This window comes from Serratia entomophila, assembly GCF_021462285.1.
GTDB classification, from domain to species: domain Bacteria; phylum Pseudomonadota; class Gammaproteobacteria; order Enterobacterales; family Enterobacteriaceae; genus Serratia; species Serratia entomophila.
The window spans coordinates 115,344-229,264 of the sequence record NZ_CP082787.1; the positions used below are offsets into that span (position 1 = coordinate 115,344).

The 113,921-nt window shown below is 60.4% G+C and carries 104 protein-coding genes (2 of these 104 cut by a window edge); 66 read left to right on the forward strand and 38 right to left on the reverse strand.

Annotation, left to right across the window (positions count from 1 at the left end):
• Positions 1 to 9: the 3' end of a myo-inosose-2 dehydratase gene (gene iolE / locus KHA73_RS00470; RefSeq protein ID WP_234587383.1), read on the forward strand. The gene continues 888 nt to the left of window position 1, outside the view; 9 of the gene's 897 nt are visible here — the last part of the coding sequence; its start codon lies off the left edge, out of view; it ends in the stop codon at positions 7 to 9.
• Between the two features lie 54 nt (positions 10 to 63).
• Here iolE and KHA73_RS00475 read toward each other — a convergent pair whose 3' ends face one another.
• Together KHA73_RS00475 and KHA73_RS00480 are read right to left on the reverse strand one after the other, a co-directional pair.
• Positions 64 to 2,028, reverse strand: coding sequence for an acyltransferase family protein (locus KHA73_RS00475; RefSeq protein WP_234587385.1), 1,965 nt, complete (start codon positions 2,026 to 2,028; stop codon positions 64 to 66).
• Positions 2,029 to 2,138: 110 nt separating this feature from the next.
• Positions 2,139 to 2,639, reverse strand: a complete 501-nt coding sequence (locus tag KHA73_RS00480; RefSeq protein ID WP_234587387.1) for a GNAT family N-acetyltransferase — start codon at positions 2,637 to 2,639, stop codon at positions 2,139 to 2,141.
• A gap of 383 nt (positions 2,640 to 3,022) precedes the next feature.
• Between KHA73_RS00480 and KHA73_RS00485 the strand changes: the two genes are divergently transcribed.
• The 4 genes from KHA73_RS00485 to gntK all read left to right on the forward strand — a co-directional run bounded on the left by KHA73_RS00485 (position 3,023) and on the right by gntK (position 7,175).
• Entirely contained in the window at positions 3,023 to 3,718 is a 696-nt protein-coding gene (locus KHA73_RS00485; RefSeq protein ID WP_234587388.1) for a pirin family protein, read from the forward strand.
• Positions 3,719 to 3,848: 130 nt separating this feature from the next.
• A complete protein-coding gene (gntR, locus tag KHA73_RS00490; protein WP_234587390.1) occupies positions 3,849 to 4,844 on the forward strand; it encodes a gluconate operon transcriptional repressor GntR in 996 nt (331 codons plus the stop codon).
• Positions 4,845 to 5,186: 342 nt separating this feature from the next.
• Complete coding sequence (gntT, locus tag KHA73_RS00495) at positions 5,187 to 6,503, forward strand: gluconate transporter (RefSeq protein WP_234587391.1); 1,317 nt, start codon at positions 5,187 to 5,189, stop codon at positions 6,501 to 6,503.
• A gap of 144 nt (positions 6,504 to 6,647) precedes the next feature.
• Positions 6,648 to 7,175 carry a gluconokinase gene (gene gntK / locus KHA73_RS00500; protein WP_234587393.1) on the forward strand — a complete coding sequence of 176 codons (528 nt, stop codon included), beginning with the start codon at positions 6,648 to 6,650 and terminating at the stop codon, positions 7,173 to 7,175.
• A 32-nt stretch (positions 7,176 to 7,207) separates the two neighbouring features.
• Here the strand turns inward: gntK and KHA73_RS00505 are convergent, their stop codons facing one another.
• Complete coding sequence (locus KHA73_RS00505; protein WP_234587395.1) at positions 7,208 to 7,801, reverse strand: YhgN family NAAT transporter; 594 nt, start codon at positions 7,799 to 7,801, stop codon at positions 7,208 to 7,210.
• Between the two features lie 188 nt (positions 7,802 to 7,989).
• Between KHA73_RS00505 and asd the strand changes: the two genes are divergently transcribed.
• From asd to glgP, 8 genes are all read left to right on the forward strand, one after another.
• The gene (gene asd / locus KHA73_RS00510) at positions 7,990 to 9,093 is read left to right on the forward strand and encodes an aspartate-semialdehyde dehydrogenase (RefSeq protein ID WP_234587396.1); all 1,104 of its coding nucleotides are present in this window, start codon (positions 7,990 to 7,992) and stop codon (positions 9,091 to 9,093) included.
• A gap of 188 nt (positions 9,094 to 9,281) precedes the next feature.
• The gene (locus KHA73_RS00515; protein ID WP_234587398.1) at positions 9,282 to 10,112 is read left to right on the forward strand and encodes an RNase A-like domain-containing protein; all 831 of its coding nucleotides are present in this window, start codon (positions 9,282 to 9,284) and stop codon (positions 10,110 to 10,112) included.
• An 8-nt stretch (positions 10,113 to 10,120) separates the two neighbouring features.
• Positions 10,121 to 10,414, forward strand: a complete 294-nt coding sequence (locus KHA73_RS00520) for a contact-dependent growth inhibition system immunity protein (RefSeq protein WP_234587400.1) — start codon at positions 10,121 to 10,123, stop codon at positions 10,412 to 10,414.
• A 474-nt stretch (positions 10,415 to 10,888) separates the two neighbouring features.
• Complete coding sequence (gene glgB, locus KHA73_RS00525) at positions 10,889 to 13,075, forward strand: 1,4-alpha-glucan branching enzyme (RefSeq protein WP_234587402.1); 2,187 nt, start codon at positions 10,889 to 10,891, stop codon at positions 13,073 to 13,075.
• Positions 13,072 to 15,054, forward strand: a complete 1,983-nt coding sequence (glgX, locus tag KHA73_RS00530; protein ID WP_234587404.1) for a glycogen debranching protein GlgX — start codon at positions 13,072 to 13,074, stop codon at positions 15,052 to 15,054. Before glgB ends, glgX begins: the two co-directional genes overlap by 4 nt.
• Positions 15,055 to 15,069: 15 nt before the next feature.
• Positions 15,070 to 16,347 (forward strand): glucose-1-phosphate adenylyltransferase, encoded by a 1,278-nt coding sequence (gene glgC / locus KHA73_RS00535; protein WP_234587406.1) that lies wholly within the window; start codon positions 15,070 to 15,072, stop codon positions 16,345 to 16,347.
• Positions 16,348 to 16,472: 125 nt separating this feature from the next.
• On the forward strand, positions 16,473 to 17,906 hold the full coding sequence (gene glgA, locus KHA73_RS00540) for a glycogen synthase GlgA (RefSeq protein WP_234587408.1): 1,434 nt from the start codon (positions 16,473 to 16,475) through the stop codon (positions 17,904 to 17,906).
• Positions 17,907 to 17,930: 24 nt separating this feature from the next.
• Positions 17,931 to 20,378 carry a glycogen phosphorylase gene (gene glgP / locus KHA73_RS00545; RefSeq protein ID WP_234587410.1) on the forward strand — a complete coding sequence of 816 codons (2,448 nt, stop codon included), beginning with the start codon at positions 17,931 to 17,933 and terminating at the stop codon, positions 20,376 to 20,378.
• 41 nt (positions 20,379 to 20,419) lie between these two features.
• Here glgP and glpD read toward each other — a convergent pair whose 3' ends face one another.
• The 5 genes from glpD to malT all read right to left on the reverse strand — a co-directional run bounded on the left by glpD (position 20,420) and on the right by malT (position 27,128).
• Positions 20,420 to 21,928, reverse strand: a complete 1,509-nt coding sequence (glpD, locus tag KHA73_RS00550) for a glycerol-3-phosphate dehydrogenase (protein WP_234587412.1) — start codon at positions 21,926 to 21,928, stop codon at positions 20,420 to 20,422.
• A gap of 258 nt (positions 21,929 to 22,186) precedes the next feature.
• Positions 22,187 to 22,945, reverse strand: coding sequence for a DeoR/GlpR family transcriptional regulator (locus KHA73_RS00555; RefSeq protein ID WP_004930797.1), 759 nt, complete (start codon positions 22,943 to 22,945; stop codon positions 22,187 to 22,189).
• A 53-nt stretch (positions 22,946 to 22,998) separates the two neighbouring features.
• Positions 22,999 to 23,835 carry a rhomboid family intramembrane serine protease GlpG gene (glpG, locus tag KHA73_RS00560; RefSeq protein WP_234587414.1) on the reverse strand — a complete coding sequence of 279 codons (837 nt, stop codon included), beginning with the start codon at positions 23,833 to 23,835 and terminating at the stop codon, positions 22,999 to 23,001.
• Between the two features lie 168 nt (positions 23,836 to 24,003).
• Positions 24,004 to 24,330, reverse strand: coding sequence for a thiosulfate sulfurtransferase GlpE (gene glpE, locus KHA73_RS00565; RefSeq protein ID WP_234587415.1), 327 nt, complete (start codon positions 24,328 to 24,330; stop codon positions 24,004 to 24,006).
• Positions 24,331 to 24,413: 83 nt separating this feature from the next.
• Positions 24,414 to 27,128, reverse strand: a complete 2,715-nt coding sequence (gene malT, locus KHA73_RS00570) for an HTH-type transcriptional regulator MalT (RefSeq protein ID WP_234587416.1) — start codon at positions 27,126 to 27,128, stop codon at positions 24,414 to 24,416.
• A 506-nt stretch (positions 27,129 to 27,634) separates the two neighbouring features.
• Between malT and malP the strand changes: the two genes are divergently transcribed.
• Both malP and malQ read left to right on the forward strand, forming a co-directional pair.
• A complete protein-coding gene (malP, locus tag KHA73_RS00575; RefSeq protein WP_234587418.1) occupies positions 27,635 to 30,040 on the forward strand; it encodes a maltodextrin phosphorylase in 2,406 nt (801 codons plus the stop codon).
• A gap of 9 nt (positions 30,041 to 30,049) precedes the next feature.
• Entirely contained in the window at positions 30,050 to 32,140 is a 2,091-nt protein-coding gene (malQ, locus tag KHA73_RS00580) for a 4-alpha-glucanotransferase (protein WP_234587420.1), read from the forward strand.
• A gap of 117 nt (positions 32,141 to 32,257) precedes the next feature.
• Here the strand turns inward: malQ and nfuA are convergent, their stop codons facing one another.
• Complete coding sequence (gene nfuA / locus KHA73_RS00585; RefSeq protein WP_061798998.1) at positions 32,258 to 32,833, reverse strand: Fe-S biogenesis protein NfuA; 576 nt, start codon at positions 32,831 to 32,833, stop codon at positions 32,258 to 32,260.
• Between the two features lie 58 nt (positions 32,834 to 32,891).
• Positions 32,892 to 33,575, reverse strand: coding sequence for a DNA utilization protein GntX (gene gntX, locus KHA73_RS00590; protein ID WP_234587422.1), 684 nt, complete (start codon positions 33,573 to 33,575; stop codon positions 32,892 to 32,894).
• Between the two features lie 40 nt (positions 33,576 to 33,615).
• Here gntX and bioH point away from each other — a divergent pair, with 40 nt between their 5' ends.
• Together bioH and KHA73_RS00600 are read left to right on the forward strand one after the other, a co-directional pair.
• The gene (gene bioH, locus KHA73_RS00595) at positions 33,616 to 34,410 is read left to right on the forward strand and encodes a pimeloyl-ACP methyl ester esterase BioH (protein WP_234587423.1); all 795 of its coding nucleotides are present in this window, start codon (positions 33,616 to 33,618) and stop codon (positions 34,408 to 34,410) included.
• Between the two features lie 244 nt (positions 34,411 to 34,654).
• Complete coding sequence (locus KHA73_RS00600; protein ID WP_234587424.1) at positions 34,655 to 34,939, forward strand: YdgH/BhsA/McbA-like domain containing protein; 285 nt, start codon at positions 34,655 to 34,657, stop codon at positions 34,937 to 34,939.
• A gap of 20 nt (positions 34,940 to 34,959) precedes the next feature.
• On the opposite strand, the gene KHA73_RS00605 is transcribed toward KHA73_RS00600, so the two are convergent.
• The 5 genes from KHA73_RS00605 to greB all read right to left on the reverse strand — a co-directional run bounded on the left by KHA73_RS00605 (position 34,960) and on the right by greB (position 41,364).
• On the reverse strand, positions 34,960 to 35,217 hold the full coding sequence (locus tag KHA73_RS00605; RefSeq protein WP_234587426.1) for a FeoC-like transcriptional regulator: 258 nt from the start codon (positions 35,215 to 35,217) through the stop codon (positions 34,960 to 34,962).
• Complete coding sequence (gene feoB, locus KHA73_RS00610) at positions 35,217 to 37,532, reverse strand: Fe(2+) transporter permease subunit FeoB (protein WP_234587428.1); 2,316 nt, start codon at positions 37,530 to 37,532, stop codon at positions 35,217 to 35,219. The genes KHA73_RS00605 and feoB overlap by 1 nt, the downstream gene beginning before the upstream one ends.
• Positions 37,533 to 37,593: 61 nt before the next feature.
• Positions 37,594 to 37,818: a ferrous iron transporter A gene (feoA, locus tag KHA73_RS00615; RefSeq protein ID WP_234587429.1), complete on the reverse strand. Its 225-nt coding sequence runs from the start codon at positions 37,816 to 37,818 to the stop codon at positions 37,594 to 37,596.
• A 584-nt stretch (positions 37,819 to 38,402) separates the two neighbouring features.
• Positions 38,403 to 40,733 (reverse strand): Tex family protein, encoded by a 2,331-nt coding sequence (locus tag KHA73_RS00620; protein ID WP_234587431.1) that lies wholly within the window; start codon positions 40,731 to 40,733, stop codon positions 38,403 to 38,405.
• A gap of 157 nt (positions 40,734 to 40,890) precedes the next feature.
• Positions 40,891 to 41,364: a transcription elongation factor GreB gene (gene greB, locus KHA73_RS00625; RefSeq protein ID WP_234587432.1), complete on the reverse strand. Its 474-nt coding sequence runs from the start codon at positions 41,362 to 41,364 to the stop codon at positions 40,891 to 40,893.
• A 275-nt stretch (positions 41,365 to 41,639) separates the two neighbouring features.
• Between greB and cbpA the strand changes: the two genes are divergently transcribed.
• From cbpA to envZ, 4 genes are all read left to right on the forward strand, one after another.
• Entirely contained in the window at positions 41,640 to 42,599 is a 960-nt protein-coding gene (gene cbpA / locus KHA73_RS00630; RefSeq protein WP_234587434.1) for a curved DNA-binding protein, read from the forward strand.
• A gap of 2 nt (positions 42,600 to 42,601) precedes the next feature.
• Positions 42,602 to 42,916, forward strand: coding sequence for a chaperone modulator CbpM (locus KHA73_RS00635; protein WP_234587436.1), 315 nt, complete (start codon positions 42,602 to 42,604; stop codon positions 42,914 to 42,916).
• Positions 42,917 to 43,224: 308 nt separating this feature from the next.
• Positions 43,225 to 43,944, forward strand: coding sequence for an osmolarity response regulator transcription factor OmpR (gene ompR / locus KHA73_RS00640; RefSeq protein WP_004709363.1), 720 nt, complete (start codon positions 43,225 to 43,227; stop codon positions 43,942 to 43,944).
• Complete coding sequence (gene envZ / locus KHA73_RS00645; RefSeq protein WP_234587438.1) at positions 43,941 to 45,311, forward strand: two-component system sensor histidine kinase EnvZ; 1,371 nt, start codon at positions 43,941 to 43,943, stop codon at positions 45,309 to 45,311. The genes ompR and envZ overlap by 4 nt, the downstream gene beginning before the upstream one ends.
• Positions 45,312 to 45,344: 33 nt before the next feature.
• On the opposite strand, the gene KHA73_RS00650 is transcribed toward envZ, so the two are convergent.
• From KHA73_RS00650 to KHA73_RS00680, 7 genes are all read right to left on the reverse strand, one after another.
• Complete coding sequence (locus KHA73_RS00650) at positions 45,345 to 45,824, reverse strand: type II toxin-antitoxin system VapC family toxin (protein ID WP_234587439.1); 480 nt, start codon at positions 45,822 to 45,824, stop codon at positions 45,345 to 45,347.
• Complete coding sequence (locus KHA73_RS00655) at positions 45,821 to 46,084, reverse strand: FitA-like ribbon-helix-helix domain-containing protein (RefSeq protein WP_234587441.1); 264 nt, start codon at positions 46,082 to 46,084, stop codon at positions 45,821 to 45,823. Before KHA73_RS00655 ends, KHA73_RS00650 begins: the two co-directional genes overlap by 4 nt.
• Positions 46,085 to 46,209: 125 nt before the next feature.
• Entirely contained in the window at positions 46,210 to 47,829 is a 1,620-nt protein-coding gene (gene pckA, locus KHA73_RS00660) for a phosphoenolpyruvate carboxykinase (ATP) (RefSeq protein ID WP_234587443.1), read from the reverse strand.
• A gap of 196 nt (positions 47,830 to 48,025) precedes the next feature.
• Positions 48,026 to 48,892, reverse strand: a complete 867-nt coding sequence (gene hslO, locus KHA73_RS00665) for an Hsp33 family molecular chaperone HslO (protein WP_234587445.1) — start codon at positions 48,890 to 48,892, stop codon at positions 48,026 to 48,028.
• Positions 48,893 to 48,917: 25 nt separating this feature from the next.
• Positions 48,918 to 49,325, reverse strand: coding sequence for a ribosome-associated heat shock protein Hsp15 (hslR, locus tag KHA73_RS00670; RefSeq protein WP_234587446.1), 408 nt, complete (start codon positions 49,323 to 49,325; stop codon positions 48,918 to 48,920).
• Positions 49,322 to 50,002 carry a GMP/IMP nucleotidase gene (gene yrfG / locus KHA73_RS00675; protein ID WP_234587448.1) on the reverse strand — a complete coding sequence of 227 codons (681 nt, stop codon included), beginning with the start codon at positions 50,000 to 50,002 and terminating at the stop codon, positions 49,322 to 49,324. The genes hslR and yrfG overlap by 4 nt, the downstream gene beginning before the upstream one ends.
• Positions 50,003 to 50,098: 96 nt before the next feature.
• Positions 50,099 to 52,213, reverse strand: coding sequence for an intracellular growth attenuator family protein (locus KHA73_RS00680; RefSeq protein ID WP_234587450.1), 2,115 nt, complete (start codon positions 52,211 to 52,213; stop codon positions 50,099 to 50,101).
• A gap of 444 nt (positions 52,214 to 52,657) precedes the next feature.
• On the opposite strand from KHA73_RS00680, the gene nudE reads away from it, so the two are divergent.
• Entirely contained in the window at positions 52,658 to 53,212 is a 555-nt protein-coding gene (gene nudE / locus KHA73_RS00685) for an ADP compounds hydrolase NudE (protein ID WP_234587452.1), read from the forward strand.
• A 47-nt stretch (positions 53,213 to 53,259) separates the two neighbouring features.
• Here the strand turns inward: nudE and mrcA are convergent, their stop codons facing one another.
• Positions 53,260 to 55,818: a peptidoglycan glycosyltransferase/peptidoglycan DD-transpeptidase MrcA gene (gene mrcA, locus KHA73_RS00690; RefSeq protein ID WP_234587454.1), complete on the reverse strand. Its 2,559-nt coding sequence runs from the start codon at positions 55,816 to 55,818 to the stop codon at positions 53,260 to 53,262.
• 122 nt (positions 55,819 to 55,940) lie between these two features.
• Between mrcA and pilM the strand changes: the two genes are divergently transcribed.
• From pilM to trpS, 12 genes are all read left to right on the forward strand, one after another.
• The gene (gene pilM / locus KHA73_RS00695) at positions 55,941 to 56,771 is read left to right on the forward strand and encodes a type IV pilus biogenesis protein PilM (RefSeq protein ID WP_234587455.1); all 831 of its coding nucleotides are present in this window, start codon (positions 55,941 to 55,943) and stop codon (positions 56,769 to 56,771) included.
• Positions 56,771 to 57,307: a PilN domain-containing protein gene (locus KHA73_RS00700; protein WP_234587457.1), complete on the forward strand. Its 537-nt coding sequence runs from the start codon at positions 56,771 to 56,773 to the stop codon at positions 57,305 to 57,307. Before pilM ends, KHA73_RS00700 begins: the two co-directional genes overlap by 1 nt.
• A complete protein-coding gene (locus KHA73_RS00705) occupies positions 57,300 to 57,809 on the forward strand; it encodes a hypothetical protein (protein WP_234587459.1) in 510 nt (169 codons plus the stop codon). The genes KHA73_RS00700 and KHA73_RS00705 overlap by 8 nt, the downstream gene beginning before the upstream one ends.
• Positions 57,802 to 58,155 carry a DUF2531 family protein gene (locus KHA73_RS00710; RefSeq protein WP_234587460.1) on the forward strand — a complete coding sequence of 118 codons (354 nt, stop codon included), beginning with the start codon at positions 57,802 to 57,804 and terminating at the stop codon, positions 58,153 to 58,155. Before KHA73_RS00705 ends, KHA73_RS00710 begins: the two co-directional genes overlap by 8 nt.
• Entirely contained in the window at positions 58,155 to 59,384 is a 1,230-nt protein-coding gene (gene hofQ, locus KHA73_RS00715; protein WP_234587462.1) for a DNA uptake porin HofQ, read from the forward strand. The genes KHA73_RS00710 and hofQ overlap by 1 nt, the downstream gene beginning before the upstream one ends.
• 350 nt (positions 59,385 to 59,734) lie before the next feature.
• On the forward strand, positions 59,735 to 60,256 hold the full coding sequence (aroK, locus tag KHA73_RS00720) for a shikimate kinase AroK (RefSeq protein WP_234587464.1): 522 nt from the start codon (positions 59,735 to 59,737) through the stop codon (positions 60,254 to 60,256).
• Between the two features lie 96 nt (positions 60,257 to 60,352).
• Positions 60,353 to 61,450: a 3-dehydroquinate synthase gene (aroB, locus tag KHA73_RS00725; protein ID WP_234587466.1), complete on the forward strand. Its 1,098-nt coding sequence runs from the start codon at positions 60,353 to 60,355 to the stop codon at positions 61,448 to 61,450.
• Between the two features lie 159 nt (positions 61,451 to 61,609).
• Complete coding sequence (locus KHA73_RS00730; protein ID WP_234587468.1) at positions 61,610 to 62,635, forward strand: SPOR domain-containing protein; 1,026 nt, start codon at positions 61,610 to 61,612, stop codon at positions 62,633 to 62,635.
• Between the two features lie 84 nt (positions 62,636 to 62,719).
• Positions 62,720 to 63,532 (forward strand): adenine-specific DNA-methyltransferase, encoded by an 813-nt coding sequence (gene dam, locus KHA73_RS00735; protein WP_234587469.1) that lies wholly within the window; start codon positions 62,720 to 62,722, stop codon positions 63,530 to 63,532.
• A gap of 53 nt (positions 63,533 to 63,585) precedes the next feature.
• Complete coding sequence (gene rpe / locus KHA73_RS00740; protein ID WP_234587471.1) at positions 63,586 to 64,263, forward strand: ribulose-phosphate 3-epimerase; 678 nt, start codon at positions 63,586 to 63,588, stop codon at positions 64,261 to 64,263.
• Complete coding sequence (locus KHA73_RS00745; RefSeq protein WP_234587472.1) at positions 64,256 to 64,954, forward strand: phosphoglycolate phosphatase; 699 nt, start codon at positions 64,256 to 64,258, stop codon at positions 64,952 to 64,954. Before rpe ends, KHA73_RS00745 begins: the two co-directional genes overlap by 8 nt.
• Positions 64,955 to 64,956: 2 nt before the next feature.
• The gene (gene trpS, locus KHA73_RS00750; protein ID WP_234587474.1) at positions 64,957 to 65,961 is read left to right on the forward strand and encodes a tryptophan--tRNA ligase; all 1,005 of its coding nucleotides are present in this window, start codon (positions 64,957 to 64,959) and stop codon (positions 65,959 to 65,961) included.
• Between the two features lie 52 nt (positions 65,962 to 66,013).
• Here the strand turns inward: trpS and cysG are convergent, their stop codons facing one another.
• Genes cysG through nirB form a run of 3 tightly spaced genes read right to left on the reverse strand, consistent with a single transcriptional unit; the run spans position 66,014 to position 70,315 of the window.
• Positions 66,014 to 67,417, reverse strand: a complete 1,404-nt coding sequence (cysG, locus tag KHA73_RS00755) for a siroheme synthase CysG (RefSeq protein WP_234587475.1) — start codon at positions 67,415 to 67,417, stop codon at positions 66,014 to 66,016.
• A 25-nt stretch (positions 67,418 to 67,442) separates the two neighbouring features.
• Entirely contained in the window at positions 67,443 to 67,769 is a 327-nt protein-coding gene (gene nirD / locus KHA73_RS00760; RefSeq protein ID WP_234587477.1) for a nitrite reductase small subunit NirD, read from the reverse strand.
• Entirely contained in the window at positions 67,766 to 70,315 is a 2,550-nt protein-coding gene (gene nirB / locus KHA73_RS00765; RefSeq protein ID WP_234587479.1) for a nitrite reductase large subunit NirB, read from the reverse strand. The genes nirD and nirB overlap by 4 nt, the downstream gene beginning before the upstream one ends.
• A 302-nt stretch (positions 70,316 to 70,617) precedes the next feature.
• On the opposite strand from nirB, the gene KHA73_RS00770 reads away from it, so the two are divergent.
• On the forward strand, positions 70,618 to 71,886 hold the full coding sequence (locus KHA73_RS00770; protein ID WP_380739897.1) for a cytosine deaminase: 1,269 nt from the start codon (positions 70,618 to 70,620) through the stop codon (positions 71,884 to 71,886).
• A gap of 59 nt (positions 71,887 to 71,945) precedes the next feature.
• On the opposite strand, the gene tsgA is transcribed toward KHA73_RS00770, so the two are convergent.
• The 4 genes from tsgA to KHA73_RS00790 all read right to left on the reverse strand — a co-directional run bounded on the left by tsgA (position 71,946) and on the right by KHA73_RS00790 (position 76,026).
• Positions 71,946 to 73,130, reverse strand: coding sequence for an MFS transporter TsgA (tsgA, locus tag KHA73_RS00775; protein ID WP_234587483.1), 1,185 nt, complete (start codon positions 73,128 to 73,130; stop codon positions 71,946 to 71,948).
• 191 nt (positions 73,131 to 73,321) lie between these two features.
• Positions 73,322 to 74,302 carry a LacI family DNA-binding transcriptional regulator gene (locus KHA73_RS00780; RefSeq protein WP_234591159.1) on the reverse strand — a complete coding sequence of 327 codons (981 nt, stop codon included), beginning with the start codon at positions 74,300 to 74,302 and terminating at the stop codon, positions 73,322 to 73,324.
• Positions 74,303 to 74,383: 81 nt separating this feature from the next.
• Entirely contained in the window at positions 74,384 to 75,691 is a 1,308-nt protein-coding gene (locus tag KHA73_RS00785; RefSeq protein WP_234587485.1) for a 6-phospho-beta-glucosidase, read from the reverse strand.
• Positions 75,688 to 76,026: a PTS lactose/cellobiose transporter subunit IIA gene (locus KHA73_RS00790; RefSeq protein WP_234591161.1), complete on the reverse strand. Its 339-nt coding sequence runs from the start codon at positions 76,024 to 76,026 to the stop codon at positions 75,688 to 75,690. The genes KHA73_RS00785 and KHA73_RS00790 overlap by 4 nt, the downstream gene beginning before the upstream one ends.
• A 354-nt stretch (positions 76,027 to 76,380) precedes the next feature.
• Between KHA73_RS00790 and ppiA the strand changes: the two genes are divergently transcribed.
• From ppiA to argD, 6 genes are all read left to right on the forward strand, one after another.
• Complete coding sequence (gene ppiA, locus KHA73_RS00795; protein WP_234587487.1) at positions 76,381 to 76,950, forward strand: peptidylprolyl isomerase A; 570 nt, start codon at positions 76,381 to 76,383, stop codon at positions 76,948 to 76,950.
• 147 nt (positions 76,951 to 77,097) lie between these two features.
• Positions 77,098 to 78,783: a sensor histidine kinase gene (locus KHA73_RS00800; protein WP_234587488.1), complete on the forward strand. Its 1,686-nt coding sequence runs from the start codon at positions 77,098 to 77,100 to the stop codon at positions 78,781 to 78,783.
• The gene (gene btsR, locus KHA73_RS00805; protein WP_234587490.1) at positions 78,783 to 79,508 is read left to right on the forward strand and encodes a two-component system response regulator BtsR; all 726 of its coding nucleotides are present in this window, start codon (positions 78,783 to 78,785) and stop codon (positions 79,506 to 79,508) included. Before KHA73_RS00800 ends, btsR begins: the two co-directional genes overlap by 1 nt.
• Before the next feature lie 151 nt (positions 79,509 to 79,659).
• A complete protein-coding gene (locus KHA73_RS00810; RefSeq protein WP_234587491.1) occupies positions 79,660 to 81,186 on the forward strand; it encodes a helicase HerA-like domain-containing protein in 1,527 nt (508 codons plus the stop codon).
• 72 nt (positions 81,187 to 81,258) lie between these two features.
• Entirely contained in the window at positions 81,259 to 81,834 is a 576-nt protein-coding gene (locus KHA73_RS00815) for an aminodeoxychorismate synthase component II (RefSeq protein WP_234587492.1), read from the forward strand.
• A gap of 131 nt (positions 81,835 to 81,965) precedes the next feature.
• Positions 81,966 to 83,183 carry a bifunctional acetylornithine/succinyldiaminopimelate transaminase gene (gene argD, locus KHA73_RS00820; protein ID WP_234587493.1) on the forward strand — a complete coding sequence of 406 codons (1,218 nt, stop codon included), beginning with the start codon at positions 81,966 to 81,968 and terminating at the stop codon, positions 83,181 to 83,183.
• Between the two features lie 30 nt (positions 83,184 to 83,213).
• Here argD and KHA73_RS00825 read toward each other — a convergent pair whose 3' ends face one another.
• On the reverse strand, positions 83,214 to 85,289 hold the full coding sequence (locus KHA73_RS00825; protein ID WP_234587495.1) for a YccS/YhfK family putative transporter: 2,076 nt from the start codon (positions 85,287 to 85,289) through the stop codon (positions 83,214 to 83,216).
• 51 nt (positions 85,290 to 85,340) lie between these two features.
• Positions 85,341 to 85,973, reverse strand: coding sequence for a cAMP-activated global transcriptional regulator CRP (crp, locus tag KHA73_RS00830; RefSeq protein ID WP_005969523.1), 633 nt, complete (start codon positions 85,971 to 85,973; stop codon positions 85,341 to 85,343).
• 380 nt (positions 85,974 to 86,353) lie between these two features.
• Here crp and KHA73_RS00835 point away from each other — a divergent pair, with 380 nt between their 5' ends.
• Entirely contained in the window at positions 86,354 to 86,761 is a 408-nt protein-coding gene (locus KHA73_RS00835; RefSeq protein WP_234587496.1) for an OsmC family protein, read from the forward strand.
• A gap of 43 nt (positions 86,762 to 86,804) precedes the next feature.
• Here the strand turns inward: KHA73_RS00835 and KHA73_RS00840 are convergent, their stop codons facing one another.
• From KHA73_RS00840 to KHA73_RS00850, 3 genes are all read right to left on the reverse strand, one after another.
• A complete protein-coding gene (locus KHA73_RS00840; RefSeq protein WP_234587498.1) occupies positions 86,805 to 87,674 on the reverse strand; it encodes a phosphoribulokinase in 870 nt (289 codons plus the stop codon).
• A gap of 276 nt (positions 87,675 to 87,950) precedes the next feature.
• Positions 87,951 to 88,184 carry a YheU family protein gene (locus KHA73_RS00845; protein ID WP_234587500.1) on the reverse strand — a complete coding sequence of 78 codons (234 nt, stop codon included), beginning with the start codon at positions 88,182 to 88,184 and terminating at the stop codon, positions 87,951 to 87,953.
• Positions 88,181 to 89,161 carry a hydrolase gene (locus KHA73_RS00850; RefSeq protein ID WP_234587502.1) on the reverse strand — a complete coding sequence of 327 codons (981 nt, stop codon included), beginning with the start codon at positions 89,159 to 89,161 and terminating at the stop codon, positions 88,181 to 88,183. Before KHA73_RS00850 ends, KHA73_RS00845 begins: the two co-directional genes overlap by 4 nt.
• A gap of 119 nt (positions 89,162 to 89,280) precedes the next feature.
• On the opposite strand from KHA73_RS00850, the gene KHA73_RS00855 reads away from it, so the two are divergent.
• Both KHA73_RS00855 and KHA73_RS00860 read left to right on the forward strand, forming a co-directional pair.
• A complete protein-coding gene (locus KHA73_RS00855; RefSeq protein WP_234587503.1) occupies positions 89,281 to 89,883 on the forward strand; it encodes a LysE family translocator in 603 nt (200 codons plus the stop codon).
• Between the two features lie 9 nt (positions 89,884 to 89,892).
• The gene (locus KHA73_RS00860) at positions 89,893 to 90,675 is read left to right on the forward strand and encodes a PhzF family phenazine biosynthesis protein (protein ID WP_234587504.1); all 783 of its coding nucleotides are present in this window, start codon (positions 89,893 to 89,895) and stop codon (positions 90,673 to 90,675) included.
• On the opposite strand, the gene KHA73_RS00865 is transcribed toward KHA73_RS00860, so the two are convergent.
• Entirely contained in the window at positions 90,676 to 91,656 is a 981-nt protein-coding gene (locus KHA73_RS00865; protein WP_234587505.1) for a LacI family DNA-binding transcriptional regulator, read from the reverse strand.
• Between the two features lie 242 nt (positions 91,657 to 91,898).
• On the opposite strand from KHA73_RS00865, the gene KHA73_RS00870 reads away from it, so the two are divergent.
• From KHA73_RS00870 to tauD, 9 genes are all read left to right on the forward strand, one after another.
• Positions 91,899 to 92,810, forward strand: a complete 912-nt coding sequence (locus KHA73_RS00870) for a GNAT family N-acetyltransferase (protein ID WP_234587507.1) — start codon at positions 91,899 to 91,901, stop codon at positions 92,808 to 92,810.
• A 31-nt stretch (positions 92,811 to 92,841) separates the two neighbouring features.
• Positions 92,842 to 94,101, forward strand: coding sequence for an MFS transporter (locus tag KHA73_RS00875; protein WP_234587508.1), 1,260 nt, complete (start codon positions 92,842 to 92,844; stop codon positions 94,099 to 94,101).
• A complete protein-coding gene (locus KHA73_RS00880) occupies positions 94,094 to 95,167 on the forward strand; it encodes a Gfo/Idh/MocA family protein (protein WP_234587509.1) in 1,074 nt (357 codons plus the stop codon). The genes KHA73_RS00875 and KHA73_RS00880 overlap by 8 nt, the downstream gene beginning before the upstream one ends.
• A gap of 4 nt (positions 95,168 to 95,171) precedes the next feature.
• The gene (locus KHA73_RS00885) at positions 95,172 to 96,236 is read left to right on the forward strand and encodes a sugar phosphate isomerase/epimerase family protein (RefSeq protein WP_234587511.1); all 1,065 of its coding nucleotides are present in this window, start codon (positions 95,172 to 95,174) and stop codon (positions 96,234 to 96,236) included.
• Positions 96,233 to 97,369, forward strand: coding sequence for a Gfo/Idh/MocA family protein (locus tag KHA73_RS00890; RefSeq protein WP_234587513.1), 1,137 nt, complete (start codon positions 96,233 to 96,235; stop codon positions 97,367 to 97,369). Before KHA73_RS00885 ends, KHA73_RS00890 begins: the two co-directional genes overlap by 4 nt.
• A 93-nt stretch (positions 97,370 to 97,462) precedes the next feature.
• On the forward strand, positions 97,463 to 98,458 hold the full coding sequence (gene tauA / locus KHA73_RS00895; protein WP_234587515.1) for a taurine ABC transporter substrate-binding protein: 996 nt from the start codon (positions 97,463 to 97,465) through the stop codon (positions 98,456 to 98,458).
• A gap of 9 nt (positions 98,459 to 98,467) precedes the next feature.
• Positions 98,468 to 99,235, forward strand: coding sequence for a taurine ABC transporter ATP-binding subunit (gene tauB / locus KHA73_RS00900; RefSeq protein ID WP_234587516.1), 768 nt, complete (start codon positions 98,468 to 98,470; stop codon positions 99,233 to 99,235).
• Complete coding sequence (gene tauC / locus KHA73_RS00905) at positions 99,232 to 100,068, forward strand: taurine ABC transporter permease TauC (protein ID WP_234587518.1); 837 nt, start codon at positions 99,232 to 99,234, stop codon at positions 100,066 to 100,068. Before tauB ends, tauC begins: the two co-directional genes overlap by 4 nt.
• Positions 100,065 to 100,913 (forward strand): taurine dioxygenase, encoded by an 849-nt coding sequence (tauD, locus tag KHA73_RS00910; protein WP_234587520.1) that lies wholly within the window; start codon positions 100,065 to 100,067, stop codon positions 100,911 to 100,913. The genes tauC and tauD overlap by 4 nt, the downstream gene beginning before the upstream one ends.
• A gap of 3 nt (positions 100,914 to 100,916) precedes the next feature.
• Here the strand turns inward: tauD and KHA73_RS00915 are convergent, their stop codons facing one another.
• Positions 100,917 to 102,830, reverse strand: a complete 1,914-nt coding sequence (locus KHA73_RS00915) for an ABC transporter ATP-binding protein (RefSeq protein ID WP_234587522.1) — start codon at positions 102,828 to 102,830, stop codon at positions 100,917 to 100,919.
• A gap of 132 nt (positions 102,831 to 102,962) precedes the next feature.
• Here KHA73_RS00915 and kefG point away from each other — a divergent pair, with 132 nt between their 5' ends.
• The 4 genes from kefG (at position 102,963) to slyD (ending at position 106,260) form a co-directional block, all read left to right on the forward strand.
• A complete protein-coding gene (kefG, locus tag KHA73_RS00920) occupies positions 102,963 to 103,508 on the forward strand; it encodes a glutathione-regulated potassium-efflux system ancillary protein KefG (protein ID WP_234587524.1) in 546 nt (181 codons plus the stop codon).
• 2 nt (positions 103,509 to 103,510) lie between these two features.
• The gene (gene kefB / locus KHA73_RS00925) at positions 103,511 to 105,319 is read left to right on the forward strand and encodes a glutathione-regulated potassium-efflux system protein KefB (RefSeq protein ID WP_234587525.1); all 1,809 of its coding nucleotides are present in this window, start codon (positions 103,511 to 103,513) and stop codon (positions 105,317 to 105,319) included.
• Positions 105,320 to 105,333: 14 nt separating this feature from the next.
• A complete protein-coding gene (locus KHA73_RS00930) occupies positions 105,334 to 105,537 on the forward strand; it encodes a YheV family putative zinc ribbon protein (RefSeq protein WP_234587527.1) in 204 nt (67 codons plus the stop codon).
• Between the two features lie 126 nt (positions 105,538 to 105,663).
• On the forward strand, positions 105,664 to 106,260 hold the full coding sequence (gene slyD, locus KHA73_RS00935) for a peptidylprolyl isomerase (RefSeq protein ID WP_234587529.1): 597 nt from the start codon (positions 105,664 to 105,666) through the stop codon (positions 106,258 to 106,260).
• 57 nt (positions 106,261 to 106,317) lie between these two features.
• Here slyD and KHA73_RS00940 read toward each other — a convergent pair whose 3' ends face one another.
• On the reverse strand, positions 106,318 to 106,545 hold the full coding sequence (locus tag KHA73_RS00940; RefSeq protein WP_234587530.1) for a SlyX family protein: 228 nt from the start codon (positions 106,543 to 106,545) through the stop codon (positions 106,318 to 106,320).
• A 354-nt stretch (positions 106,546 to 106,899) separates the two neighbouring features.
• Between KHA73_RS00940 and fkpA the strand changes: the two genes are divergently transcribed.
• The 9 genes from fkpA to tuf form a co-directional block, all read left to right on the forward strand.
• A complete protein-coding gene (gene fkpA / locus KHA73_RS00945; protein ID WP_234587532.1) occupies positions 106,900 to 107,739 on the forward strand; it encodes an FKBP-type peptidyl-prolyl cis-trans isomerase in 840 nt (279 codons plus the stop codon).
• 375 nt (positions 107,740 to 108,114) lie between these two features.
• Positions 108,115 to 108,837 carry a helix-turn-helix transcriptional regulator gene (locus KHA73_RS00950; RefSeq protein WP_234587533.1) on the forward strand — a complete coding sequence of 241 codons (723 nt, stop codon included), beginning with the start codon at positions 108,115 to 108,117 and terminating at the stop codon, positions 108,835 to 108,837.
• Positions 108,837 to 109,226 (forward strand): sulfurtransferase complex subunit TusD, encoded by a 390-nt coding sequence (tusD, locus tag KHA73_RS00955; RefSeq protein ID WP_234587535.1) that lies wholly within the window; start codon positions 108,837 to 108,839, stop codon positions 109,224 to 109,226. Before KHA73_RS00950 ends, tusD begins: the two co-directional genes overlap by 1 nt.
• Positions 109,227 to 109,234: 8 nt before the next feature.
• A complete protein-coding gene (tusC, locus tag KHA73_RS00960; protein ID WP_234587537.1) occupies positions 109,235 to 109,594 on the forward strand; it encodes a sulfurtransferase complex subunit TusC in 360 nt (119 codons plus the stop codon).
• A 9-nt stretch (positions 109,595 to 109,603) separates the two neighbouring features.
• Positions 109,604 to 109,891: a sulfurtransferase complex subunit TusB gene (gene tusB / locus KHA73_RS00965; protein WP_234587539.1), complete on the forward strand. Its 288-nt coding sequence runs from the start codon at positions 109,604 to 109,606 to the stop codon at positions 109,889 to 109,891.
• A 143-nt stretch (positions 109,892 to 110,034) separates the two neighbouring features.
• Entirely contained in the window at positions 110,035 to 110,409 is a 375-nt protein-coding gene (rpsL, locus tag KHA73_RS00970; protein WP_004930426.1) for a 30S ribosomal protein S12, read from the forward strand.
• 96 nt (positions 110,410 to 110,505) lie between these two features.
• A complete protein-coding gene (gene rpsG / locus KHA73_RS00975; protein ID WP_061798857.1) occupies positions 110,506 to 110,976 on the forward strand; it encodes a 30S ribosomal protein S7 in 471 nt (156 codons plus the stop codon).
• Between the two features lie 93 nt (positions 110,977 to 111,069).
• Positions 111,070 to 113,184 carry an elongation factor G gene (gene fusA / locus KHA73_RS00980; protein WP_234587541.1) on the forward strand — a complete coding sequence of 705 codons (2,115 nt, stop codon included), beginning with the start codon at positions 111,070 to 111,072 and terminating at the stop codon, positions 113,182 to 113,184.
• Between the two features lie 70 nt (positions 113,185 to 113,254).
• Positions 113,255 to 113,921 carry the 5' portion of an elongation factor Tu gene (gene tuf / locus KHA73_RS00985; protein WP_234587542.1) on the forward strand. 518 nt of this gene lie beyond the right edge of the window, so 667 of the gene's 1,185 nt are visible here — the first part of the coding sequence; it begins with the start codon at positions 113,255 to 113,257; its stop codon lies off the right edge, out of view.

Here is a 113,921-nt window from a genome sequence, read left to right on the forward strand (position 1 = left end):
GGTATTTGATCCCGCTGAGGGAGGCGCCACCAGAACTGCGGTGGCGCATTTCTTGGATAATTCCTAATTGCTCCCCTCGCGAAAGAGCAGGCGCGGCGGCGATGAGTGCGCGGGCTCCAGCAGGCCAAGCCTGGCCACGATTGCATTCGAGAACAGCCTGGCGCCGTTTCTGGTGAAGTGGGCCTCATCGCTATAGGTGATGTTGTTTTGATTATCCAGGAGCGCGCAGTATTTGCCCTCCGGGCAGACCACGTCCAACGGTTGGAAAAACGCGATGCCGCCGGGCAGCACCGACGAGATGGCATTATTGATCCTTGCCGTGTCCTGGCTGATATATTGAGCTGCGAAGGCATTGGCGTTGGTTAGCGAACGGTTTTTATTGAGAATAAACATACCGTTTGCTTTCAGGCTTTTCTTGCCCACCACGATAATTTTCGCCGTGGTTTCATTTGATTCGATCTCGTTTATTGTTTGAACGATATATTTGGCGCTGTAAGGCTTCCAGTTCATGGCGAGCAGGATAAAGTCGGCGCTCTGCATTTCCCGCCGGTTTACCTCGTTAAATAGGTTGGCGAATTTCCGTTCGCAGAACTGCCTTAATCCACTGGAGGATGCCGAATTCAGGTTGGTCGATTCAAGGTAGCTTTTTCTCTCTTGCCGGCGAACGTAAGGCGCTCCGCACCTGACGTCGGTTTGGATCGACAAGATGTCGAACCTGTCCCGGTCTTGCGATTCCATGATGGCGTTGATTAAGTCTGCCGCCTGCGAATCGCCTATAACCACCAGCCTGATCTTCCCGGATTGGGTTATATCGTGTTTCTTGAAGGCATTGCTGTTAACCCAAACATAGCTGTCTTCGGCCTGCTTGTTAAAGGCGTAATTCGTTTTTTGCAACTCCGCCGGCAGCCGCCAGATCCAGCCGTTAGCGGCGGCGGTGACGGATAACGCGGCGGTTATTGCCAGGGCGGAACAGTATCCGGCGATAAGCCTGTTTTTATTTTCGTTTTTCCAGGCGCCGCGATATTTCTGCTCGACATAGCGGTACATCAGCAAGGCGAGGAAGTAACTGATGGGCAGAGATAGCAAACCGCCGGTGAGGGTTTTATCCCCCAGCAGATAGGTCACCATAACGATGGTCGGCCAATGGACGAGATACAGCGAGTAGCTTATTTCACCGATATGGATGAGCGGCCTGAGCTGGAGCCGGCGCGCAACGGCGGCCTCTTTGCCAAAAACCAGCATCAGCCCGGCGCACAGGGTGGGGATCAGCGCATAATATCCCGGAAAGGGGATCCTATCATCCAGAGTGGCGGTAAATGCGACGATGCCGGCCAGGCTGAGGCTGTAAATCGCGTTGCTTGCCGCCCGGTTATTTGCAATGCGCGAAAAGTTAATCACATAAAACATACCGCCGATGGCCAGTTCCCACAGGCGGAACGGCGTCAGCAAATAAGCGGCGGCGCCGTTCCTGTTCAAGGCGTAAATGGAAGAAAAAAACAGCGTGAGGGTAAATAGGGCAATCGTCAGCCTGGCGGGGATGTTTTTCCGCATGGTGACCAACAGAATAATTGGCCAAAGCAGGTAAAACTGGCTTTCTATCGATAACGACCAGGTATGCAGCAGCGGCTTGGTAATTGGCGCCGCGTCGAAATAGCCGCCAATCGCGTAAAAATAAAGGTTGGAGATAAACAACAGGGACGAGATAGACGCTTTGGCGTTATTTGCGAACTCCAGCGGCTGGAAAATAAAACAGGCGGCGATAAAGGTGAGAATTACCGTCGCGATCAGCGCAGGGAGCAGTCGAAACGCTCTTTTCAGCAGAAAATTGGCGAAGTTCGCCCGCCCTTGCTCAATATCCCGAATCAATATCCCGCTGATGAGATAGCCGCTGATAACGAAGAAGACATCAACACCGATAAATCCGGCGTTGAATCCGGGGATGCCAAAATGAAAGCCTAAAACCGAGATGACAGCCACGGCCCTGAGCACCGTTATGTCATCTCTCATTTTAGCGAGCGGTAATGTCATCGTGGCTCCAGAGTTCCCTGCGTGGTGTGAAGCGAGCGGCCTGAAAAGATAGCATTATCGCCGCATGGCTCACTATAAGCACACTCTCAAAACTCGCTCGCTGTCGCCGGTTAAAGCGCGCCGCGAAAGCGCGCCATGTGGTAGGCGTCGACCAGCACCCCATCGCGCATGGCGTAGCGGCGGCTGGTGCCTTCTATCTCGAAGCCGAACTTGCGGTAAAGCGCAATCGCCGGCTGGTTATCGGTAAATACCGTCAGCTCGATGCGTTCTATCGCCGCCCAGTTGTCGCAGATGTCGATCATCGCCTTCATCAGGCTGCTGCCGACCCCTTTGCCCTGGCTGCGCGAGTCGACGCCGATGCCGAAGGTGGCGACGTGGCGGCGGCGCACGCGCTGGTTCAGTTCTACGGTCAACTGACCGACCAGTTGCCCATCCAGGCAGGCCACCAGGTTGTGCATGCCGGGTTTGAGATCGGCGATGCGCTGCTGCCACAATTCTTTTGACGGTAGCGGGAGCTGCAGCGTGTCACGATAAACTGCCGGCTGAGAGTAGAGCTGGTGCAAAGCCTGCGCATCGGTTGTTTCCACGTGACGAACCACTATTTCGCTCATGTCGCTGCTCCTGTCGCTTACCGGTTGAATAACCACTGAATTTATCCGTTTACCGCATCGAGTCAATATTATTCCGCGTTGGTCAAAAAAACGCTTTACAGACGCGAATGATAATGATTATTATTGCGATCCGTTCCGGAGAGAGCATCATCTTGATACCCTCACTGCGAAGGCACGACATTGCTCACATTGCTTCCAGTATTACTTAGCCAGCTCGGGTGCTGGCTTTTTTTTGCCTGTTTTCCGCCGCTTCCACGCTCACCAAATCCGCTGCCGATGCTGCCTTCAGTTCATCTAATTTTTTGAACAGAGGCATGAGTTTTTTACGCTTTCTTATTCTGCTGCCAGGACTAGACTGTAGAAAACATTGAGGAGAGTTGAATATGATTTACGTACGCAAAGCAGAAGATCGCGGTCATGCCAATCATGGTTGGCTGGACAGCTGGCACACCTTCTCATTCGCCAACTACTATGATCCGAACTTTATGGGGTTCTCGGCGCTGCGGGTGATTAACGAAGACGTGATCGACGCAGGGCAGGGGTTTGGCACCCACCCGCATAAAGACATGGAAATCCTGACCTATGTGCTGAGCGGCACGGTGGAGCATCAGGACAGCATGGGCAACAAAGAGCAGATCCACGCCGGTGAGTTCCAGATCATGAGCGCCGGTACCGGGGTACGCCACTCCGAGTACAACGGCAACCAGGATCGTCCGCTGCACCTGTATCAAATCTGGATCATCCCGGATCAGACCGATCTGGAGCCACGTTACGAACAGCGCATGTTCGACGCGCCGCAGGGCCGCCAGCTGGTGCTGTCGCCGGATGCGCGCGACGGTTCGTTGAAGGTGTTCCAGGATATGACGCTGTCGCGCTGGGCGCTGAACCAGGGTGAGCAGGCGGAATGTCCGGTTGAGGCCGGCCGTCGCATCTGGATCCAGGTGGTGCGCGGCAAGGTGACCGTCAACGGCCAGAGCGCCGGCACCAGCGACGCCTTCGCCGTATGGGATGAAGCAGCGCTGTCGATTCAGGCCGAAGAAGAGAGCGAAATCTTGCTGTTCGATCTGCCGCCGGTGTAATTAAGCGGTAAATATCAAGGGCTCACGTCGTGAGCCCTGTTTGCGTTTTTTCCGCTGCAAGCAGCAATATCGGCCCGCCGTTTTTTTTGCTAAAATGACCGCCCATTTACGGTTAGCCAGTTCATTGATAATGAAGAAAAAACGGCCGGTACTCCAGGATGTTGCAGACAAGGTAGGCGTTACCAAGATGACGGTGAGCCGTTATTTGCGTAATCCCGATCAGGTTTCTGCCGCCTTGCAGCAAAAAATTGCCGTCGCGCTGGATGAGCTGGGCTACATCCCCAACCGTGCGCCGGACATTCTTTCCAACGCCACCAGCCGGGCGATTGGCGTGCTGCTGCCGTCGCTGACCAACCAGGTGTTCGCCGAGGTGCTGCGCGGCATTGAAAGCGTCACCGATGCGCACAATTACCAGACCATGCTGGCGCACTACGGCTATTTGCCGGAGCGCGAAGAAGAGCGCCTGACCTCGCTGCTGTCTTACAATATCGACGGCCTGATCCTGTCCGAACGCCACCATACGCCGCGCACCCTGAAGATGATCGAAGTGGCGGGCATCCCGGTGGTGGAGCTGATGGACTGCGTATCGCCATGCATCGATCTGGCGGTGGGTTTCAACAACTTCGAGGCGGCGCGCCAGATGACTCAGCAGATCATCGCGCACGGCCACCGCCACGTGGTGTATTTCGGCGCCCGCCAGGATGAGCGTACCCTCATCAAGCAGCAGGGCTATGAACAGGCGATGCGCGAATCCGGCCTGGAGCCGCACAGCATCATGACCGCGCGCTCCTCATCCTACTCTGCCGGCGGCGAGCTCCTGCGCCTGGCGCAGCGCGATTATCCGCAGATCGACAGTATCTTCTGCACTAACGATGACCTGGCGATCGGCGCGGCCTTCGAGTGCCAACGGCAGGGGCTGTCGATCCCGCACGATATGGCGATTGCCGGCTTCCACGGCCACGACATCGGCCAGGTGATGGTGCCCAAGCTGGCCAGCGTGCTGACGCCGCGTGAGCGCATGGGCCAGATCGGCGCCGAACGTTTGCTGGCCCGGCTGCGCGGCGAAACCCCGGGCCCGCGCATGGTGGACGTCGGCTTCACCGTGATCCCCGGCGGCAGCATCTGACCGTTTTTAACCGGTTGTTTTTGCAATTTTTATTTTGAATTCGCGCCTTTCGGCGCGTTTCGCATTCCACCTGCGCGCTTGCCGCTCGTTGCCCACATAAGTTTGATCTCTATCCCAGAACGCGAATTTTAACCCTTTACCCGGTTCCGGTGGTCATTCTGTTACCGGTATCATGATACCGGTAACAACGAGCATGCGGATATCTTGCTGCAAGATAGAACCTTTGGCTCAACACACCTACAGCTCGCCTTATCACACCGGGGAAGAGCCTAAAAATACAACAACCGCACGCTTTACGGCCTATTGTAAAGAGAGTCTGCGATAAAAGGTTGGAGAAAAATTATGCCATTAGTGATTGTTGCAGGCGGCGTAGCGCTGCTGTTGCTGCTGATGATCCGCTTCAAGCTGAACGGCTTTATCTCGCTGGTGCTGGTCGCGTTGGCGGTCGGCATCGCGCAGGGGATGCCGGTCGATAAAGTGATCGGCTCCATCAAGGCCGGCGTCGGCGGCACGCTGGGCAGCCTGGCGCTGATCATGGGCTTTGGCGCCATGCTCGGCAAGCTGCTGGCGGACTGTGGCGGCGCCCAGCGCATCGCCACGACGCTCATCGACAAGTTCGGCCAAAAATACATTCAATGGGCGGTGGTGCTGACCGGTTTCACCGTCGGCTTCGCGCTGTTCTACGAGGTCGGGTTCGTGTTGCTGCTGCCGCTGGTGTTCAGCATTGCCGCTTCTGCACGCGTGCCGCTGCTGTATGTCGGCGTGCCGATGGCGGCTGCGCTGTCGGTCACCCACGGTTTCCTGCCGCCGCACCCGGGCCCAACGGCGATCGCCACCATCTTCCATGCCGATATGGGGAAAACCCTGCTGTACGGCACCCTGTTGGCTATCCCTACGGTGATCCTGGCCGGCCCGGTCTATGCCCGCTTCCTGAAAGGCATCGACAAGCCGGTGCCGGAAGGCCTGTATAACCCAAAAATCTTCACCGAAGCGGAAATGCCAAGCTTTGGCATCAGCGTCGCGACCTCTCTGGTGCCGGTGATCCTGATGGCGCTGCGCGCGGTAGCCGAAATGGTGCTGCCGAAGGGCCACAGCCTGCTGCGCTTCGCCGAGTTCTTCGGCGATCCGGTGATGGCGACGCTGATTGCGGTACTGATCGCTATCTTCACCTTCGGTCTGAACCGCGGGCGCAGCATGGATGAAGTGATGGGCACCATCACCGACTCGATTAAAATCATCGCCATGATGCTGTTGATCATCGGCGGCGGCGGCGCGTTCAAACAGGTGCTGGTCGACAGCGGCGTAGAAAAATACATCGCCGGCCTGATGGAAGGCAGCAACGTTTCGCCGATCCTGATGGCCTGGTCAATCGCCGCCGCGCTGCGTCTGGCGCTGGGTTCCGCCACCGTGGCGGCAATCACCGCCGGCGGCATCGTGGCCCCCCTGATCGCCACCACCGGCGTCAGCCCCGAGCTGATGGTGATTGCGGTCGGTTCCGGCAGCGTGATTTTCTCGCACGTTAACGATCCGGGCTTCTGGCTGTTCAAGGAGTACTTCAACCTGAGCATCATGGAAACCATCAAATCCTGGTCGGTGCTGGAAACCATCATCTCGGTGTGCGGCCTGGTGGGCTGCCTGCTGTTGGCGACGGTCGTATAATCGTTATTCTGTCCGGCGCCCGCGAGGCGCCGGCGTTCGTTACGGCAATTTTTGAGTATTTCCATCAGTTGGGGCGCATTTGATGACGCCGGCCGGGCAATTCGCCGCCAGAGCGCGCATTAGACTCCATAAGGGCATGACATTATGAGTAATCCGCAGAATCACGTATTTATTTTGATGGGGGTTTCAGGCAGCGGCAAATCCGCCGTGGCCAGCGCCGTCGCCCATGAGCTCAATGCCGCCATGCTGGACGGTGACTACCTGCACCCGCGGGCCAACATCAACAAAATGGCCGCCGGACATGCGCTGGACGACAACGACCGCGCACCCTGGCTGGCGGCGCTGAACGACGCCATCTTCGCCATGCAGCGCACCAACGGGGTTTCGCTGCTGGTGTGTTCTGCGCTGAAAAAGAGCTACCGCGATCGCCTGCGCGAGGGCAACAGCAACCTGCATTTCATCTACCTGAAAGGGGATAAGGCGGTGATTGAAGATCGCCTGAAGCAGCGCAAGGGCCACTTCTTCAAGCCGCAGATGCTGGTTTCCCAATTCGCCACCCTGGAAGAGCCGGGCGAGCAGGAGGCGGATGTGCAGGCTATCGACATCAATCAGCCGCTGGACGGCGTGGTTGCCGACACCGTCGCCTATATTCAGCGCGTTGCGGCCCGTTAATCACGGGCCATCTGCCGGCGCCGTTCAGGCGCCTACAGCTTCATGTAAGCCCGCACGCCGTCCAGGAACATCTGGGTCGACAGCATCACCAGAATCAACCCCATCAACCTTTCCAGCGCGCTGACGCCCTTGCTGCCCAGCAGGCGCAGGAACAGGTTCGACATCAGCAGGATAGCCGCGGAAATTCCCCAGGCAATCAGCAGCGCCACCACCAGATGAGACAGCTGGTTCGGGTACTGGTGCGACAGCAGCATCAACGCCGCCAAAATCGAAGGCCCGGCCACCAGCGGGATCGCCAGCGGCACCAGGAACGGCTCTTCGCCGGCGGAAAGGCCCGAGCTGTTGCCCTCCTGCGAAGGGAAAATCATCTTGATGGCGATCAGGAACAGGATGATGCCGCCGGAGATGGAGACGGTCTCGGTGCGCAGGTTGAGGAACGCCAGGATTTTCTCGCCGGCAAACAGGAAGATCAGCATCAGCAGCAGGGCGATCAGCAGCTCGCGGATCAGCACCACCCGGCGGCGGCGCGGCTCCAGATGTTTGAGCACCGACATGAAAATCGGCAAATTGCCCAGCGGATCCATGATTAAAAACAGCAACACCGTGGCTGAAATCATCTCTGTCATTGTGACCTCGGAATGTGGAAAACGCGCCGGCCTCTCCGGCCGCGTCCTTGCCTATAAGAAGGATTGCTGAGAAATGCCCAGCCATCGAATAAATTCACTTTGCGCCCGCGCCGACATTTTGTAAGGTGAAGACATATTGCACACAACTTACCCCCTAATAGCCCTTTCCAAGGCAGGACACAGTAAATATGAAAAACGTTGGTTTCATCGGTTGGCGCGGAATGGTCGGCTCGGTTCTCATGCAACGCATGACGGAAGAGCGCGATTTTGATGCCATTCGCCCGGTCTTTTTCTCCACTTCGCAGCACGGTTCCGCCGCGCCGGCCTTCGGCGGCCAGCAGGGCCTGCTGCAGGATGCCTATGACGTTGACGCGCTGAGCGCGCTCGACATCATTATTACCTGCCAGGGTGGGGATTATACCAACGAAGTCTATCCTAAGCTGCGCGAAAGCGGCTGGCAGGGCTACTGGATCGACGCCGCGTCTTCGCTGCGCATGCAGGATGACGCGATCATTATTCTGGATCCGGTCAACCGCGCGGTGATTCAGCAAGGGCTGGATAACGGCATCAAGACCTTCGTCGGCGGCAACTGCACCGTCAGCCTGATGCTGATGTCGCTCGGCGGCCTGTTCGCCAACGATCTGGTGGAGTGGGCGTCGGTCGCCACTTACCAGGCGGCTTCCGGCGGCGGCGCGCGCCACATGCGCGAACTGCTGACCCAAATGGGCATGCTGCACGCCGACGTGGCGAAAGAGCTGCAGGACCCGGCTTCGGCCATCCTGGAGATCGAACGCAAGGTGACCGCAGCCACCCGCAGCGGCAAATTGCCGACCGATAACTTCGGCGTGCCGCTGGCCGGCAGCCTGATCCCCTGGATCGACAAACAGCTCGACAACGGCCAGAGCCGCGAAGAGTGGAAAGGCCAGGCGGAAACCAACAAAATCCTCAACACCTCCGGCGTGATCCCTGTCGACGGCCTGTGCGTGCGCGTCGGCGCGCTGCGCTGCCACAGCCAGGCGTTCACCCTGAAGCTGAAAAAAGACGTTCCATTGCCGGAAATCGAGCAGATGCTGGCGACGCATAACGACTGGGTGCGGGTGATCCCGAACGACCGCGAGCTGACCATGCGCGAGCTGACGCCGGCGGCGGTGACAGGTACGCTGAACACCCCGGTCGGGCGTCTGCGCAAGCTGAATATGGGGCCGGAATACCTGTCCGCGTTTACCGTCGGCGACCAGCTGCTGTGGGGCGCGGCCGAGCCGCTGCGTCGCATGCTGCGCATCCTGCTGTAGAAGATCAAACGCCGCTTTATGGCGTCGTATTCTGAAGCCCGCTTTATTGCGGGCTTTTCTGTATGTACTGGGCATGCTCGACAATTGGATATCCTGATGATTCCGGATTCGGTGCCGACGGTGCTTACGATTTAACCGATGCCATGGTATTAATGAATTTCATTGCAACATAGTGCGGGTACAGGGATATGGCCTCAAGCGAAGGATTGCGGATAGCGCTTTCACCAGTGCAGTTGGCTGCCGTAATGTCGGACAGCACAGTGACAGAAGGCGAAACGTGGAGTAACCGGCTTATGGGCGGTCTTGGCGTGGCGGGAGGGGTTGTCGAGCTCATTGGCGCCGGTGTCATGTGTTATGCCCCTGACCCAACACTTTTAACCAAGGTTGGATGCGTGGTTGTCGGCACCCACAGCATGGACAGTATCAAAGCCGCATCAAACCAGATCGTCACAGGGCAACCGACAACGACTGATACATACAAGTCGGCGGTTTCGCTAGCGCAGACGTTAGGGGCCGATGAAAATACCGCTTACAACGTGGGCCTGGCCGTGGATATTGCGGTTCCTTTGGTTTTTGCGACCGCGTTAGGGGCCGTGCGCGCTGCTTCTGTTCGCGTTGGGCAGATAAGATTACTCGAGCACGAGTCTATTGCCGGCGTGAAAGGCGGCGGGCATACCATAGCTAAGCATGTTGCTAAAAGCCCGGAGGAGTTATTGGGGCGTCTGGCAAAAAGCCCAGGCTTGCAAACAGCATCGACGTTTACCGATTTACGCACTGCCGAACAGGTAATCAGTCGAGTTTTGAAATTCAATAATGCGCTGATAAAGCGATGGGCGCAGCAGTCGGCATCGGCCAACGTGCTTGAACTCACATATCAGGCGGGTAAAGCGATCGGCTTTGGCTACAGGCAAGGAAGTGCCATTAAGTTAACTTCCAACAGCGTGCGCGTCGTCTTACTCAAAAAGGTGTACAACGGTAAGCCATATTACATTTTGACTGCTTACCCCATTATCAGATAAGGGATTGTATGGTGGCTCCAGTACCTAACCTCGGCACTCTTGTTCGCGTTTTTTTTGGGCAGGATTACGATTTATTTGGCGAGTCCGTAGAGGAAATTCTTGAATCCTACCGGGATACAGAAAACGCTGAGACAGTGCAAAAAACAGTAGATGAAGCCACAATGTTGCTAACGCTATACCCGGAGCAGCAGCGACTTGAAGCTGTCTTTGCCGAACTGGTTGAAGGGGAGTTTGCTCCTGCGCCATGGGGACACACAGTGCAATCCTTTCTTGAAAAAGTGATTTCGACTTTGAGAGCTTGAGTTTTTACTGATTTTTATCCTGCTGTAAACCTGAACTTCCCGGGGGCTGGCGTCTTTCAGCCCTCTAAAGCCCTATTTTTCGCTCTTTTACCCGCCCCGCCGGGAGATGGACAGTGCCGCTGCATGCAGGGCTTGGCCTACCGGTAACCCGCACTTCCCCACGTTGGCAGCAGCGCACAGGCGCTGTCAGGCTGGCAGTTTTCTTAATGAACAATTTTCCTTGGCAATGTAGCGCTGCTTTTAACAGACATTGGCTATGCTTAAAACATCGGCGGGTAAATTTTCGCCAGCGCTGAGAGACCCCTAAAAATAAGCATAAAGAGCGAAATTCAGGTCGTGACGCCAGAGATTGGTCAATAACCGACCGCTATCACGCTTTAGACACCGAATGAATTGCATGATAACCAAAACGGCCACGGATCAATCAAACGGCCGATTCTTATAGATCATGCTGTTAATCTAAGGAAGAAGACTATGCCTGTACTTCCCGATCGTGACGTGATTGATCAGCTTATCTCCGGCCATTACGCCGACCCCTTCGCGCTGCTGGGCATGCACGCGGCCGACAACGGCCTGCAGGTGCGCGCGCTGCTGCCGGACGCCACCGAGGTGTGGCTGGTGGAACAGCAGACCGGCCGCCGGCTGGTGCAGCTGAACTGCGATGACCCGCGGGGCTTCTTCAGCGCCACCGTGCCGCGCCGTAAAACCCCTTTCCGTTACCAGCTGCAGGTCAGCTGGCGCGATCACCAGCAAATCGTCGACGATCCCTACCGGTTTGGCCCCTTATTGCAGGATATCGACAGCTGGCTGCTGGCGGAGGGCACCCATTTGCGCCCTTACGAGCGGCTGGGCGCCCATCTGGCGACGCTGGACGGCGTCGACGGCGTCAGCTTTGCGGTCTGGGCGCCCAACGCCCAGCGCGTGTCGGTGGTGGGGGAGTTCAACTTTTGGGACGGCCGCCGCCATCCGATGCGTCGCCGCCGCGAAAACGGCATCTGGGAGCTGTTTCTGCCCGGCGTGCAGGCGGGCCAGCTGTATAAATATGAAATCATCGACTGCTACGGCAACACCCAGCTGAAGGCCGATCCTTACGCCTTTGAGGCGCAGATGCGCCCGGATACCGCCTCGCTGGTGGCGCCGTTGCCGGAGGTGGTCGCGCAGACGGATGCACGCCGCCGCGCCAACGATTTTGATCGGCCAATCTCCATCTACGAGGTGCATCTGGGCTCGTGGCGCCGCCATACCGACGACAACTTCTGGCTCAGCTACGGCGAGCTGGCGGCGCAGCTGATAGGCTACGTCAAGGACATGGGCTTTACCCATATCGAGCTGCTGCCGATCAACGAACATCCGTTCGACGGCAGCTGGGGCTATCAGCCGTTGGGGCTGTATGCGCCGACCCGGCGTTTCGGCACCCCGGCCGACTTCAAAGCTTTCGTGGCGGCGGCGCACCAGGCGGGCATCAACGTGATCCTCGACTGGGTGCCGGGGCACTTCCCCAGCGACGCCTACGGGCTGGCGAATTTCGACGGCACCGCGCTGTACGAATACGCCGATCCGCGCGAAGGTTTCCATCAGGACTGGAACACCCTGATCTACAACTATGGCCGCCATGAGGTGCGCAACTACCTGGCGGGCAACGCGCTGTATTGGCTGGAGCGCTTTGGCATCGATGCGCTGCGCGTCGATGCGGTGGCCTCGATGATCTACCGCGACTACAGCCGCGCCGACGGCGAATGGGTGCCGAATTACTACGGCGGCAACGAAAATCTGGAGGCCATCGCCTTCCTGCGCTACACCAATCAGACCCTCGGCAAAGAGCGGCCCGGCGCGGTGACGCTGGCGGAAGAGTCCACCGATTATCCCGGCGTCACCTTGCCGCCGGAGGCCAACGGCCTGGGGTTCCACTACAAATGGAATCTGGGTTGGATGCACGACACGCTCAACTACATGAAGTGCGATCCGGTGCACCGCAAGTATCACCATAACCAGATGACCTTCGGCATGCTGTACGCCTACACCGAGAACTTTGTGCTGCCGATCTCGCATGACGAAGTGGTGCACGGCAAGAAGTCGATTCTCGACCGCATGCCCGGCGACGCCTGGCAGAAATTCGCCAACCTGCGCGCCTACTACGGCTTTATGTGGGCGCATCCCGGCAAGAAGCTGCTGTTTATGGGCTGCGAGTTCGCCCAGGGGCGCGAGTGGAACTTCGATACCAGCCTCGACTGGCACCTGCTGGAAGGGCTGGACAACTGGCATAACGGCGTGCAAAGGCTGGTGCGCGATCTGAACCGCTGCTACCAGCAGCAGGCGCCGCTGTATGAGCGGGATTACCGCCCCGACGGCTTCGAATGGCTGGTGGTCGACGATCACGACAACTCGGTGTTCGCCTTCGCCCGCTACGACTCGCAGGGCAATGAGCTGATCGCCGTCAGCAACTTTACGCCGGTGCCGCGCCATCATTATCGCATCGGCATCTCCCGTTCCGGCGCCTATCGGGAGATCCTCAACACCGATTCGCACCACTACCACGGCAGCAACGCCGGCAACCAGGGGAGGGTCGAGGCCGAGCACGTCGGCAGCCACGGCCGCGAATACTCCATCAGCGTGACGGTGCCGCCGCTGGCGACTGTCTATCTGCTGCGGGAGGCGCCATGACGGAGCTGACGCCCGGCCTCGCCGCGCCGCTTGGGGCGCATTACGACGGTAACGGCATCAACTTTACCCTGTACTCCGCGCGCGCCGAGCGGGTGGAGCTGTGCCTGTTCGACGAGCAACAGCGCGAGCGGCGCCTGCCGCTGCCGGCGCGCAGCGGCGATATCTGGCACGGCTATCTGCCGGGCGGCAAGCCGGAGCAGCGTTACGGCTACCGGGTATACGGCCCGTTCGATCCGGCGCAGGGGCTGTACTTCAATCCCAACAAGCTGCTGTTGGATCCCGCCGCGCGCGCGGTCGAAGGGCCGGTAGCCGATCACCTGCATCTGCACGGCGGTTACGACTGGCAGGAAGCGCAGGACAGCGCGGAGCTGATGCCGAAGTGCGTGGTCGTCGACGAGCGCTATGACTGGCAGGATGATCGCCCGCCGGCTATTCCCTGGGGCAACACGGTGATTTATGAGGCGCACGTGCGCGGCCTGACGCTGTTGCATCCGGAGATCCCGCAGGCGCTGCGCGGCAGCTTCGCCGCCCTCGGCCACCCGGTGATGATCGCCTATTTCCAACGGCTCGGCATTACCGCGCTGGAGCTGCTGCCGGTGCAGCAACACACCTCCGAACCGCGCCTGCAGCGCCTGGGGCTGATCAACTACTGGGGCTATAACGTGCTGGCGCCCTATGCGCCGGATAACCGCTACGCCAGCCTGCGCACCGACAGCACGCCGCTGCGCGAATTCCGCGACGCGGTCAAGGCGCTGCATCGGGCCGGGATTGAGGTGATCCTCGACGTGGTGTTCAACCACAGCGCCGAGCTGGACCGGGACGGGCCGACGTTGTCTTTGCGCGGCATCGACAACCCGGGCTATTACTGGCTGACGCCCGACGGAGACTACGTCAACGACACCGGCTGCGGCAACACGCTGCGGCTGGATACGCCGCAGGGCGTGGCCTGGGTGATGGATTGCCTGCGCTTTTGGGTGGGCGAGTGCCACGTCGACGGCTTCCGCTTCGATTTGGGCAGCGTGCTCGGCCGCACGCCGGCGTTCGATCGCGATGCGCCGCTGTTCCAGGCGCTGCTGGCGGACGACCTGCTGTCGCGCTGCAAGCTGATCGCCGAGCCCTGGGACATCGGCCCCGGCGGCTATCAGGTGGGGGCGTTTCCCGGGCGCTTTGCCGAATGGAATGACCACTATCGGGACGATATGCGGCGCTTCTGGCTGCTGGGTGAGGCCTCGCTCGGCCAGTTCGCCCAGCGCTTCGCCGCCTCCAGCGACCTGTTCAAGGCGCGCGGGCGCGCGCCTTACGCCACCATCAACATGCTGACCGCGCATGACGGTTTTACCCTGCAGGATCTGGTCAGCTTCAGCCAAAAGCACAATCAGCCGAACGGCGAAGGCAACCGCGACGGCAGCGATCGCAACTTTAGCAACAACCACGGCGTTGAAGGCCCGACGGCCGACGACGCCATTTTGCAACGCCGTAGGGCCAGCCAGCGGGCGCTGCTCGCCACGCTGTTGCTGTCCCAGGGCACGCCGATGTTGCTGGCCGGCGACGAACATGGACATAGCCAGCAGGGGAACAACAACGCCTATTGTCAGGACAACGCCACCACCTGGCTCGACTGGGCCACGGCGGATGACGCCCTCACCGTTTACACCGCCGCGCTGATCCGGCTGCGCCGGCAGATCCCCGCTCTGCAGCGGGACCGCTGGTGGCAGGAAGGCGACGGCAGCGTGCAGTGGCTTAATGCGCAGGGGCAACCGCCCGATGCGCAGACGTGGGAGCAGGGCGAGCTGCAGCTGCAGATCCTGCTTTCGCAACGCTGGCTGCTGGTGATTAACGCCACGCCGCAGGCGGTGGAGATGAGGTTGCCCGACGGCGATTGGCAGGTTGTCGCCCCTTTTACTCAGGAAGACTCGCAGGCGGCTCTACCCGCCTGGCACCAGGCCGCGCACTCGCTTTGCGTGCTGGTACAGAAATAATAAAAGGAGTCCGCTATGGTTAGGTTTGAAAATAACGACCCCCTGATGTTGGCGCGCCAGCTGCCGATCAAATCCGTGGCCCTGATCCTGGCCGGCGGCCGCGGTTCGCGACTGAAAGATTTGACCTCAACCCGCGCCAAGCCTGCCGTACATTTTGGCGGCAAGTTCCGCATTATCGATTTCGCCCTGTCGAACTGCCTCAACTCGGGCATTCGCCGCATCGGCGTAATTACCCAGTATCATTCGCACACCCTGGTGCAGCACATTCAGCGCGGCTGGTCGTTCCTCAATGAGGAAATGAACGAGTTCGTCGACCTGCTGCCGGCCCAGCAGCGTCTCAGCACCGAGCACTGGTACAAGGGCACGGCGGACGCGGTGTATCAGAACCTGGATATTATCCGCCGCTACGAGGCAGAGTACGTGGTGATCCTGGCGGGCGATCATATCTACAAGATGGACTACTCGCGCATGCTGATCGACCACGTCGAGAAGGGCGCGCAGTGCACCGTCGCCTGCCTGCCGGTGCCGCGCAGCGAGGCCAGCGAGTTCGGCGTGATGGAGGTGGACGAGAACGATCTGATCCTCGAATTCCTGGAAAAACCCGCCAACCCGCCGGCGATGCCGGGCAACCCGGACATGTCGCTGGCCAGCATGGGCATCTATATCTTCAACGCCGCTTATCTGTTCCAACTGCTGGAAGAAGATATGTCGACGCCCGGCTCCACCCACGACTTCGGCAAAGATCTGATCCCGAAAATCACCGCGCAGAAGGCGGCCTGGGCACACCCCTTCACGCTGTCCTGCGTCACTTCCAACCCCGATCTGCCGCCGTACTGGCGCGACGTGGGCACGCTGGAAGCCTACTGGCGCGCCAACCTCGATCTGGCCTCGGTGACGCCGGAGCTGGACATGTATGACCGCGCCTGGCCGATCCGCACCCATATGGAACCGCTGCCGCCGGCCAAGTTCGTGCAGGATCGCTCCGGCAGCCACGGCATGACCATGAACTCGCTGGTCTCCGGCGGCTGCATCGTGTCGGGATCGGTGGTGGTGCATTCGGTGCTGTTCCCGCGGGTGCGGGTGAACTCGTTCTGCACCATCGACTCTACCGTATTGTTGCCGGACGTAAACGTCGGCCGCTCTTGCCGCCTGCGGCGCTGCATCATCGACCGCGCCTGCCATATTCCCGAGGGCATGGTGATTGGTGAAAACGCCGACGAAGACAGCAAGCGTTTTTATCGTTCGGAAGGCGGCATTGTGCTGGTGACGCGCGAAATGCTGTCAAAGTTGTGAGTTAAGGTATCCGGCAGAACGATAGCCTGCCGCCATTGATGGCTTGCAAAACGCGGGATTAACAACAGCGGCAAGCCTGCTTTATTTCTTATCCAGAGGCCTTTGGCCGACTTTCAGGAGTGATAATGCAGGTTTTACACGTGTGTTCTGAAATGTTCCCCCTGTTGAAAACGGGTGGGCTCGCAGACGTGGTGGGTGCCTTGCCGGCGGCGCAAATTGCCGAAGGCGCCGACGTTCGGGTGTTATTGCCCGCTTTTCCTGACGTGCGCAACGGCATACCGGACACCGTGCTGGTGGCGGAAATCGATTCGTTCGCCGGCCGGGTCGGCCTGCGCTACGGCAGCTATCACGGCGTGGGGGTGTATCTGATCGACGCCCCCTGGCTGTATGACCGGCCGGGCAGCCCGTATCACGATCAATCGATGTACGCCTACGCCGACAACCACCGCCGCTTTGCGCTGCTGGGCTGGATGGCCTGCGAGCTGGCCAAGGGGTTGGATCGCTACTGGCGGCCGCAGGTGGTGCATGCGCACGACTGGCACGCCGGGCTGGCCTGCGCCTACCTGGCGGCCAACGGCCATCCGGCGCGTTCGGTGTTTACCGTGCACAATCTGGCCTATCAGGGGCTGTTCTCGGCCCACCACGTCGCCGAACTGTGGCTGCCGCCGTCGTTCTACAACATCTACGGGCTGGAGTTCTATGGCCAGATGTCGTTCCTCAAGGCGGGTCTGTTTTATGCCGATCACGTCACCGCCGTCAGCCCGACCTACGCCCGCGAGATCACCCGGCCGGAGTTCGGCTACGGCATGGAGGGGCTGTTGCAGGAGCGCCAGCGCCAGGGGCGGCTGAGCGGCATTCTCAACGGTGTGGACGACAAGATTTGGGATCCGTCCCACGATCCGCGGTTGACCGCGCGCTACGACGCCGACGATTTGAAAAACAAGGTGAAAAACAAGTTGCACCTGCAGAAAGCGATGGGGCTGAAGGTGGACGAATCGCTGCCGGTGTTTGCCGTGGTGAGCCGCCTGACCAGCCAGAAAGGGCTGGATCTGGTGCTGGAAGCGCTGCCGGCGCTGCTGGAACAGGGCGGGCAACTGGCGCTGCTGGGGGCCGGCGACGCGGTGTTGCAGCAGGCGTTTCTGGCTGCCGCCGCCGATTATCCGGAACAGGTGGGGGTGCAAATTGGCTACCACGAGGCGTTCTCGCACCGCATCATCGGCGGCGCCGACGTGATCCTGGTGCCGAGCCGCTTTGAGCCCTGCGGCCTGACGCAGCTTTATGGCCTGAAATACGGCACGCTGCCGCTGGTGCGGCGCACCGGCGGGCTGGCCGATACGGTGGTGGACTGCGCGCTGGAAAATCTGGCCGACGGCACCGCCAGCGGATTTGTGTTTGACGATTGTGACGCCACCGCCCTGGGCAACGCTATCCGGCGCGCGATGGTGCTGTGGAGCAGGCCTAAACATTGGCGTCACGTCCAGCGCCACGCCATGGGCGTGGATTTTGGCTGGCAGGTGGCGGCAAAGGAATACCTGTCGCTCTATCAACGCTTGTTGTAATCACGCACTTGGGATCGAAATACTATGACTTCACCGATTAGTTACACCTCACCCACGGTCAGTGTTGAAGCGCTGAAACACTCCATCGCCTATAAGCTGATGTTTATCGTCGGCAAAGATCCGGCCATCGCCAACCAGCATGACTGGCTGAACGCCGTGCTGTTCGCGGTGCGCGATCGCATGGTGGAGCGCTGGCTGCGTTCCAATCGCGCCCAGCTGTCGCAGGATGTGCGGCAGGTGTATTACCTGTCGATGGAATTCCTGATTGGCCGCACGCTGTCGAACGCGCTGCTGTCGATGGGGATTTATCAGGATATCGACGAGGCGCTGAACGAAATGGGGCTAAGCCTGGCCGAACTGCTGGAGGAAGAGAACGATCCCGGCCTCGGCAACGGCGGCCTGGGGCGGCTGGCGGCCTGCTTCCTGGATTCGCTGGCCACGCTGGCGCTGCCGGGGCGCGGCTACGGCATTCGCTATGAGTACGGCATGTTCAAACAGAACATCGTCAACGGCCAACAGATGGAGTCGCCGGACTATTGGCTGGAATACGGCAACCCCTGGGAGTTCCCGCGCCACAATACCCGCTACAAGGTGCGCTTCGGCGGCCGCGTGCAGCAAGAGGGCGCCAAGGCGCGCTGGCTGGAAACCGAAGAGATCGTGGCCACCGCCTACGATCAGGTCATTCCCGGCTTCGACACCGACGCGACCAATACCCTGCGGCTGTGGAGCGCGCAGGCCAGTAACGAGATCAACCTGGGTAAATTCAACCAGGGCGATTACTTTGCGGCGGTTGAGGATAAAAACCACTCGGAAAACGTATCCCGCGTGCTGTACCCGGACGACTCGACCTATTCCGGGCGCGAGCTGCGGCTGCGGCAGGAGTATTTCCTGGTGTCGGCCACGGTGCAGGATATCCTCAACCGCCACTGGACGATGCACAAGAGCTTCGACAATCTGGCGGACAAAATCGCCATCCACCTCAACGATACCCACCCGGTGCTGTCGATTCCGGAGCTGATGCACCGGCTGATCGACGAACACAAGTTCAGCTGGCTCGACGCCTGGGCGGTGGTGGAGCAGGTGTTCTCCTACACCAACCATACGCTGATGAGCGAGGCGCTGGAAACCTGGCCGCTGGACATGATCGGCCGCATTCTGCCGCGCCACCTGCAGCTGATTTTCGAGATCAACGACCACTTCCTCAAGCAGGTGCAGGAGGTGGCGCCGGGCGACAACGAGCTGTTGGCGCGGGTGTCGATCATCGACGAAACCAACGGCCGCCGGGTGCGCATGGCGTGGCTGGCGGTGGTGGCCAGCCACAAGGTCAACGGCGTTTCTGCCCTGCATTCCGAACTGATGGTGCAGTCGCTGTTCGCCGACTTCGCCCGGCTGTTCCCCAACCGTTTCTGCAATAAAACCAATGGCGTAACGCCGCGCCGCTGGCTGGGGCTGGCCAACCCGCCGCTGGCGGCGGTGCTGGACGACAGCATCGGCCAGACCTGGCGCACCGATCTCAGCCAGCTGAGCGAGATCAAGGCCAACGTTGACTACCCGAGCTTCCTGCAGGCGGTGCAGGCGGCCAAGCGGCAGAACAAGGAGCGGCTGGCGGCCTATATCGGCAAGACGCTCAACGTGGTGGTCAACCCGGACGCGCTGTTCGACGTGCAGATCAAACGCATTCACGAATACAAACGGCAGTTGCTCAACGTGCTGCATGTGATCACGCTGTATAACCGCCTGCTGCAGGATCCGGATATCGAACGGGTGCCGCGGGTGGTGATCTTCGCCGGCAAGGCGGCTTCGGCCTACTACGCCGCCAAGCAGATCATCCGGTTGATCAACGACGTGGCCAAGGTGATCAATAACGATCCGCGCGTGCACACCCAGCTGAAGGTGGTATTTATCCCCAACTACGGCGTCAGCCTGGCGCAGATCATCATCCCGGCGGCGGATCTTTCGGAGCAGATCTCGCTGGCGGGCACCGAGGCGTCGGGCACCAGCAACATGAAGTTCGCTCTGAACGGCGCGCTGACCATCGGCACGCTGGACGGCGCCAACGTCGAAATGCGCGAGCACGTGGGGGAGGAGAACATCTTTATCTTCGGCAATACCGCCGAGCAGGTGGAGGCGCTGCGCCGCAACGGCTACAACCCGCATCTTTACTACGAGCAGGACCCCGAGCTGCATCTGGCGCTGACCCAGATAGCCACCGGGGCGTTCAGCCCGGAAGAACCGAAGCGCTACAGCAACCTGTTCGATTCGCTGGTGAACCTGGGCGATCACTATCAGCTGCTGGCCGACTACCGCAGCTACGTGGATACCCAGGACAAGGTGGACGAGGTCTATCTCAATCAGGATGACTGGACGCGGCGGGCGGTGCTGAATATCGCCAATATGGGCTACTTCTCTTCCGACCGCACCATTCAGGAATACGCGGACGAAATCTGGCATATCAAGCCGATCAAACTGTAATAAAAAAGGCCGCTTAAGCGGCCTTTTTCTTATGCGTCGGCTCAGGAAGCCAGCGACAGCGTTTTCGCTTTCGCGTGTTCCGCCAGCCAGGTTTTCACCCGCGCCTGCTGCGCGTCGTCCAGCCACATGCCCAGCTTGGTGCGGCGCCAGATGGCGTCGTCCAGCTCCACCACCCACTCTTTGTCGATCAGGTAGCGCAGTTCGGCTTCGTACAGGCCGTGGCCGAACTCTTCACCCAAATCGCTGAGGGCGTTGGCGCCGGCCAGGATCAGCTCGCTGTGGCTGCCGTAGGTACGGGCATAGCGGCGCGCCAGGGATTCCGGCAACCAGCCGTGCTCGCGGCGCAGCTTGGCGGCGTAGCTGTCGCGGTCGCCACCGATGTCGCCACCGGGCAGCGTGCCGTTTTTGGTCCACGCCGGGCCGCAGCCTGGGTAGTAGTGCGCCAGTTTTTCCATCGCATGCTCCGCCAGCTTGCGGTAGGTGGTCAGCTTGCCGCCGAACACCGACAGCAGCGGCGCTTTGCCCTGCTCGTCGTGCACGTCCAGCGTATAGTCGCGGGTGACCGCCTGCGGCGAGTCGGACTCGTCGTCGCACAGCGGGCGCACGCCGGAGTAAGTCCAGACGATGTCGTCACGGCCCAGCTGCTTCTTGAAGTGATCGTTGTACACTTTCAGCAGGTAGTTGATTTCGTTCTCGTCGATCTTCACGTCTTTCGGATCGCCGTGGTATTCCACGTCGGTGGTGCCGATGATGGAGAACTCGTCGTTCCACGGGATCACGAACACGATGCGGTGGTCTTCGTTCTGCAGAATGTAGGACTGCGGCTGATCGTGCACGCGCGGCACCACGATATGGCTGCCCTTGATCAGGCGGATGCCGTAAGGCGATTTCAGCTTCAGGCCGTCGTCGAAGAAGTGTTTCACCCACGGACCGGTGGCGTTGACCAGGCCCTTGGCGCGCCAGGTAAAGGTTTTGCCGCTGTCGACGTCGACCGCTTCCACCATCCACAGGCCATTTTCACGCCATGCGCGGGTCACTTTGGTGCGGGTGCGCACTTCGCCGCCGCGTTTTTCCACTTCCTGCGCGTTCAGCACCACCAGGCGCGCATCGTCGACCCAGCAGTCGGAATATTCGAAACCGCGCTTCAGTTCAGGTTTCAGCACCGATTCTGGTCCAAAGCGCAAACCCTTGCTGCCCGGCAGGCTGGTGCGTTTGCCCAGGTGATCGTACAGGAACAGGCCGATGCGGATCATCCAGGCCGGGCGCAGGTGCGGCTGGTGCGGCAGGCGGAAACGCATCGGGAACGCGATATGCGGCGCCAGCTTCAGCAGCACTTCGCGTTCGGCCAGCGCTTCGCTCACCAGACGGAATTCGTAGTGTTCCAGGTAGCGCAGGCCGCCGTGGATCAGTTTGGAACTGGCGGAAGACGTAGCACAGGCCAAGTCTTGCGCTTCCAGTAGCAGTACCGACAGCCCGCGCCCGGCAGCATCCGCCGCGATGCCGGCACCGTTGATGCCGCCACCGATAACGATCAAGTCTTTGGTTTCCACGTCATCTTCCTCCAGATGTTCGAAATAGCTCTTTCATGTTCGTTTTCGCTCATGATTGTAATCAAAAACCAACAAACAAGCCAAGACTTAACCAAACAAAAACATTTAGGCGTGATAGAGGTAACAGTTTGATGATAGTAGTTATACAAAATGAAGGGATAAAGACGCGGGCAATCGAGGGTTCAGCAGGCTGAACCCGTCGGGCATGGGAAGCATGGCGCGGGCGCGGCGGGCTGCGCCCCGAAGGCTAGAGGAAGGTCAGCACAGCTCCAGCTGCACGTCGTACTGCTCGATGATTTTCATCACGCTGGGCGGCGGCAGCTGATCGGTGAACAGATAATCGATCAGGTTCATGTTGCCCAGGTTGACCATCGCATTGCGGCCGAATTTGGAGTGGTCGGTGACCAGCATCACGCAGCGGGAATTTTCGATAATTGCGCGTTTGGTGCGCACTTCGTGATAGTCGAATTCGAGCAGCGAGCCGTCCATATCGATGCCGCTGATGCCGAGAATGCCGTAATCCAGCCGAAACTGGGAGATAAAGTCCAGCGTGGCTTCGCCCATGATGCCGCCGTCGCGGGTGCGCACTTCGCCGCCGGCCAGGATCAGGCGGAAGTCCTCTTTGGCGGTGAGCAGGGTGGCGACGTTGAGGTTGTTGGTCACCACGCGCAGGTTCTTGTGGTTCATCAGCGCGTGGGCCACCGCTTCCGGCGTGGTGCCGATATCGATAAACAGCGTGGCGCCGTCCGGGATCTGGCTGGCGACGCGCTGGGCGATGCGGGCCTTCTCTTCCGACCACATCACCTTGCGGTCGTTATAGGCGGCGTTGACCGAGCTGGACGGCAGCGCGGCGCCGCCGTGATGGCGCTGGATCTTGTTCTGATCGGCCAGGTCGTTCAAGTCGCGGCGGATCGTCTGCGGGCTGACGTCAAAATGCTCCACCAGCTCTTCCGTACTGACGTATCCCTGCAGGCGCACCAGCTCGATAATTGCGTCATGACGCTGTGTTTGCTTCACGATAATCCCCTAAAACGCCCGGTATACCCAGCGGTGGGCATAGGTCCTGGCTGTTATTGTTCGTTGTGCGCTCGATGACGCGTGTCCCAAAATGCCATCAATAACCCTAACACTAAACCGGCTACGTGTGCCGCGTTGGCGATCGACATTCCTAAAATATCGAAATATCCGGCCACCAGCCACAGCACCGAAAACACCATCAGGCCGCGCGGCAGCATCAGGCCGCGCTCCGGCGCCCGTTCGCCCGAGAGCCACGCGTAGCCCATCAGCGCATACACCACGCCGGAAAGGCCGCCGAACAGCGCGCCGCTGAACAACGACTGCGCCCAACCGCTGAAGAACGCCGACACCACCGCCAGCACGAACAGCTTGCCGGCGCCGAGGCGCTTTTCCATTGGCCCGCCGAGGTACCACCACCACAGCAGGTTAAAGACGATGTGCAGCAGCGAGAAGTGCAGAAACGCATGGCTGACCCAGCGCCACAGCTGCAGGTATTGGCTGCTGTCCTGCGGCCACGACAGCCAGTACATCACCTTGTCGTCGCCCAGCAGCTGCATCAGGATATACACCGCAATGCACAGCACCATCACGCTCAGCGTCAGCGGCCCGGCCTTGCTGCGCAGGGCATGCAGATAGGAATAGCCCTGATAGTGCAGACCGGCGTCGGTGTGGCCGGTCTGCCAGCTGGCGGCCTGATAACGGCGGTTGAGCGGATCGGCCAGGAACTGCTGCAGCTCATGCTGCACCTGCTCCAGATGGCCGTCGTCAGCCAGCCAGATTTCGGCCGCCTCGCCGCTGTTGCGCAGCTCGAGCCGGATGCCCTGGGTCGCCATATAGTCGACAAAGGCCAGCGCCAGGCGCGGGTTGGATACGGCGATTACTCTAACCATTGCTCTTCCGTCTAAGTGAATGATTTTAGCCGCCGCTTTGGCGTCGACGGCCCAGACGGCCGATTATAGCGTCGAAATCCTGAGCGCAAACAAGGGATCCGTGAAAAACCGGTAAAAACGCCGGCCGGCGGCGAAGAAAAGATACCCGCCGGCGAGCGGCGGGCAAGATCAGGCTGAGGTTTCAACGTCCTGCGGGTACTGGCGCGCCCAGGCCTCAAAGCCGCCGTCGATGCTGTAGACCGCGTCGAACCCCTGATGCAGCAGATACTGCGCCGCGCTGCGGCTGCTGTTGCCGTGGTAGCACATCACCATCACCGGGCGCTCGAAGTCGTTCTGCTGCATAAAAGCCTGCAGGCTGGCGTTGGTGAGGTGAAAGGCGCCCGGGGTATGCCCGGCTTCAAAACTCTGCGGATCGCGGATATCGACCAGCGCGGCGCTGCCGTCTTTCCAACGGGTGTACGCCTGCTCGACGTTGATCGCTTCAAACTGTTCCATGACTTCCGACTGCCTCGTAATAGGGGAATGCCGCCATTGTAGCCAATTCCGCGGCAATTAAGACCAGAGCAACGCTGTGGTTTTTAAGCGCCATACCCCATCATTTTCAGCAGCTGCTGCGCCTGTTGCACCGCTTCCTGCCGGTGGGCCACGCCCAGCTTCTGGTACAGGTTGCGGATATGGGTCTTGATGGTGGTGGCCGCCACATCCAGCTCGCCGGCGATCTGGTCATTGCTGTAGCCGGAATAGATCAGCCCCAGCACTTGCCATTCGCGCTGGGTCAGCGGGCTGGTGCGAATCAGTTCCGGCACCTGCGGGTGAGTCAGCAGCTTATCGACGAAGTTCTCGTCAAAATGGGCGAATTTGTGCCGGTGGTGCTGGTTGATGTCGCGCAGAATGCGCTGGGCGCGATGCTGCTCCAGCTCCGGCAGCGTATTGAGCTGGATCAGCTGGCGCAGCTGCTGCGCCATCGCTTCGCCCTCGATAACGAAGTGGCTGATAAAACCCGTGCGGTTGGCCAGCGACAGCGCCTCTATCAACACCTGCTGCGCTTCGCCCTTGCGATCTTGTTGCCAATAGAGCTGGTTGCTGAGCAGCAGGTTGCGGTTGAGATCGCTCATCAGCCGCAGCCTGCGGGCATTCTCGTTCAGTTCGTCCAGCACCACCCCGGCCTCTTCATGCTGGCCGAGCAGGATCTGCACCCGGGCGATATTGCGCCACTGGCCCTGGGTAAAATGGTTGTCCGCCATGCCGGGTTTTTCGGTCTGGCGCAGCCACTGGGCGGCGGCGGCGGCGTCGCCGGTCATCTGCCAGTGGATCACCCGCGATTTGTCGGTATTGGTCAGCCAGTCGCGGTGGTATTGCGCGCCGTGCAGCAAGGCTTCGCAGCGCTGCAGGTGGGCGTTGGCGTTGTCCAGATCGCCGCGCGCCAGCGAGCATTTCGCCAGCATGGCGATGCACTGCAGCTGCTGCTGCGGCTGGTAGTTGGCGAGGATTTTCAGGCCGGCGCGCGCGGCGTCTTCCGCCTCGTCCAGACGCGACCACGACCACAGGATCTGCGCGCGGATGCGCAGCAGGAACTCATGCATCGGCAGCTGTTCCAGGTGCTGCTCGCGCACCAGTTCAAACGCTTTGTCCTGCGTCTCGTAGGCCGCCTGCAGGAAGCCCTGGGCTATCAGGATTTCGCTCTGCTGCAGCAGCGCCCACAGCGCGTAGTGGTAGGCCTGATGGCGGCGCGCCATCTGTTCGGTCTGCTGCATCATCGGCAGCGCGCGCGCCAGCTCGCCTTTGCAATGGTGAACTTCGCCGGTCACCGAGGTGGCGACGATGCGGCTGTAATAGCTGGACAGCGGCAGGAACTTCAGCGCCTCGGTCGCCAGGCGTTCGGCTTCCTCCGGCTTGCCGGCGTTGATCGCCACCTGGGCGCGCAGGGCGTCGAACTCGGCGCGCAGCGTTTGATCGACTTCAATCTTCTGCTCGCGCATCGTCCGTTCGGCGCGCTCGAGCAGGGTATTCACTTCGCCGTAGCGGTGCTGGCTCTGCGCCAGCCAGGCCTGCAGCAGCGCCAGCTTGGGATTTTGGATCAGGCGTTCATACGGCAGGGCGTTGAGGCACTCTTCCAGCAGCGCCAGTTCGCTGTGGTGGAACAGCGACCAGGCGTGCTGCAGCAGGATGTCGCGCAGCATGCTGACGTCGCTGGCCGCCAGCGCGTGGTGGATGGCCTCTGCCGGGTAACCCAGCGCCATCCAGCCTTCGGCGGCGGCGCGGTGCAGCCCAGGCAGCTCCAGCGCCAGCTCCCATTGGCAACGTTGGCGCAGGAAGGTGGCGAACAGCGGATGGAAACAGAACCATTCGCCGGTGTCGTCCATACGGTGGATGAACAGCCCCTGGCGCTCCAGCTCTTCCAGCCGTTGCTGGCCGTTGTCTTCGCCGGTCAGGCGCACGATCAGGGCATCGTTCATCGAACGCAGCACCGAACAGCGCAGCAGGAAAGCGCGCGTTTCGGCGTCGACGTGATCCAGCACCTCGTCCACCAGGTAATCCGATAAATGGCTGGCGTTCAGTCCCGCCAGCCGTTTGGCCGACAGCTGAGCGGAAGAGGCGGACTGACGGGCCGACAACGCGATCAGCTGCAGCGCGGTGGCCCAGCCTTCGACCTCGTCGCACAGGCGGCTGCTGTCGTGCTGCTCCAACGGCGCCGCCAGCCGGCAGTCGAAGAACTGTTTGGCTTCCTGATGGTTGAACGCCAGCTGCTGCGTGCCCATTTCCAGCAGCTGATCGCGCACCCGCAGGTTGGCGATGCCGAGCGGCGGCAGGGTACGCGACAGCAGGATCAGCGTCAGGTTTTCCGGCTGATGCCGCAGGAAAAACCGCATGGCTTCGTGAATGACGTCGTTGGTGATCAGATGGTAGTCGTCAATCACCAGGTACAGCGGCTGGTGCCAGTCGGACAGCTCGATAAACAGCTGGGCGAACAGCGCCGACAGGCTGGCGTATTGATGCTTCTGGCTCAGCGCCTCGCTCTTCACGCAGTGGCCGCCGCTGGCCTGCTGCAGCGCGGCGATCAGGTAGCTGGCGAAGCGCTCCGGCTGGTTGTCGCTTTCATCCAGCGAATACCAGCCGAGGTCGGTTTTCCCGGCCGCCCATTGGGCGACCAGCGTGGTTTTTCCGTATCCCGCCGGGCAATTGACCAGTGTCAGGCGATAGTTGCCGGCGCTGGCCAGTTTGGCCAGCAGGCGATCGCGGATCACGGTATTTTGCAGCCGTACCGGGCGGCTCAGTTTTGATGGGATCAGCATAGTATTCCAGGGTGAAAATCGCGGTTCCCGCCGCCTAAGGCCAGCCCGAAGGAGTGCATATCATCGCGACTCTCGCCGGGATCGGAATGGAGCTAATTATTTTATGGTTCGTAATTAATAGCCCCCCTAAGTTCTGACAACGTTAAACGTATTGCAACAAGCTTCCGCATTGGCTTGGAGTTAAGTTGCTATCGATCACACTTTTTTACGTTTAGCGCCGGCTCGCCGCGCCGTCGCCGGGATCGCATTTCCGGCCATGGACAAAACTTCAGCAGTGCGAATAACTATGCTAACGTCATCCGTAGCGTTCTCAGTGCTCGCCGCACCCGGCGGTGGGCTTTTTTGCATCGTTGCAAGGGAGTCAAAAAGTGCCTGAGATCACAATTCCAGCTACGCCCCAATCCTCCTCCCCAGCTAATCCCCAGGCGGGATGATGCCGCCCGGTCTTCTCCCCGGCACGATAACGGCAATTAAACGACCCACTTACTGGATAGAGAGTTTCCCTTATGTCACAGCCTACGCTTAAAAAGGATGCTTTTCTGGCGGCACTGACCCGCCAGTGGCAACGGTTCGGCCTCAGTTCCGCACAGCAGATGACCCAGCACCAATGGTGGGAAGCGGTAAGCAGTGCGCTGGCCGAACAGCTGAGCGCGCAGCCCGCGCCAAGCCGCAGCGCCAAGCCGCAGCGCCACGTGAACTACATCTCGATGGAGTTTCTGATTGGCCGCCTGACGGCGAACAACCTGATTAACCTGGGCTGGTACGACACCGTTGAACAGGCGCTGGCGGAGCAGGACGTTAAACTGGCGGACCTGCTGGAGCAGGAAACCGACCCGGCGTTGGGCAATGGCGGGCTGGGGCGTTTGGCGGCCTGTTTCCTCGATTCGATGGCTACCGTCGAGCAGCCGGCCACCGGCTACGGGCTGAACTATCAGTATGGGCTGTTCCGCCAGTCGTTCAGCGGCGGCCAGCAGCAGGAGGCGCCGGACAACTGGCAGCGTGAAAGCTACCCATGGTTCCGCCACAACGCCGCGCTGGCGGTGGACGTGGGCATCGGCGGCAAACTGGAGAAGCTGGCCGATGGCCGCGCGCAGTGGCGCCCGGCGTTCACCCTGCGCGGCGAAGCCTGGGATCTGCCGGTGCTGGGCTTTCGCAACGGCGTGACCCAGCCGCTGCGCCTGTGGCAGGCGACCCATCAGCATCCGTTTGATCTCGGCGCTTTCAACGACGGCAAGTTCCTGCAGGCTGAGAAGCAGGGCTGCGATGCCGCCAAGCTGACCAAGGTGCTGTACCCGAACGATAACCATCAGGCCGGCAAACGCCTGCGCCTGATGCAGCAGTATTTCCAGTGCGCCTGCTCGGTGGCGGATATTCTGCGCAAGCATCACCAGGCGGGCCGCAAGATTGAAGACCTGCCGAAGTACGAAGTGATCCAGCTGAACGACACTCACCCGACCATCGCCATCCCGGAAATGCTGCGCATTCTGCTGGATGAGCATCAGCTGAGCTGGGACGCCGCCTGGGCTATCACCAGCAACACCTTTGCCTACACCAACCACACCCTGATGCCGGAAGCGCTGGAGTGCTGGGACGAGAAGCTGGTGCGCAGCCTGCTGCCGCGCCATTTCGCGATCATCAAACAGATTAACGCCAACTTCAAAAAGTTGGTGGAGCAGCACTGGCCGGGCGACGAGGCGGTATGGGCCAAGCTGGCGGTGCACCATAACAAGCAGGTGCGCATGGCCAACCTGTGCGTGGTCAGCGGTTTTGCGGTCAACGGCGTAGCGCAGCTGCACTCGGATCTGGTGGTGAAGGATCTGTTCCCGGAATATCACCAGCTGTGGCCGAACAAGTTTCACAACGTCACCAACGGCATCACGCCGCGCCGCTGGCTGAAGCAGTGCAACCCGGCGTTGTCCGGGCTGATCGACGAAACCCTGAAGGTGGAGTGGGCCAACGATCTCGACGCGCTGAAAGGGCTGGAGAAATACGCCGACGACGCGGCTTTCCGCCAGCGCTACCGGCAGATCAAACGCGACAACAAGGTGGCGCTGGCCAACTACGTGCACGGGGTGATGGGGCTGACGCTAAACCCGGACGCAATCTTCGACGTGCAGATTAAACGCCTGCACGAGTACAAACGCCAGCACCTGAACCTGCTGCACATTCTGTCGCTGTATCGCCAACTGCGCGACAACCCGAACCTCGACATCGTGCCGCGCGTATTCCTGTTCGGCGCCAAGGCGGCGCCGGGCTACTATCTGGCGAAAAACATCATTTACGCCATCAATCAGGCGGCGGAGAAAATCAACAACGATCCGCTGGTGAAGGATCGGCTGAAGGTGGCGTTTATCCCAGACTACCGGGTGTCCGTGGCCGAGCTGATGATCCCGGCGGCGGACATTTCCGAGCAGATTTCTACCGCGGGCAAAGAGGCTTCCGGCACCGGCAACATGAAGCTGGCGCTGAACGGCGCGCTGACCGTCGGCACGCTGGACGGCGCCAACGTCGAGATCGCCGAGCAGGTGGGCGAAGACAACATCTTTATCTTCGGCAATACCGTCGAACAGGTGAAGGCGCTGTTGGCGAAGGGGTATGACCCGCTCAGCTATCGCAAGAAAGACAAACACCTGAAAGCGATCCTGGACGAACTGGCGAGCGGCGCCTTCAGCCACGGCGACAAGCACGCTTTCGACATGATGCTGCACAGCCTGCTGGAAGGCGGCGACCCGTACCTGGTGCTGGCCGACTTCGCCTCTTACTGCCAGGCGCAACGCCAGGTAGACCAACTGTATCGCGATCGGGACGAATGGACGCGCCGCACTATCCTTAACACCGCACGCGTCGGCATGTTCAGTTCGGATCGTTCGATCCGCGACTACCAGCAGCGCATCTGGCAAGCAAAGCGTTAAGGAGAGCGAATGGACCGCAAACGTATCGATCAGGCGGCCGCTCAGGCGGGTATCGCTGCCGACTACATCAATGCCCACGGCAAGCCGCAGGCGAGCCCGCTGGAAACCAAGCGTAAGCTGCTGGCGGCGATGGGCCGCGATGGGGGGCCGGTGGAAAAGACGCCGCCGCCGCTGCCGGCGGTAAAGGTGTTTTATCAGGGGGCGCCGATGGCGTTGCCGTTGGGCGGGGAGGGCGAGTATCTGTGGGGGCTGCAGCTGGAAGACGGCGGGCGTCGGCAGGGGAAAGCTCATGCGCGCAAAACCCTGACGCTGCCAGGCGACCTGCCGGCGGGCTATCACCAACTGACGCTGAGCCAGGGGCAGCAACGGTGGCCGTGCCGGCTGATCGTCGCGCCCAAACGCTGCTTTGAACCGGACGCGCTGCTGACCGGCAAGAAGCTGTGGGGGGCCTGCGTTCAGCTCTATACGCTGCGTTCCGATCGCAACTGGGGCATCGGCGATTTCGGCGACCTGCGGCTGATGGTGGAGCAGGTCGGCGAACGCGGCGGCGCTTTTGTCGGCCTCAACCCGATCCATGCGCTGTATCCGGCCAATCCGGAAAGCGCCAGCCCGTACAGCCCATCGTCGCGCCGTTGGCTGAACCTGGTGTATATCGACGTCAATGCGGTGGAGGAATTCCAGCGCAGCAAGGCCGCGCAGCAATGGTGGCTGAAGCCGGCGACGCAGCAACAGCTGGCCAAGGCGCGCGCCGCCGATTGGGTGGATTACGGCGCCGTTACGCAGCTTAAGCTGGCGGCGCTGAAGCTGGCGTTCCCGGAGTTCCTGGCGCGCAAAGCCGGCGATGCGCAGCGGCAGGCGTTTGAGCAATTTGTCGTCGACGGCGGCGAAAGCCTGCAGCAGCAGGCGGCGTTCGATGCGCTGCATGCGCATCTGGCGGCGAGAGACGGCAGCCTGTGGGGTTGGCCGGCCTGGCCGGAACGCTATCGCCAGGGGCAGAATGAAGCGGTGCTGCAGTTTTGCCGGGAACATCAGGACGAAGTGAGTTTCTATCTGTGGCTGCAGTGGCTGGCGGCCAGCCAGTTCGCCGAGTGCTTCAGCCAAAGCCGGCGGCAGCAGATGCCGATTGGCCTGTACCGTGATTTGGCGGTCGGGGTGGCGGAGGGCGGTGCGGAAACCTGGTGCGATCGCGAACTATACTGCCTGAAGGCTTCGGTCGGCGCCCCGCCGGATATTCTCGGGCCGTTGGGGCAAAACTGGGGGCTGCCGCCGATGGATCCGCACGTGATGGCGGCGCGCGGCTACCAGCCGTTTATCGATCTGCTGCGGGCCAACATGACCAGCTGCGGCGCGCTGCGTATCGATCACGTGATGGCGTTGCTGCGGCTGTGGTGGATCCCCTATGGCGAAACGGCGGATCACGGCGCCTACGTCAAATACCCGGTGGACGATCTGCTGGCGGTGTTGGCGCTGGAAAGCCAGCGGCACCGCTGCATGGTGATTGGCGAGGATCTCGGCACCGTGCCGGTGGAGATTGTCGGCAAGCTGCGCGACAGCGGCGTCTACTCCTATAAGGTGCTGTATTTTGAGCGCGACGCGGAGAATCATTTCCGTGCGCCGCAGGCTTATCCGGTGCAGGCGATGGCGACCATCACCACGCACGATCTGCCGACGCTGCGCGGCTATTGGCAGAGCGGCGATCTGACGCTCGGCAATGAGCTGGGGCTGTATCCGGATGCGGAGATCCTGCGTGAGCTGTTCGCCGATCGCGAACGCGCCAAGCAGGGCCTGTTGGACGGGTTGCATCGCTACGGCTGCGTGCCGCAGAAGGTGGGCAAGAAGGCTTCCCTGCTCGGCATGAGCCCGCAGCTCAACCGCGGGCTGCAGCGCTACGTCGCAGACAGCGCCAGCGCGTTGCTCGGCCTGCAGCCGGAGGACTGGCTGGACATGGCCAGCCCGGTCAATATCCCGGGCACCAGCGATCAGTACCCGAACTGGCGGCGCAAGCTGACCCATACGCTGGAAGAAATGTTCGCCGACCCGCGGGTCAATCGCCTGCTGAAGGATTTGGACAAACGGCGGCGCAAGGTGTCGGTGGGGTGAGGATGAGATGCCGCTGTATTCAGGCGAAGGATGAGAACTTTGGCCTATCCAAATGATGGATAGCCGCATTAATTGGCGCTGCAGCCAACAGGCTGCAACGCCAAATTAAGAAGGGTATCAGTAGTAAGAGTGCTCGCCGCGCTGGTGCTCGGTCAGATCGCGCACGCCTTTCAGCTCTGGGAACTTCTGCAGCAGCTCTTTTTCGATGCCTTCTTTCAGCGTCACGTCGACCATGGAGCAACCGTTGCAACCGCCGCCGAACTGCAGAATGGCCAGGTTGTCGTCGGTGATCTCCATCAGCGTCACGCGGCCGCCGTGGCCGGCCAACTGCGGGTTGATCTGCGATTGCAGCACGTATTCAACGCGTTCCATCAGCGGCGCGTTGTCGTCTACCTTACGCATTTTGGCGTTAGGCGCCTTCAGCGTCAGCTGCGAACCCAGCTGATCGGTCACGAAGTCGATTTCGGCGTCGTCCAGATACGGCGCGCTCAGTTCATCGACATAGGCGGACAGTTTTTCGAACTTCAGTTCGGTGTCTGTCGCTTCTACCGCGTCCGGCGGGCAATAAGAGACACCGCATTCGGCCGTCGGCGTGCCCGGGTTGATCACGAACACGCGGATTTGGGTGCCTTCTTCTTGATTTGCCAGCAGTTTGGCAAAGTGTTCCTGTGCAGCATCTGTTATACGAATCATAGCATTAGCTCAATAGTTGACTTCTATAGTCGGTTATAATACGCCCATTGCCGTGGCACTACAACGTGCGGCAAACGCACCATATCTGCAGCGATGCGGCACCCAGCCGATGTAACAGCGTCGCGATTTCCGCCACCGTACTGCCGGTGGTGACCACGTCATCCAACAGGGCGATATGCTGGCCGGCCACCTGCTCGCGACAATCGAAGGCGCCGCGCAGGTTGCGCCGCCGCGCGTCGGCGCTCAGCAACTGCTGCGGAGCGGTTGCACGCACCCGGCGCAGCGCGGCGGGCCGATAAGCGCAACCCAGCCAGCGCGCCAGCGGCCGCGCCAACAGATCGCTCTGATTATAGCCGCGCCGCCAGCAGCGTTTAGCCTGCAAGGGTACCGCTAAAATCAGGTCTGGTCTGTACAGATTCTGCTCTCTGTGCGCCTGCAGCCAGCTCAGCAGGATCAGGCGCGCCAGCGTCGGCGCCAGCTCGGGCGCGTGCTGGAATTTGAACCTCTTGACCAGTTGGCTGTAGGGCGGGCGATAGTCGCCGGCGAACACCAGCCATTGCCAGGGCGGCGGCCGTTGCAGGCAGCGCCCGCAAAGGAGATGCGGGGCACCGGCGGGCAGGCCGCAGCGCGGGCAACATGGCGGCCTGGCCGGCAGATGGCGCAGACAGCTGCTGCAGATGCCGTGGCAAGCAAGCCGCAATGGCTGTCGGCATAGCCAACAGCGGCTGTGGATTGATAGCATGGATCCCCGCTAACGTATGAACTTGAAAGGACATTAACCGATGACAGCGCTGTACTGGCAAACGATAGGGGAAGGCGAGCGCGATCTTGTGCTGCTGCACGGCTGGGGTTTGAACGCCGAGGTGTGGGGTTGCATGCTGGCGCGGCTGACGCCGCATTTTCGCCTGCACCTGGTGGATTTGCCGGGCTATGGCCGCAGCCAGGGGTTTGGCGCTATGCCGCTTGAGCAGATGGCGGAGAAGGTGCTGGCCGCCGCGCCGCCGCAGGCCTGGTGGCTCGGTTGGTCGCTCGGCGGGCTGGTGGCCAGCCAGGCGGCGCTGCTGCAGCCGCAGCGGGTGCTCGGGCTGATCACCGTCGCTTCTTCACCGTGCTTTACCGCGCAGGACGATTGGCCAGGGATCCGCCCGGAGGTGCTGAGCGGCTTTCAGCACCAGCTGAGCCAGGATTTTCAGCGCACCGTCGAGCGTTTTTTGGCCCTGCAGACGCTGGGCACCGAAAGCGCGCGCCAGGATGCCCGGCAGTTGAAGGCGGTGGTGCTCAGTCAGCCGACGCCGACGGTCGAGGTGCTAAACGGCGGCCTGGAGATCCTGCGCACTGCCGATCTGCGCAAACCGCTGGCGCAGCTAACCCTGCCGCTGTTGCGCATTTACGGCTATCTGGACGGGCTGGTGCCGCGCAAAGTCGCGGAGCTGCTTGACGCCGGCTGGCCGCACTCTGCCTCGGCGATCGTGCCCAAAGCCGCCCACGCGCCCTTTATTTCTCATCCGGATGAGTTTGCGTCGATGGTTGAAAGCTTTATCCAGGCGCATGACAGCGGGCGGGGAAGCGCACAATAGGGCGCTAAAAAAACGGCCTTTGGGTGGATAAAAGACAAAGCTGTTCGATACTTAGGAGGTCAATGCGTTGGCTGCAAAATGAAAAAAAACCTGCGGGTTTTTCATTTTGGCGTTTCGTCTCTGGGAAACAAGGCCTCGTCAGGGAAAGCAACGAAGCCTGAGGATGTCGCGGCAGCCTGCCTTATCGCGCATTGACTCTTGACGGCTTTCATAACAGATAAATTATCCATTGAGAGGTAGAGTCATGAAATCATTGAAGATGATAATAGCAGCGTTGGTGGTGGGTTCGGTGTCTTTCAGCTCTCTGGCGGCGACCCTGCTGACCAAGGAAGATCTGGACAAGAATCCGGGTAAATACGAGAAGCTCGGCACCGTGACTACCACCGCGGAAACCACGTCGCCGATGGACGCGAAGGAAGAGTTGTCCAAACTGGCGGACGAGAAAGGCGGCCAGTATTTCGTCATTCTGGCTGGCCGTGAGCACGGCAAGTTCAGCGCCATCGCTGAAGTCTACAAAGACAAGCAATAATCCCCAAACGTTCAGGGGCGCTATGCGCGCCCCTGATGCGATCGCGTCAAACGATACACCACCGTACTGCACCCTTGCCCTTGCGGGCAGCTTTTGCAACTGCCGCTCAGGCAGGCGCCGTTATCCTGCTCGATGCGCACCACTTTGCCCATGGCCGTTAAACGCTCCAGCATCGCCTGCACCAGCGGCAGCGGCGTCGCCAACAGCCGGCTGAGCTGCTGCGCCTGTGCGCTGCCGTGCAACGCCAGCGCATCGCGAACCTGCAGCAGGCCGGCCATCAGTGGCAGCTCCCCTTGGCGCTTTGGCAGCAGGCGGCGGGCGTGGCGTGGCCAAGCCGCACCGTCACGCGGCTGCGCGCCCGGCGCAGGCCAAGCAGGATCAGCAGGTTCACCAGCAACACCGCCAGGATCGCAGTCAGGCTGTACTGCGGATGCTGGCTGAATGTCGCCGCCTGGTAGAACAGCGTCGCCAGCGAATAGGCGATGTTCAGCCCCCATAGAATGGAAAAGGTCATCCAGCCGCGGCTTGATTCGCGGGCTATGGCGCCCATCACCGACACGCAGGGCACATACAGCAGCACAAAAATCAGGTAGCTGTAGGCGGCAATGCCCGAGCCGAATTTGTTGCTCATTACGCCCATTGAACCGACGCCCATTTCGCCGTCGCCCTTGCTGGCCTCGATCGGGTTGGAGAGCACGCTCAGGCTGAAGGTATTTTTCAGCCCCTGCCAGGTTTCTTGCAGCGCGCCGCTCAGTTCGTCCAGCAGGTTAAAGTTGGCGGCGTCGAATGCCTCGTTGCTGATATGTTCGGCGGTGTACAGGGTATTCAAGGTGCCGACCACCACCTCTTTGGCCATGGCGCCGGTCACCAGGCCGACGGTGGCCTGCCAGTTATCGCCGCGTACGCCCATCGGCTGCAGCAGCGGCGTCAGCACTTTTGACACCGACGCCAGTGCGGAATCGTTGATGTTGCCGACCGGTTTGCCGCTGAACGAGAAACTGTTCAGCCCGCCGATAAAGATGCTGGCGATGACGATCACCTTGCCGGCACGCAGCACGAAGCCTTTTAGCCGCTGCCAGGTTTGCAGCAGCAGGCTTTTCAGATGCGGCACGTGATAGACCGGCAGTTCCATGACGAACGGCGAGGCTTCGCCGCGCATGATGGTGTATTTCAGCACCAGGCCGGTGAGGACTGCCACCACGATGCCGAGCATATACAGCGAGAACACCACGCCCGCGCCGTCCTGGCCGAAGAAGGCGGCGGCGAACACGGCAAAGATTGCCAGACGGGCGCCGCACGACATGAAAGGCGCCATCATGATGGTAATCAGCCGCTCGCGCTGGGCGTCCAGCGTGCGGGCGCCCATGATGGAAGGCACGTTGCAGCCGAAGCCGACGATCAGGGGCACGAAGGATTTGCCCGGCAGCCCGAGCGCCTGCATCAGGCGATCCATGACGAAGGCCGCGCGCGCCATGTAGCCGGAGTCTTCCAGGAACGAGAGGAACAGGTACATCATGCCGATCTGCGGCACCAGCGGCAGCACGGTGTTGATGCCGCCGCCGACCCCCTGCGCCAGGAAGATGGTCAGCCACGCGGGGAAGTGCAGCGTACCACCGAGCCACTGGATGCCCTGAATGAAGATGGCCGCCGAGCCGATATCGAAAATCGGCTGCAGCGCGCCGCCGATGTTGATCGCCAGCAGGAACATCAGGTACATCACCAGCAGGAAGATAGGCACCCCGAGCCAACGGTTGAGGATCAGGTTATCCAGCAGTTCGGTCAGGCGATTCGGCATCGCCTGCTGCGCGTTGCTGACCGCATCGCACAGCGCGGCGATCGACTGGTAGCGGGCATCGGCAATCACCAACGCCGGGTCTTCCTGCTGCTGCCGTTGCAGCGTCTGCCTGGCCGCCGGCAGCAGTGCGGCGGCGCCGCCCGCCAGGCTGTGGCTGTAGATATCCCCCTCCAGCATCTGCAGCGCCAGCCAGCGGCGTTGTTCCGTCGGCAGGGTTTGCGGCATGGCGTCGCTCAGCGTGGCGACCTCTTTCAGCAGCAGCGGCGGGTAATTCACCAGCGCCTTCAGCTCGTTGAACCGGTGGTGGTCGATCATTTGCTTCAGCACGCCGATGCCGTCGGCCCGGGTGGAGACCATCGGCACCACCGGGCAGCCGAGGCGCGCCGACAGCGCGGCGACGTCGATGTCGATGCGCTGGCTTTTGGCGATGTCGAGCATGTTCAGCGCGACGATGCAGGGAATGCCCAGTTCCAGCAGCTGCAGCGTCAGGTAAAGATTGCGCTCCAGGTTGGAGGCGTCGACCACGTTGATCAACAGATCGGCGTCGCCGCTGAGGATATAGTGGCAGGCGATCTGTTCGTCGAGCGAGGTTTGCTCCGAGATGGTGGTCAGGGAATAGGTGCCCGGCAGATCGACCAGCTTGGCCTCAGACTGCGGCGTCGCGAAGTGGCCCTCCTTGCGTTCGACCGTAACGCCCGCCCAGTTGCCGACCCGCTGTCTGGCCCCGGTCAGCTGATTGAACAGCGTGGTTTTACCGGAGTTTGGATTGCCTATTAAGCCGATGGTGAGTTTTTTCATAATCCAGGGTGATACCAGTCAGTGAAAACAGCGCCGACGCAGCGGAGCGGCGGCAAACGGGTCAGGACTGGCCGTCGAGCAGCAGCAGGGCCAGGTCTTTTTTACGCAGCACCAGGCTGACGCGGCGGGTTTTTATTTCTATCGGATCGCCGAGCGGCGCGACGCGCACCACGTCGAATGAAGAACCGGGCAGCATGCCGAGCGATAACAGTTTCTGGCGATAGGCTGCGCCAATCTCGCTGGAGAAGCCGACGATTTTATAGGCGTGTTTAGGCTGAAGTTGCATGTTATTAACCTTTCGCGAACCGATGATAGTCGGGCTGATGATTATTAAGCGTTGCCGGTTAACAGCCGGCGTTATTCATCCATAAGGTCATGCGCTAAATAAGGGAAATAATGGTAATGAGAATCATTGCCAAAATCAATACAAAAAGTAGGGCTATCGTAACCAATTATTATGCACCCTTCGCTGCCGGTGGCATTGCCTTACCGGCAGCCGTTTTACCACCGCCCACGGTGCGGCACAAATGAGAATGGCGGGTTAAATCCGTTACGCAATTGCGGCGGTTTTTTCCCGTTTGCAAAATAAGGCGGCGGCCGGATCGCTTTTTATTTGCACCGCAGAAAATTTAATAACATTTTCCTGGCTGAATGCGAGCGGTAACCATTTGTGTTTCGCCCATAAATCGCAAAATGAAAACGGGGTGTTAATTGAAGTGTTAATAAAGGGCTATCGGTGGCGATTTACCGAGGGGGAGATTGAGAGGCGGGGGGGAGAATAAAAAGTTGGCGGTTTATTGAGGCGGGTCAAAAAAGCGTTGCGATAATTTGCGGCAAGGGCGGAGCAAACTCCGCCCTGAATAGCCAGGCTTAACGTTTTTTACCGAACGCCGCCGCCAGGGCATCGCCCATGGCGCTGTTGCCGGCCGGCGCGCTGGCGCGCGGCTTGGTTTTGTTGGCCGGCGCCCGGTTGGCGTTATCGCGCGCCGGCGCCGCCGTGCCGCCGCCGCGGCGCGGCGAGCCTTCGCCCGGCTGTTCATCCAGGCGCATGCTCAGCGCGATGCGTTTGCGCTGCAGATCGACCTCCATCACCTTCACTTTGACGATGTCGCCGGCTTTCACCACGGTGTGCGGATCTTCAACAAACTTATCCGCCAGCGAGGAGATATGCACCAGGCCGTCCTGATGCACGCCGATATCCACAAAGGCGCCGAAGTTAGTGACGTTGGTGACCGAACCTTCGAGGACCATTCCCGGCTGCAGATCGTTGAGGGTTTCAACGCCTTCGGCAAAGGTGGCGGTTTTGAACTCAGGGCGCGGGTCGCGGCCTGGTTTCTCCAGCTCTTTCAGAATGTCGGTTACCGTCGGCATACCGAACTTTTCGTCGGTAAAGTCGCTGGCCTTCAGGCTGCGCACCGCCGACGAATTGCCCATCAAATCCTGCAGCGCCTGCTGGGTGGCGGCCAGAATGCGTTCCACCACCGGGTAGGTTTCCGGGTGAACGGTGGAGGCGTCCAGCGGGTTGTCGCCGTGGTTGATGCGCAAGAAGCCGGCGCACTGTTCGAAGGCCTTCGGCCCCAGGCGGCTGACTTTCAACAGCTGCTCGCGATTGCTGAAGCGGCCGTTCTCATCACGCCAGTTGACGATGTTCTGCGCCATCATGCGCGTCAGACCGGCCACGCGGGTCAGCAGCGGCACAGAAGCGGTATTCAGGTCGACACCGACGGCGTTCACGCAGTCTTCCACCACCGAATCCAGTTTCTTGGCCAGCTGGCTCTGGCTGACGTCGTGCTGATACTGGCCGACGCCGATGGATTTCGGGTCGATCTTCACCAGCTCCGCCAGCGGATCCTGCAGGCGGCGGGCGATGGATACCGCGCCGCGCAGCGAGACATCGAGGTTAGGGAATTCCAGAGCCGCCAGTTCGGAGGCGGAATACACCGAGGCGCCGGCTTCGCTGACGATCACTTTCTGCGCTTTAACGTCGCTGAACTGTTTTTGCAGATCGAGGTAGAAGCGTTCGGTCTCGCGCGAGGCGGTGCCGTTGCCGATGGCGACCAGTTCCACCTTATGCTTGATGCACAGCGCCGCGACGATGGCGGCGGCTTTGGCCGCCTGGCCGGTATGCGGGTAGACGGTGTCGGTGGCGACCAGCTTGCCGGTGGCGTCCACCACGGCAACCTTCACCCCGGTGCGCAGGCCCGGGTCCAGGCCCATGGTGGCGCGCATGCCGGCCGGGGCGGCCATCAGCAGATCCTGCATGTTGCGGGCGAAGACGTTGATCGCTTCGTCTTCCGCGCGTTCGCGCACCGTGCCCATTAATTCGGTTTCCAGGTGCAGCAGCACCTTGATGCGCCAGGTCCAGTTGACCACCGCTTTGCGCCAGGCGTCGGCCGGCGCATCGTTCAGGCGCAGGTCGAGGTGGTTGATGATGATCTGCTCGCCCTGGCTTTCGCGCGGCGCTTCTTCAAACTGCGGATCGGCGTTCAGCGCCAGCTGCAGCACGCCTTCGTTGCGGCCGCGGAACATCGCCAGCGCGCGGTGCGAAGGCACCTGGGAAATCGGTTCGTGGTGATCGAAGTAGTCGCGGAATTTGGCGCCTTCCTCTTCCTTGCCTTCCACTACCTTGGACACCAGATGGGCGTTTTTCCACAGGTAGTTACGCACCTTGGCCAGCAGGGTGGCGTCTTCGGCAAAACGTTCCATCAGAATATAGCGTGCGCCGTCGAGGGCGGCTTTCACGTCCGCCACGCCTTTATCGGCGTTAACGTAACTTTCGGCCAGCAGCTCCGGCTGCTGCTGAGGATCCTGCCACAGGGTATCCGCCAGCGGTTCCAGGCCGGCTTCGATGGCGATCTGGCCGCGAGTGCGGCGCTTTGGTTTGTACGGCAGGTAAAGGTCTTCGAGTTCGGTTTTGCTCAGCGTGGCGTTAATCGCCCCCGCCAGCTGCTCGGTCAGTTTGCCCTGTTCGTCGATCGATTTCAGGATGGTCTGACGGCGGTCTTCCAGTTCACGCAGATAGCCCAGGCGGGTTTCCAGCTGGCGCAGTTGGGTGTCGTCCAGGCCCCCAGTGACTTCCTTACGATAGCGTGCAATAAAGGGCACGGTATTACCTTCATCCAGCAGACGGATGGCGGAGTCAACTTGCTCCGGCCGGGCCTGCAGTTCTGTTGCAATAATGCGGCTCAGTGGGTCATTCATAAGTCTGGTATCTGTGTTGAGAACGGTGAATAAACAGGGGACAGTTATACGGATTGCGCGCGGAAAATGCCAGTGGAGCAGGCCGCGCCGCCGCCGCCGGAACGCATAAAGCGGCCTGTGCTGCGGCGATGGGCGGCCGTTCAGAAAAAACCGAATCTTACTTCGGGTATTCGATCGCGTTGACGTACCACAGCGCTTCGCCCAACGGGGTGTTGACGATGGCGGTGTCGCCGACCTCTTTCTTCAGCAAGGCGCGGGCCATCGGCGCATCGATGGAGATGTAGTCGCGGCGGCCAAAAATCTCGTCGTAGCCGACGATGCGGAAACGTTTGACGTCGCCATCGTCATTCTCCACCTCCACCCAGGCGCCGAAGAACACCTTGCCTTCCTGCTGGGGCGAGTAGTCGACGATCTTCAACTGTTCCAGGCACTTGGTCAGATAGCGAACGCGGCGATCGATCTCGCGCAGCCGCTTCTTGTTGTACTGGTAGTCGGCGTTTTCACTTCTGTCGCCCAGGCTGGCGGCCCAGGTCACTTTCTTGGTCACCTCGGGGCGTTCTTCGCGCCAGAGGAAATCCAGTTCCTGCTTGAGCTTGTCGTAGCCTTCGCGGGTTATCAGTTGAGTTCTCATCGTGATTGATCTTTATTGGGCCACGGCCCCAGTGTACGTGAATGCGGGGGGCTTTAAAAAGGGCGTTTGGCTGCCTGCGAGCCATCGTATTGTTTGTATCAGCCTGCGCAGTTTTTAACAATCGGGAGTATGCTTAGCGGTAGCGGCAGGGTGAGCGACGCAGCCATCCCGCCAACGTATTACCGGAGACGGAGAGCGACGAAGAAAGGAGGGATTATCTGAAGAGGAAACAAGGAATTTTGGCGCATAACCCATCAAATTGAAGGTATTACTGCATGGAATTTAAAGACTATTACGCGACGATGGGGGTCGAGCCCGCCGCCGATTTGAAAACCATCAAAACCGCCTACCGCCGGCTGGCGCGCAAATACCACCCTGACGTCAGTACCGAAGAGGATGCCGAAAGCAAGTTCAAGGAGCTCGCCGAGGCCTATGAGGTGCTGAAAGACGAAGAGCGCCGCGCCGAATACGATCAACTCAGGCTGCACCGCAACGATCCGAACTTTGGCCGCCAGACGCGCGGCGATCGTGGCGGCTATCAACAGAGCGCCTCCTGGCATGGCGAAGACGGGCAAGACTTCTCAGACTTCTTCGAGAGCATGTTCGGCGGCCATGCGGCCGGCGGGAGACGTTCCTCCACCCATGGCTCGCACGGCGGGCACGGTTTCCGCGGCCAGGATCTTGAGATGGAAGTGCCGGTGTTTCTCGAAGAGACGCTGCATGGCCAAAGCCGCGAGATTTCCTACCAGTTGCCGGTTTACGACGAAATGGGCCGGCAGGTGAGCGAAGCCGGCAAAACGCTGAACGTGAAAATTCCGGCAGGCGTGGTCGACGGCGAGCGCATTCGCCTCAAGGGCCAGGGCGTCGCCGGCGTCGGAGGCGGCCAGAATGGCGATCTGTACCTGATCATTCGCATCGCGCCGCATCCGCTGTTCGAGGTCGACGGCCACAACCTGCACATCGTGGTGCCGCTGGCGCCGTGGGAAGCGGCGCTGGGGGCCAGCATCGAAGTGCCGACGCTGACCGGCAAAATCGCGTTGACCATTCCCGCCGGCAGCCAGAGCGGCAGGCGGCTGCGGGCCAAGGGCAAGGGGCTGGTCGGCAAAAAAGAGACGGGCGACCTGTACGCCATTCTCAAGGTGGTGATGCCGCCGAAGCCGGACGAAAAAGCCAGCGCCCTGTGGCGTGAGCTGGCAGAGCAGGCGGCGTTCAATCCCCGGACGGAATGGGAGTAAACATGATGAGCAAAGAGATAACCTTTACCCTGGTGGAACTGTGTCAGAGGGTGGACATTTCGCAGGACGAGCTGATCGAGGTTGTGGCGCTGGGGGTCATTGTGCCGCTGCAGCCGGAGCAGCCGAGCTGGGAGTTCGACTACCCGGCGCTGAGCCATCTGCGCCGCGCACGGCGCCTGCGGGCCGAGCTGGATCTGGACTGGCCCGGCATCGCCATGGCGCTGACCCTGCTGGATCGGGTCGACGAACTGCAGAAAGAGAACCGCCAGCTGCGCCGCCAGCTAGAGCGCTTCTTGCAAACGCCTTCGGCAAGATAAGCCGCCAATACGGCCACCGCGCAAAAATCCCGCCGGCGGCCGTTTTTTCTCAGGCGGCTGGGGTACACTGCGCCAGCGGCCGTAAAGCGGTAATGAGGCGGAATTGGGCGGTTATCCCACATTGGGCTGATAAACGCCGTGATTTTGGCGAACTGCCGTCGACATTTGCCGAAAATTGTTGATAAATGGGCAAAAGAATAAGCTTTGTAACAATTTCGTCTAGAATATATACCATTAAACGCTGTCCGAATTGACGGGGTTTTTTAACAATATTCGCGTCAGGCAATAAAGCCTTTGGGAGTAATACAATGCAAGAGAATCATAAGATTCTGGTCGTCGATGACGACATGCGCCTGCGTGCGCTTTTAGAGCGTTATTTAACCGAGCAGGGCTTTCAGGTTCGCAGCGTGGCCAACGCTGAGCAAATGGATCGCTTGCTGACCCGTGAATCTTTCCACCTGATGGTGCTGGATCTGATGCTGCCGGGCGAAGATGGCCTGTCTATCTGCCGCCGCCTGCGCAGCCAAAGCAACCCTATGCCGATCATTATGGTCACCGCCAAAGGCGAAGAAGTGGACCGCATCGTCGGCCTGGAGATCGGCGCCGACGACTACATCCCAAAACCGTTCAACCCGCGCGAACTGTTGGCCCGCATCCGTGCGGTGCTGCGCCGCCAGGCCAATGAGCTGCCGGGCGCCCCTTCGCAGGAAGAGGCGGTGATTGCCTTCGGCAAATTCAAACTGAACCTCGGCACCCGTGAGATGTTCCGTGAAGACGAGCCTATGCCGTTGACCAGCGGGGAGTTTGCGGTGCTGAAAGCGCTGGTGAGCCACCCGCGCGAACCCTTGTCCCGCGATAAGTTGATGAACCTCGCGCGCGGCCGCGAATACAGCGCGATGGAGCGCTCCATCGACGTGCAGATTTCCCGCCTGCGCCGCATGGTTGAAGAAGATCCCGCACACCCGCGCTATATCCAGACCGTCTGGGGTCTTGGCTACGTCTTCGTTCCGGACGGCAGCAAGGCATGAGGCGATTGCGCTTTTCACCGCGTAGCTCGTTTGCCCGAACTCTGTTGTTGATCGTCACCTTGCTGTTCGTCAGCCTGGTGACGACCTATCTGGTGGTGCTGAACTTCGCCATCCTGCCCAGCCTGCAGCAGTTCAACAAGGTATTGGCTTACGAAGTGCGTATGCTGATGACCGACCGGCTGCAGCTGGAGGATGGCACCTTGCTGGAAGTGCCGCCGGCGTTCCGCCGTGAAATCTACCGCGAGTTGGGGATCTCCCTGTATACCAATTCGGCGGCGGAGGAGAGCGGCCTGCGCTGGGCGCAGCACTATCAGTTCCTCAGCCAGCAGATGGCGCAGCAGCTTGGCGGGCCGACCGACGTGCGGGTGGAAGTGAATAAGAACTCTCCGGTGGTGTGGCTGAAAACCTGGCTGCAGCCCGATATCTGGGTGCGCGTTCCGCTGACGGAAATTCATCAGGGCGACTTCTCGCCGCTGTTCCGCTATACCCTGGCGATTATGCTGTTGGCGATAGGTGGCGCCTGGCTGTTTATCCGTATTCAAAACCGGCCGCTGGTGGAGCTGGAACACGCCGCTCTGCAGGTGGGCAAAGGCATAATTCCCCCGCCGTTGCGCGAGTATGGCGCCTCAGAGGTGCGTTCGGTCACCCGCGCGTTTAACCAGATGGCGTCGGGCGTCAAGCAGTTGGCCGACGATCGCACGCTGCTGATGGCCGGGGTCAGCCACGATCTGCGCACCCCGTTGACGCGCATCCGCCTGGCGACCGAAATGATGAGCGCCGAAGACGGCTATCTGGCCGAGTCGATCAATAAAGACATCGAAGAGTGCAACGCCATCATCGAGCAGTTTATCGACTACTTGCGCACCGGTCAGGAAATGCCGACCGAGATGAGCGATCTCAACGCCATCCTCGGCGAGGTGGTGGCGGCCGAAAGCGGCTACGAGCGAGTCATTGAAACCGCAATGTCGCCGGGCGAACTGATGATGAACGTGCACCCGCTGTCGATTAAGCGTGCGGCGGTGAACATGGTGGTTAATGCGGCGCGCTACGGCAACGGCTGGATTAAGGTCAGCAGCGGGCGTGAACTGCAGCGCGGCTGGTTCCAGGTGGAGGATGACGGCCCGGGCATCAAGCCGGAAGAGCTGAAACACCTGCTGCAGCCCTTCGTGCGCGGCGACAGCGCGCGCAGCACCAGCGGCACCGGGTTGGGCTTGGCTATCGTGCAGCGTATTATCGACGCGCACGACGGCGCGTTGGACATAGGCGCCAGTGAACGCGGCGGGTTATTGATCCGCGCCTACATTCCGTTGCCGATGGAGAAAAAAGAGTCGGCCAATGGGCATCAACCCACGAAGGACAATGTCTGACCCTGTTAGCGGGAGCCGCGCCGTGCGGCCCCGTCAGGACTTCCGGCTCATCACGTAGTATTCCGCCGCGTCTTCATGCAGACGGCGGCCGGTCGGAGCCTGCCACGGATCGATTAATTCGATGCCGCAGTGGAGAAAGTCTTGCGTATTGCGTGTGGCCAATGTGGCGCCGTAATGCAGGCAGGTGGCGGCGATTTGCGTGTCTGGCATGCTCATCAGCTTGCCCTGAAGCCGGTTTCTTCCCGTCAACTCCGCGTATTGCATCGCGCACAGCCCGTCAAACGGCAGAATTTGCCCTTCGAACTTCAGCTGGATGGCGTCCGCCAATTTGAGCTTCAGATCCCGCTGACGCTTGCCGTCAGGCATGCAGGCGACGCCGCTGAACAGCTCGGCAATGACAATGGCGCTCAGGTAGAGCTCGTCATTGTCCTTTTCGTTTAACCAGTTTATGACGTTGTAGTGCGGACTGGGGCGCAGCGTTTCTGACATGACGTTGGTGTCGAGAATAATCATGCGTTGCCATCTTCATCATCAAAGCTGACTATGCGAGGCGGCACGGCGTCTCGCGGCGGAATGTCCAGCTCGACGCCGCCAAATTCGGCGAAGTGCTGATGCATCCAGGTACCCAACCCGTAGCGCGGCGGCTTTTTCACCAGCGCCTGTTTCAGGATCATTCTTGCTTCTTCCTCCATGGAATGGCCATTTTTCGCTGCCGAAATGCGCAGCAGCTCTTTTATCTCATCGTCCAAATTCCTGACGGTTATGGTAGCCATTGAAACCTCCTTTGCTAGCAATGATTGCATTGCTTTATTTTCTCGCTTTATTGGTTATAAAGCAATCAATGAAAATAAAAAAGGCGCGGTATCCGCGCCTTAGCTGAAGGGGTAAAACGACCGGGTTACAGCTTCGGACCGGCGCTGACCAGTGCGGCACCCGCCGGCGTATCGGTGTATTTATCGAAGTTGGTGATGAAGCGCTCGGCCAGATCCTGCGCCTTTTCCTGCCACTGCGCGGCGCTGGCGTAGGTGGCGCGCGGATCAAGGATATCCGGGTTCACGCCTGGCAGGGCGGTCGGCATCGCCAGATCGAAGATTGGCAGCGTGACGGTCTCTGCCTTATCGATTTCACCGCTCAGGATGGCGTCGATAATACCGCGCGTGTCTTTGATTGAGATACGTTTGCCGGTGCCGTTCCAGCCGGTGTTGACCAGATAAGCCTGGGCGCCGGCGGCCTGCATGCGTTTCACCAGCACTTCCGCGTACTGCGTCGGGTGCAGCGACAGGAAAGCCGCGCCGAAGCAGGCGGAGAATGTTGGCGTCGGCTCGGTCACGCCGCGCTCGGTGCCGGCCAGCTTGGCGGTGAAGCCGGACAGGAAGTGGTACTGGGTCTGGCTGGCGGTCAGGCGCGATACCGGCGGCAGTACGCCGAAGGCGTCGGCGGTCAGGAAGATGACCTTGGTGGCGTGACCCGCTTTGGACACCGGCTTGACGATGTTCTGAATGTGGTAGATAGGATAGGAAACGCGGGTGTTCTCGGTTTTCGAGCCGTCGTTGAAGTCGATGGCGCCGTCGGCCAATACGGTGACGTTTTCCAGCAGCGCATCGCGCTTGATGGCGTGGTAGATATCCGGCTCGGCTTCTTCAGACAGCTTGATGGTCTTGGCGTAGCAGCCGCCCTCGAAGTTGAACACGCCGTCGTCGTCCCAACCGTGCTCGTCATCGCCGATCAGCTGGCGTTTCGGGTCGGTGGACAGGGTGGTTTTGCCGGTGCCGGACAGGCCGAAGAATACCGCGACGTCGCCTTTCTCGCCCACGTTGGCCGAGCAGTGCATGGAGGCGATGCCTTTCAGCGGCAGCAGGTAGTTCATGATGGAGAACATGCCCTTTTTCATCTCGCCGCCGTACCAGGTGCCGCCGATCAGCTGCATGCGCTCGGTCAGGTTGAAGGCGACGAAGTTCTCCGAGTTCAGGCCCTGCTGCTGCCAGTTCGGGTTGGTGCACTTGGCGCCGTTCATTACGATGAAGTCCGGTTCGAAATCCTGCAGCTCTTCGTCGCCAGGGCGGATGAACATGTTTTTCACGAAGTGCGCCTGCCAGGCCACCTCGGTGATGAAGCGCACTTTCAGACGGGAGTCGGCGTTGGCGCCGCAGAAGGCATCCACGACGAACAGGCGCTTGCCGGAGAGCTGTTCGGTGACCAGGTGTTTCAGATCGGCCCACACTTCCGGGCTGAGGGGTTTGTTGTCGTTTTTGCCTTTGCCCTGATCGGCCCACCACACGGTGTTGCGGGTGGTGTCGTCGCGGACGATGTATTTGTCTTTCGGGGAACGGCCGGTAAAGATGCCGGTATCGACGGAAACTGCACCCAGTTTGGTGACGACCCCACGCTCATAACCTTCCAGAGATGGGTCTGTTTCTTCCTTAAACAGCAGTTCATAGCTCGGGTTGTGAACGATTTCGCTTACGTCGTGAATGCCGTAGGCGGCCAGATCCTGAGGGGTTATACCTTTAACGCGCATGTTACTACTCCTTGGTCACAGAATTTCTGGCGGCAATTGTAGGGATTCAACGGCGCGTAACCGCGATGGGTATCAAATATTTAACGTTTTAAGCGGTATTTTGTTACGTTCTGAGAGATAGAACACGGAAAAAAGCAAACGTGCAAACGGCGTGCATTGGCGGGCGCAGGGCGCGCCCGCCGACAGGGGGTGTTACTTAGTGCAACCGATCGCTTTCGCCGGTGTTACCGGCATACAGCGCGGCGACGTCCATCGGGTCAAAGACATAGTGATTGCCGCAGTAATCGCAATGCATGTCGATATTGCCGTCTTGCTCCAGCATTTCCGCCACTTCTTCGGTTGGCAGCGTCAGCAGCGCATCAGCGCAACGCTGGCGCGAACAGGTGCAGCGGAACAGCACGTCCTGCGGTTCGTACAGGGTGACTTCTTCCTGATGGTACAGGCGATACAGCACCTCGTTGGCCGGCAGGCCGAACAGCTCTTCGCTCTTCACCGTGTTGGTCAGTTGCACCAGGTGATCGAAATCGTCAGCGTTGCCGTCCTGCGCCGGCAGAACCTGCAGCAGCATGCCGGCCGCGGCCGCTTCGCCGGTGCGGATGAACAGGCGGGTCGGCAGCTGTTCTGACTGACGGAAGTAGGCTTCCAGGCATTCGGCCAGGGTTTCACCCTCAAGACCGACCACGCCCTGATAGCGCTCGCCTTCCGCCGGCGCGATGGTGATGACCATAACGCCGTTGCCGATCATTTGATGCAGGCTGCTGTCCTCGGCGATAGGCGCCTGGACGCGCGCCACGCCGCGCATTTCCTGGCGGTTGTTGCCGTTGACCACCGCCAGCTTCAGCGGGCCGTCACCCTGCAGCTGCACGGTGATGTCGCCTTCGAACTTCAGGGTGGCGGTCAACAGGCTGGTGGCGACCAGCAGTTCGCCCAGCAGCTTCTGCACCGGCGCCGGGTAATCGTGGTTGCTCAATACCTGCTGATAGGTTTCGCTGACGGTAACCAGCTCACCGCGCACCGCGTAGTTTTCAAACAGGTAACGGTGCAATTGGTCATGGTTGGACATAGTTTTCTCTCATTGCGGTGAGGGGTTATTCCGGCTCACCAAATTTAAATTTTATCAGGTCGCGCCGCTCTTTTTTATCCGGACGGCGGTCCGGATGCGGCATGGTTAGCGCGTTCATCTTGCGCGCGAGCGCCATTTTTTCGCGGTTGGCGATGCTGGCCTCGGTTTCCTGATACATCTGCTGCGCCTCGCTGGCGCCGCGCCGCTGGCTGGTCAGCGCCAGTACGACAACCGTGCGCTCTTCATTGCCCTGGCGCAGTTTGATCTCGGCGTTAAGCTCGACCGCCTTGCTCGGCTTGCCGCGCTGCCCGTTATAGTGCACCTTGCCGCCGTCAATCATCTCCCGCGCCAGCGCGCGGGTTTTGTAGAAACGGGCTGCCCACAGCCATTTGTCCAGCCGGACGGCGTCGTCGCGCGTTGCTTTCTCTTTCATGCCTCTCCCCTGGCCAGCGCCGGTATCAACAGGCGGTAATCGCGCATCGACGGATGGTGCCGGAAGGTTTTCTCCGCCATGCTGGAGTCCGGATTCCGCACGCCCAGGCAATAACGAATGCCAAAAGCGCGCGCCGCGTCGAGGATAGGCTCGCCGTCGTCGACAAACAGCGTGCGCTGCGGGTCAAAACCGGTATGTTGCTGCACCGCCTGCCACAGCCGCTGATCTTCTTTCGGATAACCAAATGTGTGGGTGGAAAGCAATAAATCAAGGTGTCGATCCAAACCTGTGTGCTCAATTTTTACCGCCAGGCTGTGCGGATGGGCGTTGGTCAGCAAAATAGTTTGCCGGCCGGCGTCGCGCAGCGCCTGTAAAAACGGCGTGGTGTCTTCCCTCAGCCGCGCGCGGCTGCCCACTTCCGTGGTCATGCGGTAAATATCCAGATCCAGCCGCTCGCTCCAGTAATCGAAGCAGTACCAGTTCATGGTGTGCTGCACCGCCAGATACTCGCGGTGGATGATATCACGCGCGGTGTCGAACGGAATGGCGCGCTTTTCGCTCAATGCCCGCGGCACCAGATTGAGCCAAAAATGGCTGTCGAACTCCAGATCCAGCAGGGTGCCGTCCATATCCAATAGCACGGTGTCGATTTGCCGCCAGTCAAATTCGGGAACCATAAAAAACTCCATGGGCAGGCCGTCGGCGGCCCGCAGATGAGAATAATAACCTTAGCCTAGCATAAGCGGATGACAGGTCGGCGGCCGATGTGCGGCTCAGGGCCGCAGCGACATCGGATTGAAGCAGTTTTCGTAGTAACGCTGGATATCGGCGATGCGATGGCGGTTGATGCGCCGGCGCTGCACCAGCCGCCAGAGGTTGTAGCCCAGGCAGACCAATACCGCCAGCAGCAGCAGGCTGGTGCCGAGATAACGCCACAGGGTGATCATGTCCGGCTCGCTGTGCAGCGCCACGTGACGGGTGCCGTTGGCGTCGACGCTGAGGCTGGTGATCACGCCCTGCGCCTGGAACGGCGTATGCAGCAACATGCTGGAGAGCCGCTGCAGCTCGTTCCACTGATCGAGCGCGTTGTATTCATTCAGCGGCACCGAAGGCTGAGGATGGTTCACCAGCTGCCGGCCCTCGTCGCTGCTGAGCAAGAAGCCGCCTGGCGGCGGGCTATTGAGCGCGGCGGCGGCCTGGCGAGTCTCGTTGTACACGAATGAAGAAGCGGCCACCTTGGTCAGGCTTTCCAGCGATTCCGCGCTCACCGGGCGCAACAGCACGTTTACCCCCTGCAGCGCGCCGGACTTGGCGCGCTTCACCAGGTTGCCCCAGTTTTTGGCGTTGCCGAGGTTGACCAGCGCATTTTTCAGCCGCACGCAGTCGCTGTCCGTTTGGCAAAGATCCTGCGTTTTTAAAACGATATCCGAGAAGTCATCCAGCAGTATCATGCCGGACTTTTCAATGGCGCTGGCCAGCTGCGGGTTAACTTTCTGGTCTGCGCCGTCCGGATGCAGCTGGGTCTTTACCGTCGCCAGCAGCGCCGTCGCTTTGTCGATAACGTCCGATTCCGGCTGCGGCAGCGGGGCGGCGTTGTTCCAATAGATGCCGGAGCAGTCGAACGGCGCGAAGCTGGATGCCGCACCGCCGCTCGCCTGCGGCGGCACATAGCACATGCCGTTGCCGCGTACTTTCAACGTATCGCCGATGCGCAGCGGCATGGCTTCCAGCGCCTGTACGCTGGTCACTTCCACTTTTTGCGCGCCCTGCAGCCACGCCATGCTCAGCGTCAACGGCAGGCTCAGCGGGATGTAGGTCAACAGCAACAGCAGCACCAGCGTGGAGCTGGCCGCCAGCACCGCATTGCGGCCCCACTGCTGCAGCGGGAAATTCTTCACCTCGTCATGCAGCGAGAGGAAACGGCCCTGGCGCACCACCTGCCGATTCAGATAGATATCCACATCGGTGGTTTTACCCAGATCCTGGGCGAGGTAGGGTTGCCAGTGCGACGGATAGATCAGGTCGATGATGCCAAGCGAAATATTGCTGATTTGCCCCTGGTTGGATTCGCCGAACAGCCCCCAGCGCTTTGGCGTGCCGCGCAGGCAGTGCACTTCTTTCAGCTCACGCGCCGCCGGGCGGCGGAACAGGCTCCAACATCCCCAGGCGATCATCAGCACCGCGACGAAAATCATCCAGGGAATGACCAACACCGGGCTGATCAGGCTGAAAAACAGCAGCAGCAGGGCGGCGGAAATAATGGCGGCTTCGCGAATGCCGTTTGGGCGAATAAGCGCGTGTTCTTCCGGCGTTTCCTTGCGGATATTCACCAGTTCGACGTGTTCGCTCTCTTCCTTGCGGATGGAGGCGTTTTTGGTCGGTGCCGACGCCACCACCGGCGGTTGCGGCCGCTCGTGGATGTGATCTTTCAGCGAATGCCCATTGAGGGAAATCACCAGCGGCAGCGTCTGAGTGCGGATCACTTCTACATGGTTATCGGCGGTGATGTACTGCTCCCAAAACGGCGGCAGGTGCACCTCTTCGGCGTCGAGGTAATAACGCCATTTGTTCGGTTCATCGCTGGCCAGGCCGTAGCGGGTAATGGCGTGGGTCACGGGGTAGACGTTATCGCTTTGCGGCGTGAGCGCCAGCTTGCCTGAGGGCAAGGCGGGGTTGGCCGGCAGCAGCTTGTTGCCGAGGTTGTTCTGCTGGTTGAGGTAATACTCGACGGCCGCGCGTTCTTCGCCGGTCAGTTTGCGGTGGGTCGGTTTAATGAACGGCAGCGTGCGCGCCAACATCGGTTGGCTGCGAGCTTTAAACCAGAGGTACAGCCCGGCGGTAATCAGGCAGGCAAGCACTAAGGCCAATATCAACACTATTGTGCTCATGCTATCCCCATCATATACCCGTGAATCTCGCCAACCCGGTGAAAAGCCGCACATTATACGGAGTAAACCGCCATGAGGCACCCAGAACTCGTGAGGGAAGAACAGATTCTCGCTCTGGCTCTCATTCCTTCAAAACGCGACGCTATTTTATCACCAGCTCTTGCCCAGAGGATACTAGCAACGGGCATCAGGGGGCGATATCGGCATTATCCTATTTTCTTCGGCTCTGTTTGCTGAATTGGTATAGAAAATCGGCGGGCGCTGGCTACGCTTGTTAAAAAAAAGTAAATTACTGCTTATGCTCGTTGCGGCCAAGGTTCTCATTAACGCACAATGTGATCAAGATCGAATTTGGTCAGCGTTTGAGCGCCAATGATTATTCCGGCTATCCTTCTCCGCGCCTGATGTTGCCGCCGGCCGACGGGTAACCCATTTGAGGCAATTATGGATAAACACCTGCAAAAACCTAAAATTCTGAAAGTGGAAACGGTCGCGCGTTCGCGTTTATTTAACGTTGAGTCGGTCGATTTGGAATTCAGTAACGGTGCGCGGCGGGTGTATGAGCGCATGCGGCCTTCGGAGCGGGAAGCGGTGATGATTGTACCGGTGATTGGCGACGATCTGCTGCTGATTCGCGAATACGCGGTAGGCACCGAGTCCTATGAGCTGGGCTTTCCCAAAGGCCTGATCGATCCCGGCGAAGGGGTGCTGGAAGCGGCCAACCGTGAGCTGATGGAAGAGGTGGGTTTTGGCGCCAGGCGCTTTGATTTCCTCAGCAAGCTGACAATGGCGCCTTCGTATTTTTCCAGCAAAATGAATATCGTGCTGGCGCACGATCTTTACCCGCAGAGCCTGGAAGGGGACGAACCGGAACCGCTGCCGCAGGTGCGTTGGCCGATCGCCGACATGATGGCGCTGTTGGCTGAACCCGATTTCCGCGAGGCGCGCAACGTCAGCGCGCTGTTCCTCACCGAGGCATTCTTACGCGCTTCGCGTTAAGCCTGCTCCGAATAAAAAAAGGGCCAGATTTCTCTGGCCCTTGTTGATCAGAACAGCTCGTGGCTTTCGCCGCCGGGATCCGTCAGCGTAGTGCCGGTATCCCGCGACGGGTAGTCCGTCGGCTGAGTGCCTTCGATAAAGTACTCGGAACGGCTGCCGCCGCCACCGCCGGAGAGCTTGCCGCTGCTCTTGTCGATGGTGACGCTGATAATGCCCGGCGGCGGGGTGAGTTTCTGCTCCGGAATGCCTTCCAGCGCGCTTTTCATGAAATCATCCCATGCCGGTTGCGCGCTCTTGGCGCCGCCTTCACCGCCGGAAATTTGATCCGGGATCGCGCCCGAAACCGTAGAGCGGCCCAGGTCGCGGCGATGGTCATCGAAACCAATCCACACCGAGGTAACGGTATCCGGGCCATAGCCGGAGAACCAGGCGTCCTTCGAGCTGTTGGTGGTGCCGGTTTTGCCGCCGATGTCACGGCGCTTCAGGTCGCGCCCCGCACGCCAGGCTGTACCCATCCAGCCCGGTTCGCCGAAGATGTTGCTGTTCAGCGCATCGTGGATCAGGAACGCCAGCTGCGAGCTGATGACGTGCGGCGCGTATTGCTGGTCGCCGTCCTGTTGCACCTGGGCCGGGGTCACCTGTTCCAACTGCGGCATCGGCACGTTGCCGTTGCCGCCTTCTTGCGAGGTGGCGACGTTTTCAACGTTATCGTCGGAAAGCACCGCCGAACGGTGGGTATCGCCGTAAATCACCGGCAGGTTGCAACTGTCGCAGACCACTTTCGGCTTGGTTTCAAATACCGTGTTGCCGTTGTCGTCTTCAATCTTGGTGATGAAGTACGGGTCCACCAGATAACCGCCGTTCGCCAACACCGCATAGCCGCGCACCAGCTGCATAGGGGTGAAGGAGGCGGAACCCAGCGCCAGTGATTCGGTGTGCACGATATTTTGCGCCGGGAAGCCGAAACGCTGCAGGTATTCCGCCGCGTAATCGACGCCCATCGCACGCATCGCACGTACCATTACCACGTTCTTCGACTGCCCCAGGCCCTGACGCAGGCGGATCGGGCCGTCGTAGGTCGGCGGCGAGTTCTTCGGCCGCCAGTCGGTGCCGGCGCCAGCGTCCCAACGGGTGATCGGCAGGTCGTTCAGAATGGTGGCCAGCGTCAGGCCCTTATCCATTGCGGCGGTGTACAGGAAGGGCTTGATGTTAGAGCCGACCTGACGCAGCGCCTGGGTGACGCGGTTGAACTTGCTCTGGTTAAAGTCAAAACCGCCGACCAGCGCTTTGACCGCGCCGTCGTTCGGGTTGATCGACACCAGCGCCGAGTTGACGTCCGGCACCTGCGACAACCACCAGCCATCGTTAACCTTGCGCACCCACACTTGCTGGCCGGCCTGCACCACGTCGGTGACGCGTTTTGGCGTTGGCCCTTGCTGGGTATCGGACTTATACGGACGCGCCCAGCGCATGGTGGCCATAGGCAGCGCGATATTGCTGCCGTCCGCCAGCATCGCGGTAGCCTCCTCGGCGTTGGCGGCGGTGATCACCGCCGGCGCCAGCGGGCCGTAGCTCGGCAGGTTTTTCAGCGAGTCGACGATCTGTTTTTGATCCCAGGCCGCTTCACCGACTTTCCACAGCACGTTGGACGGGCCGCGGTAGCCGTGGCGCATATCGTACGCCAGCACGTTGTTGCGCACCGATTCCTGTGCGGCCAGCTGCAGCCGCTTGGTTACGGTGGTGTAGACCTTGTAACCGTCGGTGTAGGCGTTGTCGCCGTAGCGCTTGATCATCTCCTGGCGCACCATCTCGGAGAGATAAGGGGCGGAGAAGCTGATTTCCGGCGCATGGTAGTTGGCCACCAGTTCTTCGGCACGCGCCTGATCGTACTGCGCCTGGGTAATGTAGTGCTCATCGAGCATGCGCGACAGCACTACGTTGCGGCGTGCTACGGCGCGATCGTGCGAATAGAGCGGGTTGAAGGTGGACGGCGCCTTCGGCAGGCCGGCGATGGTTGCCATTTCGCTTAAGGTCAGCTGGCTGACGTCTTTGCCGAAATAAACCTGCGCCGCGGCGCCCACGCCGTAGGCGCGATAACCCAGATAGATCTTGTTCAAATACAGTTCAAGGATCTCGTCCTTGGACAGCATCTGCTCGATGCGCACCGCCAGGAACGCTTCCTTGATCTTGCGCATCAGGGTGCGTTCCGGGCTGAGGAAGAAGTTTCGCGCCAGCTGCTGGGTAATGGTGCTCGCCCCCTGCGACGCATGGCCGGAGACCAGCGCAATAGAGGCCGCGCGGAAGATGCCGACCGGATCGACGCCGTGGTGCTCATAGAAGCGGCTGTCTTCGGTCGCGATGAATGCATGCACCATCACCGGCGGGATCTGGTTCAGCTTCAGCGGAATACGGCGTTTCTCGCCGTATTGGGCGATCAGTTCGCCATCGGCGCTGTAAACCTGCATCGGTATCTGCAGCCGCACGTCTTTGAGCGTTGCGACGTCGGGCAGCTGTGGCTCGACATATTTGTACAAGCCAAAAATCGAGGCTGCTCCCAGCACGATGCAACACACTGCAAGGATTAGAAAATACTTTACGAACTTCACCTGAGATTTCCCATTTTCATGTCATTTGGGCAGTTTATAAACAACCGCGCGGTAGTATAAAGGCAAGCCTGCTACATGGATATGTTCTTTTATCATCTGATGTTATGGAGGCTTGGCGAAATATGTTCCCTCAATCATGGCAGGTGGGGCTGGATATACAAAACGACAGCGTGCGCGCCCTCGCAGCCCAGCGCCGCCGTAACGGGTGGCAACTGCGCCACTGGTGGCAGCATCGGTTGCCGCAGCCGGTGCTGCGCGATGGCTGCCTGGAACCCTCGGAATCCTTGATCCATGCGCTGCGGCAATGGCGTATTCAGTTACCAAGACATATTTCCTTACGCATTGCTTTGCCTGCCCAGCGGGTGTTGCAGCATCGGATGCCGCCGCCGGATGCGCGGCTGAGAGAGCCGGATCGCAACGATTATATTAGCAGCCAGGGGCTAAAACAGTTTCCGCTCGATGGCCAGACGCTGGCTCTGGATTATCGCGCGGACGCCACCACGCTGTTGTTGACCGCGGCGCGGCGGCAAGAGTTGCAGCAGTGGCTGCATTGTTTGCGCCAGGCCGATTTGCGGCCGCAAGCGGTAGACATCACCCCTTGCGCGTTGCGGGTAATGGCGACGGCGGCCGGATTGCCCGCCGCCGCCGGGCTGTTGCACCGTCTTGAACATGAGTGGCTGTGGGTTGCCCCCGGCGTTGCTTTCGCCTGCGGCGTGCAGCCTGCCGGCGATCCTGAAGGCTTGATGCTGGCGCTGCGGTCACTGCAAGCCGCGGCGGCGCCGGGCGCCGATCGGCAACTGTGGTACAGCAGCGTGCTGGACGATGCGCCGCCGGCCGACTGCCTGCCCTGGTCGCCGCTTAGCGCCTTTCGGCAACTACGGCCGCCGTTGCCCGTTCAGCCCGCAGCGTTTGTATTGGCCGGCGGCCTGGCGCTGCGGGAGGAGGACCGCTGATGTATCAGGTGAATCTGTTGCCCTGGCGGCGCCAGCGCCAACGGCGGCGCGGGCAGTTTTGGCTGCGCATGCTGGCGCTGCAGCTGATTGCGCTGCTGCTGGCTATGGCGGCCGCGTTCAGTTTGCTGCATGGCCGGGAAGCGCAGCGGCAAGAAACGCTCGGGGCGCTGGGCGCTCAACTGGCGGGGTTGACGCAGCGCTATCAGCAGGCGCAGCAGCTGCTGGCGCAGTTGGAGCGGCACAACGCGCGCACGGAGCGGCGGGAACGTAACCTGCAACACAATCGGCGCTATCTGCAGCTGTTGCAGCAGCTTGCCAATGCGGCACCGCCGCCGCTGTGGCTGACCGCGCTAGAGGGCAACCTGCAGCAAGGGCTGCAGCTTCGCGGGCTCAGCCGCCATCATGCGGCTATCGTGCAGTTCGAGCAGCGGCTGGCGGCCTTACCGCTGCTGCGGCAACACCGATTGGCGGAGGTGGCGCAGAGCAAGGACGGCCTTTTCGCCTTTACCCTAACGGCCTGGGGGCGGGATGAATAATCGCTTGCCGCCGTGGCTGTGGCGTTGGCTCAGCTTACCGGGCTGGCAGGTGCTGGCAACGCAGTGGCTCGGATTAAGCGCTCTGGCGCTGGTTGGCGCGGGTTGGCTGCTGCAGGACGAGTGGCGGCAGCGGGAACAGGCCGCCGCGCAGCGGCAGCGCCTCGCGTTGCAAATTGCACAGCGCGAACGGCAGCTGGCGCAAATGCCGTCGATGGAAGCTACGGCTCTGCGTTTACAGCAGGCGGCGAGCCGGCCCGGTGGGCAGGGCGATCTGACGGCGGCGCTGCGCCTGGCGGGCGCCACGTTGTTGCGCTGGCAGCGGTTGGAAAAACCGCCGCGGCAGGCGCTGAGTTTGCGCGTTGACTACGCCGGGTTGCTAACGCTGCTGAAAACCTTGCCGCCTGCTTTACGCATTGAGCGCCTCAGCATTGAGGCGCCGTCGCAAGAGATGAAGGTGAGCTTCACCCTGCAGGACGCCACCGGAGATAACGCCGATGAATAAAAGGCGCTGGTTGGCTCTGCTGTTGTTGCCCTGGGCGTTGGCCGCGCAGCCGCGCAATCCTTTTGTCCCCCTGCCATTGCCCGATTGCCCGCTGGCTGCGGCCTCTCCGGCCGGCTGGCGGCTGAAGGGCATTATCGGCCGGCCGGCCTTGCGCTATGGCTGGGTAGTGACGCCGACGGGGCAATGGCTGCGCCTCGGGGAACGGCAACTGCTGCTGGCCAGGCGCTGGCGGGTGGTTCGGATAGAGGCCGACAGGTTGACGCTGGCCGAGCTGCAGACCGACCCAAATTGCCCGGCGGTGGCCGGCGATGTGCAGCTGACGCTGAACAACAAAGGGGAAAGATAATGAAGGGATGCTTTTGGTTGGGGCTATCGTTCTGGGGCCTGGCGGCTGCCGCCTGTGCGCAGGATAGCCAGGCTATCTCACTGGAGTTTCAGGATGCACCGGTCACGGTTATCCTGCAGGCGCTGGCCGATTACCGTCAGCTGAATTTGATCGCCGCTGCCGGCGTGAACGGCAACCTGACGCTGCGGCTGGATAATGTGCCCTGGCCACAGGCGTTGGCGCTGGTGTTGCGCATGGGCAAATTGGCAATGACGCGGGAAGGCAATGTGATGCTGGTCGCTCCCGAGCCGGACGCACAGGAAAAACAGCAGCGGCTGCAGGCGCTGGCGCAGCAACAGCCGCTGCACAGCCTGAGCCTGACGTTGCAAAATGCCGATGCGGCTGAGGTGGCCGAGCAGGCCGGTGCCCTGCTCGGAGAACGCGGCAGTCTGGTGGTCGACAAACGCACCAACGCACTCTTGATTCGCGATACCGCGCCGGTTCTGGCGCTGATGAAGCAGCGGGTGGCGGAGATGGACAGGGCGCTGGCGCAGGTGCAGTTGGCGGCGCATATCGTGACCATCAACAGCGAAAACCTGCGTGATTTGGGCGTGCGTTGGGGGTTAGCGCCGGACGAACGTGCGGCGAAGCCGCTACGGTTGGATAACTTCAGCGTCGGTTTGCCGTTGGAACACAGCGCGGTGAATGCCGGCTTTCATCTGGCGCGCCTCAGCGGGCGGCTGTTGAGCCTGGAGCTGACGGCGCTGGAACAGGAAAATCAGGTGGAAATTATCGCCAGCCCACGCCTGCTGACGGCACATTTGCAAACTGCCAGCATCAAGCAGGGAACGGAAATCCCTTATGAGGTCTCGAGCGGCGCCAGCGGCGCAACCTCGGTGGAGTTTAAAGAGGCGGTGTTGGGCATGGAGGTGACGCCCAAGGTCTTGCCCGATGGCCGCATCACTCTGACGCTGCACATTAGCCAAAACATGCCGGGGCGTTCCGTCAGCAGGGGGGCGGGAGAGGCGTTGACGATCGACAAGCAGGAGATAAAGACCCAGATCACGGTAAAAGACGGCGAAACCATCGTGTTGGGCGGCATTTTTCAACGGCACAGCGGCTTGGCTGCGGATAAGGTGCCCGGCATCGGCGATGTGCCGCTGCTGGGATCGCTGTTCAAACAGAGCAGCAAACAGCTTAAAAGACGCGAGCTGGTGATATTCATTACTCCGACATTGATTAAGGCATGAACAGCCGGCTGTCGCCTTTGCCGTAAATCACCTAAAGTTGATGAGCAGATACACTTTTTTGTCTCCTTGGGGGCATCTGCGTTTGACGCTGCGACCGATTTAGCTTACAAGGGTTACCGAATTGAGCACCGAGGTTTTTTTGTTAGCGCCAAGACGCCGTTAAAAACGTATGGTTTCCCTCCTGCGGCGTGGATTGCGATTTATTCGGTTGCCAAACTACCAAGAGTGTTGAGATAATTTTTCGTCTGATCTCGCACTATCGCTCATGAGGTTTCAGTTTAGGTCCCGCCGCTGATTTGATTGGCGGGGCGGGTTAACATTAACGAATTGTCTTAGTAATACCGAAAAACATGGCAGAGAAACGCAATATCTTTCTGGTTGGGCCTATGGGTGCCGGCAAAAGCACTATTGGCCGTCAGTTAGCTCAGCAACTCAATATGGAGTTTTTCGACTCCGATCAAGAAATTGAGCGACGTACCGGAGCTGACGTGGGCTGGGTATTCGACGTGGAAGGGGAAGATGGTTTCCGCGATCGTGAAGAAAAAGTCATTAATGAACTGACGGAAAAGCAGGGGATTGTCCTGGCTACCGGCGGCGGTTCGGTGAAGTCGCGCGAAACGCGCAACCGTCTGTCGGCGCGTGGCGTTGTGGTGTATCTGGAAACCACCATCGAGAAGCAGTTGGCCCGTACTCAGCGCGACAAAAAGCGTCCGCTGCTGCAGGTTGATTCTCCTCCGCGTGAAGTTCTGGAAGCCCTGGCGAAAGAGCGCAATCCGTTGTACGAAGAAATTGCCGATGTGACTATCCGCACCGACGATCAAAGCGCTAAAGTGGTTGCCAACCAGATCATCAACATGCTGGAAAGCAACTGATTGCGGTTTCCGTGTTCGCTGCGGGCAAATGCGGAAAGACTGATTGTGTTCCCCGCAGCAGCGGGGATGAACCACACACTGAGAACTGAGCGCGACATGGAGAGAATTACCGTAACGCTTGGGGAGCGCAGCTACCCGATTACCATAGCCGCCGGATTGTTTAACGATCCGGCTTCTTTTATGCCGCTGAAAGCCGGTGAGCAGGTTATGCTGGTCACCAACCAGACGCTGGCGCCGCTTTACCTGGACCGCGTCCGCAGGGTGCTGGAACAGGGTGGGGTGGTGGTGGATCAGGTGATTCTGCCCGACGGCGAACAGTATAAATCCCTTGCCGTGCTCGAGCAGGTGTTCTCGGCGCTGCTGGAAAAGCCTCACGGCCGCGATACCACCTTGATCGCGCTCGGCGGCGGCGTGGTCGGCGATCTTACCGGCTTTGCCGCAGCCTGCTATCAGCGCGGCGTACGTTTCATTCAGGTTCCCACCACGCTGTTGTCACAGGTGGATTCTTCCGTTGGCGGTAAAACCGCCGTCAATCACCCGCTCGGTAAAAACATGATCGGCGCGTTCTATCAGCCCGCTTCGGTGGTGGTTGATTTGGACTGTCTGCAGACCTTGCCGGCGCGTGAGCTCTCCTCTGGCCTGGCCGAAGTGATCAAGTACGGGATCATTCTCGATCGCGAGTTCTTCGTCTGGCTGGAAAACAATATTGATGCGTTAGTGGCGCTGGATATGCAGGCTTTGGCCTATTGTATCCGCCGCTGCTGCGAACTGAAGGCCGAGGTGGTGGCCGCCGACGAACGCGAAAGCGGTCTGCGCGCACTGCTGAATTTGGGCCATACTTACGGCCATGCGATCGAAGCCGAGATGGGCTACGGCGTATGGCTGCACGGTGAGGCCGTTGCGGCGGGCATGGTGATGGCGGCGGAAACCGCGCGCCGTCTCGGCCAGTTCTCCGCTGCGGACATCGAGCGCATTAAAGCGCTGTTGCTGCGTGCCGGTCTGCCGGTCTGCGGGCCGCAGGAAATGACGCCGGAGTCTTATCTGCCGCATATGATGCGCGATAAGAAGGTGCTGGCGGGCGAGTTGCGCCTGGTGCTGCCGACCGCCATTGGCCAGGCGGAAGTGCGCGGCGGCGTTGGGCATGAGATGGTGTTGGCGTCGATAGCCGCCTGCCTGCCCGTGCAGGATGCTTGACTAAATCAGACGAAGTAACAGTGGCTTAGCCGCCATTTGCATCTATATTAATACTGAGCAAAGCATGACGGGTGTCGCTTTGCCATCATCGGGTTAATCCGCTCGCGCCACGGCAGGTCTGGGGTGATGAGCTTTTGCCTCTAGTTGGAGGGGTTTCAGATGGATGAGTTTAAACCGGAAGACGATCTCAGGCCTGACAGCAGCGATCGCCGTCCCACGCGCTCGCGCAAGCCGGCGGCGGCGCCGCGCTTCGCCGTGTCGCGTCAGCATATGATGATTGGCATCGGCATTTTAGTGCTGCTGCTGCTGATTATCGGCATAGGTTCGGCGCTGAAGGCGCCGACCAAGCATGAAACGGCGCAGGAAGGCGCGCCAAACGGTGCCGCCAGAGACATCAACCTGTCGGGCTCTTCGTCGCTGACCAGCAACAACGCCGGTGTGCCGGGCGGTACTACGGACACCCATGACAACAGTGGCGTGAACACGGCTTCGCAGCCGCAGAACGTCAGCGTTCCGCCAATCTCCGGCACGCCGACCGAAGCTCAGCCGCAGCCTCAACAGGGCGGCGCGCAGCAGCGTGTCGATCTGCCTGGCAATATGGCGGATGCGCTCTCTTCTCAGCAAGGGCAGGTTGATGCAGCCACCCAGGGCATGACCGGCGCGGCATCGACCTTGCCGACTGCACCGGCCACGGTAATGAACGGCGCGGCGGCGAAAGAAGCCACTCGCCCGGTTCAGGGCACTGCGCCGCAGCAACACAAGGCGCCGGCTAAAAACACCGCCAGCAAGCCTGCCGCAACGCAGCACAAAGCGCCAACCACGGTATACACGCCGCCGTCGACGTCTGGCTCTACCGCCAAGGCGACTACCCCTGCCGCCAAAGCGGGCGCGGTAAGCAGCAGCGGCAGCTCGGTGCAGTCTGCGCCGGCAAGCCACTATACCCTGCAGCTGAGCAGCGCCTCGCGTTCCGATACCCTGAACGCTTACGCCAAACAGCAGAAATTGCAGAACTATCTGGTGTACGCCACCAAACGCGATGGCAAACCCTGGTATGTGCTGGTGAGCGGCAACTACGCCTCTTCTGCGGAAGCGAAGCGCGCCATTACCACGCTGCCGGCGGATGTTCAGGCGAAAAAACCGTGGGTCCGACCTGTACGTCAAGTACAGCAAGATCTTAAAAAATAAATCATTTAAATTTGTGCGCTGATGTGCTGTCTGAAACAGAGTACAATCCGCCGCTCTGAATTGTATAAGTAGCTAACTGACGGCATGAAGAAAAACCGCGCTTTTTTAAAATGGGCTGGTGGAAAATACCCGCTGGTGGACGAGATTCGTCGTCATCTGCCAGCGGGCGACTGCTTAATCGAGCCCTTCGTGGGTGCGGGTTCAGTCTTCCTGAACACGGAATACGACGCCTATATTCTCGCCGACATCAACAGCGATCTTATCAACCTGTATAACATCGTTAAGCTGCGCACGGACGACTTCGTGCGCGATGCCCGCATGCTTTTCACCGATGAATTCAATAACTCGGATCAGTTTTACCTGCTGCGCGAAGAATTCAATACTAGCGCCGACGCCTATCGCCGCGCGCTGCTGTTTCTGTACCTGAATCGTCATTGTTATAACGGCCTGTGCCGCTACAACCTGCGCGGCGAGTTCAACGTGCCCTTTGGCCGCTACAAGAAACCGTACTTCCCGGAAGAAGAGCTGTACTGGTTTGCTGAAAAATCGCGCAACGCCACTTTTGTCTGCGAGCATTACCGCGATACCATGGCAAAGGCGACGCACGGCGCGGTGGTCTATTGCGATCCGCCTTATGCGCCGCTGTCGGCGACGGCGAACTTTACCGCCTATCACACCAACAGCTTCAGCATTGCCGATCAGCAAAGCCTGGCGTTGATGGCGCATCAGCTTTCGGTAGAGAGCCAGGTGCCGGTATTGATTTCCAACCATGATACCGAGCTGACCCGCGACTGGTACCAGCACGCCTCGCTGTACGTGGTGAAAGCGCGCCGCACCATCAGCCGCAATATTCTTGGCCGCAGCAAAGTGAACGAGCTTTTGGCGCTGTATCGCTGAGCCGGGGGCGCCCCGGCGTACGACAATTCGAACCCTACGTTTGGAGATAGCGGATGAAAAAGTTTTTGATTGCCCCGTCCATTCTATCGGCAGATTTTGCCCGGTTAGGTGAAGACACCGCCAACGTGCTGGCCGCAGGCGGCGACGTGGTGCACTTCGACGTGATGGATAACCACTATGTTCCCAATCTGACCATCGGGCCCATGGTGTGTGAAGCGCTGCGCAACTACGGCATTACCGCGCCTATCGACGTGCACCTGATGGTGAAACCGGTGGATCGCATCGTGCCTGACTTCGCCAAGGCCGGCGCCAGCTATATCTCTTTCCATCCCGAAGCCTCCGAACACGTAGACCGCACTATTCAGCTGATCAAAGAGAACGGCTGCAAGGCCGGTCTGGTATTTAACCCGGCGACCCCGCTGAGCTACCTCGACTACGTGATGGATAAAATCGACGTGATCCTGCTGATGTCGGTGAACCCGGGCTTCGGCGGGCAGTCGTTTATCCACGGCACCCTGGACAAGCTGCGTCAGGTGCGCAAGCTGATCGACGAAAGTGGCCGCGACATCCGTCTGGAAGTCGACGGCGGGGTGAAGGTGGATAACATCGCCGAGATCGCCGCCGCGGGCGCCGACATGTTCGTCGCCGGTTCCGCCATTTTCGGCAAGCCGGACTACCGCAAGGTGATCGACGAAATGCGTAGTGAGCTGGCGAAGGTGACCCATGGCTGATTTCAGCGCCATCCGCGCCTTGGCCTTCGATCTGGACGGCACGCTGGTGGACAGCGCGCCGGGCCTGGCGGCCGGCATCGATCTGGCGCTGGCGGAAATGGGTTTGCCGCAGGCGGGTGAAGCCCGCGTCGGCACCTGGATCGGCAACGGCGCCGACGTGCTGGTGCAGCGTGCGCTGCGCTGGGCCGAGCTGGACGCCACGCCGGAGCACTGCAGCCGGCTGCGTGAGCGTTTCGACCATTTTTACGCGCAAACCGTCGACAGCGGCAGCCGCCTGTTCCCGCAGGTGAAAGAGACGCTGGCCCGTTTGGCCGCGCAGGGCTATCCGATGGCGCTGGTGACCAACAAGCCGACGCCGTTTGTCGCGCCGCTGCTGGCCGCGCTTGGCATCGGCGAGTATTTCTCGCTGGTGATCGGCGGCGACGACGTGACGCAAAAGAAACCGCACCCGGCGCCGCTGTACCTGGTGCTCGGCAAGCTTGGCCTGCGCGCCAACGAGCTGTTGTTCATTGGCGATTCGCGCAATGATATTCAGGCGGCGCAGGGAGCAGGTTGCCCGAGCCTCGGTTTCACTTACGGTTATAACTACGGCGAACCGATAGCCCTGAGCCACCCCGACCGCGTGTTGGAGCGCTTTGCCGATTTGTTGCCCGCTCTTGGGCTGTCATCTTTAGAGAATCAGGAAATTTAAACATGAGTAAGCCCATCGTATTTAGCGGCGCGCAGCCGTCCGGCGAACTGACTATCGGCAACTACATGGGTGCGCTGCGTCAGTGGGTTCAGATGCAGGACGACTACGACTGCATCTACTGCATCGTCGATCTGCACGCCATCACCGTACGTCAGGACGCGGACAAGCTGCGCAACGCCACGCTGAATACGCTGGCGCTGTACCTGGCCTGCGGCATCGATCCGGAAAAGAGCACCATCTTCGTGCAGTCGCACGTGCCGGAGCATACCCAACTGAGCTGGGTGCTGAATTGCTACACCTATTTCGGCGAGCTGAGCCGTATGACTCAGTTCAAGGACAAATCCGCGCGTTACGCGGAGAACATCAACGCCGGCCTGTTCAGCTACCCGGTGCTGATGGCGGCGGATATCCTGCTGTACCAGACCAACCAGGTACCGGTCGGTGAAGACCAGAAACAGCATCTGGAGCTGAGCCGCGACGTGGGGCAGCGCTTCAACGCGCTGTACGGCGACGTGTTCAAAGTGCCGGAGCCGTTTATTCCCAAGTCCGGCGCCCGCGTGATGTCGCTGCAGGAACCGACCAAGAAGATGTCCAAGTCGGACGACAACCGCAATAACGTGATCGGCCTGCTGGAAGATCCGAAGGCCGTGTCCAAAAAAATCAAACGCGCGATGACCGATTCCGAAGAGCCGCCGGTCGTTCGTTACGACGTGGTGAACAAGGCGGGCGTCTCCAACCTGCTGGATATCCTCTCCGGTGTGACCGGCAAGAGCATTGCCCAGCTGGAAGCCGAGTTCGAAGGCCAAATGTACGGCCATCTGAAAGGCGCGGTGGCGGAAGCCGTGTCCGGCATGCTGAGTGAGCTGCAGGAGCGCTACCATCGCTTCCGCAACGACGAGGCCTACCTGCAGCAGGTGATGCGCGATGGCGCCGCCAAGGCCCGCGCGCGCGCGCAGGAGACCCTGGCGAAGGTTTATCAGGCGGTCGGCTTCGTCTCGCAGCCGTAATCCGAGCGTTAACAATAAAAAGCGGCCATTGGCCGCTTTTTTTATGCCCGCATCAGGCTTGTCGGCTGAGCGTTTGCGGCGTCTCCGTACTGGAAAACCAGTTGAGCTTGCCGCGCAGGCTGACCACGCTGCCGACGATGATTAAGCTTGGGCTGGCGGCCTGCAGCGCCAGGGCGGCCAGTTGATGCAGTTCGCCTTCGATCACCCGCTGGCGGCATGAGGTGCCGTTTTCCACCAGCGCCACCGGCGTGGCGGCTGGCAGGCCGTTGGCGATCAGCTGGCGTTGGATCTCCGCCGCCTGCGATAACCCCATATAGAACACCAGCGTCTGCTGCCCGGCGGCCAGCGGCGCCCAATCCAGCCCGCCGTCGGCTCTGGCGTGGCCGGTGACCAGCCGCACGCTCTGCGCATGGTCGCGGTGGGTGAGCGGGATGCCGCCGTAGGCCGAGCAGCCGGAGGCGGCGGTGATGCCGGGCACCACCGAGAACGGCACCCCGGCGTCCGCCAGGGTTTCCAGCTCTTCGCCGCCGCGGCCGAAGATAAAGGGATCGCCGCCTTTCAGCCGCACCACCCGCCTGCCTTGCAGCGCCTGCTGCAGCAGGATTTGGTTGATCTGCTCCTGCGGCACGCAATGGTGGCCGGCGCGTTTGCCGACGAAAATGCGTTCGGCGTCGCGGCGCACCAGCGTCATCACCTCATCCGACACCAGCCTGTCGTAAACCACCACATCGGCCTGCTGGATCTGCTGCAGGCCCTTCAGCGTCAGCAGCCCGGCGTCACCCGGGCCGGCGCCGACCAGCACCACTTCGCCTCTATCTGCCGGCTGCTCGCTGAACAGCTGTTCCAACTGGCGTTCGGCCAGCGCATCGTCGTTATTGGCCAGCGATTGCGCCAGGCGATCCTGAGCGAATAGCCGCTCCCAGAATCGGCGCCGCGCGCCGGCGTCGGCAAAACGCCGTTTTACCCGCTGGCGCAGCGAACCGCCGAGCTGCGCCAGCCTGCCGAGGTGCTGCGGCAATATCGCCTCCAGTTTCTCGCGCAGCAGGCGCGCCAGCACCGGCGCTTTGCCGCCGGACGAGACCGCCACCACGATCGGCGAGCGGTCGATGATCGACGGCATGATAAAACTGGCGCGTTTCGGGTCGTCCACCACGTTGCAAAATATCCGCTGCCGGTTGGCGCACTGATACACCTGCGCGTTGACCTCGAGCCGATCGGTGGCGGCGATCGCCAGCCATTTTCCCTCCAGCAGCGCCGGGGTGAATTCGCCTTCGGCCAGCGTCACCCGGCCCTCATCGGCCCACAGCCGGAACTGCGGGCTGAACGCGCAGGCATTGACGGTCAGCGCCGCCCCGGCGGCCAGCAGCAGGCGCGCCTTGCGTTCGGCGACCTCTCCGCCGCCGACCAACAGGCAGGCTTTGTGTTGCAACTGGCAAAAAATCGGCAGGTAATCCATCGGCGATCCTCGGAGCGTTATGGGGTCAGTCGGCTATCTGCACCAGGCCGTCGACCGTCCGGCAGGTGAAACTCGCGACGGAATGGCCGCTATCTTCCAGGCAGTGGCCGTCGTACAGACGGAAATGCTGTTTCTTCAGCGGGCTGGCGACCCACAGCTCCCCCTGATGTTCGGCGATCAGCCCGCGCGACAGCACGCTGGCCTGGGCGAAGGGATCGATATTGCTGATGGCGAACACCTGCTCATCGGCATGGGGGCGGAATATCGCCACCTGGCGCTCGCCGATCAGGGCGCAGACGCCGGTACCGGGCAGGATGTCGGCAAGGGGGCAAACGGTAATCCACTGGCTCATGCGTGGCTCTCCTCGGTATCGATCAGGGTGACGGGAATGCGCTCGTCGGGGCGCGCCGGGCGGTGCTGTTCGCGTTCAGCCACCACCTGCACGTTCGGGTCGCGCAGGGGGCTGTTGATAAAGTGGGCGAAACGCCGCTGCGTTTGCGGGTGTTCGACGGTCTCTTGCCACTCGCACACCACCGCGTCGCGCAGCCGGGCGATGTCGGCCTCCAGCTGGTCGTTGATGCCGAGCTTGTCGTCGATTATCACCTTGCGCAGGTAATCGACGCCGCCTTCCAGGCTTTCCAGCCACACCGAGGTGCGCTGCAGCTTATCGGCGGTGCGGATGTAGAACATCATAAAGCGGTCGAGGTAGCGCACCAGCGTCTCGCGGTCGAGGTCGGCGGCCAGCAGGTCGGCGTGGCGCGGTTTCATGCCGCCGTTGCCGCAGACATACAGGTTCCAGCCGTTTTCGGTGGCGATGATGCCCACGTCTTTACCCTGCGCCTCGGCGCATTCGCGGGTGCAGCCAGAAACGCCGAACTTCATTTTGTGCGGGGTGCGGATGCCTTTGTAGCGGTGTTCCAGCGTGACGCCGAAGCCGACGCTGTCGCCGACGCCGTAGCGGCACCAGGTGCTGCCCACGCAGGTTTTCGCCATGCGCAGCGCCTTGGCGTAGGCGTGGCCGGTTTCAAAGCCGGCGGCCAGCAGCCTGCTCCAGATGGCCGGCAGGTCGTCTTTTTGCGCGCCGAACATGCCGATGCGCTGCGAGCCGGTCATCTTGGTGTAGAGATTGTACTCTTTGGCGATTTGGCCGATGGCCAGCAGGCCGTCCGGGGTGATTTCCCCGCCGGCGGAGCGCGGGATCACCGAGTAGGTGCCGTCTTTCTGGATGTTGCCGAGGAAGTTGTCGTTGGTGTCCTGCAGCGGCGTATGCTGCGGCTTCAGGATATATTCGTTCCAGCAAGAGGCCAGCAGTGAGCCGACGGTTGGCTTGCACACTTCACAGCCGTAACCTTGGCCGTATTTGGTCAGCAGAGCCTCGAACGATTTAATGCCTTCGACGCGGATCAGGTGATAAAGCTCCTGGCGCGAGTAGGCGAAGTGTTCGCACAGGTGATGGTTGACCTCGATGCCCTGCTTGCTCAGCTCGGCGTTCAGCACCTGGGTGAGCAGCGGAATGCAGCCGCCGCAGCCGGTGCCGGCCTTGGTTTCGGCCTTGAGCGCCGCCACCGTGTGGCAGCCCATATTGACCGCCTTGATGATATCGCCTTTGCTGACGTCGAAGCAGGAGCAAATCTGCGCGCTTTCCGGCAGCGAGTCTACGCCGATCGCCGGCTTGCTGCCCGCATGTGCCGGCAGGATCAGCCCATCCGGGTTTTCCGGCAGTTCGATGCCGTTCAGCGCCAGCTGCAGCAGGTTGCCGTAGTCGCTGGTATCGCCCACCAGCACCGCGCCCAGCAGGGTTTTGTTGTCGGCGCTGACCACAATACGTTTATAGACTTCTTTGCTTTCATCCAGATACACGTAGCTGCGTGCGCCTTGGGTGCGCGCGTGGGCGTCGCCGATGCCGCCTACGTCAACGCCCAGCAGCTTCAGCTTGGCGCTCATGTCTGCGCCCTGGAAGCTGTTTTCTCGGCCCAACAGATGGTCGGCCACCACCTGCGCCATTTTGTAGCCGGGCGCCACCAGGCCGAAGGTGCGTTCGCGCCAGGAGGCGCATTCGCCGATGGCGTAAACGTCCGGATCTGCGGTCTGGCAGCTGTCGTTGATCACAATGCCGCCGCGGCGGGCGGTGGCCAGCCCGCACTGGTGCGCCAGCTTATCCTGGGCGCGGATGCCGGTGGAGAATACGATGAAGTCGACTTCCAGCGCGCTGCCGTCGGCAAACTGCATGGTTTTACGCGCGGTGGCGCCGCCGTTGACGATCTCTTGGGTGTTTTTCCCGGTATGCACCTTGACGCCCATATGTTCAATCTTGCGGCGCAGCTGGTCGCCGCCCATCGGATCAAGCTGTTCGGCCATCAGCACCGGCGCGAATTCGATCACGTGGGTTTCCATCCCCAGGCTTTTCAGCGCGCCGGCGGCCTCCAGCCCCAGCAGCCCGCCGCCGACCACCGCACCGCGCTTGCTGCGGCGCGCGCAGGCTTCGATGGCGTTGAGATCTTCGATGGTGCGGTAGACGAAGCAATCCTGGCCATCTGAGCCTTTAATCGGCGGGATCCACGGATAGGAGCCGGTGGCCATGATCAGCTTGTCGTAGTAAACCGTGCGGCCGGTGTTAGAGTGGATGACCTTCTCACCGCGGTTAATGGTGATGGCGCGTTCGCCCACCAGCACCTTCACCCCCTGTTTTTCATAAAAGCCTTCGCGCACCAGCGAAAGCTCTTCGGCGGTGTGGTGGGAGAAGTACGAAGACAGGTGCACGCGATCGTAGGCGATGCGCGGCTCTTCACAAAACACGGTGATCTCGAACTGGTCTTGGTCCGCTTTATCCAGCAGATCTTCGATGAACCGGTGGCCGACCATGCCATTGCCGACGACGACAAGTTTGACTCTGCTCATTATTGCCTCAAAATACGGGTTTCCTGGGCTTACCTTATGCTTCCTCACGGGCAATTTATTGATGCAAATCAATCAGGGTTTCATATACCACTTATGTAGTATATTGATGATTTTTCTATTAATTTATTAAGTTGTGGATTTTATTCACCTTTAGCTGACAGGTGACAGTTTTGGGCGAATGTACCTCCCAGGGAGTATCTGGCGGGGAATAACCGCAGGGCGGTTTTGTCCGCCTTATCCGCTGGCAGTATGATGAAGCAAACCAGCCACAACAGCAGAGGTGAAGGGTGGCCAAGAATCCATTGAAGTTTATCGACAACCTGCGTTTGAGCGGGCATGAAGGGCTGTGGCAGTTAGCCATCGAGCAGGGGCGCATCGCCCATATCGTTCCGCAGCCGGAAGGGCTGGAATGGCGCAGCGACGCGCTGGATGCGCAGGGTGGGTTGGCGCTGCCGGCGTTTGTCGAGCCGCATATCCACCTGGACACCACCCAGACCGCCGGTCAGCCGGCCTGGAACCAGTCCGGCACGCTGTTTGAGGGCATTGAACGCTGGGCCGAGCGCAAGGCGTTGCTGACCCACGAAGACGTCAAGCAGCGCGCCTGGCAGACGCTGAAATGGCAGATCGCCAACGGCGTGCAGTATGTGCGCACCCATGTTGACGTTTCCGATCCCACCCTGACCGCGCTGCGCGCCATGCTGGAGGTGAAGCAGGAGGTGGCGCCCTGGGTGGCGCTGCAAATTGTCGCCTTCCCGCAGGAGGGCATCCTGTCTTATCCCAATGGCGAAGCCCTGCTGGAGGAGGCGCTGCGGCTGGGCGCCGACGTGGTGGGCGCCATTCCGCACTTCGAGTTTACCCGTGAATACGGCGTAGAGTCGCTGCATAAGGCGTTTGCGCTGGCGCAGAAATACGATCGGTTGGTGGACGTGCACTGCGACGAAATTGACGATGAGCAGTCGCGCTTTGTCGAGACGGTGGCGGCGCTGGCGCTGAAGCTGGAGATGGGGGCGAAAGTGACCGCCAGCCACACCACGGCGATGCACTCCTACAACGGCGCTTATGCCTCGCGGCTGTTCCGCCTGCTGAAGATGTCCGGCATCAACTTTGTCGCCAACCCGCTGGTGAACATTCACCTGCAGGGGCGTTTCGACAGCTATCCGAAGCGGCGCGGCATCACGCGGGTGAAGGAGATGCTGGAGGCGGAGATCAACGTCTGCTTCGGCCACGACGACGTGTTCGATCCCTGGTACCCGCTCGGTACCGCCAACATGCTGCAGGTGTTGCATATGGGGCTGCACGTCTGCCAGCTGATGGGCTATGGCCAAATCGACGACGGGCTGAAGCTGATCACCAGCCACAGCGCGCGCACCCTGCATCTGAGTGATTACGGCCTGGCGGCGGGCAACAGCGCCAACCTGGTGATCCTGCCGGCGGAAAGCGGTTTTGATGCGGTGCGGCGGCAAACGCCGGTGCGCTATTCGGTCCGGCAGGGGGCGATCATCGCCGAAACTCAACCGGCAGAAACCACGCTGTATCTGCAGCAGGATGAGAAGGTGGATTTCCGGCGCTGACCGCCGCAGCATAAAAAAGGGCGCCTCAGGGGCGCCCTTGTTGCATTACAGTTGGCCGATCAATGCGTGACGTGGCCGTGGCTGCGGTGCTTGGTCACGAAGCCCAGCAGCAAGCACATCACGAACACCGCCAGGTACAGGCCGTTGGCGGTGGTCAGCGCGGCGTGCGCGCCGCCCTTCGCCACGATCGGGCCGGTGACCACGAAGGTCAGCATGGTGCCGATGGTGCCGCAGGTCAGGATGAAGTTGACCAGCTTCGGTGAAGACACCTTGGTCTGCAGCGAGCCCAGGGTGATCAGCGTGGTGTAGATAGCGCTCGAGACGAAGCCCAGGGCCATGATGTAGTAGCTCAGGTGCTCCGGGTTATCGGTGCTGACGAACAGGTACATCGCGCCGGTGGCCAGCGCGGCCAGCACGGTGACGATACGCTGCAGGTCGAAGAAGCGCAGGATAAAGCTGAACACCCACATGCCGACCATGTACGAGGTCCAGAAGTCGCTCACCAGCTTGCCGGCCTGGCCGATATCCATGCCGAACGACTTGGTGGCGTATTCCGGCACCCACTGAATGAAGCCCAACTGGCCGAGGATGTAGCACAGCGCGGCGATAGCCAGGAACAGTACGCCGATGCCCCATTTCTCTTTGGCGACGGGCTGGCCGGCGTCGGCGCCTTTTTTACCCAGCACCGGGAACTCGGAGCACAGGGTCAGCACGAAAATGCCGACATACAGCAGGCCGATGCAGGCGTAAACCCAGTACCAGCCGATGTGGCGCGCCAGCAGCATAGCGGCGACGATCGGGAAGATCATGCCGGCCATGCTGAAGAAGGAGTCGGTGAACAGCAGGCGCGAACCGCGCTGGCGGCCGGCATACATATGGGTGATCAGGAAGGTACCGATCGACATGGTGATACCGCTGACCACGCCGAGGATAAACATGCACAGCGAGAACATGGTCAGGCTTTTGCCGAGCATCAGCCCAGCCACCGCCAATACCATCAGCACGAAGCCGAAGATCAGCTGGCGCTTCAGCGGGATGATTTCCATCAGCCAGGCATTGAGGAAGATCGAAATCAAAATGCCGGCGTTGAGGAAGGTAAAGGTATTACTCATGCTGGAAACCGGCAGGTTAAAGTATTCTGCAATGTTTCCCATCACCATCCCTGTGACGATCACTAAAGCACCGGTCAGCGCGTACGAAAAGAAGCTGATCCAGGTAAGCCGTATGCGGTTACTGTCATTCATTGTATAGGCCTGATTATGTCTGTTAGAGGTTTTAAAACTGGCATAAGGCCGCTGGCTTTTCCTGGCAAAAGCAGAAAAAAGTCCCGATCAGGCCACCAGGAGGCGGATCCTAGCACAGACCACGGGAGTTTTTGTGATGGCAGTCGGTTTTTTGATGCAATCAATGAAAGGTGATGAAATATTTTTGTGATCTATTTGCGCACCGTCACGATCGAATCGCGGCTGATAATCTGCGGCGTGAAATCAAGCGCCGGCGTGGTTGGGTCGATCAACAGCCGCGTCGCATGCTGTGCCATCTCGCTGATGGGGAAGTGCACGCTGGTCAACGCCGGGCGAACAAAGGGCGCGCGCTCACCGCTGTCGTAACAGATCAGCGAAATATCCTGCGGCACCCGCAGCCGGTGTTCGTTGATCGCCAGCAGCGCGCCGATGGCCATTTCTTCGTTACAGCAGTAAATGGCGGTCGGGGCGGTTTCCTGTTGCAGCAGCTGGTCGGTGCAGCGGTAGCCGCTTTCCAGATCGTAAACGCCTTCCAGGCAGGCCAGCGGCTTGATGTGCGCCGCCTGCATCGCCTGTTCGAAACCCTGCAGCCGCAGCAGGCTGGAAGGGCGTTCGCGCGGGCCGCTAATGCAGGCGATGCGCCGATGGCCGGCATCGATCAGCCGCTGTGTCGCCATGCGGCTGGCGCGCGGATGATCGAAAGTGACGCAACGCTCCTCCAGGCCCGGCACCAGGCGATCGAGCAGCACAAAGTGGCGCTGCTCGGCTGCCAGCTGGCGCAATTGGCCGTCGCTGAGAAAGCGCACGTGCAGGATCACCCCGTCGCAGCGCAGGTTGAACAGGCGCTGAATCGCCTGCCATTCGTTTTCGGCGCTGCTGCGCCCCTGTGTGACCAGCAGCTGTTTGCCGTGGGACTCGGCTTCGGTCTGCACAAAATCCATTAAGGCGCCGAAGAAGCCACCGCGGTAAGAGGTGGTGACCAGGCCCAGCGTGTTGCTGTGGCTGGAGGCCAGCGCGCGTGCTGCGGGGTTGGGGGTATAACCGAGCTGGGCGACCGCGCGTTCAACCTTCTCGCGAGTCGGCGCCTTGACGTTGCTGTCGCCGTTCACCACGCGAGACACGGTGGCGCGGGATACGCCCGCCAGTGCCGCGACATCTTCCAGTGTCACCATCATCCGACTCCTGTTTACGACAAAACGGGCTCGGCGAACCGAACCCCTGCATGTTGCCTGAAACTCCGCGCCGAGCGACGGTCAGTTAAACTGCGGCAGGTAAGGCTGATTCACCGCCAGCACCTCTTCCAACAGCGGTTGCGCCACGTTGGCGTTGGCGACCAGCGGGTTGGTGATCAACGCCAGCAGGCCGCTGCGGCGATCGCCGTGCACCGCCGCCTCGATGGTCAGGCGCTCGTAGGCTTTCACCTGCTGGGTCAAGGCATGCATCGAATCCGGCAATGTGCCGAAGGTCAGCGGATGCGCGCCCTGAGCGTCGACGATACAGTTGATTTCTATCACAGCATCGTCCGGCAAGCCACGGATCGCGCCGCGGTTTGCGGTATTGACCACTAATTGCGTACCAAGATTATTATGGATGGCGCGAATCAGCTCCAGCGCCACTTGCGAATAATATGAACCGCCGCGGAAGCTGAGCTGTTCCGGCTTGCTGTCCAGATGCGGATCGGCATACAGCTCGAACAGCTCCTTCTCCACCTTCATCACCTGCTCGGCGCGGGTGCCGCGCTCGGCGGCGGCGGCCACTTCTTCGGCCAGCATCTCTTTCGTCTGGTAGAAATAGCGGTGATACGGGCAAGGGATGGCGCCGACCGCGCGCAGGAAGTCCGGTTGCCACGGCTCTTCCTTGATATTGTTCATGGTCAGGGCCGCGCCGTCGCACAGCATGTCGATCACCTTGCCGGTCACGTCGCGGCCGTTTTGCGTCACCCGGTGCACCCACACCATGTGGTTCAGGCCGGCGAACTGCAGCTGCACCTCCTCATAAGGCGTTTTCAGCATGTTGGCGATCATGTGGTGCATGCTGATCGGTACATTGCACAGGCCGATGATCTTGGCCTGGGTGTAGCGCGATACCGCTTCGGTCACGATGCCGGCCGGGTTGGTGAAGTTGATGATCCAGGCGTCCGGCGCCAGCTTTTCCACCCGGCGGGCGATGTCCAGCATCACCGGAATGGTGCGCAGCGCCTTGGCGAAGCCGCCGACGCCGGTGGTTTCCTGGCCGATCAGATGATACTTCAGGCCCAGCCGCTCGTCGGCGGCGCGCGCCGGCAACTGGCCAACGCGGAACTGCGTCAGCACGAAGCTGGCGCCGCGGATGGCTTCGTCCAGAGCAAAGTGCACGCTGACCTTTACCTGCTCCAGGCCGTGGCGCGCCAGCATGCGGCGGGTCAGGGCTGCGATGATCTCCACCTTGCTGCGCCCCGGCTCGACGTCCACCAGTGCCAGTTCGGTGACCGGCAGCTCTTCGATACGTTCGATCAGTCCGTCGACCAGTTCGGGGGTGTAGCTGCTGCCGCCGCCGATCACGGCGATTTTCAATGAGCTCATGGGCGGGCCTCCATCTGTGCCTGGCGGCGATACAGTTCGATCATGTCGCCCGCCAGATCCTGAATCACCATGGCGTTCATCAGGTGGTCCTGCGCGTGTACGGTGATCAGATTGATCGCCAGCTTGCCGCAGCCTTCATCCATGCCGATCAGCTCGGTCTGGATCAGGTGAGCCTTTTTCACCCAGGTTTTGGACTCGGCCATGTGTTGGGCGGCGGCGGGGAAATCCCCGGCGCGCGCCTGCTGCAGCGCCATCAACGCGCTGCTGCGCGCGCTGCCGGAGAACACCAGCAGTTCCATGATGGTGCTTTCAAAATCGGCGCTGATTTCAGTCATCAATTCACTCACGCTTTTTCTCCCGTCATTGTGCGGCGATGGCGCCGGCGGATATCGGCATTATGGCGCTCCGACAAAATGAGAGCGCTCTCATTAATGTAGAGTAACCCGAATGACGAAGCAAACCGGGAGTTGTGTCGCAAAACGCAACGAAGGCGGGAAAAGAGCAAAAAATGCGTGACGCAGTTGGCAAAAGGGGCGGTGGCGATCATACTTTCGGCAGTAAAAATCGGGGCCGGCTAAGATATGTCCCACAATTGCGTAAATATAGGTAAATGGCTGGTACTTGCCGATACAGCTCTTTAGAATCAAAGCGCTTTTCCGTTGTTTGTCTCTCAGAGAAAGGACCCGTTAATGTTCAAACGTACTTTAGTGACCTTCGTTGCGCTGTGTTCCCTGACAGCAATGGCGCCCGCTGCATTAGCCGCCGGCGAAACCCATGTCATGCTGACCACCTCGGCAGGGAATATCGAATTGGCGCTCGACAGTCAGAAGGCTCCGGTTTCCACCAAGAACTTCGTCGACTACGTGAACAACGGCTACTACAACAACACCGTTTTCCACCGCGTGATCCCGGGCTTTATGGTTCAGGGCGGCGGGTTTACTGCGGATATGCAGCAAAAATCCACCAACGCGCCAATCAAGAACGAAGCCGATAACGGCCTGCGCAACCTGCGCGGCACCATTTCTATGGCGCGCACCGCCGACAAAGACAGCGCCACCAGCCAGTTCTTCCTGAACGTGGCGGACAACGCCTTCCTGGATCACGGCCAGCGCGACTTCGGCTATGCGGTGTTCGGCAAGGTGGTGAAGGGCATGGACGTCGTGGACAAGATTTCCCAGGTGCCGACCGGCAACGTCGGCCCGTATCAGAACGTACCGACCAAACCGGTGGTGATTCTGTCAGCCAAAGTGCTGCCGTAAGTTATGCGGCCGATCCCGTCGGGGTCGGCCGGTTGTTCCTTCTGAAGCCTTGCCTGCATCACTGTTTTTCCCCCCTTCGCATGTTCTAATCAGCAGACTATAACCAGACCGGAAATCCGGCGTCTTTTCTCTGGATGAGTTGCTGCCATGTATGAATTTAACCAGGTGCTGCTGCTGTTGCAGCAGATGTGCGTGTATCTCGTTATTGCTTATCTGTTGAGCAAAACCCCGCTGTTCATTCCGCTGATGCAGGTGACTATCCGCCTGCCGCACAAGCTGCTGTGCTACGTGATTTTCTCGGTGTTCTGCATCATGGGCACCTATTTCGGGCTGCACATTCAGGATTCCATCGCCAACACCCGCGCCATAGGCGCGGTGCTCGGCGGCCTGCTGGGCGGGCCGTCGGTGGGCTTCCTGGTGGGGCTGACCGGCGGCTTGCACCGTTACACCCTGGGGGGCATGACCGACGTCGCCTGTGCGATTTCGACGGTGTCGGAAGGCTTGGTCGGCGGCATCGTGCACAGCATCGCCATGCGCCGCGGCCGCATCGAACTGCTGTTCAACCCGCTGTTCGTCGCCGGAGTGGCGCTGGTGGCGGAGGTGCTGCAGATGGCGATTATCCTGGCGGTGGCGCGCCCTTATGGCGAGGCGCTGCGCCTGGTGGAGCACATCGCGCTGCCGATGATGATCGCCAACACCGTCGGCGCCGCCATGTTTATGCAGATCCTGCTGGACCGGCGCGCGATGTTCGAGAAATACACCAGCGCCTTCTCCTCCAAGGCGTTGAAGATAGCCGAGGGCACCGAGGGCATTTTGCGCCAGGGCTTCGATCAGGAAAACAGCATGAAGGTCGCCCGGGTGATTTATCAGGAGCTGGGCATCGGCGCGGTGGCGATCACCGACCGCGACAAGCTGCTGGCGTTTATCGGCATTGGCGACGATCACCACCTGCCGGGCACGCCGATCGCCTCGGTGCACTCGCACCGCGCCATCGACAACAACGAAGTGGTGTACGCCGACGGCAATCAGCTTTCCTACTGCTGTTCGATCAATCCGGGCTGCAAGCTGGGCTCGACGCTGGTGATCCCGCTGCGCGGCGAAAACCAACGGGTGATCGGTACCATCAAACTGTATGAACCCAAGAGCCAGCTGTTCAGCACCATCAACCGCACGCTGGGTGAGGGCATCGCCAGCCTGCTGTCGGCGCAGATCATGGCCGGGCAGTATGAACGCCACAAACAGCTGCTGGCGCAGTCGGAAATCAAGCTGTTGCATGCGCAGGTCAACCCGCACTTCCTGTTCAACGCGCTGAATACGCTGGTGGCGGTGATCCGCCGCGACGGCGAGCGTGCCTGCGAACTGGTGCAGTACCTGTCCACCTTTTTCCGCAAGAACCTGAAACGCTCGGACGATGAGGTCAGCCTGGCGGATGAGATCGAGCATGTGAACGCCTACCTGCAAATTGAGAAAGCCCGCTTCGCCGATCGGCTGGAGATTGCGGTATCGCTGCCGGAAGAGCTGTTGCGGGTGCGCCTGCCGGCGTTTTCGCTCCAGCCGATCGTTGAGAACGCCATCAAGCACGGCACCTCCCACCTGCTGGGCGTGGGGCGGATCGACATCGGCGCGCGGCGCGAAGGGGACCGTCTGCTGCTGCAGGTGACCGACAACGCCGGGCTGTTCCGGCCGGAGCCTGACCGCAGCGGGCTGGGCATGAACCTGGTGGATAAACGCATTCGCGTGCGTTATGGCGAGGGTTATGGCGTGCAGGTAGATTGCCAGCCCGATAGCTTTACCCGCATTACGCTCAATGTTCCCATGGCGAGGGCCGCCTGATGTTAAACGTACTTATCGTCGACGATGAACCCTCCGCGCGCGACAACCTGCGCCACCTGCTGGAGGCCGAGGCTGGGGTCAACATTATCGGCGAGTGCGCCAATGCCATAGAGGCCATCAGCCAGATCCATCGCCTGCAGCCGGACGTGGTATTTCTCGATATTCAGATGCCGCGCGTCAGCGGGCTGGAAATGGTCGGCATGCTGGATCCCAACCGCATGCCGCATATCGTGTTCCTGACCGCCTATGACGAATACGCGGTGCAGGCGTTCGAAGAGCACGCGTTCGATTATCTGCTGAAGCCGGCGGAGCCCAAACGGCTGAGCAAGACGCTGCAACGCCTGCGGCAGCGCAGCGCGCCGCAGGATGTCGCGACGCTGGAAGAGAGCGCCGGCTATTTGAAATACATCCCCTGCACCGGCCACAGCCGCATCTATCTGCTGCGTTTCGACGAAGTGGTGGCGATCCGCTCGCGGCTGAGCGGGGTGTTCGTGGTGCGTAACGACGGCATGGAGTGCTTTACCGAGCTGACGCTGCGTACGCTGGAAAGCCGCACGCCGCTGGTGCGTTGCCATCGGCAGTACCTGGTCAATCTGGAACAGGTGCGCGAGATCCGCTTCGAAGAAGGCGGCGCGGCGGAGATGATCATGCCGGCCGGCGAGCCGGTGCCGGTCAGCCGGCGCTATCTGAAGGCGCTGAAGGAAGAGCTGGGGCTGCGCGGGTGAGCGTGATCTTAGGGCGATTCTGAAAATATTGGCTTAACGGGCGTCCTGATGGCGCCCTTTTTGTTTGTCCTTGACGGGGTTACGCCGCGCTTATAGCTTTATTGCATCAACAGGCGCTTTTCGCGCCGCGTCAGCGTCAAAGGAAAAGAAAATGAGTGAAGCACGGATTATCGCTAAAGCGATGAAGGACGGGAAACCGGTGCAGGATCTGGCGATCCTGCCGGCATTGGCGAACCGCCATGGCCTGATCACCGGGGCGACCGGTACCGGTAAGACAGTGACGCTGCAGAAAATGGCCGAACAATTCTCGCGCATCGGCGTGCCGGTGTTTTTGTCGGACGTGAAGGGCGACCTGTCCGGCATCGGCGCCGAGGGCGTGCCTTCCGAGAAGCTGCAGGCGCGGCTGGCGGCGATCGGCGTTACCGACTGGCAGCCGCAGGCCTGCACCATCATCCCGTGGGATATCTACGGTGAGAAGGGCCACCCGATCCGCGCCACCGTGTCGGACCTCGGCCCGCTGCTGCTGGGCCGCCTGCTGGATCTGAACGAAGTGCAAAGCGGCGTGCTGCAGCTGGTGTTCAAAATCGCCGACGACAACGCGCTGCTGCTGCTGGACATGAAAGATCTGCGCGCCATGGTGCAGTACGTCGGCGACAACGCCAAACAGTTCCAGACCCAGTACGGCAACATCTCTTCGGCCTCGGTCGGCGCTATCCAGCGCGGGCTGCTGACGCTGGAAGAGCAGGGCGCCAACCAGTTCTTCGGCGAGCCGATGCTGGACATCAACGATCTGATGAAAACCGACGCCAACGGCCACGGCATCATCAACCTGCTGGCGGCGGACAAGCTGATTAACCAACCGAAGCTGTATTCGGTGTTCCTGCTGTGGCTGCTGGCCGAACTGTTCGAACATCTGCCGGAAGTGGGCGATCCGGAGCAGCCGAAGCTGGTGTTCTTCTTCGATGAGGCCCACCTGCTGTTCAACGACGCGCCGCCGGCGCTGCTGACCAAAATCGAGCAGGTGGTGCGCCTGATCCGCTCCAAGGGCGTGGGCATCTACTTTGTCACCCAGAACCCGCTGGATATCCCGGACAGCGTGCTGGGCCAGCTGGGCAACCGCGTGCAGCACGCGCTGCGCGCCTTTACCCCGCGTGACCAGAAGGCGGTGAAGGCGGCGGCGCAGACCATGCGCGCCAACCCGGCTTTCGACGCCGAAACGGCGATCACCGAGTTGGGGGTTGGCGAGGCGCTGGTCTCCTTCCTGGATGAAAAGGGCCGGCCGAACGTGGTGGAGCGGGCGATGGTGATCGCGCCGGAGTCCAAGATGGGCATGCTGGGCGCCGACGGCCTGAACAGCGCGATCAACAGGTCGCCGCTGTATGGCCGCTATGAGGATATGGTCGACCGCGAATCGGCCTACGAGAAGCTGTCGTCGGAAGGCTTCGCCACCGTCGGCGCGCCGCAGCCGGGCCAGCCGGCTCAGCAACCGCAGGCGCAGCAGCAGGCGGGCGGCGGCCTGATGGGCGGCCTGAACGAAATCCTGTTCGGCTCTACCGGCCCGCGCGGCGGCAAGCGCGACGGCATCGTCCAGACCGCCGCCAAGAGCATGGCGCGCGATCTAGGCCGCCAGATCCTGCGCGGCGTGCTGGGTTCCATTATGGGTGGCCGGAAAAAGTAAGCGGAAATTATCGTCGGCAGCAGCAGGCTAAACCAGTAAACTGTCGCAGCGCTTTTTTCTGCTGGACCTAACATGCTGCTGTTGATCGATAACTACGACTCCTTTACCTATAACCTTTACCAATACTTCTGCGAATTGGGCGCCGAGGTGTTGGTAAAGCGCAACGATGAGCTGCAGCTGGCCGATATCGAACGGCTGGCGCCGCAGCGCTTAGTGATCTCCCCCGGTCCCTGCACCCCGAACGAAGCCGGCATCTCGCTGGACGCCATCCGGCATTTCGCCGGCAAATTACCTATTCTGGGGGTTTGTCTCGGCCATCAGGCGCTGGGCCAGGCGTTTGGCGCCGAGGTGGTGCGCGCCCGCGAGGTGATGCACGGCAAGACCTCGGCGATCCGCCATCTCGATCGCGGAGTGTTTCGCGGGCTGAACAATCCGCTGACCGTCACCCGCTACCATTCGCTGGTGCTGAAGGCCGATACGCTGCCGGACTGCTTCGAGGTGACCGCCTGGAGCGAACGCGACGGCAAGCGCGATGAGATCATGGGCATCCGCCATCGCCGGCTGGCGCTGGAGGGAGTGCAATTCCATCCAGAGAGCATCCTCAGCGAGCAGGGCCATCAGCTGCTGGATAATTTCCTTAAAAGTTAATCCATTAGCTTTTTTTTCGCCCTGCAGGCGATTTGCGTTTGCCCTTTATTGGTTTTTTATGCATATTTTGTGATTATATTTTCACTCAATCATCAAGATAACGCTGAAAGACCTTCAGGGTGGACCCGATAATGACCGAAAAATCCGCAGTAAGCCGCAGCACTTTTGATCAGGTTATCCTGCCTGTTTATGCACCTGCCCAGTTTGTGCCGGTACGTGGCAAGGGCAGCCGGGTGTGGGACCAGCAGGGCAAAGAGTACATCGATTTTTCCGGCGGCATCGCGGTGACGGCGCTCGGGCACTGCCACCCGGCGCTGGTGGAGGCGCTGAAACGGCAGGGCGAAACCCTGTGGCATACCAGCAACGTTTTCACCAACGAACCGGCGCTGCGCCTGGCGAGCAAATTGATCGCCGCCACCTTCGCCGACCGGGTCTTCTTCGCCAACTCCGGTGCGGAAGCCAACGAAGCGGCCTTCAAGCTGGCGCGCCACTACGCCATCACCCGCCACAGCCCGTATAAGACCAAAATCATCGCTTTCTATAACGCTTTCCATGGCCGCACGCTGTTCACCGTCTCGGTGGGTGGGCAGGCCAAGTATTCCGACGGCTTTGGGCCGAAACCGGCCGATATCGTGCATGTGCCGTTCAACGATCTGGCGGCGGTGAAGGCGGTGATGGACGACCATACCTGCGCGGTGGTGATGGAGCCGATTCAGGGCGAAGGCGGTATCACGCCGGTGAATGCCGAATTCCTGCAAGGGGTGCGCGAGCTGTGCGATCGGCACCAGGCGCTGCTGGTGTTTGACGAGGTGCAGAGCGGCATGGGCCGCAGCGGCAAGCTGTTCGCCTACATGCACTATGGCGTAACGCCGGATATTCTCACCACCGCCAAAGCGCTGGGCGGCGGTTTCCCGATCAGCGCCATGTTGACCACCGAAGACATCGCCTCGGTGATGCAGGTGGGAACCCACGGCACCACCTACGGCGGCAACCCGCTGGCCTGCGCGGTGGCGGAGGCGGCGCTGGACGTGATCAACACCCCGGAGGTGCTGAGCGGCATCGAGCAACGCCATGGTCTGTATGTCGACGCCTTACGGGCGATAGGCGACAAATACCGAATTTTCACCGCCATTCGCGGTATGGGGTTGCTGATCGGCGCAGAGTTGACGCCGCAGTATCACGGCCGGGCGCGGGATTTCCTTACCGCAGCCGCTGCGCGCGGGTTGATGATCCTCAACGCCGGGCCGAACGTGATCCGCTTTGCGCCGTCGCTGGTGGTGGAGCGGCAGGATATCGACGCCGGCATGGCGCTGTTTGAGCAGGCGGTGCAAGACGTAATAGGCGGCTGATGCGACGCCGGGGCGTAGCAGGCTGCGCCCTTATCGATCGCGCAGTTTGCGCTTCAGCCAGATGCCGTGATGCGGGCGTTGGCTCCAGGCCAGCGACGAAATGGTATGCATTACGCTCAGGTGCGAAAGGATGCGCCGCAGGTGGCGCTCCATCTCGGTGATCGGCATATCCGGGTGCAGATCCGGCGGCTGCATGATGCCGCTGTTGCCGCTCGGCCCGTCATACTCCAGCCGCTGCTGGCAGCTTTGCAGCGCGATCTCGCAGGTTTGCAAATACGTCTCCGCCAGCTTCGGCGTCAGCATATAGTGTTCGCGCGCCAAAATGGTCATGGCGTTAAGATGTTCGACGATAAACTGGCTGTGCGTCACCCACAGCCGCATATCCGCCAGATAGTCCGAGGCGAAGCCCGGCTCCTGCATCGCCTGATTGAGCGAGGTATACAGCGCGTTATGCGCCTGATTCACCTGCATGCGCGCATAGGCCAACCCGGCGGGGTCCGGTTCCTGTTCTTCCAGCATCAGCCGCAGCGCGTGTTGATCGTTCTCCAGCGCCTGATGGGCGTTCTTGCGCAGCAGGCCGCTTTGCCACTGTGGCCACAGCCAAATGGTGCCGCCAAACACCAGCACGCAGCCAATCAGCGTATCGACCAGGCGCGGCACCAGGAAATGGGTGCCGTTTAGCGCCAGCAGCTGCAGGGTGTACACCGCAGTGATGGTGAAGCCGATCACCGCCAGCCCGTAGTTTTTACGCGAAACCAGGTACGCCAGCAGGGTGATCACCAGCATGATGCCCAGGGTTTCCGCCTCCGGCAGCTGCAGCTGCAGCAGAGCGGCGGCGACCACCAGCCCGGCCAGGGTGCCGAGCGCACGGTGCTGAATGCGCACCCGGGTGGCGTTATAGCCGTTCTGACTCACCAGCATGATGGTCAACAGGATCCAGTAAGGCTTGGGCAGGTTGAAGATCGTGCCCAGGCTGCTGCCGAGCGCCAGCATCACCCCCAGCCGCGCGGCGTTGCGCAGGGCGTTGGATTTGAACGACAGGTAACTGGTCAGCGCCGGCCAGAAAGGCAGGCGGGCCTGGCTGGCCATCAGATCGCGGCGGTACAGCGGATGCTGGGTGCGCAGCAGGCGGGCGATGCGGCTGAAGTGGTAATAGCAGAATTGGCCGACCGGATTGTCGGCATGCTGCGCCGCCACCTTCTCCAGCGCCGCCAGCTCGTGCGCCATATTGAAGCGTTGCGAATGCTGGTGATAGAGGATGTCGCGCGCCACCACGCGCAGCCGCCCGGCAATCACCTGCGCGTTGCGGCGGATAATCGCTTCGGCCTGGCTTTGCTCCACCAGCTTTTGCACTTCTTCCGGCTGATGCAGGCTGACGGTGATATGTTCCTGCAGGTCGAGCGCCACCTGAAAGGCGCGCTGCAGGCGCTTCTGCTCAAGGTTGTCGGCGTGCGGCAGGAAGTTGAGTTGCTGATACAGCAGGCCGATCAGATCCATCACTTTCTGTTGGCGCGCCAGCAGCGGCGGCAGCGCGGTCTGCGGGTCGGTGTGCTGGGTTAGCAGCGAATACTTGGCCTCAAAGTAGTCCGCCAATTCCAGGTACAGCTGATTCAGCGATTCGCGCATCGGCTGTTCCTTCCACAGTGTGAACCAGAACCAGGTGAACAGGCCGTACCAGGCGGTGCCGACGGCGTACAGCAACGGCGCCTGCCAGATAGGCAGGGTGCCGGCCATGCTGAGGGAGAAGATAGCGGCGATCAGCGCCGCAGGCAGCAGCCGGGCGTGCAGCGGGCTGATTTCGCCACTGACGCCGAGCAACAGCGCCAGGCCGAGCATCAGCGCCGGCAGCGGCACCTGCCACAGCAGCGCCTGTTGCAGCAGCAGGCTGCTGAAGGCGAACAGCGAGCCGCCGACGATCAGCCGTTTAAAAAAGCGTTTGTGAGGCGTGTCCAGCCCGGCGATGTTGCAGCAGGCGGGAACCAGTGAAAACAGCAGGCCAAGCTGCAGCTGGCCGATCGCCAGACCAAACAGTACCGGCAGGCACAACACCAGCGTTTGCCGCAGTGCGTAATTGACTTCCGGGTGGTAGATCAGGCGGCGCCACATGGCAGGCAGAGGATAAAAAAACGGCGCATTGCTGCGCCGTTTTTTTAGTGATTAGCGGGTGCCGTAGACGACAATGGTTTTGCCGTGGGCGGAAATCAGGTTTTGATCTTCCAGCATTTTTAGAATACGGCCAACGGTTTCACGCGAGCAGCCGACGATCTGGCCGATTTCCTGGCGGGTGATCTTGATCTGCATGCCGTCCGGGTGGGTCATGGCATCAGGCTGTTTCGCCAGGTTCAGCAGGGTTTGCGCAATGCGGCCGGTAACGTCCAGGAAGGCGAGGTTGCCCACTTTCTCGGAGGTGACCTGCAGGCGGTTCGCCATCTGGGCGGACAGGCGCATCAGGATGTCCGGGTTGACCTGGATCAGCTGACGGAATTTCTTATAGGAAATTTCAGCCACTTCGCAGGCGGTTTTCGCCCGAACCCAGGCGCTGCGCTCCTGGCCTTCTTCAAACAATCCGAGCTCGCCGATGAAGTCCCCCTGGTTCAGGTAGGACAGGATCATCTCTTTACCTTCTTCATCCTTGATCAGCACCGCGACGGAGCCTTTCACGATGTAGTAAAGCGTTTCGGCCTTTTCACCTTGGTGAATCAGCGTACTCTTCGATGGATATTTGTGGATATGGCAATGAGACAGGAACCATTCGAGAGTAGGGTCTGTTTGCGGTTTGCCGAGAACCATTCGCTGTTATCCTCTGTTGTTATCGCTGCCTTGTGTCACAGGGGTCAGAGTTCCCTGTAAAACGTGCCTGTAGCCGCTGTTTGAGCGAGGGCTATCGGCAGGTTTTGAGGCGTGTCATAAATATACGCTGTCGCTCTAGCATATTAACTTGCCGGGAGAGCTGCAAGCTACATTCTGTTAACATACCGGTAAAGGAGCCTTTCCCTGGGCGTTTCCCTGAAATCAATGTCCCGGAAAGATTTATTGCGGCTCTGTTTGTAGCACAGAGTAAGGCGGGTGTCTTGTGTTGTCTCGCTTCAGCATGATTAGCATCAGGTTCCGTTGCCTGTTTCTATGCGAAAGCGTACTCTGATTTTAAGAAATCAACCGGAGTGAGCAGAATGCAGGCAAGAGTTAAATGGGTGGAAGGGTTAACGTTTCTGGGTGAATCGGCTTCCGGCCATCAGGTGCTGATGGATGGCAACGCCGGCGATAAGGCGCCGAGCCCGATGGAAATGGTGCTGATGTCGGTGGGCAGCTGCAGCGCTATCGACGTAGTGTCGATCCTGCAAAAAGGCCGCAACGACGTGCGCGATTGCGAGGTCAAACTCACCTCCGAACGCCGCGAAGAAGCGCCGCGCCTGTTCACCCATATCAACCTGCATTTCATCGTTACCGGCCAGGATCTGACCGACAAGATCGTTGAGCGAGCGGTTAACCTCTCCGCCGAGAAGTACTGCTCGGTAGCGCTGATGCTGAACAAGGCCGCCAGCGTGACCCACAGCTTCGAAATTCGCCAGCCGGCCTGAGTGCTGAAAGGGCGCGGCCCCCCCAGGCCGCGCTCATGTCCGGCTATTCGATCTTCTTGCCTTCCAGCAGCCGTTGCACCAGCGGCGCCATAATCAGCTCCATCGCCAGCCCCATTTTGCCGCCCGGCACCACCAGCGTATTGATATGCGAGATGAAAGAGCCCTGCAGCATCGCCAGCAGGTAGGGGAAGTCAATCTGATCCAGCCCGCGGAAGTGGATCACCACGAAGCTTTCATCCAGCGAAGGAATGGCCTTGGCGGCGAACGGGTTGGAGGTATCGACCGTCGGCACGCGCTGGAAGTTGATATGCGTGCGTGAGAACTGCGGCGTGATGTAGTTGATGTAGTCCTCCATCGAGCGCACCACCGAGTCCATCACCGCCTCGCGCGAATGGCCGCGTTCGCCGGTATCGCGGATCAGCTTTTGGATCCACTCCAGGTTGACGATGGGCACCACGCCGACCAGCAGGTCGACGTGTTTGGCCACGTCGTTGTGTTCGGTGACTACCCCGCCGTGCAGGCCCTCGTAGAACAGCACGTCGGTCGGCGCCGGCAGCGGCTCCCAGGGCGTGAAGGTGCCGGGCACCTGATTGTAGGGCACCGCCTCGTCATAGGTGTGCAGATATTTGCGCGAGCGGCCGGTGCCGTTCTGGCCGTAATCGATAAAGCTTTGCTGCAGCAGGCCGAAGTCGTTGGCCTCGGGGCCGAAATAGCTGATATGCCTGCCCAGATCGCGCGCCTTGCGGATCGCCGCGTCCATTTCCGGCCGGGTGTAGCGGTGGAAGCTGTCGCCTTCCAGCTCCGCTGCGCGGATGTTGAGCTGCTGGAATATTTTGCGGAACGCCACGCTGGTGGTGGTGGTGCCGGCGCCGCTGGAGCCGGTTACCGCGATAACGGGATGTTTGGCAGACATGGTGGTTTTCACTCCGTGTTAAATGCGCCGGCGTCAGAGAAGGGTTATACCCGTCATGCTTCAAGCCGCATCTTTGTTGGCTGCCTTCGTTCACCCCAGTCAGTTACTGGAGTAAGCGCCTGGGAACTCGCTCAGTTGCCGCCTCGATGCAACCCGAATTATTTTGGCTATGCAAATCTGTGTGACACCTTTTCGCCGGGGGCAAAATTTCGCGTGCGGGTTTGCAATAAGCCATTGTTACCTGATTTTTTCCGTCAGTAATAGAACCGGTAACCACTAAATTTCTTCCTGCCCGGCGCGGATCTGTCCGCGCGGCATGATATTGACGGTCTCATGCAGCTCCGACCATACCAGCACCACCTCGCCGGTTTGCAGCTGGCGGCGCACGTCATCCACCTTCTGCGCCAGCGAGCGCTCATGTTCGCCGTAGTCGGTGCCTTCGCGCAGCACAAAGGATTCGATCAGGCCGTTGAGGGTGTCGGTTTCAAGCTCTTTCCAGGGGATAATCACGTCTCGGTGTCCAGATAAGGGGATAGCCAGGATGGAATGCGGTATTCCAGCCACATTTGCGGTTTTTTCAGCGTGCCGCCGACGAAGCCGACGTGGCCGCCGAACTCGGTCAGCTGATATTGGATGTTACGCGGCAGGCTGGCGACTTCGGGGATCACTTCATCGGTCATGAAGGGATCGTCCTTCGCATGGATGATCAGCAGCGGCGTTTGGATCGCCGGCAGCAGCGGCAGCGCGCTGCAGCGCCGGTAATAATCGGTGGCGTCGCTGAAGCCATGGATGCGCGAGGTGATGGCGTCGTCGAACTCGCGGATGCGCCGCAGGCGGTTGAGCTGCGGCAGCTTGAGCGGCAGGGTGTCCGGGTAGTGCAGCAGTTTGCGGGTGGCGTTCTGTTTTAGCTGCCCCAGCAGGTAGTATTGATAAACGCGGGAAAATCCCTGATCCATACGCAACGAGCAGGGCTCCAGCATCAGCGGCGCCGAAACCACCACCGCCGCCTGCAGCAGGCTGTCGGCGCCCTGCTGGGCCAGGTAACAGGCCAGCATGTTGCCGCCGAGCGAAACGCCCACCGCCGCGGTCGGCGCCGTACCGTAAGTGGCGCGCAGCCACTGCAGGAAGAAGCGGGCGTCTTCGGTTTCACCGGAGTGGTAGATGCGTTGCTTGCGGTTGGGCACGCCGCTGCAGCCGCGAAAATGCATCACCACGCCGAGCCAGCCTTTTTCGCGCCAGGCGTTGAGCAGGCCGTGAGCGTAGGGGCTGTAGAAGTTGCCTTCCAGGCCGTGGAACAGCACCACGCGCGGTTTGTCGGCGGCCTGCGCGGGGTCTTCGCTCCAGGCGAGATCGACAAAATCGCCGTCGGGCAATTCCAGCCGCTGCCAGTGCGGTTTTAACAACACGCGGCGGCGTACCAGACGCGGCAACAGCGTTTGCAGGTGCGGATTACTGGCCCCGGTCAGGGGGCGAAAAGATTCATGCATAACCTGAGTAAAAATCTTGTTGGCGGCTATTGTGAGATCAATAGCGCACTGTTAGCTTCAATACCATGAATTAACAATAATACTGCAAAAATGCGCCCTGGGTGAGGAGCACCCGCTTCATGGAACTGAGTTTATTTCTCCCGATGTTAGGCTTCCTGTGGGTGGCCGCCATCACTCCCGGCCCCAATAATATGTTACTGACCACCTCCGGCGCCAACTTCGGCTTTATGCGATCGCTGTGGCTGATGATTGGCATCATGCTCGGCATGCAAAGCATCTTGCTGCTGGTGGCGTTTGGCGTCGGCAGCCTGATCCTGGTTTACCCGTCGCTGCACCTGATCCTGAAAATTCTCGGCAGCCTGTACTTGCTGTGGCTGGCGTGGAAGGTCGCCACCGCCGCCTATGAAAAGCTGGATACCGACGTGGCGCCGCCCAAACCGGTGCGTTTGTACCAGGGTTGGCTGTTGCAGTTCCTCAACCCCAAGGCCTGGCTGATGGCGCTGGGGGCGGTGGCGAGCTTCAGCCTGGCGGGGGATAAGTACAATCAATCCATTTGGGCCATCGCGCTGGGCATTTTCGTGGTAAATATTATCGCCGGTATTGTCTGGCTGGGGTTAGGCACGATGATCGGCCGCCTGCTGCGCAGTAAAAAGGCCTGGGTGATTTTTAACGTTTCCATGGGCTTGCTGACCGCGGCCTGCGTGTTGCTGATCTGGCACTGAGGACATGTTATGACGGAAAACTATTTCCACGTCGTCGCCTTTACCGGTGAAGGCCTGCGCGGCAACCCGGCCGGCGTCTGCCTGTTGCCGCAGCCGCTGCCGGCGGAGCGGATGCAGGCGATCGCCAACGAAATCGGCCTGCCGGAAACCAGTTTTGTCTGGGATGACGGCGACATGACGGCGATCCGCTGGTTCACCCCCGAGCGCGAAGTCGACCTGTGCGGGCACGGCACGCTGGCGGCCGCACAGGTGATGTTCAGCCGGGTCAATCCGGCGCTGCAGGATATACGTTTCCGCGCGGCCGGCGGCGAACTGTACGTTAAGCGCGACGCGCAAGATGGCGAGCGCCTGGTGCTTGATTTCCCGTCGCGGCCGCCGCAGAAGGTCGCGGAGCCCGCCGGGCTGGCGGCGCTGCTGGGCGCCAGGCCGCAGGAAGTCTGGCAGGCCAACGCGCTGCTGGTGCTGCTGGAGAATGAGGCGCAGCTGCGGGCGTTGCGCCCGGCGATCCCGGCCTTGATCGCTTTGGCCGGCCGCGCGGTGATAGTCAGCGCGCCGGGCGAGGAAGTAGACTTCGTCTCGCGCTATTTCACCCTGGACGGCGGCGAAGATCCGGTAACCGGTTCCGCGCACTGCACGCTGATGCCCTATTGGACGGCGCGTCTTGGCCGCCACCGGCTGCACGCGCGGCAGATTTCGGCGCGCGGCGGTGAGCTGTTCTGCGAACAGAAGGGCGATCGCACGCTGCTCGGCGGCTACGCCCATGTCTTCTTGTGCGGTGAAATCAGCCTGTAATCAGGCGGAACCGCGTTCTACCAGCCGCCAGCCCAACACTTCATTGCTTGGCGGCTGCTGCGGATTTTTGATTTTATCCAGCAGCAACTGCACGCTGCGCACGCCAAACTGATGCATCGGCTGTTCGACGGTGGTCAGCGGCGGAGTGGTGACGGCGCCGAACGGCACGCCGTCGAAGCCCATTACCGCCACCTCTGCCGGGATCGCCACCCCCTGCTGATGCAGGGCGCTCATCGCGCCGCCGGCGATCACGTCGGAGATGGCGAACACCGCATCCGGGCGCGGTTGCTCGTCCAGCAGCCGGCTCATCGCCAGCGCCCCGGCGGCATACTCCAGCCCCTCGACGTACTCCACCCGGCAATAGTCCAGCCCCAGTTCGGCCAGCGCCTGCCGGTAACCCTGTTCCCGCTGCTGTGAATAGAGGTAACGCATATCGCTGTTGATCAGCGCAATGCGTTGCCGGCCCTGCGCCGCCAGATAGCGCACCCCGGCCAGCGCCGCCTGGTGGTTGTCGATGGTGACCGACGACGCGCGGAAATTGGGATCGCCTTCGCCGCACTGCACCCAGGGGAAGTCGCCAATCATGGCGGTCAGGCCGGGCAGGCAGCTGACGGCGTCCATGGTGATCACGCCGTCCACCACTTTGCCGCTCAGCAGGCTGAGGTAGGCGGATTCGCGCGTCGGGTTGGATTCGGAGTTGCACAGCAGAATGTGGTAGCCATGGCGTTCGGCTTCTTCTTCGATACCGCGCACCACCAGCGAACAAAAGGGGTTGGTGATGCTGGAAACCAGCACCAGCAGCATGCGGCTGCGTGAGGTGCGCAGCTGGCGCGCCAGCAGGTTGGGCTGATAGTCGCATGCGCGGATCGCCGCCAGCACCCGGTCGCGGGTGGCCGGTTTGACGATCTGCTGGCCATTCAACACCCGCGAGACGGTTGCGGCGGAGACGCCGGCGAGTTTCGCCACCTTTTCTATCGACATGGTTTGCTGTTCCTTCTGCCCATTTGGCCCGCACAATATGCCGAAGTGCGGGCGCCTGTCCGCGCCCGGCCGCAGGATTGTGATGGCGGTTACAAATTCATCTTATCAATGCCACTCTCTACATTAATCAGGTTGCCGAAAAAAAGAAATCGATTACATTTTGCTCATGGTGAAAATGAAATCGATTACATTTTACAATTTCGTCGTATTTCGCCGGTTTCTAAACGCAGAAGAGGTGGCGGATGCAACTTTCATTAGCGGAACAGGGTGATGGTCAGGAGATTGCGCGGCTGATCCACCTATCGACCAACGCCTGGTATCGGCGTCACGGCATGGGGGCCATTTTCCCCGCCGGGCCGGACAGCTGCGGGCTGTTCGTCGACCTGTATCGCCAGTTGGATCCCGGCCGGCACTGGATAGTGCGCGATGAACAGGGGGTGCTGTGCGGCTCCTGCTTCTTCCACCCGCGGGATACGCACCTCGGGTTGGGCATCATGAATGTGCATCCCGATTACTTCGGCCGCGGCATCGCTGCCCGGCTGATGATCAAGGCCGACGAGCTGGCGGGCGATTTGCCGATACGGCTGCTGTCCAGCGCGCTGAACCTTGACTCCTATGCGCTGTATCACCGCGCCGGTTTCACCCCTTATGCACTGTATCAGGATATGGCGATCCCGGTGCCGGCCGCGGGATTTCCTCCCCTCCGGTTGACGCGCGGCCGGGTGCGCGCCGCCCGGCCGGACGATCTGGCCGGCATCCTGCAATTGGAACGAGAGCTGCTGGGCATCGAACGGCGGCGAGACATCGGCTACTTCCTCAATGACGCCAGCGGATTATGGCGCACTGCGGTGTGGGAGCTGGACGGCGGTATCGGCGGTTATCTGGCCTCGGTGGCGCATCCGGCTTCGCGCATGCTGGGGCCGGGGTGCGGCCACAGCGAAGAGATCGCGCTGGAGCTGATCGGCTGGATGCTGGACCGGCATCACCGCGGCGAGACGCCGGTGGTGCTGGTGCCGGCCCGGCGCTCTGCCCTCAGCCAGGTGCTGTTGCAATGGGGCGGGCGGATTTGCGAATTGCATGTGGCGCAGGTGAAAGGCCATGCGCAGCAACCCGGCGGTGTGGTTATGCCGTCCTTCCTGCCGGAAAGCGGTTAGACAACATGACAACAATACCGATGGGGGAATTATGCAAACTGACAGCGCGGCCCTGGGGGCCAAAAGCGTCGTATTCAAATGGGTAGTGCCGCGGTTGGCGCTGATGATGTTCCTGCAGTTCTTTGTCTGGGGCGCCTGGTACGTCACGCTCGGCGTGGTGATGGGCAAGTACGGGCTGGCGGCAATCATCGGCGACGCCTATTCCACCGGCCCGATCGCCTCGATTCTGTCGCCGTTCGTGTTGGGGATGGTAGTGGACCGCTTCTTTGCCTCGCAAAAGGTGCTGGGCGTTCTGCATCTGATTGGCGCCGGGCTGCTGTGGCTGATGCCGGGTTTCTTCAGCAGCGGGCAGAGCGGCCTGCTGTGGGTAATCTTCGGCTACATGCTGTGCTATATGCCGACCATCGCCCTGAGCAACAACGTGGCGTTTTACAGCCTGAGCGACAGCGAAAAAGCCTTCCCGGTGGTGCGGGCGTTCGGCACCTTCGGCTGGATTGTCGCCGGCCTGATCGTCGGCGCCAGCGGGCTGTCCGACAGCACCGGCATTTTCACGCTTGCGGCGGTGGCCTCGCTGGCGTTGGCCATTTACAGCTTTACCCTGCCGCATACCCCGGCGCCGGAGCGCGGCAAGCCGGTAAAAATGCGCGACCTGCTGTGCGCCGATGCGTTCGCCATGCTGAAACAGCGGCATTTTCTGGTGTTTATTATCTGCGCCACGCTGATTTCCATCCCGCTGGCGGCCTATTACGCCTATGCCGCGCCCTTCGTAGCGGCCACCGGCTTCAGCAACGTCGGCGGCGTGATGTCACTGGGGCAGATGTCCGAGCTGTTCTTTATGCTGCTGATCCCCTTCCTGTTCGCCCGGCTGGGCATCAAGGCGATGCTGCTGGTCGGCATGCTGTCCTGGTTCCTGCGCTACGTGATGTTCGCGCTGGGCATCACCGAGGAGCTGCGCTGGATGATCTACCTCGGCATCATCCTGCACGGCATGTGCTACGACTTTTTCTTCGTGATCGGTTTTATCTACACCGACAAGGTGGCCGGCGATAAGGTCAAGGGACAGGCGCAGAGCCTGCTGGTGCTGTTCACCTACGGACTGGGCATGCTGATCGGCTCGCAGATCAGCGGCGCGTTGTTCAACCGCCTGGTAACGGCGGAAGGGGCGGCGGCGTTGCCGCAGTGGCAGAGCTTCTGGTGGTATCCGGCCATCGGCGCGCTGGTTATCGCCGCGCTGTTCTTCTTTACCTTCAACTACCGGGAAATCCCGCAGGAGGAGAAGCGAGATGGCTGATTTACGCGTGCTGGTGGTGGGCTGCGGCAATATGGGGGCTTCGCACGCCGAAGCCTATCACGGTATGACAGGCGTCGAGATTTGCGGGCTGGTGGCGCGCGGCGATTCCCGGCGCCGGCTCAATGCCCGGCTGGGCGGCGGCTACCCGGAGTTCAGCGACTTCGCGCAGGCGCTGGCGGTTACGCGCCCGGATGCGGTCTGTCTGACCACCTGGCCTGACACCCACGAGCCCTATGCGCTGGCGGCGCTGGCCGCCGGTTGTCACCTGTTTATTGAAAAGCCGCTCGCCACCACCGTGGCCGGGGCGGAGCGGGTGATCGCCGCCGCGCGCGCCGCCGGCCGGCAGGTGGTGGTCGGATATATTCTGCGGCATCACCCGTCGTGGCGGCAGTTTGTCGCGTTGGCGCGCGGCCTGGGCAAGCCGCTGGTGATGCGCATGAACCTCAATCAGCAGAGCCATGGCGCGATGTGGGACGTGCATCGCAACCTGATGCAGTCGCTGTCGCCGATCGTCGACTGCGGCGTGCATTACCTCGACGTCATGTGCCAGATGACCGAGTCGGAGCCGCTCAGCGTCAGCGCCATCGGCGCGCGGCTGAGCGATGCGCTGCCGCCGGAGATGTACAACTACGGCCAGCTGCAGGTGCGCTTCGCCGACGGTTCGGTCGGTTGGTACGAGGCCGGCTGGGGGCCGATGATCAGCGAAACCGCTTTTTTTGTGAAAGACGTCATCGGCCCGCTGGGCGCGGTCTCCATCGTGGCGCGACAGGCGGCGGCGGGAGAATCGGATAACGTCGATGCCCACACCCGCACCGAGTCGCTGCGCATCCATCACGCCGCGCTGGACGACGCCAACCAGTTTATCCGGCCGGACCGCTGGATAGACTGCCGGGATGAACCGGATCATCTGGCGCTGTGCCTGAGTGAGCAACGCTATTTTCTGCAGGCGATACGTGAAGGGCTGGATCTCGGCCGGCACTGGCTGGATGCGTTGAACAGCCTGCGTGTCGTGCTGGCGGCGGACGAGGCGGTGCGCAGCCAGAGAACGGTAATGATAGAGAGGTAAACAGATGAAAACCATTCAGGGGCCGGGGTTGTTTTTGGCGCAGTTTATCGGTGCGCAAGCGCCATTTGACACATTGGACGGCTTGGCCGGCTGGGCCGCGGGATTGGGCTTTAAAAGTTTGCAGATCCCGACCGGTTCCCCGCATATTTTCGATTTGGCGCGGGCGGCGCATTGCCAGGCGTATTGCGACGAGGTGCGTGAACGGCTGGCGCGGCATGGCGTGACGATTTCCGAGCTGTCCACCCATTTGCAGGGGCAACTGCTGGCGGTGCATCCGGCCTACGATCTGGCGTTCGATGGCTTCGCCCCGGCACAGGTGCGCGGCAACCCGCAGACGCGGCAGGCGTGGGCGCACGAGCAGCTGTTGATGGCGGCGCAGGCGTCACAGCGGCTTGGCCTGACCGCGCACGTGACCTTTTCCGGCGCGCTGGCCTGGCCCTATTTTTATCCCTGGCCGCCCCACAACGCCCGGTTGTTCGAGGAGGCCTTCAGCCAACTGGCGCAGCGCTGGCGGCCGATCCTCGACGCCTTCGACGATGTCGGCGTCGATCTTTGCTATGAGCTGCACCCGGGAGAAGACCTGCACGACGGCGTGACCTTCGAGCGCTTCCTGCGCCAGGTCGACAACCACCCGCGTTGCCACATTCTGTACGATCCCAGCCATCTGCATTTGCAACAGATGGACTATCTCGGGTTTATCGATCTGTATCATTCGCGCATCCGGGCGTTTCACGTTAAAGACGCCGAGTACCGGCCCAGCGCCCGCAGCGGCGTTTATGGCGGCTATCAGCCCTGGCTGGAAAGGCCGGGACGTTTTCGTTCGCTCGGCGACGGGCAGATCGACTTCCCGGCGATTTTCAGCAAGCTGGCGCAATACGATTTCCCCGGCTGGGCCACGCTGGAATGGGAGTGCTGCCTGAAGTCACCGGAAGCCGGGGCGCGGGAAGGGGCCGAGTTTATCGCGCGCCATATCATCCTGGTTGCCGGCCGGGCGTTTGATGATTTCGCCGCCGGCGGCGGCGAGTCTATGCAGATCAAAAAGATGCTGGGCATTGGAGAGCAGCCATGAGATTACGCTTGGGTATGGTCGGGGGCGGTGAAGGCGCGTTTATTGGCGCGGTGCATCGGCTGGCGGCGAGGATGGACGATGAGTTCGCACTGGTGGCCGGGGCTTTCTCCTCCGACTGGGAAAACTGCCGCCGCACCGGTGAATTGCTGCATGTCGATCCGCAGCGCTGTTATCGCGACTTCGCCCAGATGGCGCTGGCGGAGGCAGCCAGGGAAGACGGCATCGATGCGGTGGCGATAGTGACGCCCAATTATCTGCACGCGCCGGTGGCGACGGCCTTCCTCGACGCCGGTATCGACGTCATTTGCGATAAGCCGCTGTGCAACAGCTATCCCGAAGCGCTGCAGCTGGCGGAGAAGGTGCGGCGCAGCGGGCGGCAGTTGATACTGACCCACAACTACAGCGCTTACCCGCTGGTGCGCGAGGCGCGCAGCCGGGTGCTGGCCGGTGAGCTGGGAGAAGTGCGGTTTATCGAGGTGGAGTATCTGCAGGAATGGCTGGCGCAGCCGCTGGAGCTGACCGACAACAAGCAGGCCGGTTGGCGCGCCGAGCCGGAAAAAGCCGGCGCGGGGTGCATCGGTGATGTGGGCACCCACGCCTGGCAGCTGGCGCAGTTTGTCTGCGGTATGCTGCCGCAGGCGATCAGCGCCGAACTCAGCACCTTTATTGCGGGCCGCCGGCTGGATGATGACGTGCGGGTGCAGATGCGTTACGCCAACGGCGCCAAAGGCCGGCTATGGGCCAGTCAGGTCGCCTGCGGGCATGAGAACGGGCTGCGGCTGCGGGTTTACGGCAGCGAAGGCAGCCTGGCGTTTAACCAGGAACAGCCGAATCAGTTATGGATACGCCCGCGGGATGCGCCGGCCTATTGCATTACGCGCGCCTCTTCATTCCAGCATGCGGAGAACCTCCGGCTGACGCGGGTGCCGGCGGGGCATCCTGAAGGATACCTGGAAGGGTTTGGCCAAATTTATCGCGAAGCGGCGCGCCGGCTGCGAGAGGGGCCCGAGGCAGCGCCGTTGCTGCCGGGCATCGAGACCGGCGTGCAGGGCATGGCATTTATCGACGCCGCGCAGCGCAGCAGCGCCGCCGGCGGAGAATGGATCGACGTAGAAGAATTCATATTTCATTAAGTAATAAAGAAGATTTTTTTATTCCTTTATCGCCTGCCATCGCTCGGATAAAACTGTCTGCAACTGAACAGACTTTTATCAACGGAGCGGAACATGGCGGGCAAATTCTTTTCCTTACGCGGCGCGGCGCTGCTGGTGTTATCGCTCAGCGCGGCCAGCGCCTACGCGGTGGACGTCACCGTGGCGTACCAGACTTCGGCGGAGCCCGCCAAAGTGGCGCAGGCGGAAAACAGCTTCGCCAAACAGTCCGGCGCCAGCGTCGACTGGCGTAAATTCGACAGCGGCTCCAGCGTGCTGCGCGCGCTGGCCTCCGGTGACGTGCAGATCGGCAATATCGGTTCCAGCCCGTTGGCGGTGGCCGCCAGCCAGAAGCTTCCTATCGAAGTGTTCCTCATCGCCTCACAGCTCGGCAGCTCCGAAGCCTTGGTGGTGAAGAACGACATCAAGAGCCCGAAAGATCTGATCGGCAAGCGTATCGCGGTGCCGTTCATTTCCACGACGCATTACAGCCTGCTGGCCTCGCTCAAGCACTGGGGCATCAAACCCGAACAGGTGAAAATCCTTAACCTGCAGCCGCCGGCCATCGCCGCCGCCTGGCAGCGTGGCGACATCGACGGCGCCTATGTCTGGGCGCCGGTGGTCAACGAGCTGGCCAAGCAGGGCAAGGTGCTGACCGATTCCGAACAGGTGGGGCAGTGGGGGGCGCCGACGCTGGACGTCTGGGTGGTGCGCAAGGACTTCGCCGATAAGCACCCCGAGGTGGTGACCGCCTTCGCCGCCAGCGCGCTGCAGGCGCAAAAAGCTTATCTGGCCGAGCCGGAGAAGTGGCTGAAAGATAAAAACAATCTCAACATTCTGGCGCGCCTGAGCGGAGTGCCGGAAGCGCAGGTGCCTGAACTGGTGAAGGGTAACCGCTATCTGCCGGTGGCGGATCAAATAACCCAGCTTGGCCAGCCGGTGGACAAGGCTATCCGCGATACCGCCGAATTCCTCAAGCAGCAGGGCAAGATCCCGCAGGTTGACGGCGATTACAGCGCCTACGTGACCGACCGTTTTGTAAAACAGGTGCAGGCTGCGCCGCAGTCGTAAGGAAGCCGGATGCTAAACGTTAACCATCTTTCAGCAGACTATCAGGGGCGCCCCGCACTGCGCGACGTCTCGTTCCAGATTGCCTCCGGGCAACTGGTGGTGGTGCTTGGCCCGTCGGGCTGCGGCAAAACCACGCTGCTGAATTTGATCGCCGGGTTTATTGAGCCTTCAGCTGGCAGCATCACGCTTGATGGAACGCCCGTTAACGGCCCGGGGGCCGAACGGGGCGTGGTGTTCCAGCATGAGGGTTTACTGCCGTGGCGCAACGTGGTGGATAACGTCGAGTTTGGCTTGCAGCTGGCGGGGGTGGGCAAACAGCAGCGCCGCCAGGTAGCGCAGCAGATGCTGCAACGCGTGGGCCTGGCCGGTTACGAACGGCACTTCATCTGGCAGCTCTCCGGCGGCATGCGCCAACGGGTGGGCATTGCGCGCGCGCTGGCGGCCGATCCTCGGTTGCTGTTGCTGGACGAACCCTTCGGCGCATTGGACGCCTTCACCCGCGAGCAGATGCAGGAACTGTTGCTGACCATCTGGCGCGATACCGGCAAACAGGTGCTGCTGATTACCCACGATATCGAAGAGGCGGTGTTTCTCGCCAGCGAGCTGCTGTTGCTTTCGCCGGGGCCAGGGCAGGTGGTGGAACGGCTGTCGCTGAACTTCGGCCAGCGCTATGCCGCCGGCGAGGCCTGCCGGTCGATCAAGTCCGATCCCGAATTTATTGCGCAGCGCGAATACGTACTGGGCAAAGTCTTCCAACAGCGCGAGGCATTGTTATGAGCCTGCATTCCACTCTAAAGACGGCGGCGCAGCCGCAGGCCGGGACCGCGCGCCGTTTCAGCGTGCCGCGCAATGTCTGGCTGAGCGCCTCCACTCTGTTGGTGGCGGTAGTCATCTGGTGGGGCGTGACCGCGCTGAACCTGATCAGCCCGCTGTTTTTGCCTGCGCCGCAGCAGGTGCTGCATCAATTAATCACTATCGCCAGCCCGCAGGGCTTTATGGACGCCACGCTATGGCAGCACCTGGCGGCCAGCCTGGGGCGCATTCTGGTGGCGCTGCTGGCGGCGGTGATCGTCGGCGTTCCGGTGGGGATCGCCATGGGGCTGAACGATACGGTGCGCGGCATTCTCGACCCGCTGATTGAAATTTACCGCCCGGTGCCGCCGCTGGCCTACCTGCCGTTGATGGTGATCTGGTTCGGCATCGGCGAAACCTCAAAAATTTTACTGATCTATCTGGCGATCTTCGCGCCGGTGACGCTTTCCGCCGTGGCCGGCGTGCGCAGCGTGGCTCAGGTGCGAGTGCGCGCGGCGCGCGCGCTGGGCGCCAATCGCTGGCAGCTGCTGCGTTTCGTGATATTGCCGAACGCGCTGCCGGAGATCCTGACCGGCATCCGAATTGGGCTGGGCGTCGGCTGGTCGACGCTGGTGGCCGCCGAATTGATCGCCGCCACGCGCGGCCTGGGATTTATGGTGCAATCCGCCGGCGAGTTTCTGGCCACCGACGTGGTGCTGGCCGGCATCGGCGTGATTGCGATTATTGCATTTGGGCTGGAGCTGGGGCTGCGCGCCCTGCAGCGCCGATTGACCCCCTGGCATGGAGTACAGCAATGAACGAACGTCTGAATATCACCCCGCTGGGGCCTTACATCGGTGCGCTGGTGGAAAATGTGGCGCTGGCGCGGCCGCTGGGCGACGGTCAGTTTGAGCAGCTTTATCATGCGCTGCTCAAGCACCAGGTGCTGTTCTTCCGCAATCAGCCGATTACGCCGCTGCAGCAGCGCGATCTGGCCGGCCGCTTCGGCGATTTGCACATCCATCCGGTCTACCCGCACGCCACCGACGTGGAAGAAATCATCGTGCTGGACACCCACGACAACAACCCGCCGGATAACGATAACTGGCACACCGACGTGACCTTTATCGAGAATCCGCCGCAGGGGGCGATCCTGGCGGCCAAGACGCTGCCTTCCGCCGGGGGCGACACGCTGTGGGCCAGCGGCATCGCCGCCTACGAGGCGCTGTCTGCCCCCTTCAGAGCGCTATTGGCCGGGCTGCGGGCCGAGCATGACTTCACCAAATCGTTCCCGGAACACAAGCATCGCGGCAGTGAGGAGGAGCACCAGCGCTGGCAGCTGGCGGTGCAGAAAAACCCGCCGCTGCTGCACCCGGTGGTGCGCACCCATCCGGTCAGCGCGCGGCAGGCGCTGTTCGTCAACGAGGGCTTCACCACGCGAATTGTCGATTTGGCGCCAAAGGAGAGCGACGCGTTGTTGGATTTCCTGTTTGCCCACATCACCAAACCGGAGTTTCAGGTGCGCTGGCGCTGGCAGGAAAATGACGTGGCGATCTGGGATAACCGCGTGACGCAGCACTACGCCAACGCGGACTATCTGCCGCAGCGGCGCATCATGCACCGCGCGACTATCTTGGGGGACAAGCCTTTTTACAAGGCGTAACGCTTAGGACTCAAACGCCTGAGTTAGTTGTTCCAGCTGTTCCTGCGCATCCAGCCAGGTCATCTCCGTCTCTTCCAGCGCGGATTTGGCCTGGCTTTGTTTTTGCAGGCATTCGGTCAGCTCGGCTTTACGGCTGATGTCGTACAGCGCCGAATCCGCCAGCCTGTCTTCTACCGCCGCCAGTTCGGCGCCCAGTTTTTCCATCTGCTGTTCCAGCTTGGCTATCTGCTTGCGCAGCGGCTGAGTCTGGGTGCGGAATTCGGCTTCGCGGCGTTTTTGATCCTTACGCGCCTGGGCGCTGTTGCCGTTGTTCTCTTTTTCCGGCGTATCCTGTTGGCTTTCCTGGCGCTGCAGGTCGATCAGCCATTGCTGGTAGTCGTCCAGATCGCCCTCGAAGGCTTCCACCTGGCCGTCGTGCACCAGGTACAGATCGTCGGTAGTGGAGCGCAACAGGTGGCGGTCGTGCGAAACCACCACCAGCGCGCCTTCGAAGTCGATCAACGCTTCGGTCAGCGCCTGGCGCATATCGAGATCCAGGTGGTTGGTCGGTTCGTCGAGCAGCAGCAGGTTGGGGCGCTGCCAGACGATCAGCGCCAGCACCAGACGCGCCTTTTCACCGCCGGAGAAGCGTTCGGTTTGCTCGGTGACCTTATCGCCCTGGAAGCCGAAACCGCCGAGATAATCGCGCAGCTGCTGCTCCAGCACCCGCGGCGCGATGCGGCTCAGGTGCTGCAGCGGCGATTCGTCGGCGCGCAGGAACTCCAGCTGATGCTGGGCGAAGTAGCCCAGCTTGATGCCCTTCGCCAGGCCAATCTCGCCGCTCAGCGGTTCCAGCGTGCCGGCCAACAGTTTGATCAGCGTCGATTTACCGGCGCCGTTGCGGCCGAGCAGGCCGATGCGCGAGCCGGGCACCAGGTTCAGCTTGATCGATTTCAGGATCACCTTGTCGCCATAGCCGGCGCTGACCTTTTCCATGCGCAGCAGCGGATTCGGCAGGCTCTCCGGGGCGCGGAAGCTGAAGGTGAACGGGTTGTCGACGTGCGCCGGGGCGATAAGCTCCATGCGTTCCAGCATCTTGATGCGGCTTTGCGCCTGCTTGGCCTTGGTGGCCTGCGCGCGGAAGCGGTCGATGTAGCTTTGCAGATGCGCCACTTTCTCCTGCTGGTGCTGATACAGCGACTGCTGCTGCGCCAGCTTGGTCGCACGCTGGCGCTCGAACGAGGAGTAGTTGCCGGTGTATTCGTTCATGGTCTGCTGTTCGATATGCAGGATCTTGTCGACGATCGGATCGAGGAAGTCGCGGTCGTGCGAGATAAGCACCAGCGTGCCCGGGTAGTTTTTCAGCCAGCGCTCCAGCCAGATCACCGCATCGAGATCCAGGTGGTTGGTCGGTTCGTCGAGCAGCAGCAGATCTGAACGGCACACCAGCGCCTGCGCCAGGTTGAGGCGCATGCGCCAGCCGCCCGAGAAGGCGCGCACCGGGCTTTGCAGCTGTTCGTTGGAGAAGCCGAGGCCGTGCAGCAGGCTGGCGGCGCGGGAACGAATGGTCCAGGCGTCGATGGCGTCCAGCTTGCCGTGCAGCGTGGCGATGGCGTGGCCGTCATTTTTTTCGTTCGCCAGCTGCAATTCGGATTCAAGCTGGCGAAATTCGCGGTCGCCATCGATAACATACTCAATCGCCGGCACGTCCAGCGCCGGCGTTTCCTGGTTGACCCAGGCCAGCGCCCAGTTGCCGGGAAAGGTATAGCTGCCGCCGTCCGCGGCGATTTCGCCCTTCAGCAGCGCCAGCAGCGTGGATTTGCCGCAGCCGTTCTTGCCCACCAGGCCGACCTTCTGACCTGGATTAACCGTCGCCGTGGCGTTGTCCAGCAGGACGCGGGTGCCGCGTCGGATTTGTAGCGAGGAGAATACAATCATAAAGCGCCGTATGTTCAGAGTATGTTAAATTGGGTTGATTCTAAGTTAACAGGACGCAGACTGTCCTATATTAGTCTTTGCGGAGCATGGTAACGGAAAACCGCTACCCTGACGACGCTTTGGAGGGGAATGATGTCGCAGCCGCCCAAGGTCTTGCTGCTGTATGCCCATCCGGAATCTCATGACTCGGTGGCGAATCGGGTTTTGCTTCGACCGGCGCAGCAGTTGGAACATGTCACCGTGCACGATTTATACGCGCACTATCCCGACTTTTTTATTGATATTCACCACGAACAACAGCTGCTGCGTGAACATCAGGTCATTGTTTTTCAACATCCTCTTTATACCTACAGCTGCCCGGCTCTGCTGAAAGAATGGTTGGATCGCGTGCTGGCGCGCGGCTTCGCCAGCGGCGTGGGCGGCAATGCGCTGGCGGGCAAGTACTGGCGTTCGGTGGTCACCACCGGCGAACCCGAGGGTGCCTATCGCACCGGCGGCTATAACCGTTATCCGATGGAAGACATCCTGCGGCCATTTGAGCTGACCGCCGCCATGTGCCATATGCACTGGCTGACGCCGATCCTGGTGTACTGGGCGCGCCGGCAGAAGCCGGAGGTATTGAGAAGCCACGCGGAAGCCTATGGCGACTGGTTGCGTAATCCGCTGGGAGGGCATTAATTATGGAAGGATCGGCTTTATTGGCGGCCGTTCTGCTGTTTTTGTTCGCCGCGGTGGTGACGGTGCCCATCGCCCGCCGGTTGGGCATCGGCGCGGTGTTGGGGTATTTGATCGCCGGCATCGCCATCGGTCCCTGGGGGCTGGGGTTCATCCGCGACGTTGATGAGATCCTGCACTTCTCCGAGCTGGGCGTCGTGTTTCTGATGTTCATCATCGGGTTGGAGCTTAACCCCAGCAAGCTGTGGGAACTGCGGCGATCGATCTTCGGCGTGGGCGCAGGGCAGGTGTTGATCACCGCCGCGATACTGGGCGCGCTGCTGTACCTGACGCAGTTCGCCTGGCAGGCCGCGGTGATCGGCGGCATCGGTCTGGCGATGTCTTCCACCGCCATGGCGCTGCAGCTGATGCGCGAGAAGGGCATGAACCGCAATGAAGGCGGTCAGTTGGGCTTCTCGGTGCTGTTGTTCCAGGATATGGCGGTTATCCCGGCGCTGGCGCTGATCCCCATTTTGGCCGGCGCCGGCGGCACCAGCGACGACTGGGCGCAAATCGGGCTGAAGGTGGCGGCGTTCGGCGGCATGTTGATCGGTGGGCGTTTCCTGCTGCGGCCGCTGTTCCGTTATATCGCCGCCTCCGGCGTGCGCGAGATATTCACCGCCGCCGCGCTGCTGGTGGTGCTGGGCGCGGCGCTGTTTATGGATGCGCTTGGCCTGTCGATGGCGCTCGGCACCTTCATCGCCGGCGTGCTGCTGGCGGAGAGCGAATATCGCCACGAGCTGGAAATCTCCATTGAGCCGTTCAAGGGGCTACTGCTGGGGCTGTTCTTTATCTCGGTGGGTATGGCGCTGAATATCGGCGTACTCTACACCCATCTGGCCGAAGTGCTGATCGGCGTGCTGCTGCTGGTGGCCATCAAGTCCGGCGTGCTTTATTCGCTGTCGCGCATCTTCGGATTGCGCAGTTCGGTGCGGCTGCAGTTCGCCGGCGTGCTCAGCCAGGGCGGCGAGTTCGCTTTCGTGCTGTTCTCGGCGGCGGGCGCGCAGAAGGTGCTGCAACCCGATCAGCTTTCACTGCTGTTGGTGGTGGTTACGCTGTCGATGATGACCACGCCGTTGCTGATGCAGATTATCGACCGCATTCTGGTGCGCCGCTACAACGCCAAAGATGAGGACGAAGAAACGCCGTACGTTGAGGATGACGATCCGCAGGTGATCATCGTCGGCTTCGGGCGTTTTGGCCAGGTGATCGGCCGCTTGCTGATGGCCAACAAAATGCGCATTACCGTGCTGGAGCGTGACGTCAGCGCCGTCGGCGTGCTGCGGCGCTATGGCTATAAGGTGTATTACGGCGACGCCACCGAGCTGGAACTGCTGCGCGCGGCGGGGGCGGAAAAAGCCAAGTCGATCGTCATTACCTGCAACGAGCCGGAAGACACCATGGAGATCGTGCGGCTGTGCCAGCAGCATTTTCCTGCGCTGAGCATTCTGGCGCGCGCGCGCGGCCGCGTCGAAGCGCATGAGCTGCTGCAGGCGGGGGTGAAGCAGTTTAGCCGCGAAACCTTTTCCAGCGCGCTGGAGCTGGGGCGCAAGGCGCTGATGGAGCTGGGTATGCATCCGCACCAGGCTTATCGCGCCCAGCAACACTTCCGCCGGCTGGATATGCGCATGCTGCGTGAACTGATGCCGCCGCATCAGGGCGACGTGACGCAAATTTCCCGCGTGAAAGAGGCGCGGCGCGAGTTGGAAGAACTTTTCCACCGCGAGATGCAAAAAGAGAGTCGCCAGTTTGACGGCTGGGATGAATATGAATAAGCGGGAGCTCTGAGATGTCTGTAACACGTAAAAGGTTTATCGCCGGGGCGGTCTGCCCTGGCTGTAACGCCATGGATACATTGGCTGTTTGGCGTGAAGATCAGGTGGAGGTGGTGGAATGCGTCAAGTGTGGCCACCATCAGCGGCAGACCGAAAAGCAGGTGGAAAAACACGTTCGGCCGCAGGAACAGGTGATCGGCATTTTCCACCCGGAGTAGCGTTACCCGGCGCGTTTTTTTATCCTGAAGGGTACAGCGGGGCAGATTTCCGATACAATCTGTCCGGAAAAGGCGCGGCTCTGTCTATACAGACTCGCGTCCCAGTATCCAACGGTAGGAGATATCATGAAAGTAGCAAAAGACTTGGTGGTCAGCCTGGCTTACCAAGTACGTACAGAAGACGGTGTTTTGGTTGATGAGTCTCCGGTGAGTGCACCGCTGGACTATCTGCACGGGCATGGTTCTCTGATCGCAGGTCTGGAAAAAGCGCTCGAAGGCCACGAAGCCGGCGACCGTTTTGACGTTAACGTCGGCGCTAACGATGCGTACGGCAACTACGATGAAAACCTGGTGCAGCGCGTGCCGAAAGACGTCTTTATGGGCGTTGACGAACTGCAGGTTGGCATGCGTTTCCTGGCTGATACCGATCAGGGCCCGGTTCCGGTTGAAATCACCGAAGTTGACGGCGACCACGTGGTGGTTGACGGCAACCACATGCTGGCAGGCCAGAACCTGAACTTCAACGTGGAAGTTGTCGCGATCCGCGAAGCGACCGCTGAAGAACTGGCGCACGGCCACGTACACGGCGAGCACGACCATCACCACGAACACGGTGACGGCTGCTGTGGCGGCCACGGCCATGATCACGATCATGACCACGCGCATGACCACGACCACGGCAAGAAAGGCGGTTGCGGTAACGGCGGTTGCGGCTGCCACTAATCGCGGCGCAGTAACGGCAAAAAAGGGCGGCCATCGGCTGCCCTTTTTTATTGGCCGTCAGTAGTGCGGCGGCGGCGTCTCTTCTGACTGCGAGGCGATCATCGAGCTTTGGGTGGAACGCAGCTTGTCGGTCAGCATGCGCAGGTGTTCGCGCATTTTCAGCATCTCCATTTGATGCTGCACTAGGGTCTGGTTGAGCTCTTCGATGGTGAGCTCCTGAAAGGCTTGGCGGCTTTCCAGCTCTTCCAGCCGCCGTAGCAGGCTTTGGGTGTCGGCGTTGTGCATGGGGACCTCTGACGCGGTTTAATCTTGATTTCGCGCTATGTTAACAGCTGGCGGCGGGTTTGCCTGCGCTATTTAACCGGGCAGGGCACAAGGCAAGGGGAAAACCCGTAACCTGCGGAAAAAACGCGCGGCCGGCGCGGCGGCTTTTGCCAGCGCGGCCGGATTAACTTCAAGAAAACTCTGATTTATCATCATGGTAGCACATTGAAGGAAACTTCTCCGTAAAGACGGAGTCACACTTTGACTCGATTGGTTACCTGTGCGACTGTTTTGTTTTCTTTCAGGCAGCTATAGTAGCCCGGTTATCTAACTTAATGATTGTTTGGGGCACCGCTTCAGACACTGGAGAAATGGATGAAATCTTTGTTTAAAGTCACGCTTCTGGCAACCACCATGGCTTTTGCTCTGAATGCGACCCAGGTCATGGCCGCCGATGCCGCTAAACCAGCCGACGCCGCCAAACCGGCAGATGCCGCAGCCGCGCCAAGCACCGGCAAATTTAAGAACGATGACGAGCAGGCCGCTTACGCGCTGGGCGCATCTCTGGGCCGCTATATGGACAACTCTCTGAAAGAGCAAGAGAAGTTGGGCATCAAGCTGGACAAGGATCAGCTGATTTCCGGCGTTCAGGACGCCTTTGCCAACAAGAGCAAGCTGAACGACGCCGACATCGAGAAAACCCTGCAGGGCTTCGAAGCGCGCGTGAAGGCTTCCGCTCAGGCGAAGATGGAACAGGACGCTAAAGACAACGAAACCAAAGGCGCCAAATACCGCGACACCTTCGCCAAAGAAAAAGGCGTGAAGAAAACCGAATCCGGCCTGCTGTATCAGGTAGAGAAGCCGGGCGCCGGCGAAGCGCCGAAAGACAGCGATACCGTGGTGGTTAACTACAAAGGCACCCTGACCGACGGCACCGAGTTCGATAACTCCTATACCCGCGGCGAGCCGTTGTCATTCCGTCTGGACGGCGTGATCCCTGGCTGGACCGAAGGCCTGAAGCACATCAAGAAAGGCGGCAAGATCAAGCTGGTTATTCCACCGGCGCTGGCCTACGGTAAAACCGGCGTTCCGGGCATCCCGGCTAACTCTACCCTGGTATTCGACGTTGAGCTGCTGGACGTGAAAGCGGCGCCGAAAGCGGACGCCAAGGCGGAGAAACCGGCTGACGCAGCGGCAGGCGCCAAAGCGAAATAAGCCAACGCCCGAGTTTGCCACCGCCGCGGATGCCCTCCGCGGCGGTTTTCATTTCCACCCTCCGCGCCTCCCCTCCATTGATCGCTTGACGCCTGCCGGGCATCGGGCTTAACGTCAATACCACGCGCAAACGCAAGGACTTTACTCTGGCAGTTTTGCTAGACTAATTATCCGGACTTATGAGTCATGCGCCTGCCCCTTAGGGCGTGTACCTAAAATTGTTCCCGGCCGTCTTGGCCCGCGGACGCTCGTCGTGCTGTTTCAAGCTGATATCCGCCGGGATGCCTGACGGCTTGCCGCCTGCGGAAGAGCGCCTTCACGAGCAGTTTTAGCTGCGCCCCCTGGCACAGGCGATCTATGAGGGTGGTATTTTCGATGTCTAATTCGCTTTTATCCAGCGAAGCCAGCGAACTTGATTTGCTGAATGAACGTCCGTTTAGCCAGACGGATCATGAAATCCTGAAGTCGTATGAAGCGGTGGTCGACGGCCTGGCGATGCTGATCGGCGGCCACTGCGAGATAGTGCTGCACGCGCTGGAAGACCTGAATTGCTCGGCGGTGCGCATCGCCAACGGCGAACATACCGGGCGCAAAATAGGCTCTCCGATCACCGACCTGGCGCTGCGCATGCTGCACGACATGGCCGGCGACGACAGCAGCGTGTCGAAGGCCTATTTTACCCGCGCCAAAAGCGGCGTGCTGATGAAGTCGGTGACTATCGCCATCCGCAACCGCGAGCAGCGGGTGATCGGCTTGCTGTGCATCAACATGAACCTCGACGTGCCGTTCTCCCAGATTATGCAGACCTTTATGCCGCCGGAAACCCAGGAAGTGCCTTCTTCGGTGAACTTCGCCTCTTCGGTCGACGACCTGGTGGCGCAAACGCTGGAGTTCACCATTGAGGAAGTGAATGCCGATCGCAGCGTCTCCAATAACGCCAAAAATCGGCAGGTGGTGCTCAATCTGTATGAGAAAGGCATTTTCGACATCAAGGATGCGATCAACCAGGTAGCGGATCGCCTGAACATCTCCAAACACACCGTTTATCTTTATATCCGCCAGTTCAAGAGTGGCGACCTGTCGGGAAGCGACCGTTGATGCTCGATTACTGTTTGCTGGTGACCGGCCCGGCCTACGGCACCCAGCAGGCCAGCAGCGCCTATCAGTTCGCCCAGGCTCTGCTGGCGAAAGGGCATCGCCTTTCCAGCGTGTTTTTCTACCGCGAAGGGGTGATGAACGCCAACCAATTGACCGCGCCTGCCAGCGATGAGTTCGACCTGGTTCGCGGTTGGGCGCAGCTGGCGCAACAACATGGGGTGGCGCTCAACGTCTGCGTGGCCGCCGCATTGCGCCGCGGCGTGGCCGATGAGCAGGAGGCCGCGCAGCAGGGGCTGGCCGGCGCCAACCTGCAGCCGGGTTTTACCCTGAGCGGCCTGGGTTCCCTGGCCGAGGCCTCGCTGAGCTGCGATCGCCTGGTGCAGTTCTGAGGACACCGATGAAACGAGTCGCTTTTGTTTTTACCCACGGGCCGCATGGCAGCGCAAGCGGCAGGGAAGGCCTGGACGCCTTGCTCGCCACCTCGGCGTTGAGCGAAGCTCTGGGCGTGTTTTTTATCGGTGATGGCGTATTGCAGCTGTTGCCGGGCCAGCAGCCGGAAAAAATTCTGGCGCGCAATTACATCGCCACGTTCGGCGTATTGCCGCTGTACGACGTCGAACAATGTTATCTGTGCCAGGCCTCTTTGCAGGAACGCGGGCTGAGCCAGGTGACCGGCTGGGTATTGGACGCCGAAGTGCTGGCGCCGGATGAGCTGCGCAACATGCTGGCCAGTTATGATGCGGTGATGACCTTTTAGGAATTTTTGATGCTGTATACCCTGAGCCATTCTCCCACTCAATGCGATTTACCTGCGCTGCTGCGCCTGACGGCGGCGGGCGATGACCTGCTGTTGTTGCAGGACGGCGTGCTGGCCGGGCTGGCCGGCAGCGCGCATCTTGAATTGCTGCTCGGCGCCCCCATATCCCTGTATGCGCTGCAGGACGACCTGGAAGCCAGAGGGTTGTCTGGTCATTTTTCGCACAGAATCACCGTCATCGGCTATAATCACTTCGTTGAATTAACCGAAAAACACCGCAGCCAAATGGCCTGGTGATGAGAGTGATGTTGTATATTTCTTGACACCTCTACTGGTCAGCCATAAAATTCTGCGTCCTCGTACTTTGCCAGTAGTGCATACGAGGGGATTTATCACATGTTTACGAAGCTAGTACGAAGCAAAAACCAGGAGCTTTTTTAATGGCAACAATTAATCAGCTGGTTCGCAAACCACGCTCTGTGAAGGCTGCTAAAAGCAACGTTCCAGCGCTGGAAGCTTGCCCGCAGAAACGTGGCGTATGTACCCGCGTATATACCACCACCCCGAAAAAACCAAACTCCGCACTGCGTAAAGTTTGCCGTGTGCGTTTGACCAACGGTTTCGAAGTGACTTCCTACATCGGTGGTGAAGGTCACAACCTGCAGGAACACTCCGTGATCCTGATCCGTGGCGGTCGTGTTAAAGACCTGCCAGGTGTGCGTTACCACACCGTTCGTGGCGCACTTGACTGCTCCGGTGTTAAAGACCGTAAGCAAGCTCGTTCCAAGTACGGCGTGAAGAAGCCAAAGGCTTAATGGTTCTCCGTTAAGTAAGGCCAAACATTTTCACTTTAATGTCAAAATAAACTCGTAGAGTTTTGGACAATCCTGAATTAACAACGGAGTATTTCCATGCCACGTCGTCGCGTAATCGGCCAACGTAAAATCCTGCCAGATCCTAAGTTCGGATCCGAGCTGTTGGCCAAATTTGTAAATATCCTGATGGTAGATGGTAAAAAATCTACTGCAGAAGCAATCGTCTATACCGCGCTGGAGACCCTGGCTCAGCGTTCTGGTAAAGAACATCTGGAAGCTTTCGAAGTCGCTCTCGACAACGTTCGCCCGACTGTAGAAGTTAAGTCGCGCCGCGTTGGTGGTTCTACTTATCAGGTACCAGTTGAAGTCCGCCCGGTCCGTCGTAATGCTCTGGCAATGCGTTGGATCGTTGATGCTGCACGTAAACGCGGTGATAAATCCATGGCTCTGCGCCTGGCGAACGAGCTGTCTGACGCAGCAGAGAACAAAGGTTCTGCTGTTAAGAAGCGTGAAGACGTTCACCGTATGGCCGAAGCCAACAAGGCGTTCGCCCACTACCGCTGGTAATTGCCACGCAGTAGTTATGCTAACCAAGCGGGCGCGTCAAGCCAACCCGCTTGGGTTAACCGAACTTGAACGCCCTAGGAATAGAGGAATCAAATGGCTCGTACAACACCCATTGAGCGCTATCGTAACATCGGTATCAGTGCTCACATCGACGCCGGTAAAACCACCACTACCGAACGTATTCTGTTCTACACCGGTGTAAACCACAAAATCGGTGAAGTTCATGACGGCGCTGCCACCATGGACTGGATGGAACAGGAGCAGGAGCGTGGTATTACCATCACTTCTGCAGCGACAACTGCTTTCTGGTCTGGTATGGCCAAGCAGTTTGAGCCGCACCGCGTAAACATCATCGACACCCCAGGGCACGTTGACTTCACCATCGAAGTAGAACGTTCCATGCGTGTTCTTGATGGTGCGGTAATGGTTTACTGTGCTGTTGGTGGTGTTCAGCCGCAGTCTGAAACCGTATGGCGTCAGGCTAACAAATACAAAGTTCCACGCATCGCGTTCGTTAACAAAATGGACCGTATGGGTGCTAACTTCCTGAAAGTTGTTGGTCAGATCAAATCTCGTCTGGGCGCGAATCCAGTGCCATTGCAGCTGGCTATCGGCGCAGAAGAGAAATTCACCGGCGTTATCGACCTGGTGAAAATGAAAGCCATCAACTGGAACGAAGACGATGCAGGCGTGACCTTCGAATACGAAGAGATCCCGGCTGACATGCAAGAGCTGGCCGCAGAATGGCACCAGAACCTGGTTGAATCTGCAGCTGAAGCTTCTGATGAGCTGATGGACAAGTACCTGGGCGGCGAAGAGCTGACCGAGGAAGAAATCAAGACCGCTCTGCGTCAGCGCGTGCTGAACAACGAAATCATCCTGGTTACCTGTGGTTCTGCCTTTAAAAACAAAGGCGTGCAGGCAATGCTGGATGCGGTAGTTGATTATCTGCCATCGCCAGTTGACGTACCTGCGATCAACGGCATCCTGGATGACGGTAAAGATACTCCGGCTGAGCGTCACGCTAGCGATGAAGAGCCATTTGCTGCACTGGCCTTCAAAATTGCTACCGACCCATTCGTGGGCAACCTGACCTTCTTCCGCGTGTACTCCGGTATCGTTAACTCCGGTGACACCGTACTGAACTCCGTGAAGGCTGCGCGTGAGCGTCTGGGCCGTATCGTTCAGATGCACGCTAACAAGCGTGAAGAGATCAAAGAAGTTCGCGCAGGCGACATCGCTGCGGCTATCGGTCTGAAAGACGTGACTACCGGTGACACTCTGTGTGATCCAAACCACGTGATCATTCTGGAGCGCATGGAGTTCCCTGAGCCGGTAATCTCCGTTGCAGTTGAACCGAAAACCAAAGCTGACCAAGAAAAAATGGGTCTGGCTCTGGGCCGTCTGGCGAAAGAAGACCCATCATTCCGCGTATGGACTGACGAAGAATCAGGTCAGACTATCATCGCAGGTATGGGTGAACTTCACCTGGACATCCTGGTTGACCGCATGAAGCGTGAATTCAACGTAGAAGCTAACGTGGGTAAACCTCAGGTTGCTTACCGTGAAGCGATTCGCGCCAAAGTTACCGATATCGAAGGTAAACACGCCAAGCAGTCTGGTGGTCGTGGTCAGTATGGTCATGTTGTTATCGACATGTACCCACTGGAGCCGGGCTCAAATGCGAAAGGCTACGAGTTCGTCAATGACATCAAAGGTGGTGTGATTCCAACCGAATACATCCCTGCCATTGATAAAGGCCTGCAGGAGCAGATGAAGTCTGGTCCACTGGCGGGTTACCCGGTAGTTGATCTCGGTGTGCGTCTGCATTTCGGTTCTTTCCACGATGTTGACTCCTCCGAATTGGCGTTTAAACTGGCCGCGTCTATCGCCTTTAAAGATGGCTTTAAGAAAGCGAAACCTGTTTTGCTTGAGCCGATCATGAAGGTTGAAGTTGAAACGCCGGAAGAGAACACTGGTGACGTCATCGGTGACCTTAGCCGTCGTCGTGGTCAACTGAAAGGTCAGGAATCCAACGCTACCGGCGTTCAGATTCACGCTGAAGTTCCGTTGTCCGAGATGTTCGGTTACGCAACTCAACTGCGTTCTCTGACCAAAGGCCGTGCTTCTTACTCCATGGAGTTCCTGAAGTACGATGATGCGCCGAACAACGTCGCTCAGGCCGTTATTGAAGCCCGTGGCAAATAAGCTTTCGGGTTTAACACATTGATCAGTGCTCTCTCCATGAGGGGGGAGCATAAGAGTAAGGAATATAGCCGTGTCTAAAGAAAAATTTGAACGTTCCAAACCGCACGTTAACGTTGGTACTATCGGCCACGTTGACCACGGTAAAACTACCCTGACTGCAGCGATCACCACCGTTCTGGCTAAAACCTACGGCGGTTCTGCACGCGCTTTCGACCAGATCGATAACGCGCCAGAAGAAAAAGCTCGTGGTATCACCATCAACACTTCTCACGTTGAGTATGACACCCCGACTCGCCACTACGCGCACGTTGACTGCCCAGGGCACGCCGACTACGTGAAAAACATGATCACCGGTGCTGCTCAGATGGACGGCGCTATCCTGGTTGTTGCTGCGACTGACGGCCCAATGCCTCAGACCCGTGAGCACATCCTGCTGGGTCGTCAGGTTGGCGTTCCTTTCATCATCGTATTCATGAACAAATGCGACATGGTTGATGATGAAGAGCTGCTGGAACTGGTAGAAATGGAAGTTCGTGAACTTCTGTCTGCTTACGACTTCCCTGGTGATGACCTGCCGGTAGTTCGCGGTTCTGCGCTGAAAGCGCTGGAAGGCGAAGCCGAGTGGGAAGCTAAAATCATCGAGCTGGCTGGCTTCCTGGATACTTACATCCCAGAACCAGAGCGCGCTATCGACAAGCCGTTCCTGCTGCCAATCGAAGACGTATTCTCCATCTCCG

Excerpts from the sequence above, each read along its gene's own strand:
- KHA73_RS00475 (WP_234587385.1), bottom strand. The coding sequence starts at position 2,028 with ATGACATTACCGCTCGCTAAAATGAGAGATGACATAACGGTGCTCAGG.
- KHA73_RS00480 (WP_234587387.1), bottom strand. The coding sequence starts at position 2,639 with ATGAGCGAAATAGTGGTTCGTCACGTGGAAACAACCGATGCGCAGGCT.
- KHA73_RS00485 (WP_234587388.1), top strand. The coding sequence starts at position 3,023 with ATGATTTACGTACGCAAAGCAGAAGATCGCGGTCATGCCAATCATGGT.
- gntR (WP_234587390.1), top strand. The coding sequence starts at position 3,849 with ATGAAGAAAAAACGGCCGGTACTCCAGGATGTTGCAGACAAGGTAGGC.
- gntT (WP_234587391.1), top strand. The coding sequence starts at position 5,187 with ATGCCATTAGTGATTGTTGCAGGCGGCGTAGCGCTGCTGTTGCTGCTG.
- gntK (WP_234587393.1), top strand. The coding sequence starts at position 6,648 with ATGAGTAATCCGCAGAATCACGTATTTATTTTGATGGGGGTTTCAGGC.
- KHA73_RS00505 (WP_234587395.1), bottom strand. The coding sequence starts at position 7,801 with ATGACAGAGATGATTTCAGCCACGGTGTTGCTGTTTTTAATCATGGAT.
- asd (WP_234587396.1), top strand. The coding sequence starts at position 7,990 with ATGAAAAACGTTGGTTTCATCGGTTGGCGCGGAATGGTCGGCTCGGTT.
- KHA73_RS00515 (WP_234587398.1), top strand. The coding sequence starts at position 9,282 with ATGGCCTCAAGCGAAGGATTGCGGATAGCGCTTTCACCAGTGCAGTTG.
- KHA73_RS00520 (WP_234587400.1), top strand. The coding sequence starts at position 10,121 with ATGGTGGCTCCAGTACCTAACCTCGGCACTCTTGTTCGCGTTTTTTTT.
- glgB (WP_234587402.1), top strand. The coding sequence starts at position 10,889 with ATGCCTGTACTTCCCGATCGTGACGTGATTGATCAGCTTATCTCCGGC.
- glgX (WP_234587404.1), top strand. The coding sequence starts at position 13,072 with ATGACGGAGCTGACGCCCGGCCTCGCCGCGCCGCTTGGGGCGCATTAC.
- glgC (WP_234587406.1), top strand. The coding sequence starts at position 15,070 with ATGGTTAGGTTTGAAAATAACGACCCCCTGATGTTGGCGCGCCAGCTG.
- glgA (WP_234587408.1), top strand. The coding sequence starts at position 16,473 with ATGCAGGTTTTACACGTGTGTTCTGAAATGTTCCCCCTGTTGAAAACG.
- glgP (WP_234587410.1), top strand. The coding sequence starts at position 17,931 with ATGACTTCACCGATTAGTTACACCTCACCCACGGTCAGTGTTGAAGCG.
- glpG (WP_234587414.1), bottom strand. The coding sequence starts at position 23,835 with ATGGTTAGAGTAATCGCCGTATCCAACCCGCGCCTGGCGCTGGCCTTT.
- glpE (WP_234587415.1), bottom strand. The coding sequence starts at position 24,330 with ATGGAACAGTTTGAAGCGATCAACGTCGAGCAGGCGTACACCCGTTGG.
- malT (WP_234587416.1), bottom strand. The coding sequence starts at position 27,128 with ATGCTGATCCCATCAAAACTGAGCCGCCCGGTACGGCTGCAAAATACC.
- malP (WP_234587418.1), top strand. The coding sequence starts at position 27,635 with ATGTCACAGCCTACGCTTAAAAAGGATGCTTTTCTGGCGGCACTGACC.
- malQ (WP_234587420.1), top strand. The coding sequence starts at position 30,050 with ATGGACCGCAAACGTATCGATCAGGCGGCCGCTCAGGCGGGTATCGCT.
- nfuA (WP_061798998.1), bottom strand. The coding sequence starts at position 32,833 with ATGATTCGTATAACAGATGCTGCACAGGAACACTTTGCCAAACTGCTG.
- gntX (WP_234587422.1), bottom strand. The coding sequence starts at position 33,575 with ATGCTATCAATCCACAGCCGCTGTTGGCTATGCCGACAGCCATTGCGG.
- bioH (WP_234587423.1), top strand. The coding sequence starts at position 33,616 with ATGACAGCGCTGTACTGGCAAACGATAGGGGAAGGCGAGCGCGATCTT.
- KHA73_RS00600 (WP_234587424.1), top strand. The coding sequence starts at position 34,655 with ATGAAATCATTGAAGATGATAATAGCAGCGTTGGTGGTGGGTTCGGTG.
- KHA73_RS00605 (WP_234587426.1), bottom strand. The coding sequence starts at position 35,217 with ATGGCCGGCCTGCTGCAGGTTCGCGATGCGCTGGCGTTGCACGGCAGC.
- feoB (WP_234587428.1), bottom strand. The coding sequence starts at position 37,532 with ATGAAAAAACTCACCATCGGCTTAATAGGCAATCCAAACTCCGGTAAA.
- feoA (WP_234587429.1), bottom strand. The coding sequence starts at position 37,818 with ATGCAACTTCAGCCTAAACACGCCTATAAAATCGTCGGCTTCTCCAGC.
- KHA73_RS00620 (WP_234587431.1), bottom strand. The coding sequence starts at position 40,733 with ATGAATGACCCACTGAGCCGCATTATTGCAACAGAACTGCAGGCCCGG.
- greB (WP_234587432.1), bottom strand. The coding sequence starts at position 41,364 with ATGAGAACTCAACTGATAACCCGCGAAGGCTACGACAAGCTCAAGCAG.
- cbpA (WP_234587434.1), top strand. The coding sequence starts at position 41,640 with ATGGAATTTAAAGACTATTACGCGACGATGGGGGTCGAGCCCGCCGCC.
- KHA73_RS00635 (WP_234587436.1), top strand. The coding sequence starts at position 42,602 with ATGATGAGCAAAGAGATAACCTTTACCCTGGTGGAACTGTGTCAGAGG.
- ompR (WP_004709363.1), top strand. The coding sequence starts at position 43,225 with ATGCAAGAGAATCATAAGATTCTGGTCGTCGATGACGACATGCGCCTG.
- envZ (WP_234587438.1), top strand. The coding sequence starts at position 43,941 with ATGAGGCGATTGCGCTTTTCACCGCGTAGCTCGTTTGCCCGAACTCTG.
- KHA73_RS00650 (WP_234587439.1), bottom strand. The coding sequence starts at position 45,824 with ATGATTATTCTCGACACCAACGTCATGTCAGAAACGCTGCGCCCCAGT.
- KHA73_RS00655 (WP_234587441.1), bottom strand. The coding sequence starts at position 46,084 with ATGGCTACCATAACCGTCAGGAATTTGGACGATGAGATAAAAGAGCTG.
- pckA (WP_234587443.1), bottom strand. The coding sequence starts at position 47,829 with ATGCGCGTTAAAGGTATAACCCCTCAGGATCTGGCCGCCTACGGCATT.
- hslO (WP_234587445.1), bottom strand. The coding sequence starts at position 48,892 with ATGTCCAACCATGACCAATTGCACCGTTACCTGTTTGAAAACTACGCG.
- hslR (WP_234587446.1), bottom strand. The coding sequence starts at position 49,325 with ATGAAAGAGAAAGCAACGCGCGACGACGCCGTCCGGCTGGACAAATGG.
- yrfG (WP_234587448.1), bottom strand. The coding sequence starts at position 50,002 with ATGGTTCCCGAATTTGACTGGCGGCAAATCGACACCGTGCTATTGGAT.
- KHA73_RS00680 (WP_234587450.1), bottom strand. The coding sequence starts at position 52,213 with ATGAGCACAATAGTGTTGATATTGGCCTTAGTGCTTGCCTGCCTGATT.
- nudE (WP_234587452.1), top strand. The coding sequence starts at position 52,658 with ATGGATAAACACCTGCAAAAACCTAAAATTCTGAAAGTGGAAACGGTC.
- pilM (WP_234587455.1), top strand. The coding sequence starts at position 55,941 with ATGTTCCCTCAATCATGGCAGGTGGGGCTGGATATACAAAACGACAGC.
- KHA73_RS00700 (WP_234587457.1), top strand. The coding sequence starts at position 56,771 with ATGTATCAGGTGAATCTGTTGCCCTGGCGGCGCCAGCGCCAACGGCGG.
- KHA73_RS00705 (WP_234587459.1), top strand. The coding sequence starts at position 57,300 with ATGAATAATCGCTTGCCGCCGTGGCTGTGGCGTTGGCTCAGCTTACCG.
- KHA73_RS00710 (WP_234587460.1), top strand. The coding sequence starts at position 57,802 with ATGAATAAAAGGCGCTGGTTGGCTCTGCTGTTGTTGCCCTGGGCGTTG.
- hofQ (WP_234587462.1), top strand. The coding sequence starts at position 58,155 with ATGAAGGGATGCTTTTGGTTGGGGCTATCGTTCTGGGGCCTGGCGGCT.
- aroK (WP_234587464.1), top strand. The coding sequence starts at position 59,735 with ATGGCAGAGAAACGCAATATCTTTCTGGTTGGGCCTATGGGTGCCGGC.
- aroB (WP_234587466.1), top strand. The coding sequence starts at position 60,353 with ATGGAGAGAATTACCGTAACGCTTGGGGAGCGCAGCTACCCGATTACC.
- KHA73_RS00730 (WP_234587468.1), top strand. The coding sequence starts at position 61,610 with ATGGATGAGTTTAAACCGGAAGACGATCTCAGGCCTGACAGCAGCGAT.
- dam (WP_234587469.1), top strand. The coding sequence starts at position 62,720 with ATGAAGAAAAACCGCGCTTTTTTAAAATGGGCTGGTGGAAAATACCCG.
- rpe (WP_234587471.1), top strand. The coding sequence starts at position 63,586 with ATGAAAAAGTTTTTGATTGCCCCGTCCATTCTATCGGCAGATTTTGCC.
- KHA73_RS00745 (WP_234587472.1), top strand. The coding sequence starts at position 64,256 with ATGGCTGATTTCAGCGCCATCCGCGCCTTGGCCTTCGATCTGGACGGC.
- trpS (WP_234587474.1), top strand. The coding sequence starts at position 64,957 with ATGAGTAAGCCCATCGTATTTAGCGGCGCGCAGCCGTCCGGCGAACTG.
- cysG (WP_234587475.1), bottom strand. The coding sequence starts at position 67,417 with ATGGATTACCTGCCGATTTTTTGCCAGTTGCAACACAAAGCCTGCCTG.
- nirD (WP_234587477.1), bottom strand. The coding sequence starts at position 67,769 with ATGAGCCAGTGGATTACCGTTTGCCCCCTTGCCGACATCCTGCCCGGT.
- nirB (WP_234587479.1), bottom strand. The coding sequence starts at position 70,315 with ATGAGCAGAGTCAAACTTGTCGTCGTCGGCAATGGCATGGTCGGCCAC.
- tsgA (WP_234587483.1), bottom strand. The coding sequence starts at position 73,130 with ATGAATGACAGTAACCGCATACGGCTTACCTGGATCAGCTTCTTTTCG.
- KHA73_RS00780 (WP_234591159.1), bottom strand. The coding sequence starts at position 74,302 with ATGGTGACACTGGAAGATGTCGCGGCACTGGCGGGCGTATCCCGCGCC.
- KHA73_RS00785 (WP_234587485.1), bottom strand. The coding sequence starts at position 75,691 with ATGAGCTCATTGAAAATCGCCGTGATCGGCGGCGGCAGCAGCTACACC.
- KHA73_RS00790 (WP_234591161.1), bottom strand. The coding sequence starts at position 76,026 with ATGACTGAAATCAGCGCCGATTTTGAAAGCACCATCATGGAACTGCTG.
- ppiA (WP_234587487.1), top strand. The coding sequence starts at position 76,381 with ATGTTCAAACGTACTTTAGTGACCTTCGTTGCGCTGTGTTCCCTGACA.
- KHA73_RS00800 (WP_234587488.1), top strand. The coding sequence starts at position 77,098 with ATGTATGAATTTAACCAGGTGCTGCTGCTGTTGCAGCAGATGTGCGTG.
- btsR (WP_234587490.1), top strand. The coding sequence starts at position 78,783 with ATGTTAAACGTACTTATCGTCGACGATGAACCCTCCGCGCGCGACAAC.
- KHA73_RS00810 (WP_234587491.1), top strand. The coding sequence starts at position 79,660 with ATGAGTGAAGCACGGATTATCGCTAAAGCGATGAAGGACGGGAAACCG.
- KHA73_RS00815 (WP_234587492.1), top strand. The coding sequence starts at position 81,259 with ATGCTGCTGTTGATCGATAACTACGACTCCTTTACCTATAACCTTTAC.
- argD (WP_234587493.1), top strand. The coding sequence starts at position 81,966 with ATGACCGAAAAATCCGCAGTAAGCCGCAGCACTTTTGATCAGGTTATC.
- KHA73_RS00825 (WP_234587495.1), bottom strand. The coding sequence starts at position 85,289 with ATGTGGCGCCGCCTGATCTACCACCCGGAAGTCAATTACGCACTGCGG.
- crp (WP_005969523.1), bottom strand. The coding sequence starts at position 85,973 with ATGGTTCTCGGCAAACCGCAAACAGACCCTACTCTCGAATGGTTCCTG.
- KHA73_RS00835 (WP_234587496.1), top strand. The coding sequence starts at position 86,354 with ATGCAGGCAAGAGTTAAATGGGTGGAAGGGTTAACGTTTCTGGGTGAA.
- KHA73_RS00840 (WP_234587498.1), bottom strand. The coding sequence starts at position 87,674 with ATGTCTGCCAAACATCCCGTTATCGCGGTAACCGGCTCCAGCGGCGCC.
- KHA73_RS00850 (WP_234587502.1), bottom strand. The coding sequence starts at position 89,161 with ATGCATGAATCTTTTCGCCCCCTGACCGGGGCCAGTAATCCGCACCTG.
- KHA73_RS00855 (WP_234587503.1), top strand. The coding sequence starts at position 89,281 with ATGGAACTGAGTTTATTTCTCCCGATGTTAGGCTTCCTGTGGGTGGCC.
- KHA73_RS00860 (WP_234587504.1), top strand. The coding sequence starts at position 89,893 with ATGACGGAAAACTATTTCCACGTCGTCGCCTTTACCGGTGAAGGCCTG.
- KHA73_RS00865 (WP_234587505.1), bottom strand. The coding sequence starts at position 91,656 with ATGTCGATAGAAAAGGTGGCGAAACTCGCCGGCGTCTCCGCCGCAACC.
- KHA73_RS00870 (WP_234587507.1), top strand. The coding sequence starts at position 91,899 with ATGCAACTTTCATTAGCGGAACAGGGTGATGGTCAGGAGATTGCGCGG.
- KHA73_RS00875 (WP_234587508.1), top strand. The coding sequence starts at position 92,842 with ATGCAAACTGACAGCGCGGCCCTGGGGGCCAAAAGCGTCGTATTCAAA.
- KHA73_RS00880 (WP_234587509.1), top strand. The coding sequence starts at position 94,094 with ATGGCTGATTTACGCGTGCTGGTGGTGGGCTGCGGCAATATGGGGGCT.
- KHA73_RS00885 (WP_234587511.1), top strand. The coding sequence starts at position 95,172 with ATGAAAACCATTCAGGGGCCGGGGTTGTTTTTGGCGCAGTTTATCGGT.
- KHA73_RS00890 (WP_234587513.1), top strand. The coding sequence starts at position 96,233 with ATGAGATTACGCTTGGGTATGGTCGGGGGCGGTGAAGGCGCGTTTATT.
- tauA (WP_234587515.1), top strand. The coding sequence starts at position 97,463 with ATGGCGGGCAAATTCTTTTCCTTACGCGGCGCGGCGCTGCTGGTGTTA.
- tauB (WP_234587516.1), top strand. The coding sequence starts at position 98,468 with ATGCTAAACGTTAACCATCTTTCAGCAGACTATCAGGGGCGCCCCGCA.
- tauC (WP_234587518.1), top strand. The coding sequence starts at position 99,232 with ATGAGCCTGCATTCCACTCTAAAGACGGCGGCGCAGCCGCAGGCCGGG.
- tauD (WP_234587520.1), top strand. The coding sequence starts at position 100,065 with ATGAACGAACGTCTGAATATCACCCCGCTGGGGCCTTACATCGGTGCG.
- KHA73_RS00915 (WP_234587522.1), bottom strand. The coding sequence starts at position 102,830 with ATGATTGTATTCTCCTCGCTACAAATCCGACGCGGCACCCGCGTCCTG.
- kefG (WP_234587524.1), top strand. The coding sequence starts at position 102,963 with ATGTCGCAGCCGCCCAAGGTCTTGCTGCTGTATGCCCATCCGGAATCT.
- kefB (WP_234587525.1), top strand. The coding sequence starts at position 103,511 with ATGGAAGGATCGGCTTTATTGGCGGCCGTTCTGCTGTTTTTGTTCGCC.
- KHA73_RS00930 (WP_234587527.1), top strand. The coding sequence starts at position 105,334 with ATGTCTGTAACACGTAAAAGGTTTATCGCCGGGGCGGTCTGCCCTGGC.
- slyD (WP_234587529.1), top strand. The coding sequence starts at position 105,664 with ATGAAAGTAGCAAAAGACTTGGTGGTCAGCCTGGCTTACCAAGTACGT.
- KHA73_RS00940 (WP_234587530.1), bottom strand. The coding sequence starts at position 106,545 with ATGCACAACGCCGACACCCAAAGCCTGCTACGGCGGCTGGAAGAGCTG.
- fkpA (WP_234587532.1), top strand. The coding sequence starts at position 106,900 with ATGAAATCTTTGTTTAAAGTCACGCTTCTGGCAACCACCATGGCTTTT.
- KHA73_RS00950 (WP_234587533.1), top strand. The coding sequence starts at position 108,115 with ATGTCTAATTCGCTTTTATCCAGCGAAGCCAGCGAACTTGATTTGCTG.
- tusD (WP_234587535.1), top strand. The coding sequence starts at position 108,837 with ATGCTCGATTACTGTTTGCTGGTGACCGGCCCGGCCTACGGCACCCAG.
- tusC (WP_234587537.1), top strand. The coding sequence starts at position 109,235 with ATGAAACGAGTCGCTTTTGTTTTTACCCACGGGCCGCATGGCAGCGCA.
- tusB (WP_234587539.1), top strand. The coding sequence starts at position 109,604 with ATGCTGTATACCCTGAGCCATTCTCCCACTCAATGCGATTTACCTGCG.
- rpsL (WP_004930426.1), top strand. The coding sequence starts at position 110,035 with ATGGCAACAATTAATCAGCTGGTTCGCAAACCACGCTCTGTGAAGGCT.
- rpsG (WP_061798857.1), top strand. The coding sequence starts at position 110,506 with ATGCCACGTCGTCGCGTAATCGGCCAACGTAAAATCCTGCCAGATCCT.
- fusA (WP_234587541.1), top strand. The coding sequence starts at position 111,070 with ATGGCTCGTACAACACCCATTGAGCGCTATCGTAACATCGGTATCAGT.